At 68.3% G+C, this 111,491-nt stretch carries 103 protein-coding genes, 2 tRNA genes, 3 rRNA genes and 1 pseudogene (2 of these 109 only partly in view); 49 read left to right on the top strand and 60 right to left on the bottom strand.

The window, feature by feature from the left end:
• The 4 genes from AXA68_RS12275 to AXA68_RS12265 all read right to left on the bottom strand — a co-directional run.
• On the bottom strand, positions 1 to 8 hold the 5' portion of the coding sequence (locus tag AXA68_RS12275) for a hypothetical protein (protein ID WP_066417211.1). 205 nt of this gene lie to the left of the window's left edge; only the first 8 of its 213 coding nucleotides appear in the window; the start codon lies at positions 6 to 8; the stop codon falls past the left edge of the window.
• A gap of 367 nt (positions 9 to 375) precedes the next feature.
• Positions 376 to 1,395, bottom strand: coding sequence for an NAD(P)-dependent alcohol dehydrogenase (locus AXA68_RS12270; RefSeq protein ID WP_198530057.1), 1,020 nt, complete (start codon positions 1,393 to 1,395; stop codon positions 376 to 378).
• A gap of 365 nt (positions 1,396 to 1,760) precedes the next feature.
• Positions 1,761 to 1,925 (bottom strand): hypothetical protein, encoded by a 165-nt coding sequence (locus tag AXA68_RS17150; protein WP_198530056.1) that lies wholly within the window; start codon positions 1,923 to 1,925, stop codon positions 1,761 to 1,763.
• 514 nt (positions 1,926 to 2,439) lie between these two features.
• A complete protein-coding gene (locus AXA68_RS12265) occupies positions 2,440 to 3,075 on the bottom strand; it encodes a helix-turn-helix domain-containing protein (RefSeq protein WP_066418602.1) in 636 nt (211 codons plus the stop codon).
• A 193-nt stretch (positions 3,076 to 3,268) separates the two neighbouring features.
• On the opposite strand from AXA68_RS12265, the gene AXA68_RS12260 reads away from it, so the two are divergent.
• Positions 3,269 to 3,994: a hypothetical protein gene (locus AXA68_RS12260; RefSeq protein WP_232745115.1), complete on the top strand. Its 726-nt coding sequence runs from the start codon at positions 3,269 to 3,271 to the stop codon at positions 3,992 to 3,994.
• Between the two features lie 303 nt (positions 3,995 to 4,297).
• On the opposite strand, the gene AXA68_RS12255 is transcribed toward AXA68_RS12260, so the two are convergent.
• The 3 genes from AXA68_RS12255 to AXA68_RS16825 form a co-directional block, all read right to left on the bottom strand.
• A complete protein-coding gene (locus AXA68_RS12255; protein ID WP_066417207.1) occupies positions 4,298 to 5,215 on the bottom strand; it encodes a DMT family transporter in 918 nt (305 codons plus the stop codon).
• Between the two features lie 474 nt (positions 5,216 to 5,689).
• The gene (locus AXA68_RS12250; RefSeq protein WP_066417205.1) at positions 5,690 to 6,241 is read right to left on the bottom strand and encodes a helix-turn-helix transcriptional regulator; all 552 of its coding nucleotides are present in this window, start codon (positions 6,239 to 6,241) and stop codon (positions 5,690 to 5,692) included.
• A gap of 136 nt (positions 6,242 to 6,377) precedes the next feature.
• A complete protein-coding gene (locus AXA68_RS16825) occupies positions 6,378 to 7,016 on the bottom strand; it encodes a hypothetical protein (protein WP_157884837.1) in 639 nt (212 codons plus the stop codon).
• A 277-nt stretch (positions 7,017 to 7,293) separates the two neighbouring features.
• Between AXA68_RS16825 and AXA68_RS12245 the strand changes: the two genes are divergently transcribed.
• Entirely contained in the window at positions 7,294 to 8,280 is a 987-nt protein-coding gene (locus tag AXA68_RS12245; RefSeq protein WP_066417204.1) for a hypothetical protein, read from the top strand.
• Positions 8,281 to 8,512: 232 nt separating this feature from the next.
• On the opposite strand, the gene AXA68_RS12240 is transcribed toward AXA68_RS12245, so the two are convergent.
• Entirely contained in the window at positions 8,513 to 9,838 is a 1,326-nt protein-coding gene (locus tag AXA68_RS12240) for a M20/M25/M40 family metallo-hydrolase (protein WP_066417201.1), read from the bottom strand.
• Between the two features lie 212 nt (positions 9,839 to 10,050).
• On the opposite strand from AXA68_RS12240, the gene AXA68_RS12235 reads away from it, so the two are divergent.
• Positions 10,051 to 10,302, top strand: coding sequence for a hypothetical protein (locus AXA68_RS12235; RefSeq protein WP_066417199.1), 252 nt, complete (start codon positions 10,051 to 10,053; stop codon positions 10,300 to 10,302).
• Positions 10,303 to 10,351: 49 nt separating this feature from the next.
• Here AXA68_RS12235 and speB read toward each other — a convergent pair whose 3' ends face one another.
• The 4 genes from speB to AXA68_RS12215 form a co-directional block, all read right to left on the bottom strand.
• Positions 10,352 to 11,176 carry an agmatinase gene (gene speB, locus AXA68_RS12230; RefSeq protein WP_066417196.1) on the bottom strand — a complete coding sequence of 275 codons (825 nt, stop codon included), beginning with the start codon at positions 11,174 to 11,176 and terminating at the stop codon, positions 10,352 to 10,354.
• A 4-nt stretch (positions 11,177 to 11,180) separates the two neighbouring features.
• Positions 11,181 to 11,558, bottom strand: a complete 378-nt coding sequence (locus tag AXA68_RS12225; protein WP_066417193.1) for a translation initiation factor IF-5A — start codon at positions 11,556 to 11,558, stop codon at positions 11,181 to 11,183.
• 88 nt (positions 11,559 to 11,646) lie between these two features.
• Entirely contained in the window at positions 11,647 to 11,913 is a 267-nt protein-coding gene (locus AXA68_RS12220) for a hypothetical protein (protein WP_066417191.1), read from the bottom strand.
• Positions 11,914 to 13,122 carry an aminotransferase class I/II-fold pyridoxal phosphate-dependent enzyme gene (locus tag AXA68_RS12215; RefSeq protein WP_066417188.1) on the bottom strand — a complete coding sequence of 403 codons (1,209 nt, stop codon included), beginning with the start codon at positions 13,120 to 13,122 and terminating at the stop codon, positions 11,914 to 11,916.
• Positions 13,123 to 13,270: 148 nt separating this feature from the next.
• Here AXA68_RS12215 and thyA point away from each other — a divergent pair, with 148 nt between their 5' ends.
• From thyA to AXA68_RS12190, 5 genes are all read left to right on the top strand, one after another.
• Positions 13,271 to 14,299: a thymidylate synthase gene (thyA, locus tag AXA68_RS12210; protein WP_066417186.1), complete on the top strand. Its 1,029-nt coding sequence runs from the start codon at positions 13,271 to 13,273 to the stop codon at positions 14,297 to 14,299.
• Complete coding sequence (locus AXA68_RS12205) at positions 14,299 to 14,859, top strand: dihydrofolate reductase (protein ID WP_066417183.1); 561 nt, start codon at positions 14,299 to 14,301, stop codon at positions 14,857 to 14,859. Before thyA ends, AXA68_RS12205 begins: the two co-directional genes overlap by 1 nt.
• Positions 14,860 to 14,940: 81 nt before the next feature.
• Entirely contained in the window at positions 14,941 to 15,771 is an 831-nt protein-coding gene (locus AXA68_RS12200; RefSeq protein ID WP_066417180.1) for a competence/damage-inducible protein A, read from the top strand.
• A 74-nt stretch (positions 15,772 to 15,845) separates the two neighbouring features.
• Positions 15,846 to 16,658 (top strand): archaeal proteasome endopeptidase complex subunit alpha, encoded by an 813-nt coding sequence (psmA, locus tag AXA68_RS12195; protein WP_080505249.1) that lies wholly within the window; start codon positions 15,846 to 15,848, stop codon positions 16,656 to 16,658.
• 83 nt (positions 16,659 to 16,741) lie between these two features.
• Positions 16,742 to 17,632 carry an MOSC domain-containing protein gene (locus AXA68_RS12190; RefSeq protein ID WP_066417175.1) on the top strand — a complete coding sequence of 297 codons (891 nt, stop codon included), beginning with the start codon at positions 16,742 to 16,744 and terminating at the stop codon, positions 17,630 to 17,632.
• A gap of 37 nt (positions 17,633 to 17,669) precedes the next feature.
• Here the strand turns inward: AXA68_RS12190 and AXA68_RS12185 are convergent, their stop codons facing one another.
• Positions 17,670 to 18,239: a CinA family protein gene (locus AXA68_RS12185; RefSeq protein ID WP_080505248.1), complete on the bottom strand. Its 570-nt coding sequence runs from the start codon at positions 18,237 to 18,239 to the stop codon at positions 17,670 to 17,672.
• 75 nt (positions 18,240 to 18,314) lie between these two features.
• Here AXA68_RS12185 and AXA68_RS12180 point away from each other — a divergent pair, with 75 nt between their 5' ends.
• The gene (locus tag AXA68_RS12180; protein WP_066417172.1) at positions 18,315 to 18,944 is read left to right on the top strand and encodes a class I SAM-dependent methyltransferase; all 630 of its coding nucleotides are present in this window, start codon (positions 18,315 to 18,317) and stop codon (positions 18,942 to 18,944) included.
• A gap of 187 nt (positions 18,945 to 19,131) precedes the next feature.
• Positions 19,132 to 20,442, top strand: coding sequence for an ABC transporter substrate-binding protein (locus tag AXA68_RS12175; protein ID WP_066417170.1), 1,311 nt, complete (start codon positions 19,132 to 19,134; stop codon positions 20,440 to 20,442).
• 124 nt (positions 20,443 to 20,566) lie between these two features.
• Here the strand turns inward: AXA68_RS12175 and AXA68_RS12170 are convergent, their stop codons facing one another.
• From AXA68_RS12170 to AXA68_RS12155, 4 genes are read right to left on the bottom strand one after another with little or no spacing between them, the layout of a single operon-like run.
• Positions 20,567 to 21,271: an ABC transporter ATP-binding protein gene (locus tag AXA68_RS12170; RefSeq protein ID WP_066417168.1), complete on the bottom strand. Its 705-nt coding sequence runs from the start codon at positions 21,269 to 21,271 to the stop codon at positions 20,567 to 20,569.
• Positions 21,268 to 22,299, bottom strand: a complete 1,032-nt coding sequence (locus tag AXA68_RS12165; RefSeq protein ID WP_232745114.1) for an ABC transporter ATP-binding protein — start codon at positions 22,297 to 22,299, stop codon at positions 21,268 to 21,270. Before AXA68_RS12165 ends, AXA68_RS12170 begins: the two co-directional genes overlap by 4 nt.
• The gene (locus AXA68_RS12160; RefSeq protein WP_066417165.1) at positions 22,296 to 23,687 is read right to left on the bottom strand and encodes a branched-chain amino acid ABC transporter permease; all 1,392 of its coding nucleotides are present in this window, start codon (positions 23,685 to 23,687) and stop codon (positions 22,296 to 22,298) included. Before AXA68_RS12160 ends, AXA68_RS12165 begins: the two co-directional genes overlap by 4 nt.
• Positions 23,684 to 24,796 (bottom strand): branched-chain amino acid ABC transporter permease, encoded by a 1,113-nt coding sequence (locus tag AXA68_RS12155; protein WP_066417156.1) that lies wholly within the window; start codon positions 24,794 to 24,796, stop codon positions 23,684 to 23,686. Before AXA68_RS12155 ends, AXA68_RS12160 begins: the two co-directional genes overlap by 4 nt.
• A gap of 209 nt (positions 24,797 to 25,005) precedes the next feature.
• Here AXA68_RS12155 and AXA68_RS12150 point away from each other — a divergent pair, with 209 nt between their 5' ends.
• The 5 genes from AXA68_RS12150 to AXA68_RS12130 all read left to right on the top strand — a co-directional run bounded on the left by AXA68_RS12150 (position 25,006) and on the right by AXA68_RS12130 (position 28,647).
• On the top strand, positions 25,006 to 25,887 hold the full coding sequence (locus AXA68_RS12150) for an NAD(P)-dependent oxidoreductase (RefSeq protein WP_066417154.1): 882 nt from the start codon (positions 25,006 to 25,008) through the stop codon (positions 25,885 to 25,887).
• Between the two features lie 85 nt (positions 25,888 to 25,972).
• A complete protein-coding gene (locus AXA68_RS12145; protein WP_066417151.1) occupies positions 25,973 to 26,938 on the top strand; it encodes an alpha/beta fold hydrolase in 966 nt (321 codons plus the stop codon).
• A gap of 47 nt (positions 26,939 to 26,985) precedes the next feature.
• Complete coding sequence (locus AXA68_RS12140; protein ID WP_066417145.1) at positions 26,986 to 27,312, top strand: cupin domain-containing protein; 327 nt, start codon at positions 26,986 to 26,988, stop codon at positions 27,310 to 27,312.
• Positions 27,312 to 27,722 (top strand): rhodanese-like domain-containing protein, encoded by a 411-nt coding sequence (locus tag AXA68_RS12135; protein WP_066417143.1) that lies wholly within the window; start codon positions 27,312 to 27,314, stop codon positions 27,720 to 27,722. Before AXA68_RS12140 ends, AXA68_RS12135 begins: the two co-directional genes overlap by 1 nt.
• Before the next feature lie 88 nt (positions 27,723 to 27,810).
• The gene (locus AXA68_RS12130) at positions 27,811 to 28,647 is read left to right on the top strand and encodes a VOC family protein (RefSeq protein WP_066417142.1); all 837 of its coding nucleotides are present in this window, start codon (positions 27,811 to 27,813) and stop codon (positions 28,645 to 28,647) included.
• 60 nt (positions 28,648 to 28,707) lie between these two features.
• Here AXA68_RS12130 and AXA68_RS12125 read toward each other — a convergent pair whose 3' ends face one another.
• From AXA68_RS12125 to AXA68_RS12100, 6 genes are all read right to left on the bottom strand, one after another.
• Positions 28,708 to 29,412 carry an ABC transporter ATP-binding protein gene (locus AXA68_RS12125; RefSeq protein ID WP_066417139.1) on the bottom strand — a complete coding sequence of 235 codons (705 nt, stop codon included), beginning with the start codon at positions 29,410 to 29,412 and terminating at the stop codon, positions 28,708 to 28,710.
• Complete coding sequence (locus AXA68_RS12120) at positions 29,409 to 30,173, bottom strand: ABC transporter ATP-binding protein (RefSeq protein WP_066417135.1); 765 nt, start codon at positions 30,171 to 30,173, stop codon at positions 29,409 to 29,411. Before AXA68_RS12120 ends, AXA68_RS12125 begins: the two co-directional genes overlap by 4 nt.
• Positions 30,170 to 31,213, bottom strand: coding sequence for a branched-chain amino acid ABC transporter permease (locus tag AXA68_RS12115; protein WP_066417132.1), 1,044 nt, complete (start codon positions 31,211 to 31,213; stop codon positions 30,170 to 30,172). The genes AXA68_RS12120 and AXA68_RS12115 overlap by 4 nt, the downstream gene beginning before the upstream one ends.
• Positions 31,210 to 32,124: a branched-chain amino acid ABC transporter permease gene (locus AXA68_RS12110; RefSeq protein WP_080505247.1), complete on the bottom strand. Its 915-nt coding sequence runs from the start codon at positions 32,122 to 32,124 to the stop codon at positions 31,210 to 31,212. The genes AXA68_RS12115 and AXA68_RS12110 overlap by 4 nt, the downstream gene beginning before the upstream one ends.
• Before the next feature lie 5 nt (positions 32,125 to 32,129).
• On the bottom strand, positions 32,130 to 33,551 hold the full coding sequence (locus tag AXA68_RS12105) for an ABC transporter substrate-binding protein (RefSeq protein ID WP_066417120.1): 1,422 nt from the start codon (positions 33,549 to 33,551) through the stop codon (positions 32,130 to 32,132).
• A gap of 143 nt (positions 33,552 to 33,694) precedes the next feature.
• Positions 33,695 to 34,675 (bottom strand): ornithine cyclodeaminase family protein, encoded by a 981-nt coding sequence (locus AXA68_RS12100; protein ID WP_066417117.1) that lies wholly within the window; start codon positions 34,673 to 34,675, stop codon positions 33,695 to 33,697.
• Between the two features lie 163 nt (positions 34,676 to 34,838).
• On the opposite strand from AXA68_RS12100, the gene AXA68_RS12095 reads away from it, so the two are divergent.
• A complete protein-coding gene (locus AXA68_RS12095; RefSeq protein WP_066417114.1) occupies positions 34,839 to 36,014 on the top strand; it encodes an NAD(P)/FAD-dependent oxidoreductase in 1,176 nt (391 codons plus the stop codon).
• A gap of 37 nt (positions 36,015 to 36,051) precedes the next feature.
• Here the strand turns inward: AXA68_RS12095 and AXA68_RS17480 are convergent, their stop codons facing one another.
• The 5 genes from AXA68_RS17480 to AXA68_RS12075 all read right to left on the bottom strand — a co-directional run bounded on the left by AXA68_RS17480 (position 36,052) and on the right by AXA68_RS12075 (position 39,251).
• On the bottom strand, positions 36,052 to 36,180 hold the full coding sequence (locus AXA68_RS17480; protein WP_269799194.1) for a hypothetical protein: 129 nt from the start codon (positions 36,178 to 36,180) through the stop codon (positions 36,052 to 36,054).
• A complete protein-coding gene (locus AXA68_RS12090; RefSeq protein ID WP_157884836.1) occupies positions 36,177 to 37,019 on the bottom strand; it encodes a helix-hairpin-helix domain-containing protein in 843 nt (280 codons plus the stop codon). The genes AXA68_RS17480 and AXA68_RS12090 overlap by 4 nt, the downstream gene beginning before the upstream one ends.
• A 49-nt stretch (positions 37,020 to 37,068) precedes the next feature.
• Positions 37,069 to 37,557: a phage tail protein gene (locus AXA68_RS12085; RefSeq protein ID WP_066417111.1), complete on the bottom strand. Its 489-nt coding sequence runs from the start codon at positions 37,555 to 37,557 to the stop codon at positions 37,069 to 37,071.
• 65 nt (positions 37,558 to 37,622) lie between these two features.
• Positions 37,623 to 38,063 carry a phage tail protein gene (locus tag AXA68_RS12080; RefSeq protein WP_066417108.1) on the bottom strand — a complete coding sequence of 147 codons (441 nt, stop codon included), beginning with the start codon at positions 38,061 to 38,063 and terminating at the stop codon, positions 37,623 to 37,625.
• Positions 38,064 to 38,234: 171 nt separating this feature from the next.
• Entirely contained in the window at positions 38,235 to 39,251 is a 1,017-nt protein-coding gene (locus AXA68_RS12075) for a threonine ammonia-lyase (protein WP_198530055.1), read from the bottom strand.
• A 298-nt stretch (positions 39,252 to 39,549) separates the two neighbouring features.
• Here AXA68_RS12075 and AXA68_RS12070 point away from each other — a divergent pair, with 298 nt between their 5' ends.
• Positions 39,550 to 39,774 carry a hypothetical protein gene (locus AXA68_RS12070; protein ID WP_066417105.1) on the top strand — a complete coding sequence of 75 codons (225 nt, stop codon included), beginning with the start codon at positions 39,550 to 39,552 and terminating at the stop codon, positions 39,772 to 39,774.
• 51 nt (positions 39,775 to 39,825) lie between these two features.
• Here the strand turns inward: AXA68_RS12070 and AXA68_RS12065 are convergent, their stop codons facing one another.
• A complete protein-coding gene (locus tag AXA68_RS12065; RefSeq protein ID WP_066417103.1) occupies positions 39,826 to 41,100 on the bottom strand; it encodes an amidohydrolase in 1,275 nt (424 codons plus the stop codon).
• Positions 41,101 to 41,159: 59 nt separating this feature from the next.
• Positions 41,160 to 42,406 (bottom strand): annotated as a pseudogene (locus AXA68_RS12060) (ArgE/DapE family deacylase).
• A gap of 321 nt (positions 42,407 to 42,727) precedes the next feature.
• Here AXA68_RS12060 and AXA68_RS12055 point away from each other — a divergent pair.
• On the top strand, positions 42,728 to 44,173 hold the full coding sequence (locus AXA68_RS12055) for an MATE family efflux transporter (RefSeq protein WP_066417101.1): 1,446 nt from the start codon (positions 42,728 to 42,730) through the stop codon (positions 44,171 to 44,173).
• A 46-nt stretch (positions 44,174 to 44,219) separates the two neighbouring features.
• Here AXA68_RS12055 and AXA68_RS12050 read toward each other — a convergent pair whose 3' ends face one another.
• Complete coding sequence (locus AXA68_RS12050) at positions 44,220 to 44,822, bottom strand: hypothetical protein (protein ID WP_066417081.1); 603 nt, start codon at positions 44,820 to 44,822, stop codon at positions 44,220 to 44,222.
• A gap of 129 nt (positions 44,823 to 44,951) precedes the next feature.
• Between AXA68_RS12050 and AXA68_RS12045 the strand changes: the two genes are divergently transcribed.
• Positions 44,952 to 45,824, top strand: a complete 873-nt coding sequence (locus AXA68_RS12045) for an EamA family transporter (protein WP_066417078.1) — start codon at positions 44,952 to 44,954, stop codon at positions 45,822 to 45,824.
• A gap of 30 nt (positions 45,825 to 45,854) precedes the next feature.
• Here AXA68_RS12045 and AXA68_RS12040 read toward each other — a convergent pair whose 3' ends face one another.
• The 5 genes from AXA68_RS12040 to AXA68_RS12020 all read right to left on the bottom strand — a co-directional run bounded on the left by AXA68_RS12040 (position 45,855) and on the right by AXA68_RS12020 (position 52,224).
• The gene (locus tag AXA68_RS12040; protein ID WP_066417075.1) at positions 45,855 to 47,087 is read right to left on the bottom strand and encodes a Zn-dependent hydrolase; all 1,233 of its coding nucleotides are present in this window, start codon (positions 47,085 to 47,087) and stop codon (positions 45,855 to 45,857) included.
• A 77-nt stretch (positions 47,088 to 47,164) separates the two neighbouring features.
• Positions 47,165 to 48,841 (bottom strand): thiamine pyrophosphate-binding protein, encoded by a 1,677-nt coding sequence (locus AXA68_RS12035; RefSeq protein ID WP_066417073.1) that lies wholly within the window; start codon positions 48,839 to 48,841, stop codon positions 47,165 to 47,167.
• Positions 48,842 to 48,938: 97 nt separating this feature from the next.
• Complete coding sequence (locus AXA68_RS12030) at positions 48,939 to 50,078, bottom strand: ABC transporter permease (protein ID WP_080505246.1); 1,140 nt, start codon at positions 50,076 to 50,078, stop codon at positions 48,939 to 48,941.
• Entirely contained in the window at positions 50,075 to 50,740 is a 666-nt protein-coding gene (locus tag AXA68_RS12025) for an ABC transporter ATP-binding protein (RefSeq protein ID WP_066417070.1), read from the bottom strand. The genes AXA68_RS12030 and AXA68_RS12025 overlap by 4 nt, the downstream gene beginning before the upstream one ends.
• Positions 50,737 to 52,224, bottom strand: a complete 1,488-nt coding sequence (locus AXA68_RS12020; RefSeq protein WP_066417069.1) for a hypothetical protein — start codon at positions 52,222 to 52,224, stop codon at positions 50,737 to 50,739. Before AXA68_RS12020 ends, AXA68_RS12025 begins: the two co-directional genes overlap by 4 nt.
• Before the next feature lie 281 nt (positions 52,225 to 52,505).
• Between AXA68_RS12020 and AXA68_RS12015 the strand changes: the two genes are divergently transcribed.
• Both AXA68_RS12015 and AXA68_RS12010 read left to right on the top strand, forming a co-directional pair.
• On the top strand, positions 52,506 to 53,225 hold the full coding sequence (locus AXA68_RS12015; protein ID WP_066417067.1) for an SDR family NAD(P)-dependent oxidoreductase: 720 nt from the start codon (positions 52,506 to 52,508) through the stop codon (positions 53,223 to 53,225).
• Positions 53,226 to 53,446: 221 nt separating this feature from the next.
• Positions 53,447 to 54,229, top strand: coding sequence for a hypothetical protein (locus AXA68_RS12010; RefSeq protein WP_066417064.1), 783 nt, complete (start codon positions 53,447 to 53,449; stop codon positions 54,227 to 54,229).
• 9 nt (positions 54,230 to 54,238) lie between these two features.
• Here AXA68_RS12010 and AXA68_RS12005 read toward each other — a convergent pair whose 3' ends face one another.
• Positions 54,239 to 55,615, bottom strand: a complete 1,377-nt coding sequence (locus AXA68_RS12005; protein ID WP_066417062.1) for an FAD-binding oxidoreductase — start codon at positions 55,613 to 55,615, stop codon at positions 54,239 to 54,241.
• A gap of 543 nt (positions 55,616 to 56,158) precedes the next feature.
• Positions 56,159 to 57,328 carry a pyridoxal phosphate-dependent aminotransferase gene (locus AXA68_RS12000; RefSeq protein WP_066417060.1) on the bottom strand — a complete coding sequence of 390 codons (1,170 nt, stop codon included), beginning with the start codon at positions 57,326 to 57,328 and terminating at the stop codon, positions 56,159 to 56,161.
• A 222-nt stretch (positions 57,329 to 57,550) separates the two neighbouring features.
• On the opposite strand from AXA68_RS12000, the gene AXA68_RS11995 reads away from it, so the two are divergent.
• The 5 genes from AXA68_RS11995 to AXA68_RS11975 all read left to right on the top strand — a co-directional run bounded on the left by AXA68_RS11995 (position 57,551) and on the right by AXA68_RS11975 (position 62,048).
• Positions 57,551 to 58,672: an ABC transporter substrate-binding protein gene (locus AXA68_RS11995; protein WP_080505245.1), complete on the top strand. Its 1,122-nt coding sequence runs from the start codon at positions 57,551 to 57,553 to the stop codon at positions 58,670 to 58,672.
• A 1-nt stretch (position 58,673) separates the two neighbouring features.
• A complete protein-coding gene (locus AXA68_RS11990) occupies positions 58,674 to 59,849 on the top strand; it encodes an ABC transporter ATP-binding protein (protein WP_066417057.1) in 1,176 nt (391 codons plus the stop codon).
• The gene (locus AXA68_RS11985; RefSeq protein WP_232745113.1) at positions 59,849 to 60,880 is read left to right on the top strand and encodes an ABC transporter permease; all 1,032 of its coding nucleotides are present in this window, start codon (positions 59,849 to 59,851) and stop codon (positions 60,878 to 60,880) included. The genes AXA68_RS11990 and AXA68_RS11985 overlap by 1 nt, the downstream gene beginning before the upstream one ends.
• Complete coding sequence (locus tag AXA68_RS11980; protein WP_232745112.1) at positions 60,877 to 61,710, top strand: ABC transporter permease; 834 nt, start codon at positions 60,877 to 60,879, stop codon at positions 61,708 to 61,710. Before AXA68_RS11985 ends, AXA68_RS11980 begins: the two co-directional genes overlap by 4 nt.
• 134 nt (positions 61,711 to 61,844) lie before the next feature.
• On the top strand, positions 61,845 to 62,048 hold the full coding sequence (locus AXA68_RS11975) for a hypothetical protein (RefSeq protein ID WP_066417052.1): 204 nt from the start codon (positions 61,845 to 61,847) through the stop codon (positions 62,046 to 62,048).
• Positions 62,049 to 62,198: 150 nt separating this feature from the next.
• Here the strand turns inward: AXA68_RS11975 and AXA68_RS11970 are convergent, their stop codons facing one another.
• From AXA68_RS11970 to AXA68_RS11960, 3 genes are all read right to left on the bottom strand, one after another.
• Complete coding sequence (locus tag AXA68_RS11970; RefSeq protein ID WP_066417051.1) at positions 62,199 to 62,387, bottom strand: multidrug transporter; 189 nt, start codon at positions 62,385 to 62,387, stop codon at positions 62,199 to 62,201.
• 143 nt (positions 62,388 to 62,530) lie between these two features.
• Complete coding sequence (locus AXA68_RS11965; protein WP_066417050.1) at positions 62,531 to 63,409, bottom strand: hypothetical protein; 879 nt, start codon at positions 63,407 to 63,409, stop codon at positions 62,531 to 62,533.
• Between the two features lie 97 nt (positions 63,410 to 63,506).
• Positions 63,507 to 64,703 carry a M24 family metallopeptidase gene (locus AXA68_RS11960; RefSeq protein ID WP_066417049.1) on the bottom strand — a complete coding sequence of 399 codons (1,197 nt, stop codon included), beginning with the start codon at positions 64,701 to 64,703 and terminating at the stop codon, positions 63,507 to 63,509.
• Positions 64,704 to 65,045: 342 nt separating this feature from the next.
• Between AXA68_RS11960 and AXA68_RS11955 the strand changes: the two genes are divergently transcribed.
• Together AXA68_RS11955 and AXA68_RS17145 are read left to right on the top strand one after the other, a co-directional pair.
• Positions 65,046 to 65,120: transfer RNA gene (locus AXA68_RS11955), tRNA-Val, on the top strand.
• A 188-nt stretch (positions 65,121 to 65,308) separates the two neighbouring features.
• Positions 65,309 to 70,174 (top strand): hypothetical protein, encoded by a 4,866-nt coding sequence (locus AXA68_RS17145; protein ID WP_066417047.1) that lies wholly within the window; start codon positions 65,309 to 65,311, stop codon positions 70,172 to 70,174.
• A gap of 83 nt (positions 70,175 to 70,257) precedes the next feature.
• Here the strand turns inward: AXA68_RS17145 and AXA68_RS11945 are convergent, their stop codons facing one another.
• The 3 genes from AXA68_RS11945 to AXA68_RS11935 all read right to left on the bottom strand — a co-directional run bounded on the left by AXA68_RS11945 (position 70,258) and on the right by AXA68_RS11935 (position 71,790).
• Positions 70,258 to 70,473 (bottom strand): hypothetical protein, encoded by a 216-nt coding sequence (locus AXA68_RS11945; protein ID WP_066417044.1) that lies wholly within the window; start codon positions 70,471 to 70,473, stop codon positions 70,258 to 70,260.
• Between the two features lie 42 nt (positions 70,474 to 70,515).
• Positions 70,516 to 70,782 (bottom strand): hypothetical protein, encoded by a 267-nt coding sequence (locus AXA68_RS11940; protein WP_157884835.1) that lies wholly within the window; start codon positions 70,780 to 70,782, stop codon positions 70,516 to 70,518.
• A 192-nt stretch (positions 70,783 to 70,974) separates the two neighbouring features.
• A complete protein-coding gene (locus AXA68_RS11935) occupies positions 70,975 to 71,790 on the bottom strand; it encodes a recombinase family protein (protein WP_080505244.1) in 816 nt (271 codons plus the stop codon).
• A 190-nt stretch (positions 71,791 to 71,980) separates the two neighbouring features.
• Between AXA68_RS11935 and AXA68_RS16820 the strand changes: the two genes are divergently transcribed.
• From AXA68_RS16820 to AXA68_RS11905, 7 genes are all read left to right on the top strand, one after another.
• Positions 71,981 to 72,121, top strand: coding sequence for a hypothetical protein (locus tag AXA68_RS16820; RefSeq protein ID WP_157884834.1), 141 nt, complete (start codon positions 71,981 to 71,983; stop codon positions 72,119 to 72,121).
• On the top strand, positions 72,114 to 72,494 hold the full coding sequence (locus tag AXA68_RS11930; RefSeq protein ID WP_066417039.1) for a hypothetical protein: 381 nt from the start codon (positions 72,114 to 72,116) through the stop codon (positions 72,492 to 72,494). The genes AXA68_RS16820 and AXA68_RS11930 overlap by 8 nt, the downstream gene beginning before the upstream one ends.
• 1,056 nt (positions 72,495 to 73,550) lie before the next feature.
• Positions 73,551 to 73,724 carry a hypothetical protein gene (locus AXA68_RS11925; protein ID WP_157884832.1) on the top strand — a complete coding sequence of 58 codons (174 nt, stop codon included), beginning with the start codon at positions 73,551 to 73,553 and terminating at the stop codon, positions 73,722 to 73,724.
• Between the two features lie 46 nt (positions 73,725 to 73,770).
• A complete protein-coding gene (locus tag AXA68_RS11920; protein ID WP_066417034.1) occupies positions 73,771 to 73,953 on the top strand; it encodes a hypothetical protein in 183 nt (60 codons plus the stop codon).
• A 41-nt stretch (positions 73,954 to 73,994) separates the two neighbouring features.
• The gene (locus AXA68_RS11915) at positions 73,995 to 77,558 is read left to right on the top strand and encodes a hypothetical protein (protein WP_066417032.1); all 3,564 of its coding nucleotides are present in this window, start codon (positions 73,995 to 73,997) and stop codon (positions 77,556 to 77,558) included.
• Position 77,559: 1 nt separating this feature from the next.
• Entirely contained in the window at positions 77,560 to 77,823 is a 264-nt protein-coding gene (locus tag AXA68_RS11910) for a hypothetical protein (RefSeq protein WP_066417030.1), read from the top strand.
• Entirely contained in the window at positions 77,820 to 78,086 is a 267-nt protein-coding gene (locus tag AXA68_RS11905) for a hypothetical protein (protein WP_157884831.1), read from the top strand. Before AXA68_RS11910 ends, AXA68_RS11905 begins: the two co-directional genes overlap by 4 nt.
• Before the next feature lie 7 nt (positions 78,087 to 78,093).
• On the opposite strand, the gene AXA68_RS11900 is transcribed toward AXA68_RS11905, so the two are convergent.
• From AXA68_RS11900 to AXA68_RS11890, 3 genes are all read right to left on the bottom strand, one after another.
• On the bottom strand, positions 78,094 to 78,354 hold the full coding sequence (locus AXA68_RS11900; RefSeq protein ID WP_066417021.1) for a hypothetical protein: 261 nt from the start codon (positions 78,352 to 78,354) through the stop codon (positions 78,094 to 78,096).
• Positions 78,351 to 78,686 carry a hypothetical protein gene (locus AXA68_RS11895; protein ID WP_066417016.1) on the bottom strand — a complete coding sequence of 112 codons (336 nt, stop codon included), beginning with the start codon at positions 78,684 to 78,686 and terminating at the stop codon, positions 78,351 to 78,353. The genes AXA68_RS11900 and AXA68_RS11895 overlap by 4 nt, the downstream gene beginning before the upstream one ends.
• Positions 78,687 to 78,790: 104 nt before the next feature.
• Entirely contained in the window at positions 78,791 to 79,111 is a 321-nt protein-coding gene (locus AXA68_RS11890) for a hypothetical protein (protein ID WP_198530054.1), read from the bottom strand.
• Positions 79,112 to 79,424: 313 nt separating this feature from the next.
• Here AXA68_RS11890 and AXA68_RS11885 point away from each other — a divergent pair, with 313 nt between their 5' ends.
• From AXA68_RS11885 to AXA68_RS11870, 4 genes are all read left to right on the top strand, one after another.
• Positions 79,425 to 79,778, top strand: a complete 354-nt coding sequence (locus AXA68_RS11885; protein ID WP_157884830.1) for a hypothetical protein — start codon at positions 79,425 to 79,427, stop codon at positions 79,776 to 79,778.
• 151 nt (positions 79,779 to 79,929) lie between these two features.
• Complete coding sequence (locus tag AXA68_RS11880; RefSeq protein WP_066417009.1) at positions 79,930 to 81,015, top strand: tyrosine-type recombinase/integrase; 1,086 nt, start codon at positions 79,930 to 79,932, stop codon at positions 81,013 to 81,015.
• 198 nt (positions 81,016 to 81,213) lie between these two features.
• Entirely contained in the window at positions 81,214 to 82,152 is a 939-nt protein-coding gene (locus tag AXA68_RS17360; RefSeq protein WP_066417007.1) for a DUF7839 domain-containing protein, read from the top strand.
• Positions 82,153 to 83,607: 1,455 nt separating this feature from the next.
• On the top strand, positions 83,608 to 84,813 hold the full coding sequence (locus AXA68_RS11870; protein WP_066417004.1) for a Cdc6/Cdc18 family protein: 1,206 nt from the start codon (positions 83,608 to 83,610) through the stop codon (positions 84,811 to 84,813).
• A 20-nt stretch (positions 84,814 to 84,833) separates the two neighbouring features.
• Here AXA68_RS11870 and AXA68_RS11865 read toward each other — a convergent pair whose 3' ends face one another.
• Entirely contained in the window at positions 84,834 to 85,394 is a 561-nt protein-coding gene (locus tag AXA68_RS11865; RefSeq protein ID WP_066417002.1) for a TATA-box-binding protein, read from the bottom strand.
• Between the two features lie 665 nt (positions 85,395 to 86,059).
• Here AXA68_RS11865 and AXA68_RS11860 point away from each other — a divergent pair.
• From AXA68_RS11860 to AXA68_RS11840, 5 genes are all read left to right on the top strand, one after another.
• Positions 86,060 to 87,530 (top strand): 16S ribosomal RNA (locus tag AXA68_RS11860).
• A 190-nt stretch (positions 87,531 to 87,720) separates the two neighbouring features.
• A tRNA-Ala gene (locus AXA68_RS11855) sits at positions 87,721 to 87,792 on the top strand.
• Between the two features lie 267 nt (positions 87,793 to 88,059).
• Positions 88,060 to 90,982, top strand: a 23S ribosomal RNA gene (locus tag AXA68_RS11850).
• 135 nt (positions 90,983 to 91,117) lie between these two features.
• A 5S ribosomal RNA gene (gene rrf, locus AXA68_RS11845) occupies positions 91,118 to 91,239 on the top strand.
• The 16S, 23S and 5S rRNA genes sit together here with 1 tRNA gene alongside, the layout of an rRNA operon.
• A 261-nt stretch (positions 91,240 to 91,500) precedes the next feature.
• Complete coding sequence (locus tag AXA68_RS11840) at positions 91,501 to 92,382, top strand: hypothetical protein (protein ID WP_232745111.1); 882 nt, start codon at positions 91,501 to 91,503, stop codon at positions 92,380 to 92,382.
• A 12-nt stretch (positions 92,383 to 92,394) separates the two neighbouring features.
• Here the strand turns inward: AXA68_RS11840 and AXA68_RS11835 are convergent, their stop codons facing one another.
• Positions 92,395 to 92,688, bottom strand: a complete 294-nt coding sequence (locus AXA68_RS11835) for a hypothetical protein (protein WP_066417000.1) — start codon at positions 92,686 to 92,688, stop codon at positions 92,395 to 92,397.
• Between the two features lie 79 nt (positions 92,689 to 92,767).
• On the opposite strand from AXA68_RS11835, the gene AXA68_RS11830 reads away from it, so the two are divergent.
• Together AXA68_RS11830 and AXA68_RS11825 are read left to right on the top strand one after the other, a co-directional pair.
• Positions 92,768 to 93,661, top strand: a complete 894-nt coding sequence (locus AXA68_RS11830) for a DMT family transporter (protein WP_066416998.1) — start codon at positions 92,768 to 92,770, stop codon at positions 93,659 to 93,661.
• A 63-nt stretch (positions 93,662 to 93,724) separates the two neighbouring features.
• Entirely contained in the window at positions 93,725 to 95,287 is a 1,563-nt protein-coding gene (locus AXA68_RS11825) for a sensor histidine kinase (RefSeq protein ID WP_066418580.1), read from the top strand.
• A gap of 54 nt (positions 95,288 to 95,341) precedes the next feature.
• On the opposite strand, the gene AXA68_RS11820 is transcribed toward AXA68_RS11825, so the two are convergent.
• Positions 95,342 to 95,842 (bottom strand): SRPBCC family protein, encoded by a 501-nt coding sequence (locus AXA68_RS11820; RefSeq protein WP_066416996.1) that lies wholly within the window; start codon positions 95,840 to 95,842, stop codon positions 95,342 to 95,344.
• Between the two features lie 133 nt (positions 95,843 to 95,975).
• On the opposite strand from AXA68_RS11820, the gene AXA68_RS11815 reads away from it, so the two are divergent.
• Together AXA68_RS11815 and AXA68_RS11810 are read left to right on the top strand one after the other, a co-directional pair.
• Complete coding sequence (locus AXA68_RS11815) at positions 95,976 to 96,902, top strand: DNA-3-methyladenine glycosylase family protein (protein WP_066416993.1); 927 nt, start codon at positions 95,976 to 95,978, stop codon at positions 96,900 to 96,902.
• A 70-nt stretch (positions 96,903 to 96,972) separates the two neighbouring features.
• Positions 96,973 to 97,353 (top strand): DUF555 domain-containing protein, encoded by a 381-nt coding sequence (locus tag AXA68_RS11810; protein WP_066416990.1) that lies wholly within the window; start codon positions 96,973 to 96,975, stop codon positions 97,351 to 97,353.
• Between the two features lie 64 nt (positions 97,354 to 97,417).
• On the opposite strand, the gene AXA68_RS11805 is transcribed toward AXA68_RS11810, so the two are convergent.
• From AXA68_RS11805 to malA, 10 genes are all read right to left on the bottom strand, one after another.
• Entirely contained in the window at positions 97,418 to 97,651 is a 234-nt protein-coding gene (locus AXA68_RS11805; RefSeq protein ID WP_066416987.1) for a UPF0058 family protein, read from the bottom strand.
• A 109-nt stretch (positions 97,652 to 97,760) separates the two neighbouring features.
• Positions 97,761 to 97,940, bottom strand: a complete 180-nt coding sequence (locus tag AXA68_RS11800) for a DUF7836 family putative zinc-binding protein (protein WP_066416985.1) — start codon at positions 97,938 to 97,940, stop codon at positions 97,761 to 97,763.
• A 132-nt stretch (positions 97,941 to 98,072) separates the two neighbouring features.
• Positions 98,073 to 99,083, bottom strand: coding sequence for a transcription initiation factor IIB (locus AXA68_RS11795; protein ID WP_066416983.1), 1,011 nt, complete (start codon positions 99,081 to 99,083; stop codon positions 98,073 to 98,075).
• A gap of 270 nt (positions 99,084 to 99,353) precedes the next feature.
• Positions 99,354 to 101,486, bottom strand: a complete 2,133-nt coding sequence (locus tag AXA68_RS11790; protein WP_106388653.1) for a DUF7282 domain-containing protein — start codon at positions 101,484 to 101,486, stop codon at positions 99,354 to 99,356.
• A gap of 288 nt (positions 101,487 to 101,774) precedes the next feature.
• Complete coding sequence (locus AXA68_RS11785) at positions 101,775 to 102,083, bottom strand: hypothetical protein (protein WP_066416973.1); 309 nt, start codon at positions 102,081 to 102,083, stop codon at positions 101,775 to 101,777.
• A gap of 87 nt (positions 102,084 to 102,170) precedes the next feature.
• A complete protein-coding gene (locus AXA68_RS11780) occupies positions 102,171 to 102,452 on the bottom strand; it encodes a winged helix-turn-helix domain-containing protein (RefSeq protein ID WP_066416970.1) in 282 nt (93 codons plus the stop codon).
• A gap of 71 nt (positions 102,453 to 102,523) precedes the next feature.
• A complete protein-coding gene (locus tag AXA68_RS11775; RefSeq protein ID WP_066416967.1) occupies positions 102,524 to 103,480 on the bottom strand; it encodes a mechanosensitive ion channel family protein in 957 nt (318 codons plus the stop codon).
• A 73-nt stretch (positions 103,481 to 103,553) separates the two neighbouring features.
• Entirely contained in the window at positions 103,554 to 104,828 is a 1,275-nt protein-coding gene (locus tag AXA68_RS11770) for a M20 family metallo-hydrolase (protein WP_066416965.1), read from the bottom strand.
• A 213-nt stretch (positions 104,829 to 105,041) separates the two neighbouring features.
• Positions 105,042 to 106,550: a 4-alpha-glucanotransferase gene (malQ, locus tag AXA68_RS11765; RefSeq protein ID WP_066416962.1), complete on the bottom strand. Its 1,509-nt coding sequence runs from the start codon at positions 106,548 to 106,550 to the stop codon at positions 105,042 to 105,044.
• Between the two features lie 117 nt (positions 106,551 to 106,667).
• The gene (gene malA, locus AXA68_RS11760) at positions 106,668 to 108,743 is read right to left on the bottom strand and encodes an alpha-amylase MalA (RefSeq protein ID WP_066416960.1); all 2,076 of its coding nucleotides are present in this window, start codon (positions 108,741 to 108,743) and stop codon (positions 106,668 to 106,670) included.
• A gap of 181 nt (positions 108,744 to 108,924) precedes the next feature.
• On the opposite strand from malA, the gene AXA68_RS11755 reads away from it, so the two are divergent.
• A protein-coding gene (locus tag AXA68_RS11755; RefSeq protein ID WP_066416957.1) for a glycoside hydrolase family 15 protein crosses the window boundary here: on the top strand, positions 108,925 to 111,491 show its 5' portion. Its footprint extends 2,155 nt past the window's final position; 2,567 of the gene's 4,722 nt are visible here — the first part of the coding sequence; it begins with the start codon at positions 108,925 to 108,927; the stop codon falls past the right edge of the window.

Raw genomic sequence — 111,491 nt, 5'->3', positions numbered from 1 at the left:
TAACCCATGCACTCTAGACGCCAGAAACGGAGATAGCCCTTGTGCTTCCGCTGTACCGGGGCTGAACGCTGCTGTGTGGTTCGCGGGGGTCACAAACGGGGTCTTCCAGTCTGACTCGGTTTCGAGTACTATGTCGTTGCGCCGACCCGTCTGACCGACTCGCGCGCTGTATGTAGCAGAGCCTCTTTTACCTACTCGGCGAGCGTGTCATAGAATTCGTCTCATAGCTTGAGCTTCTCTCGACCGGGATCGTCTCCCCGCTCGTAGTTGGTGATTGCAACGACGAGTCGGAGACACAGTCGAAGGAACGATGGATGTCGGAATGGTGTGCGTCTGTTTTACGCTGTCCGAACTAAATCCGAGAGCGCCAGATTTCTACCCTGATGTGATCACGATTTTCCCTTTGGCATGTCCGTCCTCAAGATACCGGATGGCTTCGGGAACCTCGGTGAGCGGGTACGTTCTGTCGATAATCGGTGTGACCTTTTCGGATTCGATGAGATCCTTGAGGACGAGTAGGTCATCGTGATTCTCCGAGGAGACGAATGTGCCAAGCTTCTGGCTCACGAACGGGGATAGCACGAGAGCTCGGAACTGTCGATCGATGCCTCCGAGCCACCGTCCGCCCGTTTCACCGCCGACGATAACGAGGGTTCCCTGTGGAACGAGGGCACGTCGGAGACGCGCCAACGACGAGTTCCCACCGATGTCGAGGATCAGGTCATAGTGCTGTTTTCTCTCGGCGAAGTCGTCACGAGTGTAATCGATAACGTGATCCGCGCCGATCGATTGGACCAAGTCCATCTTCGCGGTGCTACACACGCCAGTGACGTGCGCGTCGAACGCCTTGGCGATCTGTACGGCAAAGGTGCCCACGCCGCCCGATGCGCCGATGATTAACACTTTCTGGCCCGGTTCAATCCGTCCGTGGTCCCGCAGGCCTTGCAAGGCGGTCAAGCCGGAGATGGCGACCGCCGCCGCTTGCTTGAAGCTAAGATTCGTCGGCTTGGGTGCGAGCTTGTCTTCATGTGCGCGTGCGTAGTCGGCGTACGAACCCCTACCGATCCCGAACACTTCATCGCCAGACTGGAATCTGGTCACATTCTTGCCGATCGCCTCCACGACCCCTGCGACATCCATGCCTAGGACAGGATTCTTTGGCGCGCGGAACCCGTAGCCTACGAGACGTATCGGGTACGGCAGGCCCATCATGAGATGCCAGACGCCCCGATCCACGCCAGCCGCGTGAACGCGTACCAGCACCTCATCATCCTCGATCACTGGCTTGTCGATTGTCCTGACTTCGAGAACGTCAGGATCTCCATATTTCGAATACACGACCGCGTTCATCTCGTCCTCGTCCGAATTCGATGTCGTTGTGATTGTTTCTGCCATCAGGTGTACCTCTTGAAATCCTGACTAAACTCCACCGGGGACCGGATGGCGAGGTGAAGAAAATCGCCCTGCGGTCAAGGGGGGCACGTCTGTAAGGACTGCTATGTAAACAAGCACGCAACCGGAATAAGCGTTCGTGACAACTGGTCGCTCGATTGAACAATGGTGATTACTCGATATCGATCTGTTGTACGATCTTCTGAAACAAACCGTTGTGTGACCTATTATATGACACGCTATACTCGGCGGCTGTCAGTAACGGCGTGACCGATACAGAGGGCATGTAGCAAGCCACCACTCTTTGTTTCACACCTGATAGATGAATTGGGATATCGGAAGTGTGTGTAGATACGCTGTCTCGTGAACTACGCTTCTTGGTCCCAGACGAGACCGAGTGCCGCTCCGAGTGCCATCCCGACCCCGATTCCGAGACCGATATTATCTATGGCCACCCCCACGGAGACACCGAGAGCGAGGCCGACGCCGACACCAAGCGCAACTCCCTGTCCCGTCGTTTCTGAGTCAGACATGGTGGGAAGAGAGTCTCGTCAGGGGGATAAGCTTACTCTCCCTCACTCTCGTTCGGTCGTGCCAGTTCCCCGTGACCGACTCGCGCTCCGTATTCAGCACACCCGCAGAAACCTATCACGGGTTGAAGATCTCTGTAAGGTCTTTTTTCGGAATCTGATGATCACTCGCTCGAAATTTCGATCACTGTCGCGGTCGGATTTGACCCTACGCCCGCACGCGTGAGGAAGATGACACCACAGGTGGGGAACTCCTCACGTTACAAACCACCATGAAATGGTGACGAAGACGAGCTTGCCCATCGAGCATCTGAAGAGAGAGAACTACTCTATGTCGAGGTCGGTTCGGATGAGCGCTCAGCGAACGGATCGACGAAAGAAAACGAACGGAACTACAGGTCGGTTTTCGAGGCGGGAATCGAGCGGCCGGTCGATCGTTTCGGCTTCGATCCCGACGCTTTCTGCGAATTGAATAGAGCAGATCAGCGCAAGGAATTGTGACGAACCCACCCGCTCGTCACTCGGTCTTCACGTCGGTCAGGTACCACGCAATAAGCTGCGCCTGCGCCCGGCGGACGATCCCGCTCGCGGTCGACTTGTCCACGCCGACCACGTCGGCGAGATCCGCCAGCGTACACCCTCGCGGGACCTCGAAGTAATCCTCTCTGAGGCCGGCGGCGAGGAGCTCCTCTTGTCGGCGTGTGAGGAGTCGGTCCGCCCGCTTCTTGTTCACCTTCGAGAGGAGTTCGTACTCGGTACCGCTCGTTTCCAGCGTCTTTCGGAGCTGGTCGAACTCCTCGCGAGTGCCGGTCAGGTCGAACTCGTAGAACTCGTTCCGCACTTCGATCGGAAACTCGGGCGGGAACCCCCCGGCTTCGACGAAGGCGTAGAGGTCGACGTCGGTCGTCTCGTACGTCGTGAGGAGTCGGTCGTCGGTGCGTTCTAACACCTCGTACGCGTCGACCGCATCGTGCTCGCGAAACGCCGCCGCGACCGACTCCGGAGTCCGAGTCAGCACCTCACCGAGTTCCTTCGCGGTGGCGCCGCTGCGGACGCCGGACAGCAGGCGAAAGGTCGCGTCGGGGAACGCTTCCGACAGGTCGGCGATGTACAGGTCCGGCGGGAGGCGAATGCGGAACCGAGCGTCGATCATGTTGGTCACTGCCGCTTCGGGCAGATACCAACATGTTGGGGTCATACACACATGAATCGCCCGGTAACACTACCGTATGAACTCCGAGTCGGTCGCTGCGGCCACGAGAGGACGGACGACGCTGCGGGCAATCGCGCGGACGATCGCCACGTCGATCGGAGAGCTGCGGCGCCGCGATCCGGTTTTGTCCGCCGTGGCCGCGATCAACGCCGTCCTATTCGGTGCCTTCGCCGTCGGAATCGTCTTCGACCCGACGGTCGTCAACGGGGAACCGGCGTGGCTCAAGCCGACGAAGTTCGCCGGCTCGATCGCGCTCGTGTGCGCGACGCTCGGCTGGCTCGGTGTCCACCTCCCGGTCGATCCGGACTTTCGTCGCCGCGTCTCCCGGATCGTCGGCATCGGTCTCCTCCTTGAAATCGCCCTCATCGGCGGACAGGCCGCGCGCGGCGTTGGGTCCCACTTCAATCGGGCGACGGTCCTCGACGCGGCCATCGGAGGGGTCATGGGCGTCACAATCGTCGTCGTCACCGTCGCGATCGCCGCGCTGGCGGTTCGGGCGCGCAACAACGAGTTCAACGTCCACCCGGCGTTCGCCGCGGGCATTCTCCTCGGCATCGGGTGGTTCGTCGTCGGCGCGTTCGAAGGAGCGGCGATGATCGCGATCCAGTCACGGGTCGTCGAGACGACGGAGCCGACGGTCCCGGTCGTCGGCTGGCAGCTCGTCGGAGACCTTCGACTCGCGCACTTCGTCGGCCTCCACGCCCTCCAGGTGTTGCCGCTGACTGGCTACCTCGCGGCAGCCGGACACCGCCGAGGCCTCGTCGACTCCCCGCGACGCACGGTATTCCTCGTCGCTGCCGGATACGGCGCGGTCCTTCTCGGAACCGCCGCCCTCGGCGTCGCTCCAGCCCTCGTGTAAACCGCCTCACCCAACTCCCTCGGCACAAATGCGGCTCGATCCATGAGGTGAGGCTTTGATGTGGACTCCCGGAAATCCGTCGTCAGCGGCTCTGTTGAAAACCTTTGGAACTGATAGGTTCGGTGTGCGAGATACAGAGGCTGTACTGTGCGATCTACTCTGATCAAGTTGGAGAATGATTCTGTGGGAGATACGCGCTCTGTATTCCACGCGAATGGAGGAGGTGTCGCCGTTGGGGGTTCAACAAAGGCCAACCGAGTAGCAGACGACCGCCGCGAAGACGGCGGTTGCTGGTCGAGCCAGTTAGTCGCCGGTCGCTGGTACGGCCTCGTCGATGAGCGCGTCGCGAATAGCGTCGCGTTTGACGAGCACGAAGCCGACGGCGATGACGAGGAAGCCGACAACGGTGGTCGCGGCGAGACGTTCGTCGAGGAAGAGCCATCCGGTTATGGCGGCGAACACGGGGGCGACGTACCCGAAGAGGTTGACCTCGACGGGACCGAGGCGGTCTAGGAGCGTGTAGTAGAGGAGGTAGCCGACGACGCCGGCGGCGAGCACGAGGAACCCGAACGCGATGAGTACGTCCGAGGTGAGTGCGACGGTCTGGGGTTCGCCGCGGGCGAGGCTGGCGACGTGGAGGACGATGCCGCCGACGAGCATCATCCAGCCCTGGCGGGCGGCGACGCCGAGCGTGGGGGTTTCGCGGCGAAGGGCGACGGCGGCGAGCGCGAACGTGACCGCGCTCGCGGTCATGAGTGTGACGCCGAGTGGGTCGGGTGGCTGTATGTCGGTGGGGCCGGGTACGACGAGGATGCTGGTGCCGACGAGGCCGAGGAGGATACCGAAGACGCGCGTGGGCGTCGGGCGAGCGGTGTCGAGAGCGACGACGGCGAACGCGACGCTCCAGATGGGGACGGTGGCGAGAACGACCGCGCCGACGGCCCCGGTGACCATGGTCTGGCCGACGAAGAGGAGGCCGTTGTGGACAGCGATCATGCCGACACCACCGATCAGGATAGCCGTGGTGTCGGCGCTGGTGGGGCGGACCTGTTGGCTGCGGGCGAGTGCGTAGCCGAGGACGACGACGCCGATGGCGTCGAACCGGAGTGCGGCCATCAGCAGCGGCTCGACGCCCGCTTTCGCGGCGCGTATAGCGGGATAGGAGGCGCCCCAGAGGGCGGCGAGCGCGAGGAACCCGAGGGCGTTCTCGTAACGCTTCACGTGCCGACGCAGGCGACCGCACAGAATAGCTTTTGTGTGGTGAGAACGCCCAACACGATCCGAGTCGTCACGGTGCCCGCTAATGGTTCAGTCCCGTGGTTCGTCTGGCAAATGTCTTCTACCCGATTCGCGCTCTGTATTCAGCACATCCGCAGAAACCAATCGCCGATTGAGGGTCTCTGTAAGGTCTTTTTCGGAATCTGACGGTCACTCGCTCGAAATTTTCGATCGCTGCCGCGGTCGGGCGCTTACGCACGCGCGTGTGTGGAAGTGAGATCACAGGGGGGACCCCACCACGTTACGAACCACCGTGAAACGGTGGCGAAGACGAGTTCGCTCGTCATCGGCTGAAGCGAACTAGCGCGGCGGTGCAGCAAACAGTTCGTGTATCGGATCGCAGCCCCTCAAATCTGCGTGACTACAGGCGGTCAGTCGGGGAAGTATGCCGTTATGATCGCACTCACGACGGCCAGCCTACGTAAGCAGTACCGTGTTCCCCATGCCGTGGCGCTTCCGCTCGGCGAGGTTTTTCGCCTCCAGACTATCGAGCGTACGGCTGACTGTCGCTTTTGAGAGGTCTGTTCGGTCAACTATCTCGCTCTGTGGTAGGACACCGTCGGCCTCGAGTACCGTTTGATAAACCAGCTCCTCATTACTCGTGAGTCGTTCCGAAACGGTTTCCCACTCTTCTCGGCGGGCCTCGAGTAGCTCGTTACTGGACTCGCTGGTAGACTGCTGTGTGGAAGCGTTCGTTTGCTTGGTGTCCGCGATCGTCGACGATGTCGAATCTGTCTCGTTGAGGAGTACGATCGTGCTTCCGCCGGCGGCATACGCTGAAATAGTAATGAGGGCCACGTCGCGGAGCGTGAATTGCCATCCGAGATTCCCAATTCGTGTACTCTCGTCACCAACCGCGACGGCGGCTGGCGTTGCGCTTATGAACTGCGTGACGAGGATCGTTACAGCAGTGACAAAGATACCGACAGCGAGGAGTTCAGAGCGCGGTCGGGAAGATATCTGTGTCATCTCGTTTCACCGGTGTGACCGTTGATCGACCTGAGTCTTCCCCACTCCGGGGGTTCGGTTTGGCTGGTGACGAAGAGGAACTGTACCAGTGTCTGACCACGGAGATCAATCCGATTGTAGGTGGGGCCGATATTTCTCATCGGTCACCTCTGTCGAGTCGAACGAGTGATTCGACGGTCTCGGTGCGGAGATTAACCACAGTACTGTACCGTGTTCCGGATTCGTTCGGCGTCACGACGACGAGCATCCGATCGCCACTCCACCACGATTCGCGCCGCTCGAAAACGATGCTGCCGTCATTTTGTCGGACAGTGAACGCGGAGGCGTTAGGAGAGATCACCGTCTGTAGGGATTCGTTCGCTGTTGCTCCGATGACTGCCGCACGATCGCTGGGGAGGCGTGACGGGATCCGACGGACAGTATACGCAGCACTGTTCGCCGGTGGGACATCGCTGCCGACGATCTCGGCGGACGTGACGATCTGCCGTACACGCAAGCGTGTCTGCGCGTCTACCGGGGGTGGGCCGTGGTTGACTGTTTGAACGAGGTAGCGGCTGTCTTCATGGCTGATCTCGATTCGATTGATCGTGTGAGCGTCTTCGACCAGCACGTGCTGGCCACTACCGGTTGTAACGACGAACGCACCATCCTCAATAGTGAACTCGTGGGTTTTGTCCGGAGTGATGCCAGTAGCGCTGCCAAACACTGCAATACTGCTTGCGAGGACGGCTAGCGAGAGGACCAGCACCACTCGGGAATAGGGGACCTGGGGCATGGTTGACTTTCGAAACATCGGCAGTATGAATCTGATGATTTTCAGCGTTTTCAACGCCTGAAACACCTGTGAAACGCGTTTCAGGCGTGTTCACTAGCCGTTTCCAACTGTGAGTTATACGGACTTTCTTACAAGCGTGAAGTGACGCAGTCGGACGACCGCCCGCAATCGGCCGAGTCCGTCTCCACGGTACCCGTGGCCGTTCCGTCAGTTCCCGCCCGGCTGTCGTCGGACCAACCAATGACACAACACAAGCGGTGTGAAGGAAGCAAGAATCATGCAACGTGACTACAGACTCACGATATACGCCCTCAGTATCGCGACTGTACTGCTCGCTGCCAGTGGTATCGCCGTCATCGCGGGAGCTACCCTGTCCCCGGAAGCGACAGGCAATCCCGCCGATGAAGACAACGTAGCGCAACTGAACGGAGACCAGCAGCAGTTCAACGGCTCACTAACCCAGACTGACGGAGACGAGTACACCTTACACCAGGCTCAACGTACGTGTGGCGGCGCTCTCCGTCTGAACAGTACGGAGCGAAACGGTACCAGCCATCGGGTCGAAGACGTGACCGTCACCCTCGTTTCCCATCATAATGGTTCGGTCGTCGACGAGATCGGCCGTCAACGGCTTGCCGAACTCATCGTTGAACAGACCGGCGATCGCGTCGGGCTTAGCGAGTACAGCCAGCTGGAGGTACGGGTTAATCAGTACTACGAGTCCACAGCACGCGAGGAGCCGCTGGATATTGCCGGGATCCGCGTCCGACCCACTGACGACTGCCTTCCGTTGGTTCGGGGAACGGTGAACCGGACCAACGAGACGATCACGGTCCAGACTACGCGTCCCGATCTCGACGCGGTAGAGTTGAACTACAGCAACGACATCGGTGTGTTGGAACGAGACGACCGGGAGCTGATAGAACGTCTCATCGTGGCCGACGAGCAGGCCAGCTACAACGTTCAGACACACATAGACGCGACAGAGTTGGAGGCAACGGTCGTGGAGGCAACTGCCGACGAGCACGTCGATATCAAACTCGAGCATCCGGACGAGAGCGGAAGTACAGTCATGCTGACCGTCGATCTCGATTCGGAGACCGTCGCTCACACGTGGGTAGAGATACAGATCGACGAATCAAACATCAAAATGATCGACGAAAACGGGTCAGCCGATGGATCCAATACGATCGTACGGACCGATAGCGTCGCGATCGATCCCAATGAGTCGAATATCACAGTGGTGAACGAAACGAGCGGATAACCCCCACTGCCACTCGGACGAGGACTCTTCTCGCTTTCAGGCACGTAGACGCGCCGAGTGCCTCGGAGCATTCGTGCCGGCCCGTTTTCACCCCACTCTGCGACCACGGGTAACGAGGAACCCGCACCGTCCCGAGGCTGCCGCCGGCGTGTCCCGAAGGCGTCCGCCACGTCGTCCGCCTCCGGTCGAGGCAGGTATCCGGAATTCGAACGCTGGAAGCCGGCCGTTCCTCCTACGCGGAGCCGTACTCCCGGATCACCGTCGAGAGGGTGTCGGTTCCGAACGCGATGGCCTCGGCGGGAACGCGCTCGTTCGCGGCGTGGACCAGCGCCTCGAACTCGAACGTCGGTGGGAGCTTCAGCGGGGTGTACCCGTAGGGCTGGACGTCCAGCTGCTCGAAGAACCGCCCGTCGGTCGCGCCGGTGAGCAGGAACGGGACAGGGACGGCCTCGGGGTGGTTCTCCGTCAGGGAGTCGCACAGCAGATCGAACAGCCCCATGTCGACGCGCTTGCCCTCGCCGCCGTCGAACCGCGTGACCTCGAACTCGACGCCCTCGATGTCGCCGACGACCTCCCGGACCTCCTCGAGGAACTCCTCGGGCGTCACGCCCGGGAGCAGCCGCGCGTCGAGGCGGAGGTCGATCTCCGCCGGGTGGACGTTCACCTTCCCGCCGCCGTCGACGACCGTCGGGCTCACCGTGTTGTGAAGCATCGGGTCCAACCGCTCGGCGACGGGGCCGAGCTCGTCCAGGATCTCGTCGGTGCGTTCGGGGTCCAACAGTCCCCGCAACTGCTCGGCTCGCTCGGGTTCGGCCTCGGCGGCGAGCGCCTCGACGAACTCCCGGGCGGGCGGCGTGATGCGGACGGGCAGGCGCTGTTCGGTCAATCGGGTGAGCAGCTCCCCGAGCGCGTGCATCGCGCCGTCGCGCTGCGGCCGAGAGGCGTGGCCGCCGCGGCCGGTCACCGTCGCCTCGAGCCAGCAGACCCGCTTTTCCGCCACCTGGATCGGGTAGAACTCCGTCCCGTCGACGCGCAGCGGGAAGCCGCCGAACTCGCCGATCGCGTACTCCACGTCCGCGAAGCGCTCGGGATGGTTCTCGACGAGATACCTTGCGCCGACGTCGCCGCCCGTCTCCTCGTCGGAGAGCACCGCCAACAGCACGTCGCCCGCGGGTTCGACCCCCTCCTCGGCGGCCCGAAGCATCGCCGCGACCATCATCGCGACGCCCCCCTTCATGTCCAGCGCGCCGCGGCCCCAGACGAATCCGTCCTTCCGTGTGCCGGAAAACGGCGGCTCGTCCCACTCCTGGCCGTCCGTCGGGACCACGTCGACGTGGCCCTGCATCAGCAGCGTCGGCGCGTCCCCGCCCGGCAGGCGGGCGAGCAGATTGGGTCGCTCCGGATCGGCGGCCAGCGTCTCGGTCGCTATCCCCGCCTCGGTCAGAAGGCCGTCGATGTACTCGATACAGGCACGCTCGTCGCCAGGCGGGTTCACGGTCTCGAATCGAACGAGTTCCGACAGCAGATCGGCCGGTCGCTCGTGAATCGGTGTGGCCATGGTCGGCAATACCCGTCGGGGGATATAGCCCCACGGGTCGAGCTGACCGACGCCGCCAGGACCGACGAGGCGTTTCCGTTCGGCCGTCCGCCGCCGCCGATCCCTCGTCGTCGAGGAGCCCCGCCCCGACGGTGCGTCGTCCCGCCTCTCCGGTCCCCGCAATCGCTGCCCGTAAACAGTAGTTATTAATCGTGTACATCCGTGGATCGAGTATGGCCGAGATAGCCATCGAGTACGCCTCCGGGAACCGCCTCCGTTCGGAGGCCGAGACGGCCAGACGCCTGATCGACGCCTACCTCGGCGACCGGCCGGACGTCGACGACGTGACCATCTCGCCGTCCTCGGAGTCGGTGTTCTGCGTCAGCGTCGAGGGCGACCGGGTCTGGTGTACGGACACCCGCGAGTGGATCGACGCGATGGAGGCGGTCGCGGCCGCCCGCAGTCGGCTCTCCGAACTCCGCTGAGAGACGAACCACGGAACGCGCGACTCCGCCGGCCGTCGACCGTCGGACGCTACGCCGACGAGCCCGCGGCGTGTGAGTGAACGAACTCCCGGAGCAGTTTTCCCCCCAGCGCCGCGGCCTGGCCGTCGTCGCGGTCGTTCACTTCGACGACGTCGAAGCCCTCGGCGTGCGGCGCGACCGTCCGCACGAGGTCGCGGACCTCGCGCGGGTGGAGCCCGAACGGCTCCATCGTTCCGGTGCCGGGCGCGAATCCCGGGTCGACCCCGTCGACGTCGACGGAGAGGTACGTCGACCCGTCGGCGAACCGGCCCGGATCGAGGTCGTCGAGCCAGCCGCGAGCGTCCTCGGGCGCGACGACCTCCACGTCGTCCTCCGCGGCGCGGTCCCACTCCTCCGGGGAGCCGGTTCGTGCGCCGACGATCACCGCGCGGTCGACGACGTCGAGCGCGTGGCGGGTGACGCAGGCGTGGTTCCACGGGTTGCCGGCGTACTCCGCCCGGAGGTCGAGGTGGGCGTCGACGACGACGAGCGTGTCCGGGGTGACCGCCTCGACGCCGGCGTAGGTGACGGTGTGTTCCCCGCCGAGCGCGAGCGGGATCGCGCCGTCGAGGACGACGCTTCTGAGTTCGGCGGCGAGGTGATCGAGGTACTCGCGCGTGTCGTCCCAGGGGGCGACGTCGCCCGCGTCGTGGACGCCGAGCGCGGAGAAGTGACTGTCCGTTCGCCGGTCGTAGTCGTCGTAGGTCTCGGAGAAGCGCCGGACCCGGTCGGGTCCGAACCGGGTGCCGGGTTGGAACGTGGTCGTGGCGTCGAGGGGAGCGCCGACGACCACGTACGAGGCCGCGTCGCGGTCGGCGGTCGCTCCGGGGAACATCCGACTACCCGACGACCTTGCGCTGGCCCTCGTACTCCAGGTACTCGATGGTGTCGTCCGAGGAGAAGTCCTCGCCCTCGGGGATCCGCATCGTGAACGTCTCGTAGGTGTCCAGGTCCATGACCTGCGCGTCGTCGCCGGAGACGGAGACGACCTGGCCCTGCTTCCGCTCGATGATCGGCACCCACACCTTCGCGTCGACCGGCTGGGAGAGCGAGCGCTTCTTCTCGTCGAAGACGCCCTTCCCCTCGACTCGAGCCTTGGCGCTCCCGTGTTTACCGGGCTTGGCGGTGCTGTAGTGGTTGATCTTACAGGGCGAGTCGTCCATCATGACGTAGCTCCCCTCCTGGAGTTCTCGAACCTGCTTCTGCTCTCGCGGCATACACCGGGTTTCCCCCGGCGCGGGTATAAACGGTTTGGAACGCCGTGGGGACGGTGCGGAAACGTCGTCACCCGCCGATCGAGGTGAGCTACGGGTCGAGCTCGTCGTCGTACTCCTCGTCGTCCTCGTCCGGCGGGACGAGGTGCCCGGTGAGCAGGTAGCTGGCGGCGAACAGCGCGAGGAACCCCACCCCGACGGCGGCGGTCGTCCGCACCACGAACGGGAAGTCGATCCAGAGGAAGTAGCGGTCCGCGACCGCGATGGCGACGATCGCGACCAGGATCGCCTTCTGTTCGTCCGTCGGGTTCCTGACGAGCCCGACGAGGTCGTCCTTGAGGTCGCCGACGAGCCCCATTCAGCGGCTCCCTCCGTCCGGGACCGGGTCGTCGGCCGTCTCCGTCCCTTTGTTCGCCTCCGCGCGGTCGTCCGTCTCCGCGCCGTCGTTCGCCTCCACGTCGCCCTCCGCGTGCGCCTCGATGACCGCGCTCACCCGGTCGAGCCCCTCCTCGAGGGTCTCCCGTCGGTGCCCGAAGCCGATCCGGAAGCGGTCCGGGAACCCGAAGAGGTCGCCGGGCGCGAGCACGACGCCCGCCTCCTCGACGACGGTCCGACAGAACTCGCGGGCGTCCGCGAACCCCTCGGGGATCGTCGGGAAGGCGTTGACGGAGGCGGGCTCGTGCCACTCCAGCCCGTGGCGGTCCACCCACGCCGCGATCCGCTCGCGGTTCCCGTCGGCCAGTTCGCGGTTCTCCGCCAAGATCCGCTCCTCGCGCCGGCCGAGTGCCTGTTTCGCGACGTGCTGGCCGAAGATGCTCGGCGAGATGGTGGTGTAGTCCTTCCACCGCCAGGCGCGCTCGACGACCGGCTCCGGCCCGGCGATCCAGCCGAACCGCAGGCCGGAGAGCCCGTACGCCTTCGTCAGGCTCGTCGTCGATATCCCGTGCGCGCCGAAGCTCGCCACCGGCTCCTGCGGGGACGACGCGAGCAGCCGGTACACCTCGTCACACAGCAGGTAGGCGTCGTTCTCGACGGCCACGTCGTACACCTCCCGCACCCGCTCCTCGGCGTGATAGCGGCCGGTCGGGTTGTTCGGGTTGTTCACGACGACGACCGCCGTGTCCTCGCGGACCGCGTCCGCGACCGCGTCGGGGTCAAGCTCCCACTCCGGCGGGGAGAGTTCCACGCGGGTGACCTCGCCGAACGCATCGGGCACGGCGTGGAGCGCCTGGTAGGTCGGCGTGACGACGACGGCGTGCGAGCCGGATCCGATCCCGTCGTCGCCGACGGGGTCGCTCGAGGCGACGAGCGAGAGGAACGTCAGGAAGTTCGCCTCCTGGGTGCCGCAGGTGAACAGGACCTCGTCGGCGCTCCGGCCGTACCGGTCGCCGACGCGGGCGCGGAACTCCGGGTCGCCGTTCGTGGGGATCACGTACCCTACCTCGCCGGGGTCGAGGTCGAACCGGTCCGCCTCGAGCGACCGGATCCCGCTCTCGGCGAGCATGACGTCCGCCTCGTGTTCGTACTTCGCGAACCACCGCTCGAGCCCGAACGGATCGATTACCATGTCGGCCACTCCGGGCGGCGCGAGGTTAGTTGCTGCGGTCGGGCGAACGGATCCCAAAGGACGTAGGTTTATGTTTTGCGACGCGTGGGTTCCGACAGACCGATCGCGCCGACGCCGTAAGCGTCGGGGCGACTCCCCACGACACACGATGCAACAGTACCTCGACCTCGTCGACGACGCGCTCTCGACGGGCACGTACAAGCCGAACCGGACCGGCGTGGACACGATCGCGACGTTCAGCGCCGGCTACACCGTCGACCTCGCGGAGGGGTTCCCGCTTCTCACGACGAAGCGGATGGACGGCTACCGCTGGAACTCGCTCATCCACGAGGTGATCTGGTATCTCTCCGGAGAGGAGCACATCGAGAACCTCCGCGAGGAGACGAAGATCTGGGACGCCTGGGCCGACGAGGAGGGCCGTCTCGACACGGCGTACGGCCGGTTCTGGCGGCGGTACCCGGTGCCGGACGACGGCGACGCGCTCCCCGGCGAGACGTGGCCCGAGGACGGTCACCGCTGGGTGACCGTCGAGGAGGACGCGGACGGGACGACGCGGCGAACCTTCGACCAGATCGCCTACGTGCTCGACACGCTCGAGGAGAACCCGAACTCCCGCCGGATGGTGGTGAACGCGTGGCACCCCGCGAACGCGACCGTCTCGACGCTGCCGCCGTGTCACTACACCTTCGTCGTCAACGTCCAGGGCGGGAGGCTCAACCTCCATCTCACCCAGCGGTCCGGCGACATCGCACTCGGCGTCCCGTTCAACGTCGCGGCGTACGCGCTGCTCGCGAACGCGCTCGCACAACGGACCGGGTTCGAGGTCGGCGAGTTCGGCCACACGATCGTCGACGCGCACGCCTACTGCGGCCGGGGCGACCGCGGCGCGTGGTACGGCGAGAACCTCCCCGCGCTCCAGGCGCGGCTCGCGGACGCGGAGGGGAAGGCCGACTACCGCGACGTCAAGGCCTGGCTCGAGGACGCCGCCCCCGCTGAGGCCGACGGCGAGGAGGGGTACGACCACGTCCCCGGCCTCCTCGAACAGCTCTCTCGCGAGCCCCGCGAGCGCCCCCGGATCGAGATCGCGGACGTGCCGCTCGACGAACTGACCTACGACGACGTCGAGGTCGTCGACTACGACTGCGCCGAGGGGATCTCGTTCGCGGTCGCGGAGTGATGGCGGGGACCGACTCCGACACCGACGACGCAGTCGATCCCGCCGTCGACCCCGACGACGTGTCGTTCGTCCTCGTCGCGGCCGTCGCGGAGAACGGCGTCATCGGCGCGGACGGCGGGATGCCGTGGCACTACCCGGCGGATCTGGCGCACTTCAAGCGGCTGACGAGCGGGCATCCCGTGGTCCTCGGCCGGGTCACCTACGAGAGCATCGCCGACCGGATCGGCGGCCCGCTCCCGGACCGGACGAGCGTCGTGTTGACGACGCGTGACCCGGACCTCCCCGAGGAGGTCGTCGTCGCCGGCGGCGTCGAGGAGGCGGCGGCGCGAGCGCGGACGGCCGCGACCGAGCGCGGCGTCGAGGAGGTGTACGTGATCGGCGGCGCGAGCGTCTACGAGGCGTTCCTCCCGCTCGCCGACCGGATGGTTCTCACGGAGGTGCCGGAGTCGCCCGACGGCGACACGCGCTTCCCGGCGTGGGACCCCGACGAGTGGGTCGAACTCGACCGGGAGCGCGAGGGCGACCTCGCGTTCGTCACCTACGAGCGGGTCGCGGAGTGAGGACCCTCCTACCGCTCCGCTCCTCCGGCGCGTCCCCGCCGTGGAACCGCTTATGTCCCTACCGCTCCGAGGGGAGGTCGCATGGAAGTCGCGTTGATCACGGTCGGCGACGAGCTGCTCTCCGGCGACACGGTGAACACGAACGCCAACTGGCTCGCGGCGCGGCTGGCCGATCGGGGCGTCTCGGTGACGCGGATCCTCTCGGTTCCGGACGACCGGGAGACGATCGCCGAGCGGGTGGCGGCCTACGGCGACGCCTTCGACCGCGTGATCGTCACCGGGGGGATCGGCGGGACGCCCGACGACGTGACGGTGGAGGCGGTCGCGGACGCGTTCGGGCGCGACATGACCGTCTCGGAACTCGCACGCGCCGACGTCGAGGAGCGGCTGGCCGAGATCGCGACCCGGATCCCGGACCGCGACCTCGACGTGGATGTCGATCGGGAGGCGGCGCTCCCCAAGGGGAGCCGACCGCTGTTGAACGGAGCGGGGCTCGCGCCCGGCTGCGTGCTCGAGAACGTGTACGTCCTGCCGGGGATCCCCGAGGAGCTGAAGGCGATGTTCGAGTCGGTCGCCGACGAGTTCGCGGGCGAGCGCCGGTCGCGGTTCCTCTACACGGTCGAGCCCGAGGCGAACATCGTCCCCGCCCTCGAGGAGGCGATGGAGCGGTACGAGGTTACGGTCGGCTGTTACCCCGACCGGGAGGCGGGTCACAACCGCCTGAAGCTCGTCGGCACCGACGACGGGGAGCTGGTCGCCGGGAGCGAGTGGCTGCTCGGAGCCATCGACGCCAGCGAGACGCCCGTCTCGCGCGACTGGGGCGACGGCGACGACGCGGACGAACCCACGAACGAGGACTCGGACCGCTCGACGCCGGACCGGTCGGAGCGGGACCCGCCGCGTACCGGTTAAGGAGGGTTTTTCAACCGTCCGGCGTAATAAAGGGTAATGAGCGAGCACGTCACCGCGCGAGCGGGTGAGAAGCGATGATGGGCGGCAACGACCAGCAGGCGTACGACCGCGGGACGTCGCTGTTCTCGCCGGACGGGCGCATCTACCAGGTCGAGTACGCCCGCGAGGCGGTCTCGCGCGGCGCGCCGAGTCTCGGCGTCCGGACGGCGGACGGGATCGTCTTCGTCGCGATGTCGAGGGCGACCTCGACGCTGATGGAGGCGGAGAGCATCGAGAAGCTCCACAAGCTCGACGACCACCTCGGCACCGCGAGCGCCGGCCACGTCGCGGACGCGCGACAGCTCATCGACCTCGCCCGCCGGCAGTCGCAGGGCAACCGCCTCCGCTACGGCGAGCCCGTCGGCGTCGAGACGCTGACGAAGTTCGTCACCGACCACATCCAGGAGAACACCCAGCGCGGCGGCACCCGGCCGTACGGCGCGGCGCTGCTCATCGGCGGGATCGAGAACGGCGAGCCGCGCCTGTTCGCGGCCGACCCCTCCGGAACCCCCAACGAGTGGAAGGCGACCGTCATCGGCGGCGGGAGACAGGAGATCCAGGACGTCCTTGAGGAGGAGTGGGAGGAGGGCCTCTCGCTCGCCGAGGGGATCGAACTCGGCGTCCGCGCGCTCGCGGCCCACGAGGAGGAGTTCGTCCCCGGCGACCTCGCGGTCGCGACGGTCACGGAGGCCGACGGGTACCGCACCGTCTCCGAAAGCGAGGTGAGCGAGGCGTTCGAGGCCGCCGGACTCGCCGGCGACGAGGAGGAGGACGACGAGACGCCCGCTGACGACGCTGACGCCGACGCCGACGCCGAGGACGCCGACGGCGACGGAGACGAGGAGTAACCCGACGGAACCCGCCGCCGCTCCCGACCGCGCGGACGGGAGTCCACGGTCACCCTTTTGGTCCGCTCCCCCGAACGGAGCGTATGACACGACTCGGCGGACTCCTCGCGTATCCCGTGAAATCGCTCGACGGCGTCGCCGTCGAGCGCGCGGAGCTCGGTTCTCGAGGCGCGCTCCGGGGCGACCGATCGTACGCGTTCGTCGAGGCCGGCGTCGACCCAGAGGTCGCGTCGGTCGGGAGCGGCGGCGGGTACGTGAACGGGAAGAGCGAGCCGGCGATCCAGCGCCTGCGGGCGAGCTACGATCTCGCCGGCCCGGCGGACGCGACGCCGACGGCGGTGACGCTGGAGCGGCCGGCGCGGGAGGAGGTGGCGGCCGGCGAGCGGACGTTCGCGCTGCCGGAGGAGGGCGACGCGCTGGCGGCGTGGGTCGGCGAGTACCTCGGGTACGAGGTCGATCTCGTCCGCGAGCCGGCGGGCGGGTTCCCGGACGACCGGGCGGCCCCCGGTCCGACCGTGATCTCGACGGGGACGCTCGAGACGGTCGCCTCGTGGTTCGACGGGATCGCGGACGCGACGGAGGCGCGCCGGCGGTTCAGGCCGAACGTCGTGCTCGAGGACTGTCCCGCGTTCTTCGAGGACCGGCTGTTCGCCGACCGCGGGACGGGGGTCCGGTTCTCGATCGGCGACGCCGACCTCGTCGGCGTCAACCCGTGTCAGCGGTGCGTCGTCCCGTCACGACACCCGGACACCGCGGTCGAGATCGACGGGTTCCGGGAGACGTTCCTCCGGAAGCGGCGGGAGACGCTGCCCGCGTGGACCGAGAGCGACCGGTTCGACCACGACTTCCGGCTGATGGTGAACACGGTCGTCCCGGCGGAGTCGTGGGGATCGGTCGTCGCGGTCGGCGACCCGGTCGAGATCGACGGCCCCGTGGACGTGACGGAGAGCGACGACGGCGTCGCGGTCGCGTGAACGGCGGAGTCGCGGTTGCCGCTCGCGTCTCCCGCGCTCAATCCGGGTCCTCGAGCTCGCGGACCGTCCGAACGAGTTCGTCGAGGGCACGCTCGACGCTCGCCCGTTTCACGGCGTCGCGATCCCCGGAGAACTCCGCGCGGACGCTCCGCGTGAACGATCCCTCCGTTCCCCACGGCGCGGCGTAGGCCACGCCGACGTACGCCAACCCCACCGGCTTCTCCGGGGTTCCGCCGCCGGGACCGGCGATCCCCGTGGTCGAGACGCCCCACGTCGTGTCGGCGTGATCGCGGGCTCCGGCGGCCATCTCCCGGGCGACCGGTCCGCTGACCGCGCCGTGTTCGTCCAGCGTCTCCCGGGCGACGCCCAGCTCCTCGCGTTTGGCGTCGTACGCGTATGTCACGTAGCCCCGATCGAAGTAGGCGCTCGACCCCGGCACGTCGGTCACCGTCGATCCCACGAGGCCGCCGGTCAGCGACTCGGCGGTCGCGAGCGTCTCCTCCCGGTCGGCCAACAGCTCGCCGAGGATCACCTCCGGCGGCTCCTCTCGCGGCTCCGATCCGACGTCTCGCCGACGGTCCCGCTCCGCCTCCTGGTCGTCGGTCATGGACGTGGTTGCGACCGTGCCGTGCTTGAAACCCCCGACGCGGAGATTTATGTCGATCTCCGGCGATCGACGCGTATGACCGACGGCGACGAACCGACCGACTGGGACGGGCGGTTCGCGAACGGCGAGTACCCCCGAGACCCGGAGCCGTCTCCCGTCCTCCGTTCCTACGAGCCCTCGATCCCCGATGGCCGGGCGCTCGATCTGGCGACGGGGACCGGGCGGAACGCACTGTTCCTCGCGGCGGCCGGCTACGAGGTCGACGCGCTCGACGCCTCGAGTGAGGGGCTCCGGATCGTCCGGGAGCGGGCGGCGGAGCGCGGGCTCGAGGAGCGGATCGAGACGGTTCACGCCGACGCCACGGAGCACGACTTCCCGACGGGTCGGTACGACCTGGTCACGGTGAGCTTCTATCACACGCTCGACCGGTTCACCGACCTGTGTGAGTCGCTCGCCGAGGGCGGCTACCTCTTCGTCGAGGGGCACCTCCGGTCGGCCGAGCCGACGCCGTCCGGCCCGAGCACCGACCGCTACCGGTTCGCGGCGAACGAGCTCCTGCGGGCCGGCCTCGGACTGACGGTCCTCCACTACGACGAGACGACCGAGGAGCGCCCCGACGACCGCCGGCGCGCGACCGCGCGGCTCCTCGCGCGGCGGTCTCACGGTCCCCGCCAGTCGTACCCGAAGCGGCCGGGGGGTCGGTGAACGGGATCGGTCGCGGATCGACGCCGACGCGTTGAAACCGGACTCCCATCAACTGGCGATCATGAGCCTCGGTTGGGCAGTCTCCCGCCCCCCGAGAGGTCCCGCTCGTTTCATCCACCTGCTTGACAGTACGTGTGGAGATATTGACAGGGATATACTTATCAAAGTGGACCCTATATGAGGGGATATGTCATACCACAAGAGACGGCGTGACGTACTGAAGGGGATCGGTGTCGCGGGCGCGGTCAGCGTCGCCGGCTGCTCGGGGGGCGGAGGCGGTGGCGGCGGCGGCAGCGGGCCGGACCTCCTCACCGTCATCGGCTACCCGGAGAGCGGCATTCAGCTCTTCCGTGACTACTACAGCGCGTCCGACGGAGCCGAGGAGATCCTCATCCCCGACGGGCTCCAGGACCCCGCGTTACCCGGCCAGGTCGGCAACGACATGAACAACGTCACCGGCACCGCGCCGGCGGCGGGCGGGCCGAACCAGGAGGCGTTCGAGACGCTGTATCAGGACACGTACGACGAGTCGCCGGGCGTGTTCACCTCGCAGTCGTACGACTCGGCCGCCGCGCTCATTCTCGCGAACGTCGCCGCGGGCGAGAACGACGGCACCGCGATCCGCGACCAGCTCCGGCGCATCGCGAACCCCGGCGGCACCGAGTACGGCCCGGAAGGGTTCCTCGACGCGGTCGAGGCGGTCGCGAACGGTGAGGACATCAACTACCAGGGCGCGTCGAGCGCGGTCAACTTCGATCAGAACGGCGACCCCGCGTCCGCGGCCTACTCCATCTGGGAGTTCGCCGGCCAGGACGCCGACTCGGTCTCCGTCAACGAAACCCAGAGCTTCGAGGGTGAGAACCCCGACGGGGCCGGTCCCTCCGCGGACTCCTCGCCCGGCGGCTTCGGCCGCGAGGTGAGCGTCGGAATCCTGCTCCCCGAGACCGGGGACCTGGCGTCGACGGGTCAGCCGATGATCCGCGCCGCCGAACTCCCGGCCCAGCAGGTCAACGAGTCCGACCTCGACCTCACCGTGAACGCCCAGTTCGAGGACACCAACACCTCGCCCGACCAGGGGGTCAGCGGCGCGGAGTCGCTGGTCAGCGCGGGCGTTCCGGCGGTGTGCGGGACCGCCTCCTCCGGCGTCAACGTCCCGGTGTGTCAGGAGACGTTCATCCCGAACGAGGTCGTCGGCTGTTCGCCCTCCAGCACCGCGCTGTCGGTGACGAACCTCGAGGACGACGACTACATCTTCCGGACCGCCCCGAGCGACCAGCTCCAGGGACGGGTCATGGCGCAGGTCGCCTCCGAGCGGCTCGAGGCCGAGACCGCCGCGACGCTGTACGTGAACAACGACTACGGACAGCAGCTCTCCGAGCGGTTCAGCAACGTGTTCGAGGACACCTTCGACGGCGAGGTGTACGACCAGATCAGCTTCAACATCGGCGAGTCCTCCTACTCCAGCGTCATCGAGCAGGCGCTCTCGAGCGGGAACTGATCGGCGGAGGCTCCGGCACCGAGTTCCGTTTTTTCGCGACCGCGACCGACGTGAGCGACGGCTCCCGCGAACGGCGCTTGGATCGGAAACACGGGGTCCGGACCGGCCGAGCAGCTCCGGGGAGTTACCCGCCGAGGAACTCCCGGCGGACCTCCTCGTCGTTCAACAGTGCGGTCCCCTCGTCCTCGTAGCGGTTCTGACCGTTCGAGAGCACGTAGCCGCGGTCACAGCGTCGAAGCGCCTCCTTGGCGTTCTGCTCGACCATCAGGACCGCGGTCCCCGACTCGTTGATCTCGTCGATCTTGTCGAACATCTCGTCGACGAGGTCGGGCGCGAGGCCGGCACTCGGCTCGTCGAGCAACAGGAGCTCCGGGTCGAGCATCAGCGCGCGACCCATCGCGAGCATCTGTCGCTGGCCGCCGCTCAGCGTCCCCGCCCGCTGTTCTTTCCGCTCTTCGAGTATCGGGAACCGGTCGTAGACGGTCCGGAGCGCCTCCTGGGGAACCTCGTCGAGGATGTACGCGCCCATCTCGAGGTTCTCCTGGACGTCGAGCTCCGCGAAGACGTTCTCGCTCTGTGGGACGTACCCCAACCCCTTGTGGATGATGTCCTCGGGCTTCGTCCCGCTTATGTCCTCGCCGTCGAAGGTCACGGTGCCGCCCATGTGGGTCGTCAGTCCGAACACCGACTTCATCACCGTGGACTTGCCGGCCCCGTTCGGGCCGACGATGGTGACGTACTCCTCGTCGTCGACGTCGAGGTCGACGTCCGTGAGGATCTGGAGGTCGCCGTAGCCGGCGTCCAGCTCGCGGACCTCGAGCAGGCTCATACCTCACCTCCGAGATACGCCTCGATGACCTCCTCGCTCTCCTTGATCTCCGCCGGGGTCCCGTCCTTCAGGATCCGGCCCTGATGCATGACGATGACCCGCTCGCAGTTGTTCATGATGAGGTCCATGTCGTGTTCCACGATGAGGAACGTGTATCCGCGGTCGCGCAGCTCGTGGATGTGACCGAGCAGCCGCTTCTCCAGCGTCGGGTTGACGCCCGCGAACGGCTCGTCGAGGAGCAGCATGTCGGGGTCGGTCAACAGCGCGCGCGCCATCTCCAGCAGCTTCCGCTGGCCGCCGGAGAGGTTCCCCGCGTACTCGTCGGCGAGGTGGTCGATCTCGAAGAAGTCGAGCACCTCCCACACGCGCTCGAGCTGTTCGGTCTCCTGTTCGCGCACGTCCCCGCGGGTGAGGGGTAACACCGACCGCCACAGCGACTCCCCGGTCTGTCCCTTCGGCGCGAGCATCATGTTCTCGAGGACGGTCATCTCCTCGAGTTCGCGGGCGATCTGGAACGTCCGGACGAGCCCGCGGTTGGCTATCTCGTGGGGTTGGTAGCCGGTTATCTCCTCGCCGTTGAACCGGACCGTCCCGGCGTCGGGCTCCAACATCCCGGTGATGAGGTTGAACGTCGTCGACTTGCCGGCCCCGTTCGGACCGATGAGTCCCGTGAGCGTCCCCTGTTCGACGTCGAAGCTGACGTCGTCGACGGCGACGATGCCGCCGAACGTCCGCCGGAGCCCCTCGACTTCGAGGGGCGTCGAATCGACCGACACGTCGGAGTCCTCCGGCGCGTGGACGGTTCGATCCGGCGTCTCCGCGTCGGCCGGTGCGCCCGCGTCTCCGTCCGGGTCGTCCTCGGCGGCCGGCGTCGAGCCGACCTCCGCCGGTGCGTCCTCCCCTGTCGTCGAGTCGTCCTCGGTCGGTGCGTCCTCCGCCGGCGTCGAACCGTCCTCGGCCGGCGCGTCCTCGAGCGGTTCCTCGGCCGGCGTCGAGCCGTCCGCGACGGAGTCGTCGGTGCCGCTCATCGCGTCTCGCCCCCGTCGGCCGCGGTCGACTGCCCGCTCGACCCGTCGCCTCCCGGCCGCGAGAGGTCGACGCTGGAGGCGGTCTCCTTGCGGTGGCCGAGCAGCCCCTCGGGGCGGTTGTGCATCAGCCAGATCAACACCACGCCCATGATCACGAGCCGCAACTGGCTCACGCTGTCGAGCGTGTAGACGAGGAAGGGGACGGGATCGAGCGACCCGAACGCCGCGACCGCCTCGCCGAAGTTCTGCGGCGCGTCGCCCAGCTCGAAGGCGGCCTCGACCAGGTTCTTCACGTACCGCGGCCCCTCGTACAACACCCCGGCGAAGATCGCCCCGCCGAGGAAGCTGCCGGTGTTCGATCCCGCGCCCCCGATGATGAGCGCGATCCACACGAAGAAGGTGATGTTCGGCCGGAACGAGGGCGGCGTGATGCTCCCGCGGCCGGAGTACCAGAGGATCCCGCCGAGCCCCATCAGCGCCGCGCCGAGCACGAACGCCGTGAGCTTGAACCGATCGGTGTCTTTCCCCAGCGCGTTCGCGACGTCCTCGTCCTCGCGGATGGCCTTCAACACCCGGCCGAACGGCGACTTGCCGGTCCGCGAGAGAAGCAGGTAGAACAGCCCCACGCAGACGAGGAGGACGATCCCGTAGACGAGTCCGTCTATCACCGGTTTGGGGTTGTTCGGGATGAAGTTCCGCTGGACGAACGCGACGAAGCCGAGGTACGGCTCCCAGAGGAACAGGAGCCGAAGCAGCGCCTCGAGCGGGTCCGTGTAGTTCAGGATGAGCCCGCCCCCGCCGCCGAGCCCGATCGTGTCCGCGGTCGGGTCGAAGCTGAACAGCTGGACCCCGGCGACCGTGAGGTCGATCGTGTCCGGAACGGTGACCTCCTGGAACGTCCGGGACATCATCGTGAACCGGACGATCTCCGAGAACGCGACCGTGACGATCGCGAGGTAGTCGGCCCGGAGCCGGAGCGCGGGCAACGCGACCAGGAGGCCGAACAGCCCCGCCACGACGACGCCGGCGATCACGCCGACGACGAGCGGGAGGCCGAGCCCGCCGACCTGCGCGGCACCGCCCTCCGCCACCGGCGGCTTCGAGACGAGCGCGGTGACGTAGACGCCGATGCCCATGAAGCCGACGATGCCGATGTTGAAGAGGCCGGTGTACCCCCAGTGGAGGTTCAACGCCAGCGCGAGCATGCCGAACGCGCCGACGTAGAAGGTGAGGTTCGCGATCGAGTTCAGCTGGCCGCGGAGGCCGTACCCGAACGCGACCCCGGCGAGAACGTACGCCAAGTAGATCGCGCCGAGGACCGCGAGCACCAGCGTCACGTCGCGCTCGAAGAGCCCGTCGAGCCGGCCGCGAACGTCGTCGACGCTCATGCCGTGGTCCTCCCGCTGAAGATGCCTTCAGGTTTGAACAACAGGATCACGATCATCACCATGAACGCGGCGGCGCGCCCGAACTCGGAGGGGATCCAGATCACGGACGTCGAGGCGGTCAGTCCGATGACGATCCCGCCCCCGATCGCCCCGTAGATCGAGCCGATGCCGCCGAGGATGACCGCGGCGAACACCAACAACAACAGGAGCCAGCCGTCGTTGAAGCCGAGCGTCCCCTTCCAGAGGACGAACATGTACCCCGCGACGCCGGTGAGCCCGCCGCCGAGGATCCACGTCGTGCGGATGACCCGCTCGGTCGGGATCCCCGTGATCCGCGCGAGGTCCTCGTTGTCGGACATCGCGCGCATCGCCTTCCCCAGTTTGGTCCGCTGTAACAGCAGGTGGACGCCGAGCATCAGTCCGGCCGCGACGAGGATGAGGGTGACGTCGTGGGCGGTGACCCGGAACGTCCCGTCGAACGCCGGCACGTCCAGCCGGGGCACCGACCCGGCCGCGGTCGTCCCGCGCACGCCGGCCCCGAAGACGAACTGGATGAGGTACCGGAGCGCGAACGCGACGCCGATGCTCGTGATGAGCAGGGCGATCCCGCTCTCGTCGCGGATCGGTTTGTACACGAACCGGTCGATGGAAAGCGCCAGCGCGACGGTGGCGACGCCCGCGACGAGCGCCCCGAGAACGACCGCGATCGGCGACGTGGTGACGCCGATCCCGAGCGCGCCGCCGAACACCGATCCGCCGGCACCGACGAGCAGCAGCGCGCCGACGCTGTTCTCGCCGATCCCCGCGACGAGGTAGCTGGTGGCCATCCCGGCGAACGCGCCGCTCGTGAGGTAGTCGCCGTGCGCGAAGTTCGCGAAGTTGAGAATGCTGTACGTCATCGACAGTCCGATACCCGCCAGGCCGATTATCAGCCCCCGGAGCAGCCCGTCCCAGACGAGGGCGGCGAGGCCGCTGATCCGGATCCCCCCCGTCAACAGCCCGCTGGCGAGGGTCCAAACCATCCAGAGGGCCACGAGAACGACCCCGATCGCGAGGGGTTCCTCGCTGAGGGTCCGGCGGTACCGGCCGTACGTTTCAGAGAGACTCACGTGATAACACTCCTCAGGATACCCTGTGAAATCAACGTATAAGACGCTTTCTACCTCTCGCGCGGTTCCGCGAGGGCGGGGTCGGTCACCTCTCCGTCCCGGCGTTTCCCGCTCGGTCCGGCGCGCGACGCCCGGACGACCCCGTCCGCTCGGTGGAGGACTCTCGCCGCCGGACACGACTTATGTGCGTCGCCGACGACTCCCCGACGATGACCGCTATCGGCCTCATCGGCGTCGGCTACATCGGCAAACTGCTCGTCGACCGCCTCCTCGACGCGGGGTACCGCGTGACCGTGTTCGACGTCGACGACGACCAGGTGGCGCACGCGATCGACCGCGGCGCGAGAGCCGCGGGAAGCCCGGCGGAGGTGGCTCGGGAGGCCGACGCGGTGATCCTGACGCTGCCCGGCTCGCCCGAGGTGGAGGCGACGATGGAGGGGTCGGACGGGTTGCTCGCGGAGCTGGACCGGGGGCAGCTCCTCGTCGACGTGTCGACGACCCGCCCGGCCACGTCCGTCGCCTGCGAGGAGCTGTGCGCCGAGGCGGGTGCCGACTTCCTCGAGGCGACGATCACCGGCGGGTCGCCGCGAGAGGGATACCACGTCATGGCCGGCGGGTCCGAGGCGAGCTACGAGCGGGCCGGAGACCTCCTGGACGCGATCGCGGACGGCCACGTCCGGGTCGGCCCGGTCCCCGACGCGACGGTGTTCAAGCTCGGCCTCCAGATGCGCTACGCCGGCCGCCGCGCGGTCGACGCCGAGGCCGTCGAGTTCGTCCGAGACAACGGCGTGGACCCGACGATCTTCGTCGACTTCCTCGAGTTCGAGATGTACGAGGGGTACTTCACGGGGGAGTTCGGCCAGGCGATGGAGGGATTGGGGACGCTGGCGATCTGGAACAAGGACCTCGGCTACGCCCTGGAATTCGCGGGCGAGCGCGACACCGCGGCCCCGTTGACCGCCGCGGTCCACGAGGCGTACAAGGCGACCGCGCGTCGGGTCGGCGACGGGGAGGGACACGCCGCGGCGCTCGTCACGTACTGGATGCGTCTCAACGACGCGGAGGGGCGGTTCGCCCCGGCGTCCCAGTGACGGACCTCGAACCCGCGCGGTCCGAGACGGGCGACGGCGGACCCGCCGGACGTAGCTATTAGTCGGCCGGGACCGATCGGCCGGTATGGCCGACGGCAGCGTAACCGACGCGGCGGAGGCAGGCCCCAGGAAGGTTCCGGTCGACGAGGTTCCCGCCGACGAGATCCCGGAGGGCGTGCCGGGGACCTCCCGGTTCGTCGAGACGAACGGCGTCCGCCTCCACGTCGTCGAGGCGGGCCCCGAGGACGGGAAGCTCCTCGTCCTCCTCCACGGCTTCCCGGAGTTCTGGTACGGCTGGCACGAGACGATCGCCCCGCTCGCGAACGACGGCTACCGCGTCGTCGTGCCCGACCAGCGCGGCTACAACCTCTCGGAGAAGCCGCCGGGCGTCGCGGACTACCGGATCGGCGAGCTCGCCCGCGACGTCGTCGGACTGATCGACGCGTACGGGCGGGAGACGGCGGCGATCGCCGGCCACGACTGGGGGGCCGCCGTCGGCTGGTGGCTCGCGATCCACCACGCCGACCGGCTCTCCGAACTGGTCGCCGTCAACGTCCCGCACCCGACCGTCTTCGAGCGAGCGCTCCGGACCTCCTGGCGGCAGCGCCGCAAGAGCTGGTACGTGCTTGCCTTCCAGCTCCCCCGGCTGCCGGAGGCGGTCGCGCGCGCCGGGAACTGGCGGATCGGCGTGCGGGCCATGCGCGAAACGAGCGATCCGGGGACGTTCGGCGAGGACGACTTCCGCCGGTACCGGCGCGCGTGGGACCGCGACGGCGCGTTCGAGGCGATGGTGAACTGGTACCGGGCCATCGTCCGCGAGCGGCCCGAGCCGGACGCGCCGCGCGTCGAGGTCCCGACGCTCGTGATCTGGGGCGCGAACGACCCGTTCCTCGAGAAGCGGCTGGCCGGCGAGAGCCTCGAGCACTGCGCCGACGGACGGCTCCTCACGATCGACGACGCGACCCACTGGGTGATCCACGAGGACCCCCACCGGGTCGCGGAGGCGGTCGCGGACCACGCCGACCCGCTGCCGCCGGGCGCGCGCGAGTGACTGCCCCCGCCGACGCGTTTTAACCCCCGCGGCCCGACCCCTCGGGTATGACGCTCGACCGATACGCCGACGCGGTCGGCGACCTCGACCCGGCGGACGGCGAGGTCGCCACCGCCGAACTCGTCGTCACCGACGACGTGCTCGTGAAGGCGTTCGTCCTCGCGCCCGGCGGCGAGGTCGACGCGCACGAGCACGCGGACGCGACGAACGTCTTCCACGTCCTCGAGGGGGAGCCGACCGTGATCCGGGACGGCGAGTCCGAACGCCTCGCCGCGCCGGCGGTCGTCCACAACGCCCGCGGGGACGTCCACGGGGCCCGAAACGAGACCGACGCGCGCGCCGTGCTCACGGCGAGCCTCTGCCCGCTCCCGTGATGGACGGCGAGATCGACCCGGCGGCGCTTGCCGCGCTGCTGGAGGACGGCGAGGACGTGCGGATCGTCGACATCCGCGACGAGCGGGCGTTCGACCGGGGTCACCTCCCCGACAGCGAGTCGATCCCGTTCCCGGAGCTCACGACCCGCGTCGCCGAACTGGAGGGCGCAGAGCGGATCGTGACGGTCTGTCCCCACGGGATCGCGAGCAGGCAGGCCGCCCAGCTGATCGGCAGCTACGAGGGGACCGCCGACGCCCGCGTCGAGAGCCTCCGCGGCGGGGTCGAGGCGTGGCAGGAGGGCGGCCACGAGCTGGAGACCTCGTCCGCCGAGGACGGCAGGAACGGCGCGGACGCCGGGGACGGCGGGCGCGAAGGCGGCCCGGAGGAGGGTCCGGACGCGCCGTTCTGATCGGAACCCGTCTTTGGACCCGTTTCTGGACCCCCGCGATCGACGCGGTCGCCGGAACGTATTTGCCGGTCGCTTCCGGCCTCCCGGTATGGACCTCCGCATCGATCACGTCACGGTCGCGGGACGGGATCTGGACCGGCTCGTCGACGCGTTCGCCGAGGCCGGCTTCCCGGTCGAGTACGGGGGTCGCCACTCCAACGGCGTCACCCACATGGCGATCGTCGGGTTCCGCGACGGGAGCTACCTCGAACTCATCTCGACGCTGGAGCCCGACGCCGACTCGCCGTGGTGGGACGGTCCCATCCACGGGAACGGCGGGCCCTGCGCGTGGGCGGTCGACGTCGAGGACATCGACGCCGCGAGCGCCGACCTCCGCGACCGCGGCGTCCGCGTCGAGGGCCCCTCGGCGTACCAGCGGACCCGCGAGGACGGGGCGCTCGTCGAGTGGGACCTCACCTATCTGGGAGACGGCGATCCGGGCGCGACGCTCCCGTTCCTCATCAGTGACCGGACCCCGCGGGAGCGCCGGGTCCGGCCGACCGGCGACCTGGACTCGTCGCCGGTCGTCGGCGTCGACACGGTCGTGTTGGGCGTTCCCGACCTCGACGCCGCGGTCGGGAGGTTCGAGACGGCGTTCGACGCCGGCGACCCGGAACTCGGGGAGAGCCCCGACCTCGAGGCCGACGTCGCGACGTACTCCGACCTCCCAGTCGCGTTGGCGGAGCCGCGCGGCGAGGGGTGGCTCGCCGACCGACTCGACGAGTTCGGTCCGCGACCCGTCGCGTACCTCCTCGGATACGAGGGCGACGGTTCCGGGTTCTCGGACCTCGAGTCGGGGTCCGTCGGGGATCGGCCGGTCGAGTGGGCTCCGGTGACACACCCGGTGGGCCGTCGCTATCTCGGGTTCGTCGCGGTGAAAGAATAGAAACGGCGCGTCGCACGAGCCGTATCGCCGCCGGTACCGCCGTTATCGTCGTTACCGACGTTACCCGCCGAGGAACTCCCGGCGAACCTCCTCGTCGCCGAGGAGGGCGTCGCCGTCGTCCTCGTAGCGGTTCTCGCCGTTGGCGAGCACGTAGCCGCGGTCACAGCGTCGAAGCGCCTCCTTGGCGTTCTGCTCGACCATCAGGACCGTGGTGCCGGCGTCGTTGATCTCGTCGACCCGGTCGAACATGTCGTCGACGAGGTCGGGCGCGAGGCCAGCGCTCGGCTCGTCCAAGAGCAGCACGTCGGGATCGAGCATCAACGCACACCCCATCGCGAGCATCTGCTGTTGGCCGCCCGACAGCGAGCCGGCGTTCTCGTCCGTCCGGTCGGCGAGCGCCGGGAACCGGTCGTAGACGTCCCGCTTCCGGTCCTCGGGTACCTCGTCGAGCACGTACGCGCCGAGCCGGAGGTTCTCCTCGACGGTCAGCGTCGGGAAGACGTTGTCCGACTGGGGGACGTAGCCGATCCGCTCGCGAACGACCTCCTCGGGATCCATCCCGGCGATGTCCGTCCCGCGGTACTCGATCGATCCGCCCTGACACGTCGCGAGCCCGACGATCGCCTTCATCACCGTCGACTTCCCCGCGCCGTTGGGGCCGACGATCGTGACGTACTCCCCGTCGTCGACGCGGATGTCGACCCCGGAGAGCACCCGGAGGTCGCCGTAGCCCGCGTCGAGGTCGATCACCTCGAGCAGGCTCATTCGGCGTCACCCCCGAGGTACGCCTCGATGACGCGCTCGTCCTCGAGCACCGCCTCCGGCTCGCCCTCGACGAGCAGCCGTCCCTGCCGGAGGACGATCAGCCGATCGACGAGTTCGGTCAGCGTCTCGAGTTCGTGTTCGATGATCACGACCGTCATGCCCTCCGCGTTGAGGTCCCGGATTCGGTCCGCGATGTCGCGGGTCAGCGTCGGGTTGACGCCCGCGAACGGCTCGTCGAGGAGCAACACCTCGGGGTCGAGCATCAGCGTCCGCGCGAGCTCGAGCAGCTTCCGCTGGCCGCCCGAGAGGTTGCTGCTGTACTCGTCGGCGAGGTGGTCGAGCTCGAACGTCTCGATCAGCTCGTCGGCCCGCTCGCGGACCGACTCCTCGTGTTCACGCATCGATCCGCTCCGGATCAGCGCGGGAAGGGTCCGCTCGCCCGGCTGGTCGGGCGCGGCGAGCCGGACGTTGTCGCGGACGGTCATCGTCTCCAGCTCGCGGGTGTTCTGGAAGGTCCGCACCAGCCCGCGGTGTGCCAGCGACTCGGGCGGGTCGCCCGTCACGTCGGTCCCGTCGAGGGTGACGGTCCCGTCGTCCGGGGGGATGACGCCGCTGACGCAGTTGAAGAACGTCGACTTCCCCGCGCCGTTCGGCCCCATCACGCCGACGAGTTCCCCCTCGTCGATCGAGACGGACAGGCCGTCTATCGCGCGCAGGCCGCCGAAGTCCTTGACGAGTCCCTCCGCGGAGAGGAGACTCATTGGTCCACCCCCAGCTCCTGCGGGTCGCCCCAGATCCCCGCGGGGCGGAACCGGATCACCGCGATCAGTATCAGGCCGACGACGACGAGCCGGAGGGCAGCGAACACGTCGCCGGGAACCGGCGTCACGCTCAGCCCGAACCGGGAGACGAGCCGCAGCCCCATGATGATCGCCAGGCCGGCGAGCACCGCGCGGTGGTTCGCCGCGCCGCCGAGTAACATTCCGATCCAGATCGTCACGGTCACCTGGATGGTGAAGAAGCCGGGCGCGACCGCGCCGTTGTACAGCGCGAACAGCCCGCCGGCGAGGCCGGCCAGCGCCGCGCCGTAGACGAACGCCTGCGTCTTGTAGACGATCGTGGACTTGCCCACCGAGCGCGTCACCAACTCGTCGGCCCGGATCGCCCGGAGGACGCGCCCGTACGGCGCGTCGGTGAGCCGGGTGACGGCCGCGAGCGTGATCAGCGTGAGCCCGCCCAACACGAGGATCGTCGCGATGAGCCGCGTGTCGGCGTCGCCGACGAGCCCGGCGATCGGCCGCGGGACGCCGAGGATCCCGACGTTCCCGCCGAAGACCCCCTCGAAGTTGACGAAGATCGAGTGGAATATCTCCGCGGTCGCGAGCGTGACGATCGCGAGGAAGTCGTCGCGGAGCCGGATCGAGGTGGCGCTCACGACGAGGCCGAGAAGGGCGGCCGCGATCACGCCCACCAGGAGCCCGAGCGGCCACGGATACCCCAGCCCGATCCCGGCGAACGGATCCGCCGCCGACAGCATCGCGGTCGCGTACGCGCCGACCGCGAAGAAGACCACGTGCCCGAAGTTGACCAGGCCGGTGTGGCCGTACTGGAGGTCGAGCCCGAGCACGAGCATGCCGTAGATCACGAACGTGATCCCGACCTCGACGAAGACGTACAGCGCGCTCGGCAGGTTCGCCTGAAGCGGCGTCAACGCGAACAGGCCGCCGACGAGCAGGCAGGCCACCCCGGCGATCAGGGCGCGGTCGCCGCGTCCGGACGGGAGGCGGTCGAGGGCGCTCACGCCTCACGCACCTCCGTTCCGGCGATCCCGCTCGGCTTGACGAGCAGCACGACGATCAGGATCGCGAACGCGACCGCCGAGGAGAGGCCGGTCATCGACGACGGCAGGAACGCCGTCGAGAGCGCGAGCGCGAGCCCGATGACGTACGCGCCGATGATCGCCCCGTACGGGCTGCCGGCTCCCCCGAGGATGGCGGCAGAGAGTATCTGGAGGATGTGGCTGAAGCCCGTGGTGGAGCTGACGTTCGTCTGGATCGCCATGAGCACGCCCGCGAGCCCGGCGAGGACGCCCGCCAGCACCCAGACGCTGTCGCGGATCAGCTGGGTGTCGATGCCGCGGACGCGCGCCAGGCTCTCGTCGTCGCCCATCGCCCGCATCGCGATCCCCACGTCGGTCCGCGTCAACAGCGCGTGGATGGCGAGGAAGACCGCGACGGCGGAGCCGACCACGACCAGGTGTTCGGAGGTGACGAAGAAGCCGCCGAGCAGGTCCACGGAGCCGATCGGCACGTCGGGAACCGCGTCGAACCGGAACGTCGTCGTCTCGGTCTCGATGTAGCGGGCGCTCCGACCGCCGAAGAGGCGGATCGCGTTGCGGATGGCGATCCCGAGCCCGATCGACGTCAGCAGCATCGGCACCGGGCCCGTGTGGTTGATGGGAGTGAAGAAGCCGCGGGCGAGCACGATGCTGATGACCCCGCCGCCGATCATCGCGACGACGACCGCGACCGGCAACGGGAGGGGGATCGCGCTCGCGGCGAGGAAGCCGACGAACGCGCCGAGGGTGAGGTACTCCCCGTACGCGAAGTTGATCATGTTCACGATCCCGTAGATGAGCGTGAATCCGATCGCGGCGATCGCGATGTACGACCCGGTGACGATCCCGAAGATGGCTTCCTGAAGCAAGCCCATCGGGATCAGTATTCGCCTTCGGCGACGTACTCCCGGATGTCCTCGGCCGGGACCTCGCTCGTCGCCTCGAACCCGTTTTCGCCGGCGGTGCTTATCGTGACGCTGCCGAAGACGTTGCCGTGCTGGGTGAAGTTCGTGGGCGTCGCCGCACCTTGGTAGGAGATCTCCTCGCCGTTGGCGAGCGCCTCCTTCCCCTCGGCGAAGGTGCTGACCTCCGTCCCGCCGTCACGGCTGACCGGCCCGAGGTTGCGCTCTATCGCCTCCGGGGTCGCCTCGCCCGCCCGCTCGATCGCCAGCGCGATCACCTGCATGGCGTCCCACGCGGGCGGCGTCCAGGCGTTGATCGCCGCGTCGCCCTCCTCCGAGTAGATCCCCTCGAAGGTGTCGTAGCTCGGGCCCGATTGGCCGGGCGATCCGGCCCACGCGCCGTGGATGTCGCTGCCGACCTGGTCGACGAGCTCCTGTTGTGCCAGCGGGTCCGAGAGGATCGGCTGGCGGCCGTACCCCGCGTCGGACCAGTCCGAGAGCGCCGTGATCGCGGACTCCAGCGGGAGGCTCACGAGGAAGGCGTCGAACTCGGCGTCGAAGAGCCGGCTGAGCGCCGACTGGTAGCTCGATCCGCCGATCTCGACTTCCACCCGCTCGGCGACCGTCCCGCCGTTGTCCTCGTAGACGGAGAGGAACCCGTCGACGTAGCTGCGCTCGCCCTCGGTGGTGCCGTTGAGCACGCCGAGGGTATCGAGGTCGTTCTCGAGCGCGTACACCGCGCTCCCGCTCGTGTGGACGGTGTCGCCGACGACGGTCCGCCAGACCCACTCGTCGTCCGAGAGGTCCTCCGGCGTCGCCTTGTCCCCGCCGCGAGTGTCGAGGAACGTCGACCCCGGCCACGGGGTGACCATCGGGACCTCGAAGTCCTGGAGGAAGTCCCAAAGCGGGTTGATCTCGCTTGAGAAGAGGCCCACGATCGCCGGTACCCCGTCGTTCTCGATCAGCTGGGTCGTGACGGTCCGCGCCTCCTGCGGGTCGACGGCGGTGTCCCGCCGGATCACTTCCAGCTCCGCGTCCAGCGGTCCGCCGGCCTCGTTGATGTGGGCGACCGCGGCGTCGGTCGCCTGTGAGACCCCCGGCTGGAGGAAGTCCCACTGCCCGCTCAGCGACGCGGGCTGACCGAGCGAGATGGTCTCGGGGGCGTCGCTTCCGTCGTCGCTCCCGTCGTCGCTGCCGCTTCCGTCGTCCCCGCTGCTCCCGTCCCCGCCCCCGTCGCCGCCGCTTCCGTCGTCCCCGCTGCTCCCGTCCCCGCTCCCGTCGCCGCCGCTCTCCTCGCCGCCGCCGAAGCTCACGCAGCCGGAGAGTCCGACGATCCCGCTGCTTCCGGCGACGGTCAGGAACCTACGACGATTCACGAGTTCATTGCTATCAGATGGCATTCGGATACTAGATCCCGACCATCAGCTATTAAAAACGGAGCCGACCATGGTCGACCCGGCGAGAGAAATCGCCAAGTTGTTCGGATGTTCGACAGGTTTCGCCTCGGCGACGCGGTCTCGGCGGTCGGCGGCGTCGACCGCCGCTACAGCGAGAGTTCGGTCCCGTCGCCCGTCTCTACCGCTTCCCGGTAGACCGTCTCCCCCGCCGCGGCGTCCAGCGTCGCGGACCCGACGCTCACCACGGCCAGGATCCCCTCCGGCGACTCCCGGACGTACCCGTCCGCGAGGGGCACGCCGAGTTCGACCAGGTCGTCCGCGTCGAGATCGGTCGCGAGGAGGTCGCCGGTCCCCGCGACCTCCTCGGGCACGTCGGCGAACACGCGCTCGGCGCGCTCGAGGACGCGCGGATCGAGTTCCTGCATCTCCTCGGTGAACGCGCCGACGGCGACGACGAGGGCCCCCTCGCCGAGCGCGTCCGGCGGGAAGACGGGCTCGGTCGCGGTCGTCGCCGTCACGACCACGTCCGCCCCCTCGACGGCCTCCCTCGGGGAGTCGACCGCGCGCGCCGGGATCCCCTCGTCGCTCAGGTCGGCGGCACACGCCACCCGCGAGTCGGACGGCGAGTGGATCCGCACGTCGGCGAGATCGGCGACCGTCGCGATCGCGCGGGTCTGCCAGCGCGCCTGCGCGCCCGCGCCGAGGACGCCGAGGATGAGGCCTTCCTCGGGTTCCGGTGCCAGCTCCCGCACCGAGACCGCGCCGATACAGCCCGTCCGGGCGTTCGTGACCGTCGTTCCCGCCATGAACGCCTTCGGGAGCCCAGTCCGGGCGTCCGTGAGCGCGATCTGGGCGTTGATCGTCGGGAGGCCCCGCTCCGCGTTCCCCTCGTGGACGCCGACGAGTTTCGTCGCGTAGTGGTCCGCCCCGTGGACGTACGCCGGCATCGCGATCCCGGTCCCCGCGGGCTCGTCGCCGTCGAGGCCCGCGCCGACCGGGAAGTGCGGCCGGTGGGGCCGCTCGACCTCGCCGGCGGCCTGTTTGACCAGCGCGTCGTCGACCACGTCGACGAGTTCCGCCAGATCGAGGCTCCGTTCGACCTCCTCCGCGGAGAGTACGAGCACCATGTCCGGGGCGTCGCCCCCCGGCGACTTAGCCTGATCGTCGCCGCGACGGTCGGCACGGTGGTCGGCGCGGTGATCGGCACGATAGTCGACGCGACGGTCGGCGCGATCACCGGATCGGCCGGCGGCGTCGTACGTTTATATTCCGGGGGGGCGATCGAGTGATATGGACGCACTCGTCGTCGGCGGAGGGGTCGTCGGACTCTCCGCCGCCTACTCGCTCGCGGACCGCGGCGCGGACGTGACGCTCGTCGAGAAGGGATCGCTCGGGAACGCGAGCACCGCCCGCTCGGCCGGCGGGATCCGGTCGCAGTTCTCGACGCGCGTGAACGTCGAACTCTCGCTCGCCAGCAAGGAGGTCTGGAACGCCTTCGAGGAGCGGTTCGGCGTCGACATCGGCCTGCGGAAGAACGGCTACCTGTTCCTCGCCCGCTCGGAGGAGACCGCGGAGCGGTTCCGCGAGAACGTCGAGATGCAGCGCGAACTCGGCGCGGGAAGCGAGCTGCTCACCCCCGAGGAGGCGACCGAGCACTGTCCGGGGCTCGACCCCGACCCGTTCGTCGCGGCGACGTACAACCCCGACGACGGGATCGCCGACCCGAACCTCGCCGTCCAGGGGTACGCCGAGGCCGCCCGCGAGCGCGGCGTCGAGATCCTGACGAAGACGGCCGTTACCGACCTCCACCGCGAGGGCGACCGCGTCGTCGGCGCGGACGTCCGCCCGGCCGGCGCGGGAGGGGAGGGATCCGAGCGCCGCGAGGTCGACTGCGTCGTCAACGCCGCGGGCGCGTGGGCGGCGGCGATCGGGGAGATGGCCGGCGTCGACCTCCCGATCGCCCCCCGCCGGCGGCAGATCGCGGTCGTGGACCCGACGCCGCCGGTGCCCGAGTCGGTCCCGCTGACGATCGACCTCGAGACGGGGTCGTACTTCCGGCCCGAACGGGACGGGGTGGCGCTCGTCGGCGGCCACTTCGAGACGGACGACGACCCCGACCAGGACCCCGACGCCTACGACGAGGGGATGGACGTGGAGTGGGCCGCGCGCGCGGTCGAGAACGCCGCCGAGTACGCCGAGTACTTCGGGCTCGACACCCGGATACAGCGCGGCTGGGCCGGGCTGTACGCGGTCACCCCCGACCACCACCCGATCGTCGAGGAGACGCTCCCCGGCCTCGTGACCGTCGCGGGCTTCTCGGGACACGGTTTCCAGCACGCGCCCGCCTCCGGACGGATCGCCGCCGACCTCGTCGTCGACGGGGAGACGGACCTCCTCGACGTCTCGCCGCTCGCGGGCGACCGGTTCGAGCGCGGCGACACGCTCACCGAGCGGAGCGTCGCCTGAGGGGTCCGAGGGTGGAGGAAGCGTCGCCCTCGCCGCTTCACCGCTCCCGGACGGCGTCGGCCGGGAGCAACACCCCGCCCGCCCGGAGCAGCGCGAGCGCGGGGTCGTCGCCGGCGTCGGTGTCGGCGTCGAGGCTCCCGAGCACGCGCCGACCGGGAACGGTCACGACGCCGGGCGAGAGGAACGACGCCCGCGGCGGGGGGCCTCCCCCGGAACCGCCGATCCGGCGTCGAACGCCGCGCCCTCCGGGAGGACGCGGTCGCCGCGGAGGTACGCCCCCGCCGAGGCGAGCAGTTCCGCCTCGCCGGGATCGCCGAGGTCGAACGAGTCGCCGCGACGGAGGACCGTCCCGTTCCGCAGGACGGCGTCGAGTTCGGACTCGAGGTCCGGGCGTCGCTCGTAGAGGTCCCGGACGGCGTCGCCGGGGATCAGGGATCCCGGTCGGAGGACGCCGGCCAGGAAGGAGTCGACGGCGGATCGGGCGTCCCCCTCGTCGTCGGCGAGCGCCTCGTAGAGGCCGGGTGCCGCCGCGGCGGTCCGATCCGGCGGGCACAACACGACCGTCCAGTCCGTCGGATCCGCCTCGAGGAAGCCGTCGCCGGGGACCGACGCCAGCGCGTGCCCCAAGGGGCCAGGGTGGTCGGTTCCGCCGGCGCGCGTCAGGAACGCGCGCCCCGGAACGACGACGACCGCGTCGGCGGCGGGGACCCGCCTCGTCGTCACGTGGCCGGCGGCGGCCCTCGGCGACCCGTCTCGCGGTCGCTCCGGCGGTCCCTCCCCACCGTCGTCACCGCCCGGACGCGGCCGGCCGACCCCCTCCTCCGCGGCGATCCGCCTCGCGGAGGAGCGGACCTGTCGCGCGCGCTGGCGACCGACCCCGTCGAGCAGGTCCGCCAGGCCGTCGATCGGCGCGTTCGCGACCTCCTCGACGGACTCCAATCCGTGCTCGCGGAGCCGCGCCGCGCGGACCTCGCCGACCCCGTAGACGTCCTCGAGCGAACTCACGCTCGACACCTCCTGGGTGACGGAGCGACGGGAACGGCGGCCCGTCGGATCACTCCGCGGACACCTCCGTGACCCCGTCGTGTGCCAGCTCGAACGTCTCGGTCGCGACGCCCGAGTCGAGGGCCGAGAGGGCCGGACCGTCCCACCGCACCGGACGGGCGCGCTCGCACCGCCAGACGCGGGCCGGATCGCCGCGCTCGTCCAACAGGACTACCCTGACGGGTCGCGCCGTCCCGCGCCCGTCGGTCCACTCGCGGAACCACTCCCACAGCTCCGTCCGGTCGGTCACGCCGCGTCGGAGCTCGAGCCGCGACGACGCGGTCGCTGACCCGCGGGCGTCGAGGTCGCCCGCCCGGGCGGTCCCCCACGACGCGTCGCGCGCCAGGAGCCGTCGCCAGAGCGGCCCATCGCCCTCCGGTTCGTCGTCGTCGCGCGCCGACAGCCCGCGCACCTCGCTGAAGCCCGCCGCGCCGACCCCGTCGATCTCGACCAGGAACCGGTGGCTCGGGTACGGCTCCGACCGGTCACCTCCCGACATCGCGGCTCCCTCCCTCTCGGTTCCGTTCCCGCGGCGACCGCGGGCGTGTTCGGCGGTCGACCATGCTATGCGGTCCGTTCCATCCCCTCGTGAACGATCTCGAGCCGTTCGATCGCGACCTCGGACCGGTCGGCGGCGAGGTCGGGAGCGTCGTAGCGGCTCGGCCACGCGTTCCGGAGCTCCCACCGCGGCCCGGAACTCCCCTCCTCGTCGAGGAGGACGACCGCGATCGACCGACGGGCCTCGCCGAGTTTCCCCTGTTCGACCAGCTTCCGCCACTCGTAGAGCGCGAGGGAGCCGTCGGTCACGCCGCTCTCCAACACGAGCGGGTCGTGCCGGCCGAGCCCGCCGAGCTTGCGCGGCGTGGGCGGCTCGTTCCCCTCGCGGTACTCGATCACGTCCGTCCGCGCGGTCGGGAGCGAACAGCGGCTGAAGCCCGCCTTCTCGACGCCGTCGATCTCGAGGAGGAACCGGATCCGCCGGTACGGCCCGTGTCTATCCGGCATCGGCGCACCCCCGAGAGTCCCGTCCGCGTTCGTCCGTCGCTCCGCCCGTCGAGGCGAGTGTGTTCCGGATCATGGTTGTTATTGACAACCAGTCTAAACCAACGACCGGCCACCCAATTAATCCTATCGGGCGAGCGAGGCGTGACCGGAACGGGCCCGGCGCGTCCGGTCTCACTCCGGGGCGACCGCCCGCCGGAGCTTCTCGGTCGAGAGGTTCCGGCCGGTGGTCGGGACGACGACGGTCTCGCCCTCGATGTCGTCCATCGACCGCACCGCGGCGACGGCGGACGCGCAGGCCCCCTCGATGAGGATCCGTTCGTCCGCCAGCACGTCGCGGACGCCGTCCCAGATCGCCGCCTCCGGGACCGTGATCAGGTCGTCCAGCCGGTCGCGGAGGATCCCGACCGTGAGCGCGAACGGGGCCCGCGAGGAGATCCCCTCCGCCTCCGTCGTCGCCGACTCCGCCGGGTCGAGATGGCCCTCGTGGTACGCCCGGTAGGTCGCGTCCGCGGCCGCGGACTGGACGCCCACGACCTCCGCGCCGCCGATCGCGCCGGTCGTCAGACAGTACCCGGCCGCGCCGCTCCCGCCGCCGATCGGGCACACGACGCGGTCGACGTCCGGGAGCGTCTCCAGCACCTCCAGTCCGGCCGTGGCGACGCCGGCGACGAGGTCGGGCTCGTTCGCCGAGTGGACGTAGCGGAGCCCGTCCTCGGCCGCCCGGCGCTCGGCCCACTCGCGCGCCTCGTCGTAGTCGGCGCCGGTCGCGACGACCTCCGCGCCGAACCGCTCCATCGCGGCCACCTTCTCCGGGTTCGGGTCGGACGGAACGGCGATCGTCACCGGGACGCCGAACTCGCGGCCGGCGTAGGCGACGGACTGGCCGTGGTTCCCCGTCGACGCCGCGACGAGCCCCGCCTCGCGGAATTCCTCGGGGAGGCGGTGGCCCAGCGTGACGCCGCCGCGGACCTTGAACGCGCCCGTCGGGAGCGTGTCCTCGCGCTTGAAGTAGACCTCCGCGCCGGTCTCCGCGGAGAGCGCCTCGCTGCGGACCAGCGGCGTCCGCGGGAGGTAGCGGGAGACGACCTCGCGGGCCTCGTACACGTCGCCCGGCTCCGGCGGCGTGAGGTCGTGGTACGGGAATATCGTCGTCGCGTCCGGCGAGTCGACTGGCTCGTACCGGCTCACGCCCGCCACCTCCCGCGTCTCCCGTCGAGCGCGTCCCGATTCGGTGCCGCTTCGACGTGTCTCGTGTCGTCACGTCCCATGGACATCACCTTGCTTTGCCGTCTCCACGGACGTCGATAAGCGTTCGCATGCGGATCGATTCGCCGGCTCCGCTCGACCCGCGTCCGCTCCGCTCGATCACCGCCACGCCCCTCGGCCACGTCCGATCGGCTCAGTCACGTCCGACCGGTTCGGTCACGTCCGATCGGCTCGGCCACGTCCGATCCGCTCAAGTTTCTCCGAGCGCGAGACGCCCCCCATGGACGAGCTACTGGACGCGGTCGACCTCGTCGCCGACGCCGGCCTGGAGGGCGTCGTCAGTTGGCTGCTTCGTGCCGTCGGTCTGATCGCCGTCCTCGCGGGGATCGCGCTCTGGGCGCTCACCGAGACGGGACTGCTCTGGATCCCCGCGGGGCTGATGCTCGTCGGCCTCGTGCTGCTCGCCGCGCCGAGCGTCCTCCTGGCGCTGGCGGAGTTCGCGTGACGGCTGCTGGCTCGGGGGCCGGATGACGACTCCCGTCGGAGGGTACCCCGGTCACTCCGCGGTCGACAGCGACCGGATCGCGTCGGTCAGGGTGTCGACCGCGAGCGGGATGACCGCCTCGTCGACGTCGAACGTCGCGGTGTGGTGGCCGGTCGGGTTGCTCGCGCCGAAGCCGACGTAGGTCGCCTCGCCGCCGTTCCGCTGGACCGCGCGCATCAGCCGCGTCGCGTCCTCGCTGCCGCCGAGCGCGTCGCCCTCGTCGGGCGTGACGGTCGCGTCGTGGCCCGCCGCGGCCGCGGAGACGGCGTCGACGAGCGCGTCGTCGCAGTCGGCGCTCGGCGCGCCGTCGCGGAACGACACGTCGACGTCGCAGTCGTGGACCTCGGCCGCGCTCCGGATCACGCGGGCGGCGTGGTCCTCGACGTAGTTCCTGAGTTCCGTCGTCGCCCCGCGGACCTCCCCCTGGAGCGAGGCCGACTCCGGCACGATGTTCGTCGCGGTCCCGCCCTCGACGACGCCGACGTTGATCCGCGTCGCGCCGTCGCCGTGCCGGGGGATCGCGTGGAGGTTCCCGACCGCGGTCGACAGCGCCTGGATGGCGTGTGCGCCCTCCTGGGGACTGTTTCCGGCGTGGGCCGGAGCGCCCTCGAAGGTCGCCTCGAACCCGTTTATCGCGAGGAACGACTCGACGCCGGGGACCACGACCCCCGTCTCGACGTCGAGGCCGACGTGGACGGCGATGAGGGAGTCGACGTCCTCGAGGTGGCCGCTGCCGACGACGCTCGCCGCGCCCGCGCCCAGTTCCTCCGCGGGTTGAAAGAGCACCTTCAGCGTCCCCTCGAAGTCGCTCTCGGCCACTGCCTCGAGGACGCCGACGCCGATCGCGGCGTGCGCGTCGTGGCCGCAGGCGTGCATGCGCTCGTCGTACTCCGACCGAAACCCCTCGGCGGCCGGGTGGTGGTCGGGGTCCTCGGACTCCGACTGTGGGAGGCCGTCGACGTCGACCCGGAGCAGCACGGTCGGTCCCTCGCCCTTCTCGAGGACCGCGATCGCGCCGGTGTAGCCGTCCTCGACCTTCGCGAGCACGTCCTCGTCGACGCCGGTCTCGACCGCCCGCTCGCGGGCGCGGGCCAACTCGTCGTCGGTGGGCGGGCGGAGCCGCTCCTCGCGGTGGATCTCGCGGCCGACGTACAGCTCGTCGGGCTCGAGCGCCTCGAGTTCCTCGACGATCCGGCCCGTGGTGTAGAACTCGCGCCAGCCGATCTCCGGCCGTCGGTGGAGGTCGCGACGCAACTCGATCAGTCGGGACCGCGATTTCGCGTTCACGGGGACGGATTGGCGGAAGCGCGGGTTAAACGTTGACCGAGCGGCGGTTCCGGCCGGAATCAGTACGAGTCGAGCGTCGATGCGGTCGCGTCGGCGATGATCTCGCTCGCGAGCCGGACGTCGTCCCACTCGACGTGCTCGTCGGGCGTGTGGGCGAGGTCGACCGATCCGGGCCCGAAGACGACCGTCGGGATCCCGGCGTCGAGGTAGTGGCGGGCGTCGGTGCCGCCGGTGAACCCCTCGTAGTTCGGCTCGATACCGTGGGCCGCCGCCGCCTCCGCCACCCGCTCGACGACCGGCTCCTCTTGGCTCACCTCCGACCCCTCGAACTGGACGGAGAAGCGCTCGAACGTCGGCGGGTGCTCCGAGAGCCACTCGCTCTCCGCGACGACCTCGTCGAGCCGCTCTTGGAACTCGGCTTCGACCCCCGCGACCGTCTCCTGGGGGCGACGCCGATCCGGATCTCGGAGGTGAGGTGTGCGGGGACGGAGGAGGCCCAGTCGCCGGCCTCGACGGTGCCGAAGTTGATCGGCCACGGGTTGTCGAACGCCTCGAAGAGGGGGTGGGTGACGCGCTCGGCGCGCTCTCGCTCGAGGTCCTCGAACGCGTGGCGGATCCGCTCGAAGTGCGGGAGCACCGACTCGCCCTCCCAGGTGCGGGCGGCGTGGGCCGACTCGCCGAACACCTCGAGCCGCTTCATCAGGCTCCCCTCGGCGGCGACGACGAGCGAGAGGTCGGTGGGCTCGGCGATGATCGCCGCGTCGCGCTCGAAGGGATAGGGATTCTTTCCGGCGGCGACGGCCGCGCCGATCCCGCCCTCCTCCTCGCCGACGACGCCCTCGACGACGATCCGGCCGTCGAGGTCGAGATCCTCGGCGCGCGCCTCGACCGCGAGCGCGGCGAAGACGCAGGCGGCGAGTCCGGATTTCATGTCGAGCGATCCGCGCCCGTAGAGGCGGCCGTCCTCCCAGCGGGGGTCGAAAGGGGGTTTCGTCCAGGAGCCCTCGTCGACCGGGACCACGTCGACGTGGCCGTTCAACACGACCGTCGGCCCGGCGTCGGGGTCGCCGAGTTCGAGGACGCCGCCGAGGCTCGGTCGGTCCTCCAGATCCAGCGTCTCGACCGGCGGAAACGACGGGTGTGCCGCCAGGAGCTCCGGGTCCGGCTCCCACTCGTACACCTCGAAGCCGAGGTCGGCGAGGTGTTCGCGGAACCACGCCTGAACCGCGGCCTCCTCGCCCGGGTAGCTCTCGTAGGAAACCAGTTCTCGGATCGTCTCCCGTAACGCGTCTTCGCGAACGTCCATTCTACCGGGGGTACCACGAGCACCCATAACAGATTTCGGATCCAGTGGTGTGTTACCGTCTTCCACTCCACCGGGAGGGGCGTGAACCGACTAGCCCGGTTCGGTCCAACCCGGTCCAGTCCAGCCCGGTCGTGTGCGATCGTGTTCGGTTTCCCGACCCAAAGTACTGTGTGATCAGTCGTAGATGACGGGAGAACGGCTCAGTAACGGGTTATCGGGCGAACTACTCGCTTCCGAAGCCTTTTGACTAACTAGTTAGTAAGTACGGATACCGATCGACATGGACGACACCCAGACCGCGATCCCGGAGGCGACTCGCTGATGGGGATCCGGAGCCGCATCGACGCCCTGTTCAAGGGCCCCGAGGAGTTCGATCTCACCTCGGGCGGCATCGGCAAGCCGCTCTTTTACCTCTCGATGCCGATCGTCGTCACGAACCTCTTTCAGACCGCGTACAACCTCGCGGACACCTTCTGGCTCGGGCAGTACAGCACGGACGCGCTGGCGGCGATCAGTTTCGCGTTCCCGATGGTCTTCCTGCTCATCTCGCTCGGGATGGGGATCTCCGTCGCCGGGAGCGTGCTCGTCGCGCAGTACACCGGCGCGGGGAAGTCGCGCGAGGCGGAGTACGCCGCCTCCCAGACGATGACGTTCGCGGCCGTCGCCTCCCTGGCGCTCGGGGCGGTCGGCTACCGCTTCGTCGGGGAGTTCCTCGGGATCATGGGGGCGTCGACGAGCGTCCTCCCGCTGGCGTCGGGATACATGGAGATCATCTCGCTGGGGCTCGTGTTCATGTTCGGCTTCGCGGTGTTCGTCGCGCTCATGCGCGGGTACGGCGACACGGTGACCCCGATGCTCGTGATGTTCGGGTCCGTCGTGCTCAACGTCGCGCTCGACCCCTTCCTGATCTTCGGGTGGGGTCCGTTCCCCGCGCTCGGGATCGAGGGGGCCGCGATCGCGACCGTGTTCTCGCGGGCACTCGCGCTCGCCGTCGGACTCGCGGTCATGTTCCGCGGGACCCGCGGCGTGCGGATCCGCCTCGCGGACATGACGCCCGACCTCGACTACCTGCGTCGGCTGGCGCGGATCGGCTTCCCCGCGACCGTCGAGGGGACCGGTCGGGCGCTGTCGATGAACCTCCTTCTCTTCATCGTCGCGCTCTTTCCCGACCCGGTCGTCGCCGCCTACGGCATCGGCACGCGGGTGTTCTCCGTCGTGTTCCTGCCGGCGATCGCGGTCGCCCGCGGCGTCGAGACCATGACCGGCCAGAACGTCGGAGCTGGCGAGCCGGACCGCGCCGAGCGGGCCGCCGACCTGGCCGCCGCGACGCTGTTCGGCCTCCTCTCGGTCGTCGGCCTCCTCGTGTTCCTCGTCCCCGAGCCGATCGTCTCGGCGTTCGTGGGGGCCGACCAGGCGGCCGCCGATCGGGTCGTGGCGGTCGGCTCGCGGTTCCTGCGGATCGCCGCGCTGACCTTCGGGTTCATCGGGATCACGCGGGCGTACACCGGCAGCTTTCGGGGTGCCGGAAAGACCCTCACGGCGGCCGCGATCTCCGTGGTGACGCTCGGCGTCGTCCGGTTCCCGATCGCGTGGGTCGCCGCCGGCCGGATCGGCGAGACCGGCATCTGGCTGTCGTTCGCGGTCTCGAACGTCGTCGGCGCGGCGATCGCCTACGCCTGGTACCGCCGCGGAACCTGGCGGACGGGGGATCTCACCGGGAGCGGGGTCGACGGGGCGATCGCGAGTCCCGAGTCGACCGACGACTGAGGCGTCGACGGCGGCGAGAGCGGTCCGGCGACGGCGACCACGTCTCTCACTGGTTCTCGAGGGCGTCGAGGATACACGCGGCCGCGACCACCGCCTCCTTCGGGACGCCGGTGGCGTCGTCGATGGTGACCGTGTAGGCGTCCCGCAGCGAGAACTTCCCCTCGATGTCGCCGACGTGGTCGCCGTCGGCGTCGAATATCTCGTACTTGTTCGGGACGAGGTTCGCGACGCTCACGAGGTGTCGGAGCGCCGAGAGGAGCTTGTTCTTCGACCGGATGGTCGCCAGCGCCTCGCCCGTCTCGGGATCGCGGATCGTCCAGTTCTCCACGAGAAAGGAGAGGTCCTCGTCGAGGACGACGACCTCCTCTCCGGTCCCCGCGTCGACGATCGCGTAGTTCCCGGCGACGTCCATGATGCCGCCCGCCTTGACCGTGAACGCGTCCGCGTCGTCGCCGGTGACGAACGGGAACTCCTCTTTCATCTTGAACAGCTTCTGTTTCCCGCGGAGGACGACGTTTCCGGCCCCGTCACGGACGGTGTACTTGTTCCGGACCGCGGACTGTTTCACCTCGTAGCGGTCGTCGGAGAGGTCGACCGTCGAGATGTCGTAGCGCTTCGATGACGACTCAAGGGTGGAGGGATCGGCCATGGGCTAACGGGGCGTCACGGGCCGCAAAAAGCTTCCGCTCGTCGGCAGGAGGCGGGTCCGTCTCTCGCGTCTCCCGATCCCGTCGCCCGATCGAACGCCTCTTGAATCGCCCGGTCGTCCGGGCGAGCGATGGATCTCGGCCTCGGGTTCGCGGTCGTCGCCGCCGTCGTCTGGGGCGTCTACCTCTTCGTGCTGAAACGGTGGTTCGACGGGTACTCTCCGGCCGCGCTCACCGTCTGTATCAACGCGTTCGCGCTGGCGTGGTACGCCCCGGTCACACTCGCCGATCGCGGGGGCTCCCTCACCGCGCTCGGCGCGTTCGGACTCGCCGAGGTCGGGATCGTCGCGCTCACCGTCGCGGCGACCGCGCTCGCGTTCGTCCTCTTCCTACGGGCGATCGCCGAGGGACAGGTGTCGTACGTGGCGCCGATCAACAAGGTCGTGCCGATGTTCGTCCTCCCGCTCGAGGTGCTGCTCCTCGGCGAGGTGTTGCGTCCCGTCCAGGTGCTCGGAATCGTCGTCGCGACGTTCGCGGTCTACGTCGCCAACTACGAGCCGGGCGGGCTCCTCGAGCCGTTCCGGAAGGCCGCCGCGTCGCGGCCGGCCCAGCTCGCGTTAGTGAGCGCGATGTGTTACGCCGTGAGCGACCTGGGCAAACGCGTCGCGCTCCAGGAGCTGGCGCTCCCCGAGACGCTGTGGGTCCCGCTGCTTCTGGTCGGCGTCGCGCTCGTGTTGCTCCCGAGCGCGGTCCGGAACCCGCCCACGGGGGTCCGCGCGGACCTCCCGGAACTGGCCGCCGCGGGCGGGATCGTCGCGGTCGGCGAGCACGTCACGACGCTCGCGTTCGCGTCGCTGCCCGCCAGCATCGCCTCGCCGGTGATCAACACGCAGGCGATCGTCGCGGTCGTCCTCGGCGGCGTCCTGCTCGGGGAGCGCTACTTCCGCGTCCGCCTGGTCGCGGCGCTGCTCGCGGTGATCGGCGTGACGCTGATCGCGCTCTGAGGTGGCAGCCGGTTCGTCGGTCGTCGAGGTCTACTCCGCGTTCGCCAGCCGCTCCACCGTCTCGGCGTACACGCGAGCGCCCTCCTCGGCGTCGGCCCACTCCGTGAACTCGGCCTCGTTGTGGGTCTTGCCGTCGACGCTCGGCACGAACAGCATGGCGGTGTCCGTGATCTCGTTCACGTAGCTCGCGTCGTGGCCGGCCCCGCTCACCATCGCCCGGTGGGACGCGCCCACGTCGTCGGCGGCGGCAAGCGCCGTCTCGGCGACGCGCGGGGAGAACTCGGTGTGGGGGATCCGCCAGATCTCCTCGAGGTCGTACTCGACGCCCTCGCGCTCGCAGGCGGCCTCGACCTCGCGTTCGACCGCCTCGACGAGGTCGCCGACGACCGCGTCGTCGTAGCTTCGCACGTCGACGGTGAACCGGACTTCGGACGGAATGACGTTGATCGAGCCGGGCTCCACCTCGAGCTCCCCGACCGTCGTCACCACGTCGTCGGCGAGGCGGTTCGAGAGCCGCCGGACCGCGCCGACGACGTCGGAGGCGGCGACGAGCGCGTCCTTCCGGGAGTACATCGGCGAGGGACCGGCGTGGTCGGCGTCGCCGCGGACGACCACCTCGAGCCACGCCATCCCGAACACGCCCTCGACGACGCCGACCGAGAGGCCTTGATCCTCGAGTTTCGGCCCCTGCTCCACGTGGAGTTCGAGCGCGGAGTGGTACTCCTCCCGCGGCTCCGCCGGCTCGTCGCCGCGATACCCGACCGCCTCGAGCGCCTCGTCGACGGTCACGCCGTCGGCGTCCGCGTGTTCGAGCACCTCCTCGAGGTCGAGCTCGCCGATGAAGGCTCCGCTTCCCATCAGCGCCGGCTTGAACCGCGACCCCTCCTCGTTCGTCCAGTTCACGATCTCGATCGGCCGCCGGTGCTCGACGCCCTCGTCGTCGAACGCCCGGAGCGTCTCCAACGCGGTGAGGACCCCGAGTTGGCCGTCGAACCGCCCGCCGTACGGCTGGGAGTCGAGGTGCGAGCCGATCAGGACGGGCTCGGCGTCGGGGTCCGTCCCCTCCGCGCGCCCGAAGACGTTGCCGATCCGGTCGATCCGGACCTCGAGACCGAGGTCCTCCAGGTCCGAGACGAACAGGTTCCGTACCTCCCGGTCCTCCTCGGAGAGCGCCAGCCGATGGAGGCCGTCGGCGTCGGTTCGGCCGATCTCGGAGTACCGCTCGAACGTCTCCCTGAACCGCTCGGGGTCGATGGTGACCATGTCCCCCACTGCGTCGAAGGGGCAACTAAATCCAGCGGCCGCGATGTCGTCCGGGTCGGACGGCCGGGCCGCCGCGCTCAGTCGTGTATGGCGACGTCGAGGACCGTCGGACCGTCCCGGTCTCGGCTCTCCGTGATCGCGTCCGCGATCGCGTCGGGGTCGTCGACGAGTTCGCCAGTCGCGCCGTAGCTCTCCGCGTTGGCGGGGATGTTCATCGGCGGCTCGAAGTCCATCGCGGTGAAGTCGTGGTCGCTCTCCTCGCCGCCGAGGACCCGGAGCGTGTTGTCCTTCAAGATCCGGTAGTTCCGGTTGTCGGCGACGACCGTCGTGAGGTCCACGCCGTGTCGCACGGCCGAGTAGATCGCCTGCGGGTAGTAGAAGTACGAGCCGTCGCCGATGAACGCGACCACGTCGCGGGGGTCGGGGCGCTCGCGCTCGGCGATCGCCGCGCCGATCGCGGCGGGGAGCCCGTAGCCGAGCCCGCCGCTTTTGTTCCCGATCCACTGTTCGGGGCCGAGCGGGACGTTCCACCGGACCGCGTGGCCCGCGGTGACGCCCTCGTTGACGACGAGCGCGTCGGCGGCGGCCTCGGCCATCGCCTCGCCCAGTTGGCCCTTGGAGGCGCGCGGATCGTCCGGGTCGGGGGCGGCCGGGCGCTGCTCTTCGCGGATCGCCGCGACGCGCTCGCGGGCGCGTTCGAGCCGGTCGTCACGCTCGCCCGCGGCGAGGTCCTCGGAGAGGAGGTCGGTGAGCTCCCGGAGGACGTGTCCCGGGTCGCCGAGCACCGACGCGTCCGCCGGCCAGTTCTTCCCGAGTTCCCAGCCGTCCGGGCCGATCTGGACGATCGTCGCGTCGGGGAGCAGCTCCTCCTCGTGCGCGAGCGAGGTCGTCGCCGAGCCGCAGCCGACGAAGACGACCGTGTCGCCGTCGACGGTGTCGACGAAGCCGGACTCGGTGCCCGGCACCGTCCCGCCCCAGAGCTCGTGGTCGGTCGGGAAGTTCGCCTCGGCGGTGATGAACTCGCCGTGGACCCGGAGGCCGGCCGCCTCCGCGAGGTCGACGGCGGCCGCGATCGCGTCCGGCCCCGACCGGGCGACCTCGTCGCCGATCACCATCACGGGCTCGTCGGCCTCGGCCACCAGCCGCGCGGCGGCCGCGACCGCGTCCGGATCGCCCCGTCCCGCGTCGGGGATCGGGCCGAGCCGCTGGACGCCGGCGTCGGTCTCGTCCTTCATCACGTCGATGGGGAGCTCGAGGAAGACGGGACCCGTCGGCGGCGTGAGCGCCTGTCGCACCGCCCGCCGCAGCATCGCCGGCAGCGCCTCGACCGAGGGGACGGAGGCGCTCCACTTCGTGTACTGATCGACGAGGGCCTCGAGGTCGCCGTGGAGGATCGGCTCCTCGTGTTGGAAGTCGGTGTCGTAGTTGCCCGCGGTGACGAGGAGGGGTGAGCCGGAGAAGGCGGCTCCGATCACGTTGCCGACGCCGTGGGCGAGCCCCGGCGCGACGTGGAGGTTCGTGACGCCGAGGGGGTTCACGGAGTCGTCGTGGTGCGAGTGGTACCGTCGCGTCGTCGCGTACCCCGCGGCCATCCCCGTCGCGACGTCTTCATGCAGCGCGAGGACGTACTCGATCGGGCTGTCGGCGACCGCCTGAACGGTCGGCAGCTCCGTCGTGCCGGGGTTCCCGAAGACGTGTTCCACGCCGTACTCCTCCAACGCGCCGACCAGATACTCCGCCCCGGTGAGTGACATGCTCGAAGGGACTCGCCGGACCGAAAAAACCATTTGGGCCTCGGAACGCCGGGCCGGCGAACCGCCGTTCGGGGATCACGTCGGAGCGGCGCGGGGCTCAGCCGCGGAGCGCCTCCACGGGGGACTCGTTCGCGGCCTTCCAGGCGGGGTAGACGCCGCTCAACACGCTGGCCGCGACCGCGAACCCGAACCCGTACACCAGGTACCGCGAGCTCGCCCATCCGAGCGCGCCCGTCGCGTCGCCCGTGATCACGTGAAACAGCACCATCCCCGTCGCGAGCGACACGAGCGCGCCGACCAGGCCGCCGAGCGCGCCGAGCAGGGTCGCCTCGGTCAGGATCATCCGCAACACCTCGCCCCGACGGATCCCGACCGCTCGAAGCACGCCGATCTCGCCGCGGCGCTCGACCGTGCTCATCAACATCACGTTGAGGATGGCGACGCTGGCGACGACGAGCGAGATCCCCCCGATCCCGAGCAGCGCGAGCGACAGCGTGTCGAGGAATCCGCCGACCTGCGCCCGGTTTCCGAACGTAGAGACGCGAAGCTCCTCGTCCTCTTCCGTGTTGAACCGGGTGTCGAGCCGGTCGCCGATCCGCCCGGCCGCGTCGCCGTCGGCCGCGATGATCGTCACGGTGTCGTAGTGCCGCTGGTCGGCGAGCCCCGACACCGGGATCACGAGGTCGCCGCCGAAACCGAAGGAGTGCTCCGACTCGATGAACCCCCGGATCCGGTAGATCCGGCCGTCGTACTCGACGGGGTCGCCGGACTCGAGGCCGAGCCTCTCCGCCGTGCCGTTGCTGATCAACGCCCCTGACTGGAGCCGCTCCGGGGCCGGCCCCGTCGTGAGGTCGTACAGCGCGCTCGCGTCGGTCACCCCGGTCACGCTCACCCGCGCCTCCCTGCCGTTTCTCGCCTCGAGCGTCGTCCCGTTCGTCTTCTGCGGAATCACCTGCGCGTCGGTCACGATCGCCCGCATCTCCTCGACCTGTTCCTCAGTCACCCCCTCCGTCTCGCTGTCCGGTCCCGAGGAGACGGTCACCTCGTTCGTGAGGTCGCCGAGCTGTGCGGTCGCCTGCTGTTCGATCGCGACGGTGGCCATGCCGAGCGAGCAGATGGCCACGACGCCGATGACGATCCCGAGCGCCGCGAGCGCCGTTCGCAGCCGGTTCCGGCCGAGGTTGCGCCACGCCATCAACACGCTCGGGAACCGCCAGAGGAGGGAGGCGACGCTCACGTCCGCGTCACCCCGTCGACGAGCCGGACGACCCGGTCGGCGTACTCGACCAGCTGTTCGTCGTGCGTGATCGCGACGACGGCGAGGTCCTCCTCCGCTTTCAGCCGCGTGATCTCGTCGAGGATGGTCCCTCCGGTGTCCTGATCGAGGTTTCCCGTCGGCTCGTCCGCGAGGAGCACCTCCGGCTCGTTGATCAGCGACCGGGCGATCGCGACGCGCTGTTTCTGCCCGCCCGACAGCTCGTCGGGCGTGTGCGTGAGCCGGTCGCCGAGGCCGACCCGGCGAAGCAGGTCGACGGCGCGGTCGTGTCGGTCGACGGACGTGTCCCACATCGAGGGGAGTTCGACGTTCTCGACGGCGGTGAGCATGGGGAGGAGGTGGAAGTCCTGGAAGACGAACCCGAGCGCGGAGCGGCGCTCCTCGGTGCGCTCGTCCTCGCCGAAGTCCGTCACGTTCCGTCCCTGGAGCGACACGGTCCCCTCGGTGGGCTCGTCGAGGAGGCCGATCAGGTTGAGCATCGTGCTCTTGCCGCTTCCGGAGGGGCCGGTGATGGTGACCATCTCGCCGCGTTCGGCCGTGAAGTCGACGTCCTTCAGCGCGTCGATGGTCTCGGCACCGCTCTCGTAGCGTTTGCCCACGCCGCGGAGTTCGACGACGCTCATTCGCGGTTCCAGAGGTAGTAGAGCCCGCCGCCGGCGCCGATCACCGCGATGACGCCGACGAGTATCGGGAGCGTCGGGAGCCCCGAACCGCCCGGCGGCCCCTGCGGAGCCCCGCCGCTTCCGGGCGGCCCGCCGCCGTCGGGAGCGCCCGTCGCGGCTCCCGCCGGCGGGAGCCCGGTCGAGGAGACGGTCACCGTCCGCGTCGTCGTCGTCCGCTCGCCGTCGACGAGATAGGAGACCTCGACGGGGATCGCCGACGTTCCGTTCTCGACGGACGCGGCGAGTTCGAAGGTGGCGAACTCGCTGGCGTCGACCGCGCCGACGAAGTACTCGCCGGACCCGCCCTCGGGCGTGACGCCGTCGACGTCGCGCACGCTCACGAGGACGGACTCGGCGTCGGTCCCGCCGACGTTCGCCGCCTCCCCGTCGATCGACACGCTCCCGCCGAGCCGCGTGGTCTCGACCGCGGTCAGGCGTATCTCCCCGGAGACCTCCGGGTCGAGCGCGACCTCGCGGGAGATCTCGTGGGTCTCGCCGTTCGCGACGTAGCTCGCGGTCAACGTGGCGTTCTCGGCGTCGTACCCCTCGGTGTCGAACGCTATCGACCGGTTCCCGTCGGCCGGGACGTCCCTGGCGAACCGCCGGTCGCGCACCTCGCCGTCGATCAGCACGCGGACCTCGACGTCGGAGAACGCGACGTTCCCGTAGTTGTCGAGGGTGACCGTCGCTCGGTTCGGGTCGTTCTCGTCGACCGAGAGACCGCCTCGAACGTCGGGCGCCTCGCCGAACCCGCGCCTGATCCGGTGGGTCTCGCCGTTCGCGGTGTAGCTCGCGACGAACGCGAGATCGGCTCTATCGTACCCCGCGATGTCGAACGCCACCGTCCGGTCGTCGCCGGGCGCGACGTCGAGCGCGCGTCGTCGCTCCCGGCGTTCGTCCCCGGTCACGGCGGCGATATCGACGTCGGAGAACGCGACGTTCCCGTAGTTGGTGAGCGTCACGGCGGTCTCCCCGGAGGCGTTTCGGTCCACCGAGAGCCCGCCGTCCACGTCGGGTTCCTCGACGTCGACCACGAGGGGGTACGAGTACGAGTGGGAGTCGTCCGCCTCGTCCCTGACGACGACGTTGACGGTGACCCGTTTCTCTCCCGGCTCGTCGAAGGCGGTCGTCACCGGCACGGTCACGCTTCCGCCGGGGGCGACGGAGCCCACGTTCTCGACGCGCTCGTACTCGCTCGGCCAGTCTCTGAGGTACACGTCCGTGATATCGACGGTCCCGTTGGTTCCCTCGAGGTTGGCGATCGTCGTCTCGATCGTGACGGTCTCGCCGACGACCGGGGAGTCCGGCGACGCGTTCACGGAGGAGACCTGTACGGCTGGCGTGTCGGCCGAGGCGAGCGCCGCGGTCCCGCCGAACGCCCCCGCGAGGAGGACGCAGGCGAGGAGGACGCCGGCGACGGCCGAGCCGGATCGGCGGCGGTTCATTCGCCTACCACGTCGTTCGGTCGACGGATCGATGGGCGCGAGAGACGGGGCGTCTGTACGTCCGGATCACGGAAGGTGCGTCGTGGGAGGGCTTCGCGCTGCACGGGTCTCCGGAGAACGTCCTCCGTTAAATGGTCTTTCCTGACGACCCTCGGTTAAATCGTCTCTCTTGACGAACGCGTCTCGTCTCCTCCGGCTGGGCTGTCGGTCGCTCGCCGGCGTCTCTGGCTCGGCTTCGGGACCGATGTGGACTTTTGAACCGCCGGGCCGTACGCGGCGTCATGACGCGCACTGTCGTCGTCGCCGGCGTCGGTCCCGGGCTCGGAGCGTCGATCGCACGGAAGTTCGCCGCCGAGGGATGCCGGGTCGCGCTGTTCGCCCGGTCGGCGGACTACATCGAGGAGCTCGCCGCCGACCTCCCGGAGCCGGGCGAGGGGCTCGCCGTTCCGGTCGACCTGGCCGACGTGGACCGGGTCCGCGAGGGGTTCGAGACGGTCCGGGAGGCGTTCGGTCCCGTGGACGTCCTCGTCAACCACGCGAGCGCGGCCTCCTGGACGGGGCTCATGGACACGAGCGTCGAGGCGTTCGAGGAGGCGTGGGCGGTCGGCGGGCGCGGCGCGTTCGTCTGCTCGCGGGAGGCCGTCGCCGACATGCTCGAGACGGGCGGCGGGACGGTGATCTTCACCGGCGCGACTTCCGCGGTGCGGAGCCGCGGCGGCGCGATCGGCTTTACCGCCGCGAAGTTCGCCGCCCGCGGGATGGCGATGGACATCGCCCAGGAGTTCGGACCGGAGGGGGTCCACGTCGCCCACGTCGTCCTCGACGGACAGATCGACTCGCCGGAGGCCCGCGAGCGCCAGCCCGAGCGCGAGCCGGAGACGTTCCTCGATCCGGACGAGTTGGCCGAGACGTACTGGCACCTCGCGGAGCGGGACGACGTCGGCACGCAGCCGTTCGAGGTCCACGTCACGAACGGGCCGCGGCCGTCGGAGTTCATCTGACCCGTTCCGGGTGGCCTCCACGCTCCGGGCGGCCTCCACGCTCCGGGCGAGTTCCACGTTCCGATCGACCCCGAGCAGGGGTTCACGGCCTGAGCGGTTCCCGGGCCCGTCACCGTGAGCGGTTTTCGGGACCCGATCCCCTCGAACGGGCGTCGTGTGTCGGGACCGCGACCGCCGCGGATCCGGTCGTTTTATTACGCTCGTAGCTTCGATTCGATGACATGGCCCTCCAACTCGGCCAGGCGGTTAGCGACGGCATCGGACGAATACTCACCAAGACCGGCGGGATCCTCCTCGCGGGGCTGCTCGCCATCCAGCTGGTCACCCAGGCGGCGGTCAACACCGCCGTGATCGGCTACCTCCCCCCGGAGGTCGCGGGACGGTTCGGCGAGTCCGCGGGACTCGTGCTTCCCCTCCCCGCGGAGGCCGGGGTCGCGCTCCTCGCCGCGACGCTGCTCGCGAGTTCCGTCTACTTCGTGGCGCTCTCGCGGGCGCTCGCTCGCCCCGCGCGCGAACTCGCCTCGTTCCCCGCGGAACTTCTCACGCGGCGGGTCGGCCGGGCGACCCTCTCGATGGTCGTCGGCGGCTTCGTCGTGTCGATCGCGGTCACGCTCGGGTTCGCGGCGCTCTTCTTCCCCGGGATCTTCCTCGCCGCCTCCTTCCTGTTTTTCGTCTTCGCGGTCGGCGTCGAGGACGAGGGGACGATCGGCGCGCTCAAGCGGAGCTGGGCGCTCGCGCGCGGCAACCGGCTCAAGCTCGCCCTGCTCGTGGTCCTCTCCGGCGGTATCGGCGGCATGGTCGGCGCGGTCGGGTCGGTCCTCGACTTGGTCGGGCTCGGGCTCGCCTCCGAGGTCGCGGTGAGCGTCGTCACGAGCGTCCTCTTCACCGCGCTGTACGGCGTGATCGCCGCGGCGTACCTCCAGCTTCGCGACGACTCGCCCGGCGGCTCCGGCGGCTCCGTGACGGCGGACCCGATCGACGCCTCCTCGACGCCGGAGCTGTAGGGACTCTCCCTACTCCGGGAAGACCTTCCCCGGATTGAGCGTCCCGTGGGGGTCGAGCGCGTCCTTGATCGCGCGCATCGCCGCCACGCCGGCCTCGCCGTGTTCGACCGGCAGGAACTCGCGTTTCCCCTGCCCGATCCCGTGTTCGCCGGTGGCGGTCCCGCCGAGGGCGATCGCCTCCGTGACGATCGACTCGTAGATCTCGTGCGCCTCGGCGACCGCCCCTTCCTCGTCGGGGTCGACGAGCACGTCGAAGTGGACGTTGCCGTCCCCGGAGTGCCCGAACGTCGGGATCGGCACGTCGTGGGCGTCGGCCACCGCGTGGACGTGCGCGACGATGTCCGAGAAGGAGCCGATCGGCACCGCGATGTCCCCGGAGTGGAACGACTCCAGCTCGGGGTAGTACGCCCGGACCGCGTCCGCCAGCTCGTGGCGCGGCTTCCAGACCTCCTCGGGGTCGGTCTCCCCGTCGAGCATGACCGCGACCGGGTCGTGTGCGTCGAGTATCGCCCGGCAGAACTCCACCTCCCGCTCGAGGCCGTGGTCGGCCTGGAACTCTAAGAAGAGCGTCGGTCCCTCGGGCAGATCGGAGCCGACGTAGTCGTTCACCATCCGGGCGCTCAGTTCGTCGACCAGCTCCACGGCGCTGACGTCGACGCCCGAGGAGACGAGGTCGGCGGCGGCCGCGGTGGCGTCCTCCAGCGTCCCGAACGTCGCCCGGCCGACCCGCGTCCGCTCGGGCCTGCCGGCGAGTTCGAGCGTCGCGCGGGTCACCACGCCGAGGGTGCCCTCGCTGCCGACGATCAGGTCCCGGAGGTCGTAGCCCGAGGAGGTCTTCGCGGCGCGCGTCCCCGTCGTGAACACGGAGCCGTCGGCGAGGACGACCTCGATCTCGCGCACCCAGTCGCCGACCTTCCCGTACTTGACGGTCCGTTTCCCGCTCGCGTTCGTCGCGATCATTCCGCCGATCGTCGCCATGTCGCCGGAGGTCGGAAGCGGCGGGAAGAAGAGCCCGTGGCCGGCGACCGCCTCGTCGACGTCGGCCCCGATCACGCCGGGCTCGACGTCGACCTGGAGGTCGCCCGGCCGAACGTCGAGGATCGCGTCCATTCGGGTGAGATCGAGGCTGATCCCGCCGTGGGCGGGGACGGCGTTCCCCTCGATGCCCGTCCCCGCGGCGAAGGGCGTGACCGGAATCTCCCGCTCGGTCGCGGCCGAGAGCACCGCCGAGACCTCCTCGGTCGACTCCGGCCAGACGACGACGTCGGGCGGGGAAGCGTCCTCGGACGAGGTTCCCCAGTCGGTCCCGTGACGGTCGCGGTCCCCGTCCGCCGTCGACACCTGATCCGCGGAGAGGATCGAGCGAAGAAAGGACGTGTCGGTCATGCGAGAGCCTGGCGAGTGACGGGCAAAAAGGTAGCGCCGGGGAGGTGGCGGGGCGGTGGCGTCGCCGGCGGCGGAGCCGCCGGCTTCAAGCGAGAGCTCCGCTCTCGCCCTGCGCCCGGGAGCGGGCCGAAGGCCCGCGACCGGCCCGCGAGGGACGCCACGAGCGCTTGAAAAGCGCGAGCAACGAGGCTGGGGAGGCGTGAGGTGCGGGGCTGTGCGGGGCGGGACTCAAAGGGGCAGTCGCGAGGGCGAAGCCCGGCGACGTAAGCACCGCAGGGAGCGAGTGAAACGAGCGACCGAGGACCGTGGTTCGAGAGAGCTCCGCTCTCTCGTCATCACGAGACGGCTTCGCCGTCTCGAACGACAGCGAGCGTGCGCACGCCTCGCGACTGGGGCTTTGGAGACGATCACCGCGCCAACAACGATCTCTTCTCCATCACACGATCCGTCCGACCGACTCCCTTCGACTCTCTTCCGTTTCGCGTCGCGTCGATCCGGACGATCCGGTTCCGCGGGACCCACGCCGGTTCCCGAACCGATCCCTTACGCCTCCCAGAACCGGCTCTCGTCGAGCCGGTCGATCGCCCGGTCGATCGTCTCCTCGTTCCGCGAGAAGGTGAACCGGACCCATTCCTCGCCCTCGTCGGTGTAGAAGCTGCTCCCGGGGACCGCGGCGACGCCCGCCTCGCGGATGAGCCGGAAGCAGAACTCCGTGTCGTCCTCGTCGGTCGGGTAGCGCGTCAGCATGTAGTAGGCCCCGTCGGGTTTGACGGGGTCGAGCCCGACCGACCGGAGGCCGTCGTACAGCTGCTCGCGCCGGCGCTCGTAGGAGTCGGAGAGCTCCTCGTAGTAGCGCTCGGGCAAGGAGAGCGCCTCGACGCCGGCGTGCTGGAACGGGGTCGGCGCGCAGATGCTCGTGTAGTCGTGGAACTTCCGCAGTTCCGCCGAGAGCGGCTCGGGCGCGAGCACGAAGCCGACGCGCCACCCGGTGACGGAGTAGGTCTTCGACATCCCCGTACAGACGACCGTGCGCTCGGCGAGCCCGTCGACGGTCACCGGGCTGCGGTAGTCGTCCGCGTAGACGATGTGCTCGTAGATCTCGTCGGTGATCACGATCAGGTCCTCCTCGACCGCGACCTCGGCGATCAGCTCGAGCTCCTCGGGCGTGAACACCTTCCCGGTCGGGTTGTGCGGGTGGTTCAAGATCAGGATCGACGCGTCGGCGGCGGCCGAACGGAGCGCGTCCGCCTCGACGGCCAACCCGTCGGTGATGTCGATGGGGATCGGCTTCCCCTCGGCGAACTGGACGCCGGGGATGTAGCTCTCGTAGGTGGGCTCGAAGTAGACGACGCCGTCGCCGGGATCACAGAGCGCCAACAGCGCGGACATGAGCCCCTCGCTCGTCCCGCTAGTGATCGTGACCTCCGTCTCCGGGTCGTAGGAGATCCCCTTCCAGTCGGCGTAGCGGTCGGCGACCGCCTCCCGGAGCGCGGGGAGCCCCCAGGTGATGGTGTACTGGCTGTCCGTGTCGATCGCCTCCCGGGCGGCCTCCTTGACCGACGGCGGCGTCTCGTCCTCGTCGGGGATCCCCTGTGAGAGGTTGATCGCCTCGTGGCGGTGAGCCTCCCGTGTCATCTCCCGGATGACCGACTCGTTCATCCCGCCGACGCGGCGGCTCCCGAGCGACCGATCGAACGCGTTCTCGAAGGTCATACCCCCGCTACCGAGGCGACCAGCAAAACGCCCCCGGTTTCGACACCGTCCCCCGTGATCGATGATGCGGATCGGTCGACGGCGAGGTCGCCGATCGCCGGGCGACGACCGGCGATGGGGTGTGATCCCCCTCGATACGCTTATCACGGAGGATCGTAGTTCCTCACACGTGATGGATCGCGAGTTTCAGTCCGATAGCGGATCGTTCGACGGAGGGACAGCATGCGTAAAGTGACCGACGGGTCGACGAGTCTGAAGCGCCGCCGCTTCCTTCAGGGCGCGGCGACGACGGGCGCGGCGGCCGCCGCCGGCTGTCTCGGCGGTGGGGGCGGTGGGAGCGACCGGGTCCCGATGGACGTCACGGAGTGGCCGCCCGAGGACCTCGAATCGAACCTGAACCTGTGGAACTGGTACGACTCCTGGGCGGAGTACGCGATCGACGCCTTCGGCGAGGAGTTCGACGTCGACGTGAGCAACTCCGGCTACTCCTCGGCGGACCAGTGGTACTCCCAGCTCCAGGCCGGCAACGACGAGATCGACAACATCGCCGCCACGACGAACTGGGTCGAGCGGTCGATCGAGAACGACTTCCTCCACGAGATCCCGGTCGACGTCATGCCCGCCTGGGACAACATCACCGACCGGATCAAGGAGGCGAGCTCCTACCAGCAGGACGGCTCGGTGTACGGGGTCCCGGAGTCGCTCGTTCTCTACCCGCTCACGTACAACGACGAGTACTTCGACTCGGCACCCGACTCCTGGGGCGTCCTCTGGGACGAGGAACACGAGGGGAACCTCTGTATGTGGGACAACGCGACGGTCTCCTGTCAGATCGCCGCGCTGTACACCGGACAGGACCCGATCCAGCCCGACGACTACGACGAGATCGAGGAGGTGCTCATCCAGCAGAAGCCGCTCCTCCAGACCTACTGGGGCGACTATCAGCAGGGGATGAGCCTCTTCGTCAACGAGGACGTCGTGGCCGGCCCGCTCACGATGGGCCGGACCTACACGGCGCGGTTCCAGGAGGGCGCACCGGTCCACTACACCGCGCCCCAGGAGGGAGCGATGTACACGAGCGACCTCTTCGTCATCCCGCAGGGCGCGCCCAACCCGATCGCCAGCCTCCAGTTCACCAACTGGGCCAGCGAGACGGAGAACGCCGCACAGCTGTTCGAGACCATGGGCTACCAGCCCGCCGTCGACATCAGCGACGAGCTCTCCGAGGAGGACGCCGAGTTCACGAACTGGCCGGACGAGTGGGACCTCGTCTTCTCCGAGACCCTCTCCGACGAGGTCCGCTCGCGATACGACGAGATCTGGACCGCAGTCAAGGCCGCCTAGAATGTCGCTGCTGCGCGTCCGCGGGCTGACGAAGGAGTTCGGCGACCTCGTCGCCGTCGACGACGTGGACTTCGACGTGGAGGACGGCGAGTTCGTCTCCATCCTCGGCCCCAGCGGGTCCGGCAAGTCGACCGTCCTCCGGATGGTCGCGGGGTTCGAGGAGCCGACCGACGGCGAGATCGCCCTCGACGACGTCGAGGTCGTCGGCTCGCCGCCGTTCGAGCGCGACGTGAACATGGTGTTTCAGGACCTCGCGCTGTTCCCGCACCTCACGGTCGCGGAGAACATCGGCTACGGCCTGAAACAGTCCGGCGTCCCGGCCGACGAGCGACGCGAGCGGACGGAGCGCATGCTGGAGATGGTTCGTCTGGAGGGGTACGGCGACCGCTCCCCCGCGGAGCTCTCCGGCGGGGAACAACAGCGGGTCGCGCTCGCGCGCGCACTCGTCAACGAGCCGGCGCTCGTGCTGTTCGACGAGCCGCTCTCCTCGCTCGACCGCAAGCTCCGCCAGCACATGCAAGGCGAGCTCCAGCGCATCCAGGTCGAGACGGACACGACGTTCCTCTACGTCACCCACGACCAGGAGGTCGCGCTCGCGGTCTCCGACCGGCTCGTCGTCCTCGACGACGGGGAGATCCAACAGGTCGGGAGCGTCGAGGAGCTGTACGAGAGCCCCGCGAGCCGGTTCGTCGCGGACTTCATCGGCGACGTCAACGCCGTGGAGGGGCGCGTCGTCGCCGTCGACGACGGGGCGATCGGCCTCGACGTCGGCGGCGGCGAGGTGTCGGTCCCGGGGGACGTCGCGGTCGGCGACCTCGCCGTCGACGACGCGGTCGACGTCTGTATCCGGCCGTTCCAGGTGCGCGTCGAACCGGCCGGCGACGGCGGCGGGACCGGCGACGGCGAGACCGGCGGTGACGAGAGAAGTGGCGACCGCGACGGCGACGCAGACGACAGCGATGGGACGTTCTCGACGACCGGGGTCGTGCGGAGCCGGAGCTACCAGGGGAGCGACTCGCAGTACGGGATCGAGACGGATCGGTGGGGACGGCTGTCCGCCGAGGTCAGGTCCGCCGCCTTCGAGGTCGACGACCGCGTCGCGGTCGCGTGGGACGCGGCGGACGTCCACGTCTACCGCCGTGACGGGTCCGCGGACGACCGCGACGGAGGATCCTGATGACGGAGTCGTCGCGTTCTGACGGCGAGAACGCCGCGGAGTCGGAGAGCGGCGGGACGGTCGACGCGACCGATCGCGAGATGGCCGCGCCCGACGACGGGGTCGCCACGACCGACCGCGAGGTCGCCACGGACGGCGGGACCGCGTCCGGAATCGACGCCCGCGTGAGCGACCTCACGGCGTTCCTCCGCGATCGACCGCGACTCCGGACGCTCTCTATCGCCGGGCCGCCCTACGGGATCTTGGTGTTCTTCTTCGCGATCCCGCTTCTCGCGATGCTCGTCGTCTCGTTTCAGGCGGACCAGATCGGCGGCGCGTGGACGCTGCGCAACTACACCGACTTCCTCACCTCGGAGACGTACCTCACGGTCGTCTGGCGGACGTTCCTGCTCAGCGTCCAGGTGACCGCGATCGTCGCGGCGGTCGGGTACGCGCTGGCGTACAGCATCGTCCGGTTCTCGCGGCGGACGACGCTGCTCCTGCTCTTGGTCATCCTGCCGTTCTGGACCAGCTACATCATCCGGATGTACGCGTGGATCAACATCCTCCAGAGTGACGGCGTCCTGGACTCGATCCTGAACCTCGTCGGGCTGCCGGCGCTCTCGCTTCTGTACACCGAAACCGCCGTGCTCATCGGATTCACGTACGTCTGGCTGCCGCTCGCGGTGTTGCCGTTTTACGCCTCGCTGACGAACCTCGACGCCGACCTCATCGAGGCGTCGAAGGACCTCGGGGCGGGGCCGATCCGGACGTTCCTCTCGGTCACGCTGCCGATGACGATAAACGGGGTGATCACCGGGGTCGTGTTGGTGTTCATCCCGACGTTCGGGTCGTTCATCACGCCGCGGCTGCTCGGCGGGACGAACAACGTCATGATCGGGATGGTGATCGAGAACCAGTTCAAGAGCGCCTTCAACTGGCCGTTCGGCGCGGCCATCGGGATGGTCATCTCGGTGGTCGTCGTGGCGCTTTTGGTGCTCGCGACGCGGCTGGGCGGCGGCCTCTTCGGCACCGGAGGTGAGACGTCGTGAGCGCGATCGATCGGGTCACCGCCCCGTTCGAGCGGTTCACGCAGACGCACGCCTCGCGCATGGCCTCCGCCGTGATCGTCGCGGTGCTCGCGTTCCTCTGGCTGCCGATCGGCGTGCTCGTGTTCATGTCCTTCGCGGACGGTGGCGTCTTGTCCTTCCCGCCGGATCAGCTCACGCTCCGGTGGTACCGGGTGTTCCTCTCGAACGACGCCGCGCTCGACGCCATCGTCACGACGCTGACCATCTCGATTCCCGCGACGGGGATCACGGTCGCGCTGGCGACGATGATCGCGTACGCGGTCGACCGGTACGTCTTCCCCGGCCGGAGCTGGCTCCAGCTTCTGGCCACGCTGCCGATCATCGTCCCGCTCGTGGTGACCGGGATCGCCATGGTGCTGTTCTTCAACGGCACCCTCGGGCTCCCCGACTACGTGTCGGTGGTGATCGCCCACGTGATCCGGACGATCCCGTTCGCGACGCTCGTCATCCTCCCGACGTTCATGTCCTTCGACAGGGGCCTCGAGGAGGCCTCGAAGGACCTCGGGGCCGACGAGTTCGAGACCTTCCGGCAGGTCACCCTGCCGAACGTCTTCCCGGGAGTCGTTGCGGGCGGGTTGCTCGCGTTCACCCTCTCGTTCAACGAGTTCGTCTACACCTACTTCGTGAAGGGCTCCGGCGACCCCACGCTGCCGGTGTACATCTGGAACCAGATCCGGTACAACGTGACGCCGGAAGTCAACGTCATCAGCGTGGTCTTCCTCGCGGTGGCGGTGTCGATGGTGCTCGCGGCGGTCTCGCTCACGCGCGTCGACCTGATCGCGCGTCGCTGACGCGGGATCGACGACCGTCGGCGGCGGCGGATCGTCGTCAGCGGCGGACCGTCGTCGGCGGGCGATCGCCGGCGGACCGCCCTCGCACGCCCCGGCGACGGGACGTTTTTGCCCGTCGCCGACACAGGAGGGGTATGGACGCATCGGACACCGCGCTTTTCGGTATTTCCGCGGTGGTCGCGGCGACCGTGGTCGCGGCGGTGGTCGTCGCCGGCTTGCTCTTCGGGTTCGACGAGTCCGTCCTTCGCCCGTTCACGCTGCTCGCCGCGGAGCCGTTCGCGTGGATCGTCGTCGCGGCGCTGATCGTCGCCGTCGTCGGCCACGCGTACATCGGGTAGTGGCGTGTCGTCTCTCCGGGAAGGGTGGAGTGCCGTCTCTCCGGGAGAGGTGGACTGCTGTCTCTCCGGACCGAACCGCACCGCCCGAGCGCTCGAGAAACGAACTCGACGCTCCCGGTGATCGAAGAGGAGTCCGCCGGAACTCGTCTTTTACTCCATGGCTCGCCGAACGACGATGACCACGGCGATGCCCGCGACGACGACGCCGACGATCGTCGGAACGAGTTGTCCGGATCCCCACTCCCATCCGAGGAACCGCGTTCCCACGATCGCGACGATGGCTACGAGGACGCCGAAGACGGTGACCACGGGCGATCGGTCTTGAAACCCGGAGACCATGCTGTACACGTTCCTCGGCTCACGTGAAAAGTTCAGTGCCCGTGTCGAGTTCAGTGCCCGTGTCGACCGAATCCGGACGAACGGAATCGGACGAACGGAATCGGACGAACGGAATCGAACGAAGGAAGCCGATCAGCCGCGATCTACCGCCCGCCGTCGGTCAGCGCGACGCGGTCGTCGGCGTCCGCGTCCGCGACCTGCTCCGCCCCGCTCGCGGCGACCTCGGATTCGGTCGCGCGCCGTTCGACCGAGGGCTCCTCGGTCGCGAAGTGGTTCCAGACGGTGACGCCCGCGACCGCGTACGCGACGAGGTCGTAGTGGACCGCGCCATCGAAGCCGGTGAACGCCGCGAGGGTGCTGTAGCCGAAGACGGCACAGACGCCGCCGACGAACGCGAGCTCGCGGGTGAGCCGTCCCTCGGTCGCCGCCGTGAACGCCCGGCGGATCGCCGGCCCGCAGGCGACGAGGAACGCGACGCCCGACAGCGTGGCGAGGTTGACGAAGAAGTGCGTCGCGGCCCGCGAGTCGAGGATCGACCGGAGGTACTCGACGGTGATCGGGTCGTAGAAGAGCCACTCGAGGCGGGTGGGGTACAACACCGCGACGTACGGCGTCGCGACCATGAGCCCGAACAGCACCGCGACGGCGACGCGGGCGGAGGCGAACTGCGATTCGCGACGGCTCGCGAACGCCTCGTCGCCGGGAGCGACGGCGAGGTCGTACGACTCCAGTACCTCTCTGAGGTCGGCCCGCGAGACCGACGGGTCGTGGTGGACGCCGACGGTTCCGTTGCGCTGGGTCGCCGAGGCGGCGCTGACCCCGTCGTGGTCGGCGAGCACCGCCTGTAACAGCGACTCCTCGCGTTTCGTCTCGAGTCCGCCCACCTCGAAGGTGTCGTGGACGTGTGACTCCGGGACTCGCGCGACCCGCGGGCCCGCGTCGGGGCTCGGGTCGTCGATTCCCCGCCTCTCGGCCGCGGCCTCGAGCGCCGACCGAGGCCCGCGGTACGGGTCGTCTGGCATGGGAGACACGTCGGATTCCATCGCTATGAAACTTCCCCCGCCTCCGGTTCGGTCAGTGTTCCGCCGTCGCTCGGTCAGTTCTCTCGCCCTCGCTCGATCAGCGGATCACCGGGGCGTGCCGCTCGAACGTCTCCGTGGGGACGCCGTCGACGGGGACGGACTCGACCTCGTGTGTGGGCCACTGGCCGGTCTTCGTGAGCAGTTCGTGGCGGTCGCCGTCGACGAGGTACGTGTCCTCGCTTTTCGCGCCGACCACCGTGGGATTCCAGGCGTATGCCATCGGCTCGACTACGGGTTCGTCGGAATCGGGTCGCGCGATCCACTCGCGTCCGGCGTAGCCGGCGGCCCCGCCCTGGTGGTGGCGTTTCCACTCCCCGTCGAACCCCACGGCGTCGTACGCCTCGCGGATCGCCTCGAAGACGTCGCCGGCGGTCCCGGCCCCGCCAGTTCCGGGCCCGTCAGTTCCGGGTCCGTCAGTTCCGAGTCCGTTAGTTTCCGGGCCGTCGTCCGCGTCGAGTTCGCCGGCGGCGGCCGCGCGGGTGGCGGCGAGCGCCGTGGCCTCGACGCGCGCGGCCGCCCGGTGGCGGTCCTCGAGCCAGTCTGGGGCGTCGAACGCGACGGTCCGCGTGAGCGAGGCGTACAGCCCTCCGCGCTCGGCGGTGACGGAGACGAGCGCGTACTCGCCGAGCGTCGCGTCGGTGGGAGTGAAGTGGCGGTACGACCGTGCGCGCTCCGAGCCGCCGACGAGGACCACCGGCGTGTTTACGTCCCGCGAGGACAGCGAGATGTCGATCCCGGCGGCCACTTCGTACTCGGGGTCCTCCGGCTCGAGGTTCCGACAGACCGTCTCGAGGGCTGCCGCGGCCTCGCGACCCAGCTCGCGGTAGCGCTCCACGTCGCCGTCGGTGAGCGGCTGGCGGAGCCGGCTCGACTCGATCGGCTCGAAGTCGGACGCGTCGAACTCGGGTGCGTCGAAGTCGACGGCGGCGGGGAGCGGGGACCGGTCGGCGACGGCACCCGCGAGTGAGTCAGCGTACCACGGGAAGGACTCGATCGCGAACTCGTCCGGGAGCTGTTCGTCGGCGAGGCGTTGAGACTCGATGTTGTCGGTGATCACGCGGAACTCGCCGTCGTAGCCGGCGGCGGCGATCCCGTGTGACGCGTCGGCGTCGATGACGTTGTCGCCGCCGGTGAGCCACGCGAACCCGTTGGGCTCGGCGAACCACGCGGCCTCGAGTCCGCGGGCGTCGAGGTACTCGTCCAACCGGTCCGCCCGAGCGGAGAGATCGACCATACGAGACGGCTCGCGTCGACGCAGTAAAACCGGTCGAAAACCATCGGCGACGATCCACCGAGAGCCGTCGGCGGCGAGTCGCCGTGCTGTCACCGGTTCGTCGCCGTACCATTCGTCGCAGTACCATTCGTTGCCGTACCATTCGTTGCCGTACCATTCGTTGCCGTACCATTCGTTGCCGTACCATTCGTTGCCGTACCATTCGTTGCCGTACCATTCGTTGCCGTACCATTCGTCGCAGTACCGTCTCCGATTCGTCCCGGCGATCGTCTCGCGGGCCCCCGAAACGAAAGGTTCAATTACGTCCCCCGGAAACCACGAAACGCGTCAGTAAGCCCCGGCGGGTTGGTAGTCTAGTCCGGTTATGACACCTCCTTGACATGGAGGAGGCCGGCGGTTCAAATCCGCCCCAACCCATTTACTTAAGTGGATTTCTGTCGGTAGCGGCAGCCTTCGTAGGGTTCTTTCAGTCACTCACCTGGTAGGAGGTGAGTCGGCGTGAGTCGGACCGTCACTGTCGATCCGCCGGTCTGTGATTACTGCGGGTGCTTCATCCGCGACCGCGACCAACAGTGTCCGGCTCGCGACGACGGGAGGTGTCACCCATGACGGCGTCGGACCTCGGTCACGACGCCTGGAGCCGGCTCCTGGAGCAGCTCGACGACCCGCCGGTCGGTACCGTCGCCGAGGCCCTCGCCGACGCCCGCGATCTCGACGTCGGTGTCGCGTACGATCGCGTCGAGGAGGCGCTCGCCGAGGGTGTGCTCGTCGAGGAGGAGGACGGCAGCGCGTTCGGTGTCGTTCGGCTCGACGAAACGGCCGAAACGTCGGATTCCGACGATACAGAGACCCGAGGAGACGGTTCTCCCGACGACGACCCCGAGGGTGAAGGCGGTGAGACCGGCGTCGAGCAGGACGTGACGGGGGAGGAGCCCAGCGGATCGTGGCAGGACGCCGAGTTTTCGGAGGGGGCCACCGACGAGTACCCACCCGAGTTGCTGGAGCGGGAGCAGTGGATGGGTCACCGCGAAAAGCTGCCGTTCGCCCCCTGGGCCGATCGGGACCACCCCGAGGCTGACCCCGAGGACGACGCGCGTTTCAAGTGGGGGCTCGAGGAGAACTACGTCGACGGCGAGACCGTCGCGATCGCCGAGGACGACCCGCGGCTCGACGGCCGTGTGTTCCTTCAGCAGCACGACGACCCGTACGCGTTCGTCGACGGTGACGACGTTCGCGACCCCGAGACCGGCGAGGTTCATCCCGAGTTCGTTCGGATACTCGAGGCGCTCGGGATCACGTACGCCGACGTGTCGACCTCCGGCGGTGGGGTTCACGCCTACTACCGCGGTGATCTCCCCCGAGGGCTCCCCGAGGCCAAGTTCACGATCGACGACGAGCCCTGGGGCTCACACGACGACGTCCCGGCCGTCGAGATATACGCAAACAAACACGTGTGCGTCGCGACCGGCGACCACGTCACCGGAACACCGCTCGGGGTCGCCGAGTGGGACACCGACGGCCTCGAGGACGTGCTCGACGAGTACGGTGAGCTCCCCGAGGAAACGACCGCGGACGATCGCGAGGAGTACGATCTCGACGGGTACGAACCAACCGCGACCGGGAGCGACGAGACGACCGACGACATTCGCGACATCTTCCGCGCGCTCGACCGGCTCGACCCGAAGCGGGTCGGTGAGCGGACGATCGTCCGGGAGTGGACCCAGGATCGCCGGTCGTTCCTTCCGACGTGGGGGTCGGCCGACGACGGGGGGACCGCGAACTACATCGACGATCGGATCTGGCATGACACCGGCCACGACGGCGGATACGGTGGTCCGGCGGTCATGGCTGCGATCGACGCGGGGTTGATCAACCACGCCGGAGCCGAGCCCTCGGATGTCTCCGGTGAGACGTTCTTTGAGGCGATCGACCACCTCCGCGATCTCGGGTTCTCGATCCCGAAGCTGGAGCGATCGCGTGGGGGTGACGAGGAGGAGTACGGCCGCGATCCGCGCGAGGTCACCGCGACGGTCGACCCGCGCCGCGCATGGGATGCTGCCGGCCGGGTGACGCCCGACGAGGTCGACGACCTGGAGGCCGCCGCGGACGCACCCGACCGGTTCGCGTGCCCCGCGACCGGCGAGGCGGTCGACGTCGTGCGGGCGGTCGCCGTTCGCGAGGAGCTCGTCGGCGGTCCCGACGAGCCGCTCGACGACGTGTACCCACAGGCGTACGCGATCGCCCGCGAGACGTACGGCGCGCCGCTGCCGGCGTACTACACGACGAGCGACGCGATCGCCGAGTTCGACGCCGTGCTCGATGTGATCGGCGAGGCCACGTACTGGGATCTCAACACCGACGCGCTCGCGACCGAGGAGACCGCCTCGGACGGCGAGGTCGGCGGCGACGCCGTCCGAGCGCTCAATCCCGCGTGGCGCGAGAGTGAGAGTGAGGCGTCGGTCCTCGTTTTCGAGAGCGGGACGATCTGGGATGCCGACACCGAGCGTGTGCTCGACGTCGTGCGGTTCGCCGCGCTCGACGCCGGGATCATCGACGATCCGAACGCCGAGCTCGCCGGCGGCGCGTTCACGGACGCGTACCGGACGGCCCGTGAGGAGTACGGCGCGCCGCTGCCGCGGTGGGAGCCCGCCGAGGACGGCGCGAGAGAGCTCACCGCACAACTCCCACCCGCCGAGGAGTTGCTCGACGCTCGCGACGTGAGCGGCGTCGACAGCGACGCCCTCGACGACGCTCGTGGGGAGGTCGAGCGGCTGATCCGCGATGCCGCGACCGAGGACGGCTCGCCGACGATCGTCACAGCGCTGCCGGCGACCGGGAAGACGACCGGCACCGTGAAGACGGCGCGAGAGCGGCCGCTGTCGTACCTCGCGCCGCGAAAGGAGTTACAGGCCCAGGCGCTCGACAAAGCCGAGCGCTGGGGAGTCGACGCGCGGATCCTCCCGGTATTCTCCGACGAGCGTGTCGATGACGGGATCCTCGGTGCGGCCACCGAGTACGTCCGCGAGGGGGGGAAGGATCGGCTCCGCGATCGGTGGTCGGTCGTCGCGAACGCGCTCGACGGTGCGACCGACGAGGACCGCGACGTCGACGCCGAGGACCTCTTCACCGACGGAGAGGACGACGAGGTCCCGCTCGACCGGCCGACCTGCCCCACGGCGGACGGCGAGCACGGGCCGGCCTGGGCTTTGGTGGCGCACGTCGCCCGGCGGCTCGGGTACACCCCACGGGAGATCCACACCCAGGCCCACGGGCTCTTCGGCGCGGAGCTGCCGTGCTCGGGCGAGGAGACGTGTGACTACTCCGCCGGGTGGGAGCACGCGAGCGACGACGACGACACCGCCGACCTCCTGGTCGGGAGCTACGTTCACGCTCACGTTCCGAGCGTCCGGACCGCCTACTCTCGCGACGGACGCGGCCGCGTCGAGACCGCGCCGCGGGCGGTGGTCCTCGACGAGTTCGTCGGGGAGGCGTTCGCGAGGGAGTTCGACGACCTCGCGGACGATCATGCGACGTGGCTCGCGCGGTCGCTCCGGGACGACGTCGAGGACCGTCGCGACGTGTATCAGCGCGACCTCGGCAGCGACGAGTGGGTCCGGTCATGGCTCCGCGGTGACGGGAGCGACGACGATCGCGTCGACGCCGCGCTGTCGACGCTCGCGAGGGTGCGTGACCTCTTCGACGCCCGCGAGGGTGCCGCGGAGATCCGCGAGGAGGTCGACGCCGATCTCCTCCGGCAGCTCGACGTCGCCGAGCCGCTCGCCGCGATCGACGTGGGGCGTGATCCGGCCGCCGCGTTCCGCGAGCTCACCGACGCGCTCGACGCGCTCGATCCGGAGCAACCCGGTGCCGGGATCGAGAAGTGGATCCGGCCAGCCGTCGTCGAGCCGCTCGCGAATGCGACGGTCTCCGGCGCGTCGACGCCAGGGGTCGAGGAGCTCGACGCCGACGGGCTCCCGATCGCCGGTGACCTCCGGCAGCTCGTCGAGAGAGCGCTCGACAGCGTTCGCGAGGGCGACGACGCCGCACCCGCCCGCCTCGACGCGGCCGCGACCGCGCTCCGGGGCGGGCGCGAGGGGTGCCGTCGGCTCGCCGCCTGGGCCGACGACGGGTACGCGCACCCGGACGCACACCACCTCCTCGAGGCGGTGATCGCCGACGGCGACGAGCCGGGTACCTCGCGCGTCGAGACCGACGCCTGGGCGTTCGACGACCGGGCGACCGATGGCACCTCACTCGACGTCGTCGACACACACGGCCGCGCGACGACGGTCCTCGACCGGAACGGCCACGGGGCGATGCTCCACAACCCACCGGCCCGCACCGACGCCGGCGGCGGCGACGTGCCGCTCGTCGGGCTCGACGCCACCGGCCGCACCGAGCTGTGGTCCGTCGCGCTCGGCGAGGACGTGACCGTCGACGACATCCACGATGGCCCCGCGGAGCGTGCCGCCTTCCTCGAGGACGCGCTCGACCTCCGGGTGCTCCGCGCCGCGGACCGGCCGCGGTACTACGAGGGGAGCCCGGCGTCGAAAGACACCGACGGCGACGTCGCGCTCCTCGAGGCGGTCGCCGAGGAGTACGCCGGGATCGACGCGCCGCGCGAGCGGGGCGGTGAGGCCGTCACCGTGGGGGGACCGGCCGCGATCACGACGAAGGGCGTTCGGGAGGTCCTCGAGAACGACGACCGGCTCGACGACGTCGTGAGCGCGTGGGAGAACTACGGGAACGTGAAGGGGTCGAACGAGCTGGGCGAGCACCGGCTCGCGGCCATCCTCGGCTGCCAGCATTACGGCGACCACGCGATCGAACGGTTCGCCGCGCTCGCCGGCGAGGAGGTCGACACCGACCGGCGGAACGGGCGCGGAGCCGAGCTCGCGTACGCGTCCGAGATCGGCGACGCGTACCTGAAACACATGACCGAGGACCAAACGACACAGGCGATCCTCCGGTTCGCCCGCGGTGATAGCGGGGCGACCGTCGTCGCGAGGACCTCGGCGCTCCGCGAGGACCTCCCCGTCGTCGGTGAGGCCCAGGTTGCCGAGACCTGGAGCGAGACGGCGACCACGATCGCTCGGCACTACCGGACGCTCGGGCGGGAGTTCACGACGGCCGACGTACGCGAGGTCGTCGACGTCGGCCCGCGACAGGTGCGCCGCGTGCTCGCCGAGCTCGCCGACGCGGGGTACATCCGACGGGTCGAGGAGGCCCCCGGCCGCGCGACCACGTACGAGCGCGTCGACGAGCCGGGTGCCGGCGAGGTCGAGCTCCCCGAGAGGGATGAGGCCGTCGCGACGGGTGGACACGCCGCGACTAACGTACCCTATACATGGAATGTCCGGGTGTTCGGCGGTGAGATCGACCCGCCAGCGGCGGAGCCCGCCTCACCGGTCCGCGTGACCGGCGCGCCACCCGCACCCGACACGGTCGACGGGGTCGAACCCCCAGGCTGACGCCCTCCCCCACGACGACCGCTGCCGCGGTGAGGAGTGACGGCTACGGGTTACTCATAGTTTACCCGAGGTAAATCCCTCTTCTACGCGGTGCTCCCCCCGACACGCGCCGTCTGATACTCCCGATACGCCACCCACCCGAAATATAGCGCGGGTGGGATCAGTGCGACGATCCCGAGAGCCCACTCGCCGATAAACAGTGCGACGATCCCCCAGAACCCCGACAGAACTAGATAGAACCGGAAGATCAGCCCGAGAAGCCACCTCAGACGTGTACCGATGCTCTCTAGTGTGGACATACGCCGACCGAGGACGCCCGTCGCAAAAGGTCTACTGCCGGATTACTCCAGGTCGGACGCGTCGATCGCGGCGACGCCGGCGCGAGCTATCCGCCGGAGGACCAGCTCCCGCTCTTCCTCGGTCTCGGGGAGCTCGACGCCCTGGTCGTCGAGTGCGTCCTCGACCGCCATCCGAAACTGACACGCCTCGCGGACCCACTCGGATCGCGACCCGTACCGCCAATCGACGCGCTCGTCGATGTCGTCGACGAGGTGCGCCGCCATCCACACCGTCACGCGGCTCTCAGAGTGGTCAGTGTCGTCAGACATGGGCCGCATCGCGGCGGGTGGTTGGTGTCCGTTTCGCGTCGTCGAGCGGGATCTCCCGTGTGGTGCCAAGCATACGCTCGGCCGATCATCGGGCGGGGCCATATAAGCACCGCACACACTCCGACCCCGTCGCTCTTTCAACAATTCGACGACGTCGAACGCGCGGTTTACGACCTCCTCGGACGGCGTCGATCACTCCTCGCGGAGGGCTGCCTCAACGCGCTCGACACGCTCCCGCAGCTCCTCCAGCTCACCGCGGTCGTCGCGGAGGTCGTCGAGCGGGCGGATGTCGTCGAGGGCGGCGTCGACGCGATCATCGTCGGCCTCCCCGGCGAGATAGAGGTCGCGCCTGTCGGCCTCCAGCGAGCGGAGGGTCGACTCCGCGACGCCGGTGTCGTCCGCGACGGCAGCGTACGCCTCGCCGCGGTCGACACGGGCGACGGCCTCGCGGACGTGGAGGTACTCCGCGGGGTCGACCCGGAGGTAGCCGTCGACGACCTCAAACCCGGCCGGCGGACGACCGGTCCACTTCCCCTCGTCCTGTGCGGCGGCGATTCCCGAGCGGATACGCCGGAGCTTTTGCTTGTGTTCGATCTTCGCGAGATCGCCGAGGAGCCCGGCGAGCATCTCCTTCACCGCGCGATCGACCTCGGAGCTGCCGACATCGATCGAGAGGCCGACCTCGCGGTCGCGGACGGACGTGTCGTGCTCTAAGGCGTGTTGTATGAAGTCGTGAATCTCGCCACCGCCGAGCCGCGACAGGCGGCTTATCTCGTCGACGACGATGATGTCGATCACGCCGGTCGCGGTCGCCTCCCGGAGCGCGCGGTACTCTCGGGCGCGGTCGGTCGCCGCGCCCGAGACGACGTCGACGTACTCCTCGACCTCAGCCTCGGGGTATTGGTCGGCGACCCAGCCCCGGAGCTCGTCGAGCTGCCGGCTTGCGTCCTGGTCGGCGGTCGAGACGCGGGCGTATATCGCGACGGTGTCGGGCCCGTCCTCACTCATGTTTTCGAGTACACGCGGCCAACTTATACAAGTAGGGGTTTACGCGGGTCCGTGTATACCATTACCTTTAGGAAAAGACTAAGTGCCCTCTCGAGAGACGTACGCGTAGCTCGGGAGCGGTCGGGTGTCAACGAATTGTTGACGCGAAACCGGCCGGGGTGATAGGACACCCTTGACCGAGCCATCCAAGATGGCAAACAACGCTACACCCGCCGGAACCTATAACTCCGGCGGCACGGCCCAGACGGTGATGCTCGAGTTTGACGCCCGTCGGCGGCTCGCGGGCGAGTACGACGACGCAACCGTTCGGCAGGTGATTGGTGATGAGTGAACCGGCGACCGGCACGGGTAGCGACGATCTCGTCGCCCGCCGAGACGCGGCAGGGTACGCTCTCGAGGACCTCGACCCCGGAGACCCACCGTCGGTCTACAACACCGGGGAGGTCGCCGCACGCTTCGACGAAGCATCTGTAAAGCATGATGTCGGGGAGATGAGACTCACGGACGAGGAGGCCGAGGAGGCGCTCATCTACCCGCTCGTCATCGACGGGGAGATCAATCTGACAACGGAGACACAGGGATCCGAGTGGCCCTACGCAGCGATGACGGTGGGAGTGACCCCCGAGCAGGCGCGAGACGTCGCGGCCGCGCTCCTCCAGGCGGCCGAGGACGTCGAGAGGATCCGCGGCGAGGGGGGAGTGTGAACTACTGCCCCGACTGTGGCGAACCGCTCGAGCCCCACCCCGGCGCGAGCTTCTGTCCCGGTTGTGGATCGCCGATCCCCACCGACAGCGAACCGTCATCAGAGTCCAGTTCACCGGAGACGGCAGACAGATCGTCCGATGACACAACGGAACGTGAAAAGATAGAGACACTCCGTCGGGTTGCGGACGACGTGGACGATGAGGCTGTAGCACAGGTCTGTGAAATAGTTGCGGACAGTAAGGAAAGTAGATTATGAGCAACTACTGCCCCGACTGTGGCGAACCGCTCGAGGCGCACCCCGGCGCGAGCTTTTGTCCATCATGCGGGTCGCCGGTTGACGCACCTGGAGACGCACCGACGACGCCGGGACCGGACGGCACACGCCCCACACCGAAGGAAGCGGTCGAAGAGATGAGCGAGAGCGAGCTCGACGAGCTGCTCCTCCAGGTCGCCGAGGAGATCGACGACGAGGTCATCGAGGGCGTCTGCCGACTCGCGGTACGCGACGGTGCCGACGTCGCATAACACCGAGAAACCGGCTCTTTTTTCTCACCGACCTCGCCACCCCGACCGCCGACCACGCGATCGAGGACCGGACCCCCTTGTCCGACTCATACAGCAGCAAAAAAGTCTGTTCACGCGTAATACAGTTGGGTAGTATGTAGCCGGTAGTAGTTAATGAGTGAATGAGTGAGTCGTTAGGTAATTTCTCGCCGGGGGCGGTGTCCACCCGCCGCTACCAATCGGGAGACTCAGACTCTCTACGTCACGATTACATGTATATATACAGGAGCCGATGGTTGATTTGTAGTAGTGTATCGTACCCCCGTCCCGCGGATTTGAGCAGGCCGCCTACTAATCGGGTCGTTCATCGGTCGTCCGAAAGGTACGTATCCCAATCGCATGACCGCGTGGCTCCCGGTACATACTGGGGGCGTGTGTGTCCGCCGGGAAAGCCTGTTAGGTACTCTCGGTATCCGGACAAAGTTCTTAGGCGGTGCGTACGTAGCACGGTGTGAGTCATGGTGGTGCGTCCCCAAATAGACGAGGAGACGATGGATCGGATAACCCGCAAAGCGGACGATCTGATGCGCGTACCGGCCGAAGAGGCTGGCGTCGACGCGCGGATCAACGTCATCCTCGACGAGCTCGAGGATCTCAACGAGCAAGCGGCACAAAACACGATTAATACGGGTAGTAGCTCTCCGAGTGGTCCAAACCAGTTCTGACCCCCCACCCTTCGGTTTCTTAATCGGGGAGCCTCTCGCCCCGTCCATGAATGAGACTGCGACCCGAGTCGAGACGCGTGAGTCGGCCGACCGGACCACTGCTGTCGTCGAGTTCGAGCTCCCCGAGGGCGTGGTCGAGGAGATCCTCGACGAGCGCGACGATCTCGACCGAGACGCCGTGAGTGACCGGATCGAACCGGTCCCGCTCGTCGACGGCGAGCGCGTCTGACGCCCCTACGCTTTTGACGTAAGCACCGCTTATGTACGCGTATGCCAATCGACCCGTCACAGGACGCGCGATCCTCACAGCGCGTCGGCGGCTCCGGTGACTACGATCCGATCGACCCCAGCCCCGACCCGGATCCCGGTGGTGACTACGATGACGACCAGGACGCGTCCGAACGCGTCGGTGGGTCCGGCGACCCGACCGATCCCCCCGACCCGGACCCCAGCCCGCCGGATCCGCCAGATGTCGATCTGCCGAGCGACGATGGTGGCGGTGGTTCCGCCGACGCGCCCCCGGATCCAGAGCCGGACCCGCCGGACGTGGATCCGCCGAGTACCGGCGTCGACGACGTCCGCGCGGACGCCCGCGAGAGTCAGCGCGTAAGGACCCAGCCGTCAGACGTGACCGTCGAGCGCGCCGTCGAGGACGCCCAGGCGAGCCAGGTGTACCAACCGTCCGACGAGACGATCGAGACGGCCGTCGAGGACGCCCGCGCGTCCCAGCGGTTCCAGGGAATGGAACCACAGGGACCGAGCGATCTCACGGTCGATCGCGCCGTCGACGACGCCGAGGCGTCGGCTCGGCTCGGCACGGTCGAGCCGATGGACGAGCGATCGGATTCGACGATCGACGCGCCACTCGGCACCGAGATCGACACCCGGATCACTGACGATCTCACGCGCGGCGGCGTGCTCTCGGAGACGCCTGAGGGGAGCAGCGGACTCCTCCCGGGAGAGGTGTTCGGGATCGATGTTTCTGAGGAGCGCTTTCAAGACAGTTCTGAGGCGGTCGATCAAGCTGCCGCGTCGGCGTTCGAGGAGAGCCCGCCGTTGACGATCGCCGGGAGTGACGCGCCCGATCGCGTCGTCACGGGCGCGGCCGAGGCCGCGACCGACATCGCCAACCTGCCGGGGTGGGTGACCACCGCCGAGACAGGCGCGGAGATCGCAGCGAACGCCCCAGGTGAGATCGTCGAGGAGGGCGCGGGCGCGGTCGGCTCGACGGCGGTCGGTGTGGGTGCGGCCGCCGGCGCGGCAACGGTTGACAGCGCTACCGAGTCGCCGCTCGGTTTCGCTGGCGGAGCGGGACTCAACGTCCTGTCGGGTGCTGCCGCGGGCCGCCAGCTTGGCCGCGTCGGCCGTGCCGCGAGCGACCGCGTTCGGACGGCCGGGGGGGCGCGGATCGACGTCGACGAGCTCGCCAGCGACGACGTCGTCCGAAACTTCGAGACGGACGGGGCTGAGGGCACGCGCTTCCCCGGTGCCGACGACCCGGACCTGTATCAGCGGGATCCAGCGGCGGCCGTGCGCGAGCAGGCCGGCGAGAACACGCCTCCGGAGATCGAGGACGTGTTCGGCGAGTTCGCCGTCGACGAAGGCGCGACGATCAAAAAGGCCCTCGACACAGAGCCCGAGGGGCCCGCCGTCGGCCGTGCCGACACTGGCTTCTCGTCAGCCCCGAGCGAGCTCGACGGCGATTTCGCCTACGAGACTCCGGGGTCCTTTTTCGGGCCGGAGCTTTCCCCGAATTTCCTGCGGGTGGGGGATCGCGAGCGCGGACTCAGCATCCGTCCGGGGTTCCCCGACCTCGGGAACAAACCGACTGCTGTGGCCGCTAGGACCGACGTCGAGAACCCCGACGCCGACACGCTCGACGAGTTCAACCAAGAGATGTTGGACCGCGCCGGCGACACGACCGCCGTCACGAAGCCAGCCGACGAGGTAAATCCAGGTGAGATCGAGGCTGTGGTCCCGCCCGGCGCGCAGTTCCAACCGCTCACGCGGTCGCGAATCAGACAGGCCGCCGAAGCTCCCCTCGACACCGCCGAGGACGTAGGATACGACATCGGCACTCGCGTCGGTGGCGGTGTCTCCGATGCCAGCGACGTCTTCGGTGGCGCGCTCGATGCCGCGGAGGATGTCGGGTACCGAGCCGGGACCCGCGTCGGCGAGACCGTCTCGGCCGCCGGGGATGCCGCGGAGGGCGTCGGATACCGCGCCGGCTACCAGCTCGGCGACGCAACGCCCGACCTCCCCGGCGTCGGCGATCCCGCCAGCGTCTTCGGTGGGGCGCTCGATGCCGCGGAGGACGCCGGCTATCGAGCTGGGACCCGCGTCGGCGAGACCGTCTCGGCCGCCGGGGATGCCGCGGAGCGCGCCGGATACGACGTCGGTGTCCGTGTCGGTGAGCGTGTCTCAGCAGCAGGGGACGCTGCTGAAGACGTCGGGTACCGAGCCGGGACCCGCGTCGGCGAGACCGTCTCCGACATCGAAGATGTCGGGCGAGGAGGAGCCCGGCGGCTGGGTGAGGGAGTTGCTCGCGCAGAGGACGCCGCCGAGAGCGTCGGATACCGCGCCGGCTACCGTCTCGGCGAACGCGTCTCCGACGCCCGCGACGTCTTCGGGGTGGATCTCGGCGCACCGAGCGTGAGTGCTCCCGCGACCGATGCGATCCCCGGCGCGGGCGGGTTCGGGCGGGTGCTCCCCGGCACATCGGGGACCGTCGGTGACGAGGTGCGCGGCGTGGCCCGCATGGCCGGGATCGGGGCCGACTTCTATACGGAGGTCGGGGGGCGGCGCGTCCCGATCCGGACGGTCGCCCCCGACCGCGGGGATGCTAGCCGAGCTGCTCCCGATGCGGACGACATCGACGGAGACAGCGCCGCCACCACCGCGGGCGGCGTCGACGGAGACAGTGTCCCCACCACCGCGGGGAGATCCGGGACTCTCGACGAGCTCAGCGAGCGCGTCACACCCGCCTCAGATGACGCGCTCCCGGGTGTCGGCGCGAGCCCCGCCAATCCCGCCACCGCGCCATCGTCCGAGACGGTCGGTTCTGAGGCGGCCGACGCCCCGCCGGCATCGTCCGGGGGTGTCGGGGGTGATCCGACTCCGCTCGGACCACTGCCGTGGGAGAGTGCCGCGCCGGCCTCCACAGCGGACCCGACCGGGGCTGGTCCCACCGGGAGCGCCGATTTCGCCGGGGAGGAGCCGGGTTCTCGGGGTGTCGACCCCAGGGGAAGCGGGGCCGAAACCGCGTCCGCCGGAGCCGGTGTCGCCGTCTCCGCTGGCGATCCCACGGACGATCCGTTGATCCCCGCGGACGGCGTCGACGCCGCGAACTCGGCGAGCTCGCCGCTCGCCGCCGCCCCCGAGGACACGATCGCGCCCGCCTTCGGTCTCGCCCCGGAGTCCGACCCGATCGTCGGTCCGCCACCAGGCGAGCCGGCGTCTCCGGCTCCGGGGGGAGAGCCCGCGGACCCGCTTCTCCCTGGGTCGCCGGAGCGGCCCCTCCCGAGCTCGAGCCCGCCGTCCCGCGGGTCCGGAACCCCTGGCGGCGGGTACCCTGGCGGTAGCAACCCCGCCGGCCAAAGCTCGCCGTTCGGTCCCCCCACCTCGCCACCGAGCCAGCAACGACCACGGTCCGACCGCGGCCGTCCGGATCGGGTTGAGAAACGCGATCCGCCGGTCGACGAGCGCGACCCCGCCGACACCCCGTTCACCAATCCGATACTCGGGGTGTTCGGACCGCCTCGGTCGGATGGTGGTCGTGGCGATCTCGACGGCGAGCAGCGCTCACTAGGCGGCGGTCTCTTCGGGGGGATCTGAGATGAGCGCGCCCCAAAGGAGCGGGTCGGCGGCCTACGTGATCCCGATCGTGGCGCTGCTCTCGCTCCTCGTCGGAGCCATGATGCTGACGTTCGTGGTGTACCCGATTTACAACGGTTTCACTCAGTCGGCCGCGTGGAGTGCTCAAACCGAGCCGGGGACGCGGTTGCTCGCAGTGATAGCCGGGATCTGGGAGTTCTGGGGAGCGGTGATCCTGATCTCGATCCTGAGCTACGTATGGATCCGGACTCGGAGGCGCGGATGAACGCCGCGAGCGCGATCTTCCGGATCATCGGGGCGACCGTGGTGATCGTGGTGCTCGGGATTCTCGGGTTGTTCACGCTGATTGCCGTTGTCGAGCCGATGTTCGCCGCTTTCGGCAACCCGCCCGCGGATCTCGGGTGGGGGACGCCCGCGACCACCGCGCTCGAAACGTTCGTCGCCGGGACGGTCGCGATGCTGCTGATCGTCATCGCTTGGTTCGTGTTCTCACCTATAAAAAGCGATATCCGGCAGCGGATCGGGTGAGCCGATCTCACGCGATCCGCCGAGCGACGAACACCCCGAGCGCGCCGGCCAGCGGGGCGGTAAAGATAGCCAAACCCATGAGATCCAACCACTGACCAGGGTTGACCACGTTAGCGCCTGTGGTGCCGAGATTCGCACGCGGAGCGAAAACCCGATAGAAGGGGGCGATGATGTCAGGTGCGAAGAAGATAACGACAGCCGTGGTCCCCATCGCGACGACACCCGTCGCGACCACCAAGAGCAGGGTCACGATCCCGAGACGGTTCATCTTCTATCAGTTACAAAAACTGGCCAGTCGCTCTCGTCGGCGAGTGCCAGCGCAGTAAGGTAGCGTGCGATACCTTGAGCGGTTTTGAAGCGCTGCGGATAGAACACGTCAGCCTCCGCCTCGACTTGTCCCATCCGTCGGTAGACGCTCCACGCCTGGCCGTCACTCTCGGGTGACTCGATAGTCAGATCCCTCAGGCGGCACTCGTCGATCTCTCCTCTGAGGATCTGGCGAGCCGTCGTGTACGCCAGCTCGGCGAGCGGCGGCTCCTCTTCCTCGTCGATGCTCTCGTCAGTTTCGTCGGCGTCGTGTGGGATGTCGGTGTCAGTCATGGTCGGTTAGCGGCCTGGGTAGTCTTCGCGGTACTGTGCTCGGATCCACCTCACGGCGGCGTACAGCGCGCCGAGGGAGACGATAGTGACGGCGACGTCGGCGATCATGGGTCGATCCCCACCCACCGGATGAACTCGTTTACTCCCTCGTCGAGTCGCCGAGCGAGCCCGGCGCGGTAAGCGCCCCAGATCCCCGCAGCGGCGACGAGGATCGCGAGGATGGCCGCACCCCCCCACTCGAGTACAGCATCCGGCGATGCGGCCGTGAACGCTCCGACGATCACCGCGGCGTAAAGCATGACCACGGTGGCGAGTACCGTGCTCGCCGCGAGAAGCGCGGTGCTGATCGCCTGCTCCGCAGCGCGCTCGAAGAACCGATACCGCCGATCTCGGGTCGCGAGCCCGTCGCGGACCAGGAACCGCATCGCGTCCGCTTTCGAGAGACCCTCGGTGTCGCGGAGTGCCTCTACGCGCCGGGCGGTTGGCTCTTTAAGACGGGTAGTGTAGTGCTCCGGTCCATCGATCTCGTATTCGCTGTCACTTTGTGTCATAATCGGAAGCGGTGCTTACGTACACAGGGCGATACAACGTCCGAACAATTAAATCCACGGGGGATCAAGTAAGCACCACACACTGAACGGCACCGTCGCTAATCGATCAGGGGGCGGCCGCGCACGGGGGCATGGGATCCCGTGCGCGGGAAAATGCTGTTCGGGACACCTCGACCGGCGATCGAAGATGTCGATTCAAGATACAAGCCCATCCGTAAAAAGGGCTACGGCCGAGAGCGTATCGGTGAGTAACCACGCGAAACTCCGCTACTTGGAGCGGATAGACGCCGCCGAACCCCACCCGGCTGAGCGGGTCCGTGAGACCGTCGCGACCGGCGAGCACGCACAGGTCGACCGGTTCGATCTCCCGGTCCGTGTCGGGGAAGATGCGGCGGTCCTCGTCGACCCGTCCGCGGGGGTCGCGGTGACCGTCATTGACGCGGGTGATGTAAGCACTGCTTCACTCGGCGAGCCGGACGCGTCGGCTGGGTGGCGTGTAGAGCGCGCGCACCAGGGCGTCGGACACGGAGGGCACCGATGAGTTCGCGCCGGACGAGGACGCGCGAGTCGGACGCCTGTGGCGCGATGGGGTGCGAGCGACGCGACGGACTCGAGGCCGTCACGCGGCCCGAGAGCGGCGAGAGTCGCGTGCTGTGTCCGCGGCACCGAAAACACTTCTTGAGAGTTTCATCATGAGCGAGTCAGAATACCAGATCGAGATCGGCGGCGAGGCCGACGGCGGCGACAGAGTACCGGATCTAACCCCACGTGAGGCGTTTGAGCGGTGGATGGGACGCCTTCGGGCGTCGAAGGCCACGTCGACGGTCACCTCCTACCATTACCAACTCAAACTTTTCGTCGAGTGGTGCGAGGAGGAGGGCATCGCGACGATCGGCGAGCTCACGGGATGGGACATCGAGAGCTACGAAACCGAACGCCGGAACGAGGGCGTCGAGCTGCTCTCCCTGAATAAGGAGTTCCGCACCCTCCGGCTGTTCCTCGAATACTGTGCTCGCGTCGAACTCGTCGACGACGATCTCCCGGAGAAGGTCGACCCGCCGGACGTACCTCGCGACGCGCACGTCGACGAGACGCGGCTCGAACACGGCCGCGCGCGGATGCTCCTCGACTACTACGACGAACACGACTACGGGAGCCGCGAGCACGCGCTCCTCGCGCTCGCGTGGTACGTCGGTGCCCGGCTCGGCGGGATCCGCGGGCTCGATCTCGACGACTACGACAGCGACGACGCGTACCTCCAGTTTATCCACCGCCCGAGCGAGAAAACGCCGCTCAAGAACGGCCGCGACGGCGAGCGCGCCGTCGGGCTCCCGCGGCACGTGTGCGACACGCTCGACGCGTACATCGCGGAACACCGCGAGGAGAAGTACGACGACTACGGCCGCCGACCGCTCTTTACCACCCTGAACGGGCGGATGTCACAAAACTCCGTGCGGGCGCGGATGTACCTCGCGACGCAGCCCTGTCTCCATATGGAGTGCCCGCACGGGAACGAGCGGGAGGGGTGCGACTACGTCGACTACACGCACGGCTCAAAGTGCCCGTCCTCACGGAGCCCGCACCAGGTTCGGACCGGCTCGATCACCTGGCAGCTCAACCGGGGCGTGCCGATCGAGGTCGTCGCAGAGCGCGTGAACACCTCGGTTCGCGTGTTGAAGCGGCACTACGATCAACCGACGAAACGCGAGGAACTCGAGGAGCGCCGACGTGAGTACGTCGACAGACTCGGGTTCGGCGAGAGCGGAGGTGAAGAGTGATGTCGCGGTTCATGCCCGCCCCAACCCACTTTCTTTCGGAACTCGAATGATGAGCGACGGCTGTGAATCGTAGCGTCGTACTGATCCTCTAATATTTGAATTGTTTGGTTAGCGTAGATGGTGGTTTTTGAACGCAGATCCGCTCGATCCGCCGCGACCGAGCCAAACATACTTGTCTCCAACACCAGTACAGTTGCTATGGACGACGAGGGAGCCGTCGCCCCGCGAGTACTCGATAACAAGCGCGACGCCAGCAAGTATCGGGTGCTCGTCGAGATCGCGGCCCGCCAGCCGGCGGTGAGTCAGGGAGAGATCGCCGACGTCCTCGGCGTCACCTCACAGGCCGTGAGCGATTACGTTCGCGAGCTCGTCGACCGTGGATACGTGGAGAAACGGGGCCGAGGGAGATACGAGGTGACGAAGGAGGGCGTCGACTGGCTCATCACGCGCACGGACGCGCTCTCGGAGTTCGTCTCCCGCGTGTCGGAGGACGTCCTCGGGAGCGTCGACGTCGACGCCGCGATCGCCGCCGATCCGATCTCGGAGGGCGACGAGGTCCGACTGACCATGCGCGACGGGGTCCTTCACGCAGTCGCCGAGCGCCGAGGGGAGACGCGGCATCGAGGAGAGAAGCGGCACCGAGGGGAGAATCGAGACCGAGGAGAACACCGGAAGGAGGGAACGCCGGTCGACGGGACATCGCCGCCGAGCGAGGACACTTCGACCGACGGGGACGCTCCGGCGACCGCGGTCGCCGTCACCGACGGGGCGGCCGGGGAGGCCGTCGGCGTGACCGAGTTCGAGGGCGTCGTCGAGTACGATCCGGGCGTCGTGACCGTGATCCCCGTTCCGGTCGTGACCGAGGGTGACCCGCCGTCGGTCGAGGTCGTGACCGACCGCGTAAACGAAGAGGGATTCGTCGCGATAGCGGGCACGGAGGCGTACGCGCTGGCGACGCGGGCCGGGATCCGTCCGGAGATCCGCTTCGGGACCGTCGACGCCGTACCGCAGGCAGCGCTCCGCGGGCTGGACGTGTTGCTCCTCGTCTCCAGCGACGAGCTCTCGCGTCACACGACGCAACTCCGAGAGAGCGGGGTTCGATACGAGGTACACGATCCGGTGGGCGACTCCCCCTGATTCGGCCTTTCGAGCTTCCCGGTCGGTCCCTTCGGGGCCTCTCGGCCTTCCTCGGCACGAGGATGCGAATATGTTGCTGGTGTGGTCGAGAGACACACCGTGTTTCCGGTGAAACGGGTTTGGGTTGGAGTGGTGGTTGTCCAGCTCCCGAGGGAGATCTCCTAGTTGTGGAGTGGTGTATCTCTGTAGCGGTGTGTCCGTGGAGCGATGTGCTCTCGGTAGCAACATGTCGTTCCGCACTGGGAATTGACCTCGATACCGGGAGCAGACCTTTGTACTGGAAGTCGATCGACCCCTCACTGGCCACCACTTCTCGACAAATACCAGTATTATTAAATACACCTCGAGAAAATATTCCAATAAGTTCTATGTAGTCATCAGGCAAACGACGTGTAGTCACCTCCGAGATACAGCGGAAAGACAGATCTGTTCACGTTGCTGACGTGGGAACGAGTGTGCTCGAACGAGTGTGCTCGAACGGGTGTGTTCGAACGGATGTGCTCGGGCCAGATTCCGCTGACGTAGTGTGGGTTCGATGGCGGGGTGAGGAGCGATTCCCTCGCTCTCGTGGTCGAGTAGTCCGGTGCTATCCGCTCGCTGTTCTGAATCCCTCGCGACGTACGGCCGTTTCGTGTACGTCGACTGGTTCCGGTTCTCTGAGACTTCCTGATGGATCTCCTACGGGTAGACGGTGAGCCGTGGGTTGGTTCGAGTGCTCTCTCACGGTTCGAGACGTGCCAGCGGGTTCTCGGAAGCTCCATCGAGTCGGTTCGTCTCGTGTGAGTCGTTCTCCGTGGACCCGCGTTTCCTACCACACCTCGTTTCCGATGAATCCTCCCCTCCCACCGATCACCCCATTTCACCGGAAACACGGTGTGTGTCTCTACGATCTTTTATTCCTCAACGCAGATGTTCGCGCCTAGCGGTCGGTAGAACACGTTTGCTAGTGGTACGGGTGTTTCGTGAGTGATCGGGGTGATGAGAACGGGCTCGTTGCTGGCGCGGTGACCACCACCAAAGCCCCAGCCGGCTCCAGTCGAGGGCCTCGCTGTGCTCCTCGTCGCTCGCGTTGCTCGCTCCTGCGGTGTCGCCGGCGGCCCCGCCGCCGGCTGCCCGTGGCGCTACGCGCCACGCTGCTTGCGTCGGCCGTCCTCTCGGAGCCGGCTGCCCCTTTGAGTCCCACCCGCCCCGCACAGCCCCGCACCTCACACCTCCCCAGCCTCGCTGCTCACGCGTTCCACGCGCTCACAGCGTCCCTCGCGGTTGGGTTCGTGCCCTCCGGGCACTCACCGGCGCGCCACCGAGATCGCTCGTTCCTTCGCCTGTACTGACCGAACCGATGTCGCGGCTCGGACGTTCCCGATTTCCTCGCGAACTCGTCTCGGTCCGTCCACGACCCGCGTGACGAGGCGGAGAAAACAGAACGTATTTCACCGGAAACGCGGTGTCTCACCTATGGACGCAGCGGACGATCTCTTCACGAGGGAGGACCCGATCTTTGCCAACAAGGAACTCCTCGAGATCAGCCACCTCCCCGGTGAGGGTCGGATCGTCGGCCGCGACGACGAGATCGCCGATCTGGCTACCGCAGTCAATCCCGCGATCTTCGGCCAGAGCCCGAGCAACGTCCTCCTCTACGGGAAGACCGGGACGGGGAAATCCCTCTGTGCGAAGTACGTCTCGAAGCGACTCGTCTCGACGGCGGGCGAGGAGGGAGTCAACGCGACCTTCGCGTACGTCGACTGCGCCCAGGACACGACCGAGACCCAGGCCGTCCAGACCATCGCCGAGGGCGTGAACGACCCGGAAGCCACCGGAATCAACGTCCCCGACAAGGGACTCTCGACGTCGACGTACTACAAGCGGCTCTGGCGGATCCTCGACCAGCGGTACGACGTGGTCCTGATCATCCTCGACGAGATCGACAAGCTCGACGACGACGCGATCCTGATGCAGCTGTCCCGCGCCGGCGAGGCCGGGAAGGTCACCGACTGTAAGCTCGGCGTCGTCGGGATCAGCAACAAGATCCAGTACAAAGACCGGATGGACGAGCGGGTCAAATCGAGCCTCTGTGAACGCGAGTTCGTCTTTCCCCCCTACGACGCGAACCAGCTCCGGGCGATCATGCAGGCCCGCTCCGACGCGTTCCACGACGACGTGCTCGAGGCGTCGACGATCCCGCGGGCGGCCGCGCTCGCCGCCCGCGAGCACGGGGACGCCCGCAAGGCGATCGACATCCTCCGGTACGCCGGCGAGATCGCGCAGGCCAACGGCGAACCGACGGTCAGAGAGGAGTTCGTCACGCAGGCACGCGAGCGCGCGGAGACAGACCGCTTCCGCGAACTCATCCGCGGATCGACGCCGCACTCGCGGTACGTCCTCCAGGCGCTCGCGCTGCTCTCGCTTTCCAACGAACGCAAGGACGGGTTTCGGACCAGCCGCGTGTACGAGATCTACGAGAACATCTGTCGACAGGAGGGCTCCGATAGTCTCTCGTTACGCCGGGTTCGCGATCTGCTCAAGGAGCACGCCTTCCTCGACATCATCGAACAGTCGAAACACAGCGGCGGAAGCGCGGAGGGAAGCTACACCAAACACCAACTCCTCGAGGATCCCGGCGTCGTCAAGGAAGTTCTCGTCGAGGACTCCACGGGCGGCTGACGGGCACCCCGCGGACCGCTTCAACCCAGCAGACCGAGACCTTCGATCCGTTCGACGATCTCCTCGACCGCGCCCTCCGCGTCGTCGGTGCGCTTCCCGCCGGTGATGACGATCTTTCCGCTGCCGAACAGCAGGATCACCACTTCCGGCTCGTCCATCCGGTAGACGAGTCCGGGGAACTGCTCGGGCTCGTACTCGACGTCCTCCAATCCGAGTCCGATCGCGAGCGCGTTGAGATTGAGGTTGTGGCCGAGGTCCGCGCTCGAGACGATGTTTTGGACCGTGATCTCCGGATCCTCCTCGACGGGGATCTGAAGCCCGCGGAGCTTCTCGAAGATGATCCCCAGCGCCTCGTGAACATCGTCGATGCTCTTCGCGCCCGTACAGACGATCTTACCAGACCGGAAGATGAGCGCCGCCGCCTTCGGCTCCTGGGTCCGGTAGACGAGCCCCGGGAAGTTGTCAGGGTTGAAGTCGGCTCCCGGAAGGTCCTCTGCGAGCGCCTCTAAGTCGAGTTCCTGGCCGATCCCCGTCGATGCAACTACGTTCTGAATCTCGATCGAGTCTGCAGGGTTCGTCATCGTTCGCTTTTATATGCGACCCCCTCCCTTATAAACGCCCGTGGTATAAACGACCCGGTGCGCGGCGTGAGCCGCGAGCGAGTCGAGTGCGAGCCGCATCCGTATCCGCGAGCGTCCGAGACCACACACGGGAGGTCGCCGATCCGGTCGCGATACCGATCGGACTCCGCGTGATCCGCGTCGCTCTCAGCGGTCCGGTCGACTCGGATCGCGGGTCTCGCTTCCTCGGTTAGGCGTCCCATGAAACCGCATGACGTGGCGGGTTCGGTTCGACGGGGTTAAATGTGTACCCCGATTCGAATGGAATGCGAAGGCCCCCGCGGCGGGGGCAGCGGCCGGCCGCCGACGGCGGCCGGTCGACGCGTTCCGACGGGGTTAAATGTATACCCCGATTCGAACCGAATGCGAAGAACGCATCGCGAACTCGGGCCGTTCAACTCGGCCCGGTTTCGCTGAGTCGGAACATTCCGACTCGACGCCATGAGGATTTCGCCCCCTGCGCTCCGGCGTAAGAGGAGATCTGATGTGAGCCGTGGACGTTCGGTGTCATCCGGGTCGCCGGTGACAGCGGACTCCACATTGGACCATGCAATGGTGTGTTGACAACGAGTCAACACCCGCCAACATAACCCCCCTTGTGCCGGGAATCAGGCGCGAGGGTACACATTCCGGTTGATCCTGCCGGAGGCCATTGCTATTGGGATCCGATTTAGCCATGCTAGTTGTACGAGTTCAGACTCGTAGCGAATAGCTCAGTAACACGTGGCCAAACTACCCTTCGGAGCACGATACCCTCGGGAAACTGAGGCTAATAGTGCATATCACAGTCCACCTGGAATGAGGACTGTGTCAAACGCTCCGGCGCCGAAGGATGTGGCTGCGGCCGATTAGGTAGACGGTGGGGTAACGGCCCACCGTGCCAATAATCGGTACGGGTCATGAGAGTGAGAACCCGGAGACGGAATCTGAGACAAGATTCCGGGCCCTACGGGGCGCAGCAGGCGCGAAACCTTTACACTGCACGCCAGTGCGATAAGGGGATCCCAAGTGCGCAGGCATAGAGCCTGCGCTTTTGTCCACCGTAGGGAGGTGGACGAATAAGGGCTGGGCAAGACCGGTGCCAGCCGCCGCGGTAATACCGGCAGCCCGAGTGATGGCCGATCTTATTGGGCCTAAAGCGTCCGTAGCTGGCCGCGCAAGTCCATCGGGAAATCCACCCGCTCAACGGGTGGCCGTCCGGTGGAAACTGTGTGGCTTGGGACCGGAAGGCGCGACGGGTACGTCCGGGGTAGGAGTGAAATCCCGTAATCCTGGACGGACCGCCGATGGCGAAAGCACGTCGCGAGAACGGATCCGACAGTGAGGGACGAAAGCCAGGGTCTCGAACCGGATTAGATACCCGGGTAGTCCTGGCCGTAAACAATGCCTGCTAGGTGTGGCTCCCACTACGAGTGGGTGCTGTGCCGTAGGGAAGCCGCTAAGCAGGCCGCCTGGGAAGTACGTCCGCAAGGATGAAACTTAAAGGAATTGGCGGGGGAGCACTACAACCGGAGGAGCCTGCGGTTTAATTGGACTCAACGCCGGACATCTCACCAGCATCGACTGTGGTAATGACGGTCAGGTTGATGACCTCGCCACGAGCCACAGAGAGGAGGTGCATGGCCGCCGTCAGCTCGTACCGTGAGGCGTCCTGTTAAGTCAGGCAACGAGCGAGACCCGCATTCCTACTTGCCAGCAACGCTGTGAAGCGGTTGGGGACAGTAGGAAGACTGCCGTGGCCAACACGGAGGAAGGAACGGGCAACGGTAGGTCAGTATGCCCCGAATGTGCTGGGCAACACGCGGGCTACAATGGTCGAGACAAAGGGTTCCAACTCCGAGAGGAGACGGTAATCTCAGAAACTCGATCGTAGTTCGGATTGTGGGCTGAAACTCGCCCACATGAAGCTGGATTCGGTAGTAATCGCGTGTCACAAGCGCGCGGTGAATACGTCCCTGCTCCTTGCACACACCGCCCGTCAAAGCACCCGAGTGAGGTCCGGATGAGGCTCGTCACACGAGTCGAATCTGGGCTTCGCAAGGGGGCTTAAGTCGTAACAAGGTAGCCGTAGGGGAATCTGCGGCTGGATCACCTCCACAGACCCGAGACCTCCCTTCAGGGAGGCTCATCTTACCTTCGACCGTTCACACGAACGGTCACTACTCATTCACTTCGCATGCGTCCAACACGGAATCCGCGTCACCGCCGGCCCGGACACTTTTGAGCGTCCACGGCTCACACCTACACACCCCCCACACCAGACCATATCCTCTCCACATGGAGAGGTGGGCTCATAGCTCAGCGGTAGAGTGCCTCCCTTGCAAGGAGGATGCCCTGGGTTCGAATCCCAGTGAGTCCATGTCAGTCCGGCCGGTTCGAAACGTGCCCCTTAAGGGCGTACCGACGAACCGTTCGGACACGACGACCGATGCACCATCCCGGGAAACCGCGGATGGGAAGGGTTCGACGAACACGCGCTGCCACGCGTGATTCGATGACGACCGTGTATACGTGCGATCCAGACGTCCACTGAACTCATACGAGTTCGTGGAACGTCAGTGAACCATACAGTCGGACTACCTCTTATGAGGTACTCTGACACCGTCAGTGTTCTTTGAACACTGACACACTACTGGCTACTGTGCCAGCTGGTGAATGGCTCGGCTCGAGAGCCGACGACGGACGTGCCAAGCTGCGAAAAGCTCGTGGGACCCGCATGGAGGGAAAGAACACGAGATCTCCGAATCGGAATCCGTATTACAATTGCTACGCGCAATAGGGAACCCCCTGAATTGAAACATCTCAGTAAGGGGAGGAAAAGAACGCAATCGCGATGTCGTCAGTAACCGCGAGTGAACGCGACACAGCCCAAACCGAAGGTCTTCGGACCAATGTGGTGTTCGGGTTGACACTCAAGCCGCGAAATCGCATTCGAAGTCTCCTGGAACGGAGCGTGAAACAGGGTGACAACCCCGTAGAATGCGAGAGTACCGGTGGCGTCAAATCCAGAGTAGCAGGGGTCGGATATCCTCTGTGAACACTCCAGGCATCCCCTGGAAAGGCTAAACACTCCTCGAGACCGATAGCGAACAAGTAGCGTGAGCGAACGCTGAAAAGCACCCCGAGAAGGGCGGTGCAATAGGGCCTGAAATCAGTTGGCGATCGAGCGACAGGGCGTAGAAGGCGATTCTCAAAACGACCGGAGAGCGATCTCCCAGTAGGAAGAGAATCGAGCCGGCGTCGTGTCGTGCGTTTTGAAAAACGACCCAGGGAGTGCACTTGAATGGCGAGTCTAACTCGTGAACCGAGGAAGGCGCAGGGAAACCGATACGGCCGCAGTACTTCGGTACGAGGGCCACCGTGTCCAAACGCGGGGAGTCATTCGGGTGCGACCCGAAACCAGGCGATCTATACGCGAGCAGGGTGAAGCGTGGCGAAAGCCACGTGGAGGCCCGTTAGAGGTGGTATCCTACAATATCCTCTCGTGATTCGTGTATAGGGGTGAAAGGCCCATCGAGCCTGGCAACAGCTGGTTCCGACCGAAACATGTCGAAGCATGACCTCATCCGAGATAGCCCGCGGGGTAGAGCTACCGATTGGATGACCCGCCTCCGAGAGGAGTCGGCCATCCTGTCGAACTCCAAACCCGCAGGCGTCGTAGACGATGGGAGTCCGGTGCGCGGGGTAAGCCTGTGTACCGTGAGGGGAACAACCCAGAGCCGGGTTAAGGTCCCAAAGTGTAGATTAAGTGCGATTCGAAGGTGGTCTCAAGCCCTAAACAGCCGGGAGGTGAGCTTAGAAGCAGCTACCCTCTAAGAAAAGCGTAACAGCTTACCGGCCGAGGTTTGAGGCGCCCAAAATGATCGGGGCTCAAATCTACCACCGAGACCTGGCCGTATCCGTGAAAGGATAACCGCGTAGGTCGGCGTTCTGTTCGGATGGAAGCTCGGGCGAGAGCTCGCGTGGACCGTTCAGAAACGACAATCCTGGTCACAGTAGCAGCGATAGTCGGGTGAGAACCTCGACGGCCTGATGAGCAAGGGTTCCTCGGCACTGCCGTTCAGCCGAGGGTCAGCCGGTCCTAAGACACACCGCAACTCGACTGTGTCAACGGGAAACTGGTTAAGATTCCAGTGCCATCATGCGATAAAAGTCGACGCCGTGTGGACCGCTGAGCCGGGCGTTCGCCCGGTCGAATCGTGGAACCTCGTGGAGACCGTCACGGTAAGAAGCGAGAGAAGCGCGAGATAGCGTAAGTCAGCCGTACATAGGGCCCGTGAAAAGACGAGCATGATGTCCGTACCGAGATCCGAAACAGGTGCTCTGGCAGCGCAAGCCACGGCCTGTCGGGAGAACCGACGTTAGGGAATTCGGCAAGTTAGTCCCGTACCTTCGGAAGAAGGGATGCCTGCTCTCTGCAGAGCAGGTCGCAGTGACTCGGGCGCTCCGACTGTCTAATAACAACACAGGTGACCGCAAATCCGCAAGGACTCGTACGGTCACTGAATCCTGCCCAGTGCGGGTATCTGAACACCTCGTACAAGAGGACGAAGGACCCGTCAACGGCGGGGGTAACTATGACCCTCTTAAGGTAGCGTAGTACCTTGCCGCTTCAGTAGCGGCTTGCATGAATGGATAAACGAGAGCGCCACTGTCCCAACGTTGGACCCGGTGAACTGTACGTTCCAGTGCGGAGTCTGGAGACCCCCAAGGGGAAGCGAAGACCCTATAGAGCTTTACTGCAGGCTGTCGCTGAGACGTGGTCGCCGATGTGCAGCATAGGTAGGAGACGGTACACAGGTGCGCGCGCCAGCGCGTCGCCGAGTCAGCATTGAAATACTACCCGTCGGTGACTGCGACTCTCACTCCGGGAGGAGTACACCGGTAGCCGGGCAGTTTGACTGGGGCGGTACGCGCTCGAAAAGATATCGAGCGCGCCCGAAGATCATCTCAGCCGGGTCGGGAACCCGGCGAAGAGCGCAAGAGCACAAGATGGTCTGACAGTGTCATTCCCAACGAGTGACGCTGACGCGAAAGCGTGGTCTAGCGAACCTACGAGGCTCCGGAATGGGGCCCGTAGATGACAGAAAAGCTACCTTAGGGATAACAGAGTCGTCACCCGCAAGAGCACATATCGACCGGGTGGCTTGCTACCTCGATGTCGGTTCCCTCCATCCTGCCCGTGCAGAAGCGGGCAAGGGTGAGGTTGTTCGCCTATTAAAGGAGGTCGTGAGCTGGGTTTAGACCGTCGTGAGACAGGTCGGCTGCTATCTATTGGGGGTGTTATGGTACTTGACGTGAACGGTCGTATAGTACGAGAGGAACTACGACTGGTCGCCACTGGTGTATCGGTTGTCCGGAAGGGCAGATGCCGAGTAGCCACGCGACACGGGGTAAGAGCTGAACGCATCTAAGCTCGAAACCCACATGGAAAAGAAGTACCGACGAGGTCACTCGTAGAAGACGAGATAGATAGACTCGGGATGTACGCGCCGAGGCAACGAGGCGTTGAGTCCACGAGCACTAACAGACCGAAGCCACAGTCATACGGTCACTGGACCTTCCACACTCGTATGAGTTCAGGCGGTAGCTGGATCGCACGCATACACGGTCGTCAATAAGACGAGCCACTGACACAGGGGTCTCTCTTGAGAGAGTCTCGGTTCGAGTCCGGGAGTCAGCATGAAGGCGGCCATAGCGGTGGGGGCACACCCGTACCCGTTCCGAACACGGAAGTTAAGCCCACCCGCGTACCGGGAAGTACTGGAGTGAGCGATCCTCTGGGAACCGCGGTTCGCCGCCTCGCCACTCATACTTCATTCGTTCGACGCTGAGACGTATCTCCGCGTCGTCCCTCGTTAAACCGGTGCCGAGCCGAACGGCCGTCGATCGGTGAACTCGACGCGACGCCTCCAGTGAGACCGACACACGCACTCCCTCCGCGAACCGATCGCTCGGACCGGTAGCGGAACGTCGGTTCCTTCAGGGGATCTCGATCGGTGGCGATCTCAAAATTGATTGTCTCACCAGTAAGTTTATGGTATTTCTGTTTGAAGACAACATGTTCATGACCGTCCCGACGACGCGTGAGGTCGACGTAACGATCCGGGTCGATTCTTCCGGGTCGCCGTCCGTTCGGGACGGGATGGCGGGAGGGTCCGTCGTCTCGGTTCTGTTCGGGACGGATCTCGAGGCGTGGAGGCGGGCGTGGAACGGTCGCGCGGGGGAACCACCGCGGCGGGAGGCCGTCGTCGTGGCGAGCGACGTCGCCCGTGGGGCGGCCGCGACGGCGACCACGCAGGTCCTTCCGGACCGGCGTCTCGCGTACACGGTACTCGGATCGGACGCCGAGACCGACCTGATCGTCGAGACGGTCTCCGACGCGCTCGCGGAGTTCGAGGGCTCCGGACCGCGGGTGATACTCGACGACCTCGCGCCGTTCGCGGCCGCGCGCGGTTCCGAGGCGGCCCTCGGGGTGATCGACGCGGTCGCGACGGGGTCCGCGGCCGACTCGCTCACGGTCGGTTGGTCGCTCACGGCGGACTCGGCCTCCGCGCTGCCGGCGACTCTGGAGCGCGCGGACGAGATCGAGGGGATCGATCCGGAATCGATGGCGGCGATCGACCGGCTCCAACGCGAGGACCCGACCACGTTCGGGTACACGCGACGGTACTGGGCCGAGGCCCAGCGCGGCATCGAGTCCTGTTCGCGGAACTATCCGCAGTCGAAGCAGGTACACGCCGCACTCTCCGACCCCGAGACGACGCCGCGAACGCTCGGAGCGACGCTGTCCGGGCTCGTCTCGCTCGGCGTGCTCGACACGTGGACGGAGACGGTCGGATCGACGCGATACGACCTCACGGCGTACGATCCGGTTCGGATGGCGGCGATCGGCGTCGCGTTCGCGGCCGTCTCCGACGACGACCCGGATCGGATCTCGGAGGAGTGACGCACGCGACGGCTACGCTTCCTCGTCGTCGAATCGCCCCGGAACCGTCAGGTCGTGATCGACGACCGAGCCGTCGGGATCGAGCGTGACCGTCCCCAGCGTCACCGTGTCTCCGGTGTCGTACTCGTTCGCGATCGTCTCGAGGACGGACCGCCTGTCGAGCCGTTCCCAGACAACCTCCGCGACGAGCGACTGGAACGCCTCCGGGTCGGTCCATCCCGAGTCGATGTCCGTCGGGACGCGGACGAGGAACCGTAGCTCCGCCTCGGTGACGCGCACGCCGACGCCGAAGGTGTCAGAGCACATGTCGCCCGCTTCGACTCCGCGACTCAAACCTCCGTCGACCTCCCGAAAGCGGTAACCGGGTTCGACGGAAAGCGAGCGTGTGACCTCGAGCAGAACCGCTCCCCGGGTGCCTCCAGAGGTGGGACTCGCGACCGCGGTTCTCGCGGTCAGTACGGGGGCGATCCTCGTCCGGTGGAGCGACGCGCCGAGTTCGGTCGCCGCCTTCTACCGCGTGCTTTTCACCACTCTCCCGCTGCTTCCGGTCGCCGCGTGGCGGTATCGCGAGCAGTTCGGCCGGATCGGTCGGCGCGACCTCGGCTTCGCGACGCTGTCGGGCGTCGCGTTGGCGATACACTTCGCCGCGTGGTTCGAGAGCCTCGAGTGGACGAGCGTCGCCGCGAGCGTCACCCTCGTTCAGGCGCAGCCGGTGTTCGTCGCGCTCGGCGCGTGGCTGTTGCTCCGCGAACGGGTGACCCGCCGGATCGCCGTCGGGATCGGGATCGCCGTGGCCGGGATGGTCGCCATGTCGTTCGGGGACTTCCTCGGCGGCGTCCTCGTCGGCCCGGCACCGCTTTACGGCAACGCGCTGGCGCTCTTCGGCGCGGTGACGGCCGCCGGCTACGTCCTCGCCGGTCGATCGCTGCGACAGCGGCTCGCGTTGGTCCCGTACGTGGTCGTCGTCTACGGCGTCTGTACGGCGTCGCTTTTCGCGCTCGTCCTCGCGCAGGGACACCCGCTCTCCGGCTATCCTCCCCGGGAGTGGGCGGTCTTCCTCGGTCTGGCGGTCGGGCCGGGGCTGTTCGGACACACCGTGGTCAACTGGGCGCTCGGGTACCTCGAGTCGAGCGTCGTCTCGGTGTCGCTGCTCGGGGAGCCCGTGGGTGCGACGATCCTCGCGTTGGTGCTTCTCGGCGAGACGCCGACCCGCTTCACGGTCGTCGGCGGCGTGATCGTCCTCGCGGGGATCTACCTCACGACGACGGGATCCCGGTGAGCCGGTTTTCAATGCCGATACTCGGGTCTCAACGTTCAAGTGACGAGACGCGAACTCGCGGACATGAATCGGCGCTCGATCGTCGTCCACGCCGACGCGGGTTCTCCGGTCCTCGATCGGGTAACCGCCGCGGCGGCGGTCGCCTTTCCGGGTCCGGACGCTCCGGCCGTTCACCGAGCCGATCCCGGATCGCTCTCGGCCGACGACGCGGACGCGGACCGGCTCGCCGATGCCTGTGGAGTCGTGACGACGGCCTCGGTCCTGTCCTCGGCGGTGGAGGAAACCGCCGCCTCGTCGGATCCGTTCGGGCGCCTCCCCGGCGTGGTGGTCGTTCCGGAGGGAGAGCCGGAGGCGGTCCGAACGGCGTTTCGCGCGGGCGCCGTCGACACCGTAGGGCCGTTCTCCGGTTCGAACCCGGAATCGGACCCGCTCGTCGCGAGGCTGGCTGAGACGATCGGTCCCGCCCGGAGTCGGCTCTCCGACCCGGACCTCGAACGGCTCACGACCGTCCTCCTGGACGCCGCGACGACGCTCATGAGCACGCGCTCGGACGAGGTGAAAACGAAGATCGAGTGGACGATGGAGAGCGTTGGGGAGCGGGCCGAACTCGATCGCATCGTCTGCTATCTCGACGATGACGAGGGGTTCTCCCCGGAGTACCACTGGTCTCCCGACGGGTTCGCGCCCACGACACGCGCGTTCGACGACTTTCCCGAGCCGGATCGGCTGTCGACGTTCGAGAACGTCTCCGTCCCCGCGGTCTCGACCGACGGAGGGGCGACCCCGGCCTCTGACCCGGAGGATGCTCCGTCGGCGACCGTCCACGTGCCGCTGGTCACGGAGTGGGAGCTGACCGGGATCGTCTCCTTCGAGGTCGACGACCGCCGGTCCTGGACCGAACGGGAGGTGAACCTGTACAGAACGCTCGCGGACCTGATCGCCTCCGCGGTCGCGCGCAACGAGCGGCGGACGGAACTCCGGAGCCAGGCCGAACGGCTCGAACAGTTCAGCGCGGTCGTCTCACACGACCTCCGGAACCCGCTCAACGTGTTCTCCGGCTATCTGGATCTCGCGGCCGACGACGTTCGGCCGTCGCATTACGACGCGATGGAGAACGCGGTCGATCGGATGGGGACGCTCATCGACGACCTCCTGATGCTGGCACGACGCGGCGAGACGATCGGCGAGACGGAGTCGGTTCCGGTCGCCTCCCTCGCCGAGGAGGCGTGGGGGTCCGTCCGGGCCCCGAACGCGACGCTCACGGTCGCCGAGGGAACGGGACGCGTCGAGGCGGACCCCGGACGGTTCCGGCAGGCCCTGGAGAACCTCTTCCGGAACGCGGTCGATCACGGCGGGCCGGAGGTCGAGATCGAGGTCGGTCCGCGGGTCGGAGCGGACGGCGTCGTGGGGATGTACGTCTCGGACGACGGTCCCGGCGTCTCGCCGGACGTCCGCGACTCCGTGTTCGATTCCGGGTTTTCGACCGCGGACAGTTCCGGCATCGGCCTCGCCATCGTGGACCGCATCGCCGAGGCCCACGACTGGACCGTCGACGTCCGCAACGACGACGGGGCGGTCTTCGAGTTCGACCTCGAGATGACGCCGCCTCCAACGGTATCGCCGTAGTCTGGTGACCTCGGTTCGGCCCCGGTTCGCTCCCCGACGTCGGCTCCGCTGTGGTCACTCCGCGTCGAAGCGGTCGGCGGTCCGACGGTGTCGGTCCCGGAACATCCCCTCGAAGCCGATCTTCGCGAACGGCCCCGCCGCCTCGCCGAGCGGGCCGAACGGGAGCCGGTACTCGACGGTGTCCGTGAGCACGGTCTCGTCGCCGTCGGCGTAGAAGGCGTGGGTGTGCTCCCAGGTTCGGAACGGGCCGTCGACCATGTCGTCGACGAAGTAGGCGCTTCCCTCGACCGGCGCGGTTCCCTCGGGCTCGCGCTCGACGATCCGCGATATCCACCGCTGGCGGGGGACGACGCCGAACGGTCGGATCGACATCCGGATCCGTGAACCCGCCGTCAACACGCCGGGGTCGCGCTCGCCGTCCGGCCCCTCGACGGCCTCGATCCGCATGTTCATCCAGTCGGGCGTCAACTCGAGGAGCCCGTCGACCGTGGAGTGGAACTCCCACACGTCGTCGATGGGGGCGGCGATCCGGGTGCTCCGGCGGTACGTCGGCATGGCGGACGTAGGGCGTCGACGGGAAAAGCCCCTTCGCCGCCGCGTCCGGATCCGGGTTTTCCTCCCGCTCGGTCCTCGTCGGCGATCCGGGGTACCGAAACCCGGATACGTTCGCGTCGCTTCCGCGGATCCGATGGAACGAGGAGCGATCGACGTCGCCGACCTCGCCGGACCCTTCGACCTCCAGGCGACCGTCGAGAGCGGACAGAGCTACCTGTGGAACCGCGCCGACGGTCGAACCTACGAGGACCTCCACGCCCACGGCGGCGACGAGTGGTACGAAACCGTCGTCGCCCCGATCCCGGACGTCACGGACGAGCGGGTTCCCCTCCGAGTCCGCCAGGTCGGCGGCGTTCACGACGGGACGCTCGAGTGGGAGGCGTCGACGGACGCGGTGCCGCTTCTCACCCACCTGCTCCGACTCGACGACGACCTCGACGCGATCCGGGACGCGACGCCCGACCTCCCGCTGCTGGAGCGGGCCTACGACCGATACGAGGGGATGCGGCTGGTTCGGGACCCGGCGTTCCCCTGTCTCGTCTCGTTCATCTGCTCGGCACAGATGCGCGTCGCCCGGATCCACGGGATGCAACGCAGGCTTCGGGAGTCGTACGGGGACGCCGTCGACCTCGACGGGGAGACGTATCGCGCGTTTCCGACGCCGGCGCAGCTCGCGGCGCGGAGCGAATCCGACCTCCGGGACCTCTCGCTCGGGTATCGAGCGCCCTACGTCCGGCGGACCGCGGAGATGGTCGCGTCCGGGGAGGCGGACCCGCGCGAGGCGATCGGCCTCCCGTACGAGGAGGCGCGGGAGTCGCTGACCCGGTTCGTCGGCGTCGGCGACAAGGTGGCCGACTGCGTCGCGCTCTTCTCTCTGGGATTTCTCGAGGCGGTCCCGCTCGACACGTGGATCAACACGACCATCGAGGAGTACTACCCCGACTGCGACCGCGGATCGTACGCGGAGACGTCCCGCGCGATTCGCGAGCGGTTCGGCGGCGAGTACGCCGGATACGCCCAGACGTACGTGTTCTATTACCTCCGCGCCGGCGGGGAGTGATCCCCCGAGGCGGCGGGGACCGCTCCGCGGCCGAACCTTCATACTCGTTCGCACGGTACGTCTTCACGTGATGGACTGTCGAGTCGTCGTGGAGGCGGCCGTTCCCGTGTACGACGTGGAGACCGCCGACGAGGCGGTCCGGATCGCGGTCTCGAAGACGGGTGAGATGTTGAATCCGGACCTCAACTACGTGGAGATCGACATGGGAAGCCGCACCTCGCCGTCGGGAGAGGACCTGCCGCCCGCGTTCATCGCCGCCGACGAGGCGCTCGTCGCGCTCGAGCTCCGGATGGACGTGTTCAACGTCGATCGCGACGAACACGCCAGGCGGATCGCCAGAAAGGAGATCGGCCAGCGGCTTCGAAACATCCCGCTCAAGGTCCTCTCCGTCGAGGAGATCGACGAGGAGGAAACGACGAAAGCGTCGTCGGCGACCGACGAGGACGGGTGACTTCCGCTCGCCGACGTGGTCGTCACTGGAGACGTAACGAACGACGGTAGCTACTCGACGAGTCTCAGTCCGCGGTGGGGGCCAGCGGCTCCGACTCCGTCTCCTCCATCGGCTCCGTGATCCCCTCGGTCAGTTTAAAAACAGCCGCCTTGTGGTCCGTCTTCGATTTGTGGATCGATGTCGGCTTGACGCCGAGTTCCTCGTACGCGTCGAGGTCGAGGTCGTCGTCCCAGAACTCGCACTGTTTTCGTACCTCGGCCAGGAGGCCGTGAAGGTGGATGAGCTCCTGTTTCTTCATGAGTAACCGTCCTTTGCTACCGGAGGCTTATATTACTATCCTGAGTCTAGTTACCACACCACCCGTCTATATAGCTCTCGGCGGTCTCGGAGCGTCGCCCGGCCCCGAGTCACTGGAACTGTCGAACCGCCTTGAGGTCCCGCTCGGTCCGCATGAACTCGGTGAGCCGCCGGGTCGCGTGACAGCTGGAACAGCTGAAGTTCGTTCGCAGTCCGGGCAGCTCGGCCGGGTTCTCCTGCCACTCCTTGGTACACTCCGGACACACAAGCCTGACGAACGCTTCGACCATGGGGGCACGTACAGCCCGTCGGATTAAAAACGTACGTGACGCGGTCACGCTCCACACGGTTCTCCCGTTGCCGGAGAGTCCTCGCCGGGGTTGCCGGGAATCCTCGCCGACGAGGCGTCCTCGCCGCCGGGTCTACGCGGTCAGGTGGTCGCTGGCCTCGAGCAGCTCCTTGTAGCGGTTGCGGATGGTGACCTCGGAGATGTCGGCGACCTCGCTCACCTCGCTCTGGGTCACCTTCCGGTTCGACAGGAGGGCGGCGGCGTAGACGGCCGAGGCCGCGAGCCCGACCGGCGACTTCCCGCTCGTGATCCCCGCGTCCTTCGCGCTTCCCAGGAGCTCCCGCGCGAGGCGTTCGACCTCCTCGGGGAGGTCGAGCCGCGAGACGAACCGCGGGACGTAGCTCTCGGGGTCGGCCGGCTGTACCTCCAGACCGAGCTCGCGGACGACGTAGCGGTACGTCCGGGTGAGCTCCATCTTGTCGACGCGCGAGACCGCGGTGAACTCGTCGAGGCTCCGCGGGTTCCCGACCTGGCGGGCGGCCGCGTACAGCGCCGCGGTCGCGACGCCCTCGATGGAGCGGCCGGGAAGGAGGTTCTCGCCCAGCGCGCGGCGGTAGATGACCGAGGCGGTCTCGCGGACGTTGTCCGGCAGCCCTAACGCCGAGGCCATCCGGTCGATCTCGCCGAGCGCCTGCTTGAGATTGCGCTCCTTCGAGTTCCGGGTGCGGAACCGCTCGTTCCAGGTGCGGAGCCGCTGCATCTGTCGCCGCTGGCGGCTCGAGAGCGACTTCCCGTAGCCGTCCCGGTCCTGCCAGCCGATGTTGGTCGAGAGCCCCTTGTCGTGCATCATGTTCGTCGTCGGGGCTCCGACGCGGGACTTGTTGTCCCGCTCTGCCGAGTCGAACGCTCGCCACTCCGGTCCGCGGTCGACCGAGTCCTCCTCGACGACGAGCCCGCAGTCTTCACACACCGTCTCGCCGTGTTCGGTGTCCGTCACGAGGCGGCCCGTACACTCCGGACAGCTCGTGACTCGGCTCTTCTCCGTCGATTCGGTCTCGACGGTCTCCCCGTCCGTTCGCTCCGAAGCGGCGGCTCCGTCGATCGCCTCGTCCCGCTCGTACCGTCGAATGCGTGTCTCTGTCATTGGGTGTTCTCCGATCGAACTCCCGACGAAAATGCGAGGGCCGGGTGCGCCCGATTCGATAACTATCAGTAAGCGCGTTAGATATATAAATCTGTCGCCACCGATCTCATCGGTGAGATCGATAGATCGTGAAGAAGCGGCCGTTTACGTCCGTTTGTACGGATCGGACCGAATTCAGGAATCGATCGTGTCACGCGGTACCGTGATCCCCGAAGTATAAAAAGAAGGTAGTCGGACGTGGTTCGCTTCCCGGTCGTTCTCGCCCGGTTCCTACGACCGCCGGCGTGCCACGAGGGCGCCCGCGATCAACGCGACGAGCGCGACGACGACGCCGAACCCGGGCGTGTCGTCGTCAGTCGTTTCGTCCGCCGTCGTCCCATCGCTGCTCATCTCCCCGTCGTCAGTCATCTCCCCGTCGTCAGTCATCTCCTCGCCGTCCATGCCGTCGTCACCGTTCGTGTCGTCGCCCTCCATCGCTCCGTCGTCGCTCATCTCTCCGTCCATGTCTTCGCCGTCCGCGTCCTCACCGTCCATCTCCTCATCGTTCATGTCCTCACCGTTCATGCCGTCACCGCCCGTGACCGTTAGCTCGGCCGGCGACATGACCGGCGATCCGGCGGCCGTGTAGGGCACGTCCTCCGCGCCTTCGGTGGCGGGGAAGTCGTACGCCTCGTTCCCGTTCGTGTCCCGGTGGGCCATCGCGAGAACGGTGTCGTTCTCCGTCAGCGGGTCGTCCAGCGTGATCTCGACCGCGGCGTGTGTGCCGGGTTCGAGGTAGCCGCTCGTGCCGCGAATGCTCTCGAGGACCGCCCCGTCGGCGAGCGAGGAGTCGTGGACCGTCACGAACCCGCCGTCGTGAAGCGTCACGTCCTCGACGACGACCGTCTCGCCGTCGGTTTCCTGGGCGGCCGCCTCGACGAACGCGGCGACTTGTGCCGTCGCGTCGACCATCACGATCTCGTCGTCGCCGTCGAGGTAGGGGCCGTCGTTCTCCCCCTCGGTCTCGACGAAGTCGTAGGCCCGGTCGTCGTCCGAGTCCGTGTGCGGCATCGCGACCAGCCGGTGGGTGTCGCGGATCGGCTCGTCGAGTTCGACCACGACGTCCTCGTGAACGCCGGGTTCGAGGTACTCGCTCGTTCCGCGAACCGAATCGAAGACCGCACCGCCGGCGAGCGACGCGTCGTGGATCGTCACGAACCCGCCCTCGCTCACGTCGACGCGGTCGACGGTGACCGTCGTTCCGCCGGCGGTCTGCCCGTCGAAGGCGACGCTCGCGGAGACGGTCACCGCACCGTCGTCCATCACGACGTCGCCGGAGTCGGTGGTGTACGGCCCGTCCGCCTCGCCCTCGGTGGCGGGGAAGTCGTACGTCTCGTTGTCGTTCGTGTCACGGTGGGCCATCGCGAACAGCGAGTCGTCCTCGGTCAGGGGGTCGTCGAGCGAGACGACGACCTCCCGGTGGATGCCGGGTTCGAGGTAGTCGCTCGTGCCGCGGATGCTCTCGAAGACCGCGCCGTCGCCGAGCGAGGAGTCGTGCATCGTCACGAACCCGCCGTCAGGCAGGTACACCTCGTCGACGACGACCGCGTTGCCGCCGCTCGCCTGTGCGGCGAACGTCGCGCGAGCCTCGTCGTCGAGGTCGGCGTCGAAGCCGGCCATCACGATCTCGTCGCCGCCGTCGAGGTAGGGGCCGTCCGCCTCGCCCTCGGTGGCGGGGAAGTCGTACGTCTCGTCGTCGTTCGTGTCCCGGTGAGCCATCGCGAACAGCGAGTCGTTCTCGGTCAGGGGGTCGTCGAGCCGGACGCGAACGTCCTCGTGGACGCCGGCCTCCAAGTACTCGCTCGTGCCGCGGATGCTCTCGAAGACCGCGCCGTCGCCGAGCGAGGAGTCGTGGACCGTCACGAACCCGCCCTCGCTCAGTTCGACGCGGTCGACGACGACCGAGCTACCCTCGGTGGGCTGGTCGACCGCCTCGACGGTCGCCGACGCGGTCACCTCCGCGTTCTCCATCACGATCTCGCCGTCGACCGTGTAGGGGCCGTCGGCCCCGCCGTTCGAGGAGACGAACGTGTACGCGCGGTCGTCGTCGGTGTCCCGGTGGGCCATCGCGTGGAACGTGCCCGTGTCGATCTCGTCGGTGAGCTCGACGGTCACGTTCTCGTGTGTCCCGGCCTCGAGGTACGCGCTCGTGCCGACGACGCTGCCGAGCACGTCGCCGTCGGCCAGCGTGCCGTCGTGGATCGTCACGAACCCGCCGTCGGGAACGCGGACTTCGTCGACGACGACCGTGGACCCGCCGGACGTTCCGCCGGAGAAGCTCACGCTCGTCGCTTGGTCCGTACTCTGTGCCGTGACCGCGCCCGCCGCGCCGGCGACTGCCGACACGACGAGCACGATCACCATCGCCGATGTGAATGCGCTGTTGCGCATGGAAGAGTCGACCGAGAGGATATAAAAAGCGATTTGCCGAACTACGGCCGTCTTCCCACCCAAATTCGTTCCGAAACCGAACCGGATCGGCCGTTGAGACGGCTATCCGGCCCCCGACGAGGAGGAGGCGGTTATCCGGGCCGTGACGAGGTGGAAACGATCGGGGTGCGGCGGCGTCGCTCAGGCTGCGGGGGTTCTCGATCCGTGATCGGGACGAGCCATGCGCGGAACGGGACTGGAGACCGGTGTCGGTCGTCGCCCTCAGTCCCACGTGACCCACACGAGAAACAGCAGTCCGACCGTCTGGAGCACGTGGAGCCCCATCATGGCCCGCCAGGCGACCGGAGGGACCGCCTCGCTCGCGAACCACGCCGACAGCATCGGATCGACCAGATAGATGTAGAGCGCGAGCGCGTTCTCGCCGAGCAGAAACCCGCCGAACATCACCAGTCCGAGGGTGTGTTTCGACCGGAACTGGAGGTAGTTCCGTCCCCACACCCAGACGAGCGCGAGGAGCAGGGCTACGTTCAGCCCCGCGGAGAACCGTGCCACGTCGAACCAGAAACTCATCGTACACCTGCTATCGGGTGTGGGGGTATAACCGCTTTCCCAAATTCGTTCCGAATTTCGCGCCGATCCGGCGATCGGAGCCGCCGTTCACGTGTCATCCGTTTGCTCCATGATCGTTTCTATCGTCTCCCAGTGCTGGCGTGCCCGCGGCGTCGGCAGGTAGACCGCGCCGTAGTCGTCACCGCTGCTCTCGACGACGCCGTTTTCCATCAGGACGTCGAGGTGGTGTCGCACCGTCTTGTAGTCCAGATCGAGATCCTCGGCCAGCTGGTTCGCGTTCCGCGGGCGCTCGTCGAGCGCCCGCAATAGCCGGACGCGGTTCGAGCCGCCCCGCGTTCCGGTCAACACGTACCAGAGTGCCGCTTCCATCGTATCCAAATCGTGAGGGCGGCACCTAACTCCACCGCTCCGTGTCGATCCCCCGAACGGTCCCGATCCGGCTAGCGGTTCCGGCTCACCGGGAACGACACCCGATCGGGATGCTCGTTGAACCGGCCGAGGATCCGCTCGTACAGCCGGTTTTTGACGCGCTGACCGCGTCGCGGATGCGTGAGGTATCGGAGGCGGAGCTCGACCCACGACTCAGCCTGCGTCACGTTGACCGTCGGCCCGTCGTGGACCTCCAATTCGACGGGCGTCTCCGAGAGTGCGTCCCGGTAGGCGGCGATCCCCTCGGCCATCTCCGCGCCGAGCAGCTCGGTCGCCTCCTCGCGCATGAGCCCGCGGGCGAACTCGAGGTCCGTCTCGTAGGCGACCTGGATCGCGACCTCGTTCCACACGTACGGCGACCCGCCCCCGCCGAAGTTGACCACGTTCGAGGAGAGCACGACGCTGTTGGGGACGGTCACGACCCGGCCGGACGGCTGGTTCGTGCTGACGAGCTCGCCGTTGATCTCCCACAGCGTCGTCACGAGGAACTCCACCTCGATCACGTCGCCCTTGGCGTCGCCGATGCGGACCCGGTCCCCGACCCCGTACGGCTGCTTGACCGTGATGTACACCCACGCGATGAGCGAGAGCAGCGGCTGCTGGAGCGCGAAGGTGATCGCGAACCCGATGACGCCGAGCGAGAAGAGGAGCCCGAGCCAGTTGTCGGTCAACACCGCGAGCGTCCCGACGGTCCCGACGAACCCGAACGCGAGCCGAAGCAGGTTCCGCGTGTTGTACGCGCGCCGCTTGTTCGCGGAGCGCATCAGCACGTCCGCGAGCAGCCGATAGGTGCCGAAGAGCAGCGCGAACAGCGCGAGCACGAACGCCAGCCGCTCGGCGACGAGGTTCGCCGGGTAGTCGCCGACCGCGGGCCACCCGGCGAGCGGCTCGGCGGTGGCCACGAACACGCCGACGGCGGCCGCGACGAGCCCGACGAGCACGGAGCCGAGCGGGATCGATCGTCTCACGACGGGTGGTCGACTGGCGGCGGCAAAACCGTTGTGGCCGCGGGCTCCTCCGCGCTCTCCGGGGCCGCCGACCTCACTCGTCCGCGCCGGCGGTCAGCGCGACCGCCCCCGCGAGGACCTCCGTCGCGGCCGCACACTCCGCCCAGTCGGTCCACTCGCGCGGGTTGTGCGAGACCCCGTCGCGCGAGGGCGCGAACAGCAGCGACGCGTCGGTGACTCGCGCGACGCGCATCGCGTCGTGTGCGGCACCCGAGTGGAGGTCGATCGCGGACCGGCCCGCCGCGTCCGCGGACTCGCGGGCGATCTCCCGGAGCCGGTCGCTCATCGGCTCCGGCAGAACGGTGGACGGCCGCTCGAAGTCGGTCTCCACGCCCCGCTCGCGCTCCAGTCTGGCGAGCGACTCGCGGGCCGCCTCGGCGATCGCGTCCATCGACTCCGCCTTCACGTCCCGGACGTCCACGCCGGCCTCGACGCGGCCGGGAACCACGTTCGTCGCGTTCGGCGAGACCGACAGCGCGCCCACGGTGCCGACGGCGGTCTCCGACGACTCGGCGACCACGTCGTTGGCGGCGGCCTCGACGTCGAGCACGAACTCGCTCGCCGCCGCGAGCGCGTCGGTCCGCTCGTCCATCGCGGTCGCGCCCGCGTGGTTCGCCTCCCCGAGGATCGTCGCCTCGCAGTGGCTGATCCCCGTGATCGTCGTGACGATCCCGGCGTCGACGCCCGCCTCCTCGAGCGTGGTGTCCTGTTCGATGTGAAGCTCGTAGAAGGCGTCCCATCCCGCCGGGTCGAGGGTCTCCGTCCCCTCGCCGCGGTAGCCGATCGACTCGAGCGCCTCGCCGACCGTCTCGCCGTCGTCGTTCTCGAACGCGAGCGCCTCCTCGAGGTCGGTCACGCCGGTCGCGACGCTCGAGCCCAACAGCCCGTTACCGTAGGTCGCGCCCTCCTCCTCGGTGAAGCTGACGACGACCACCGGACGCTGGGGCTCGACGCCGGCGTCGCGCATGGCGCGCACGGACTCGAGGGCGGCGTACACGCCGAGCGGGCCGTCGAAGATTCCGCCCTCGGGGACGCTGTCGAGGTGGCTCCCGCAGGCGACGGGCGCGGCGTCGGGGTCCGCGGAGTCGGGGACCCACTCGCCGGCGACGTTGCCGATCGCGTCGACGGTCACGTCCATGCCGGCGTCCTCGAGCCGCGCGACGAACCGGTCGCGCGCCTCGCGGTTCGCCTCGCTGCCGGTGCGGTTCGTCCGGCCGTGCGAGTCGGGGTCCTCGAGGTCGATCCGGCCGAACGCCGCGTTCCCCTCGATGTCCGCTCTGAGTCGGTCCGCGTCGACTGGGAGTTCCATACGCCTACGGCTCTCCGCCGGGATAAAAACGGTTCGTCGTCGTCGGATCGGTGGATCGCGAACGACGCGGTCGGTTTCCTCTCACGCCTCACCGTCCCGCACCTCACCCTCCCCAGCCTCGCGGCTCGCGGTTTCACCGCTCGCCGCGTCCCTCGCGCGCGACTCGCTACGCTCGTTTCGCGCGCGCCGACGGCGGGAGGGTTCGGTTCGCCGTCACCGCACGTGGAACTCGCCGAGCTCGCGGAGCCGCCCGGCGAGGTCGTCGCTCAGCGCGTCGCGCTCGACGCGCCACTCCCAGTTGCCGTCGACGGTCCCGGGCTCGTTGAACCGGGCCTCGCTGCCGAGCCCGAGCAGGTCCTGGACGGTCGTCATCGCGAGGATCGCCTCCGAGCTCCACACCTCGTCGATGATCGCCCACTCTATCGGCCGGTCGCCGCCGTACCCGAGGTTGTAGTGGAGCGCGTCGCGCTGCTCGGGATCGAGGTCCTCGTAGTAGCCGACCCAGGTGTCGGTGTCGTGCGTGGAGGTGTAGCCGACCACCCGTTCGGGGTAGTGCATCGGCTGGTACGGGTTGCCCGCCTCCGTCCAGTTCGCGTACTGGGGCACCCGCATCCCGGGGAAGCCGAAGTCGGCCATCAGGTCGTCCATCCGCGCGTCCTCGAATCCGAGGTCCTCCGCGATGAAGGGGGCCTCGCCGAACTCGCGCTCGACCGCCTCGAAGAGCGCCCGCCCCGGTCCGTCGCGCCACTCGCCCGCGGCCGGGTCGTCGGCGTCGGCGGGGATCGCCCAGTACCGCACGAACCCGAGGAAGTGGTCGAGCCGGGCGACGTCGGCGAGATCGAACAGCCGGCGGAACCGCTCCATCCACCAACCGTAGTCGTTCTCGGCGAGCCGCTCCCAGTCGTAGACGGGGTTCCCCCAGCGCTGCCCGTCGTCGCCGGCGTTCGGCGGCACCCCCGCCACCGCGGCCGGGCGGTTCCCCTCGTCGAGCCGGAACGCCTCCGGGTTCGCCCACACGTCCGCGGAGTCGAGCGCGACGTAGATCGGCACGTCGCCGACGATCTCGACGCCCGCCTCCGCGGCGCGGTCGCGCAGGGCCGCCCACTGCCGGTCGAACGTCCACTGGCAGAACTCGTGGTACCGGATCGTTTCGGCGTGCTCCTCCCGCGCCGCCGCGAGCGCGTCCGGCTCGCGCGTGCGGAGCGGCTCCGGCCACTCGATCCAGGTGTCCTCCGGTCTGGCGGCCGAGAGCGCGCGGAACAGCGCGTACTCGCCCGCCCACGGCTCCCGCTCGCGGAAGGCGTCGAACGCCGCCGCCGCGTCTCCCGTCGCCGCCGCGTCTTCCGCCCGCTCCGACTCGAACCGGTCGAACGCGGTTCGCAACAGCGGGAGCTTGTACTCCCGGACCGCCTCGTAGTCGACCCGGTCGGTCGGGAAGTCGGGGACCGGCTCCAGCTCGTCCGCCTCGAGCCAGCCGTCGTCGACGAGCCCCTCCAGGTCGATCAACAGCGGGTTGCCGGCGAACGCCGAGGGCGACTGGTACGGCGACTCCCCGGCGGCCCCGATGGTCGGACCGAGCGGACACACCTGCCAGTAGTCGACGCCGCAGTCCCCGAGAAACGAGAGGAACGCCGCCGCGCCGTCGCCGAGGTCGCCGATCCCGTGTGGCCCCGGAAGCGACGTGACGTGACAGAACACTCCGTCGGAGCGATCGAATCGCATGGCTACGCCTGCGACGGCCACCGACTCAAGCGTTGCGTCCGCGCGGGGCCCGCGTCACGGCTCCGCGCTCCCTCCCGCCGTCGCGTCGGTCGTCACGCCACCGCGCCCTACCTCGTCCTACCTCCCCGCCGGCACCACCGCCACGTCGTCGACGCGGATCCGGTCTTCCCCCTCGGCGTCGGCCTCCACGCAGGGATCGCCCGTGACGACGTCCAACCGCCCGTGGTCGGCGTCGACGGCGACGAGCGCCTCGCCCGGCGCGAAGTTGAGGACGACTACGAGCGCCTCCGAGCCGCGTTCGCGACGGAACGCCACCACGTCGTCGGGGTGGACCGCGTCGCTCTCGGCGGCGATCTGCCGTTCTCCCGTCCCGTCGCCGGCGACGCGGTAGTCGACTCGCTCGAGGTCGCCCTCCGGGCCGAGCGCCGGGTGCGCGTCGTGGGCGGCCGACAGCCGCGCGTAGCGCTCGCGGACCTCCTCGCGGGCGTGCTCCCAGGCGATCGCGTCGCGCCGGCCGCGCTGGCCGATCTCCTGGCCCGCGTACACCATCGGCACGCCGGGAAGGGTGAACGTCGCCGCGGCCGCCGCGGCCGCCGCGTCGTCGCCGCACTCCACCCGATAGCGGGTCTCGTCGTGGTTCTCGACGTACTGGAGGAAGCCGGCGTGGTCGGGGAAGCCGATCGCGGCGCGCTTCTCGACCGCGTCGATCACGGCGTCGGCCGGCTCGTGGCCGCGCCCGACCTGCCGGAGGGTGAAATACAGCGTCGCGTCGAAGTGGACGTCGAACATCCCCTCGTGGAACCGGGGGACGTACGGGATCGTCTCGTCCATCAACAGGAACTCCGGGTCGGCCGCCTTCACGCGGTCGCGGATCTCCCGCCAGAGCGAGTCGGGGACCGCCCACGCCATGTCACAGCGGAAGCCGTCGACGAGCGGTGCCCACTCGTCGACCACGTCGAGGAGGTACCGCCTGACCGTCAGGTTCGCGTGGTTCAGGTTCGCGATCAGCTCCCAGTCGAAGTAGGTCTCCGGCTCGCCCGACGACTGCCACTCGTAGCGGTCGCGGTACGGCGAGTCGGGGTTCCGGTAGGCGTCCCGGAACCAGGGATGGTCGCGGGCGGTGTGGTTCAACACGAGGTCGAAGAGCACGCGCATCCCGTTGTCGTGGGCCGTCTCGACCAGTCGCTCGTAGTCCTCGCGGTCGCCGAGGTCGTCGGCGACGGAGCGGAAGTCCGTGATGTTGTAGCCGTGCGGCTTCCCGTCGTTCTCGAGCACGGGCGTGAGCCACAGCGTGTCGACGCCCAGTTCGGCGATCTCGGGGAGCCGCTCTTCGATCGCGGCGAGCGTCTCCCCGTGGTCGGCGTCGGCGAAGGTCCGGACGTACACCTCGTAGACGCTAGCGTCCGCGGTCCACGCGGGCGGTCGGTTCGGCCGCGTCACCGCGAAGGACTCGCCCGCCGTCGGGTCGCCGAGAGCGTCGCCCCCGGCGAACGGGTCGGAGCCGCCGCCGTCGACGCGGTCGATCGAGACGGCGTCGGCGACGCTGACGCGGGCGTCCTCGCCGCGCTCGCGGGCGACGGCGACCGCGTGAACGCGCAGTCGGTCGGGAATCGACCCGGTCGGCAGCCGGAGGATCGCCCCGCCTTCCGTCTCCGTCTCGGTCACCGCGTCCCGCGGGTTCGTCCGGCCGGCCGCGGTCGCCGCGGCCACGTCGCGGTCGTCGATCACGAATCGCACGGCGAGGTCGTCGGCCGCGAGCGACGAGGCCGGGTTCGGCGTCGCGGCCGCGCGGACGACGACCTCCGCGTCCTCGATCTCGGCGTCGAGTCCGATCCGGGGCGGGCCCCCGTCGTCGGCGAGCCTGCCGGCCGCGTAGTCGATCCCCGCGCGGTCGGCGTCGCGGTCGCGGATCGCCTCGCCGCTGCCGCCGGCGACGTCGACGCCCGCGTAGGCCGCGGAGAACGCCAGCACGGTCAACAGGTGGTCGCCGTCCGGGGCGTCGAGCCCGAGCCGGTACTGGCCCGGAACGTCCGGGGTGAACTCGGTCACGGGGTCGGACCCGACGGTCGAGTCGCTCGTCGGCGGCGCGTCCGCGACCCGCCACGCGTAGCGGCCGTCCGGGTCCGGGTCCCGCGGCGCGAGCTGTACCGTCTCGCCGGTGGAGACGAACCGTGGGGGTCCGGGGTGGTGCATGCCGGCCCATCGACGCCCGGGGTCTTCGGTGTTGCTCTCGACGCCAAACTGGCGCGTCGCCGTCGAGGCCCGTACTCGCCGCGCGGGACTGCCCGGTCGGCTCCGAGACGACCGTCTCGATCGGCCGAGCAGCTTCGCCCGGTCCGTCAAGGCTTTTGCTCCCGCGGCCGGCAGGACTCGCATGCGACTGCGAACCGCGATCACGGAACACAAACGTCGCCGCGGCGAACGTTACTCGACGGAGCGGCCCACCACCGTCGGGGCGTTCACCGGCGACGGCGGTCGGCTGGTCCACGTCGGGCCGGACGGCGACGCTCACGACTGTTCGTACGCGCTCTCCGGCGTGGGCGGGACCGACCGAGTCCGGATCGGGATCGCCGGAAGCGGCGGCGTGCGGTGGCTCGCCGACCTCGAGACCACCCGACAGCACTACGACGGCGACACCCCGCTCGTCGAGACCGAGTACGACGCCGGCCGGTACACCGTCCACCAGTTCGACCTCGTCGTCGGGGACGCCCACCTCACGCACGTCGTCCTCCGTGGGTCGCCGCCGGCGAACGCCGACCTCGTCGCCAGCTGCGCGTTCGCGCCCGACATGGTCGAGGGCCGCGTCGGCAACCTCGTCCACGAGGGGGCCGGCCCCGCCGACGGCGACGTGATCGAGGTGTTCCACCGCCGGGAACACGACTTCCTCACCGCCTCCACCGGCCTCTCGGCGGCGCACGGCCAGCGCCAGGAGACGATCCCCCAGTTGCTCGGCGAGGACGACGGCCGGACCCCGCACCGCGGCGAGATCGACGAGCGCGAGGACACCAGTCTCACGCCCGACGTGGTCGTCCGGGCTCCCTTCGAGCGCGACGGGCGGACCGAGCGCGTCACCCTCGTCAGCCGCCCCGTCCTCGACGAGAACGGAGGGTCCCCGAGTGCGCCTCGCGACGGAACGCGGCTCGCGGAGGACGCCGACCGCGCCCAGCGGCTCGAGACGGTCTCGCGGATCGCGACCGCCCACGCCGACACCGAAAGCGTCCGCGAGGCGGCCGAGGCGCGCGCGCCGGCGGTCCCCGACTCGGTTCCCCGGGGAGCGACGGTCGCGAGCGACCTCCGGGCGCTCGACTTCCTCGAGTCGGCCTCCGGCGGTCGGATCGCCGGCCCCGAGTTCGACCACTTCTACGCGACCTCCGGCGGCTACGGCTACACGTGGTTCCGCGACGAGGCGGAGGCGTCGAGCGCGCTGCTCGCCGCGAGCGAGGAGCTCGAGTTGGACGCGCGCGAGGACCTCCTCGCGTCGGCGGCGTTCCTCTGTCGCACCCAGGACGCCGACGGGAGCTGGCCCCACCGCGTCTGGGCCGACTCCGGAAAGGTCGCGCCGGGCTGGGCGAACGCCCGGATCGAGGCGGGCGACGGCGCGAGCCCCAACGACCAGCTCGACCAGCCGGCGTCGGTCGTCGCGTTCCTCGCGGAGCTCCGGCGTACCACGGAGGTACCCGAGCCCCTCCGCGCCCGGGTCGACGAGGCGATCGCCGACGCGGTCGCGTTCCTCCGGGAGACGACGCTCGACGACGGGCTCCCCCGCCGCTGTCAGAACTGCTGGGAGAACGCCATTGGACGCTTCACGCACACGGGCGCGACGTACCTCCGCGCCTTCGCATCGGTCGCGCGTGCCCCGCTCGGGGCGGACCTGCGGGCCGCGGCCGCGACCGCCGCCGACGACGCGGCCGCCGGGCTCCAGGACCGGTGGATACCCGAACTCGAGCGGTTCCCGCAGCGCGCCAGCAACGGCGACGGCGACGAGCGCGCCGACGCCAGCACCTTCGCGCTCGCGGACGCGCTCGCCGAGTACGTCGCGCTCGCTGGGGAACGACCGACCGTCGCCGGTGGCGGTGCCGAGGCGGACTCTCCGCTCGGTCCCGTCCCCGACGCGGTCGACCTCGACGCGCTCGTCTCGCAGGTGTCGACGCACGTCCGGACGTCGATCGACGCGCTGGGACGCGAGACGGAGCACGTCGAGGGGCTGGTCCGGTTCGTCGGCGACGACTGGCGGACGGCGGAACAGGGCGGCGCGAAGGTGTGGTCGATCGCGACGCTGTGGGGCGCGGTCGCCGCCGGCACCGTCGGCGGGATCCTCCGGTCGCGCGACGAGAACGCGGATCCGCTCTTCTCCGCCGCCCGCCGGCTGTACGCGCTGTGTGAGTCCGACGGCCCCTTCGCGAACGAGTCGGGCCTGCTCGCGGAGCAGGTCTTCGACGACGGCGACCTCGATAGCGCGACGCCCATCGCGTGGGCGCACGCGCTCCGTCTGGACGCGACCGCGACGCTCGCGCGACACGGGACGCTCCCGGTGCCGCACGATCGCCCCAGCGGCCCGGAGGCCCCGCGGTGGACGACCGGCCGAAAGTTCGGCGTCGGCACGCCCGCCGATCACGCCGCAGAGGACCCGGTCCCCGTCTGGTTCACGCTGACCGAGGGGGCGCTGACGGAGGCGCGGTTCCCCCGGATCGACGTGATGAACCTCCGGACGTTCGACTTCCTGATCGCCGACCCCGAGACGGGACACACCGTCCGGACGTTCGACGAGACGGGCCACGTGACGACGACGGAGACGATCACGCGAACCACCGAGCCGAGCGCCGAGGACGCGCTCGCGTACAGACAGACGATCCGCGAGTCCGGCGACGGCCACGGCCACAGTTGGACGCTCACCGTTGAGTACGCGGTCGACACTGCGGGCGACGCGATCCTCGCGGACGT

Source organism: Halorubrum aethiopicum (genome assembly GCF_001542905.1).
GTDB lineage: Archaea > Halobacteriota > Halobacteria > Halobacteriales > Haloferacaceae > Halorubrum > Halorubrum aethiopicum.
This window is presented reverse-complemented; position numbering and strand designations above follow the sequence as displayed.

What these genes read in the sequence shown, in the direction of transcription:
- AXA68_RS12270 (WP_198530057.1), bottom strand. Translation starts at nt 1,395, where the DNA reads ATGGCAGAAACAATCACAACGACATCGAATTCGGACGAGGACGAGATG.
- AXA68_RS17150 (WP_198530056.1), bottom strand. Translation starts at nt 1,925, where the DNA reads ATGTCTGACTCAGAAACGACGGGACAGGGAGTTGCGCTTGGTGTCGGC.
- AXA68_RS12265 (WP_066418602.1), bottom strand. Translation starts at nt 3,075, where the DNA reads ATGATCGACGCTCGGTTCCGCATTCGCCTCCCGCCGGACCTGTACATC.
- AXA68_RS12250 (WP_066417205.1), bottom strand. Translation starts at nt 6,241, where the DNA reads ATGACACAGATATCTTCCCGACCGCGCTCTGAACTCCTCGCTGTCGGT.
- AXA68_RS16825 (WP_157884837.1), bottom strand. Translation starts at nt 7,016, where the DNA reads ATGCCCCAGGTCCCCTATTCCCGAGTGGTGCTGGTCCTCTCGCTAGCC.
- AXA68_RS12245 (WP_066417204.1), top strand. Translation starts at nt 7,294, where the DNA reads ATGCAACGTGACTACAGACTCACGATATACGCCCTCAGTATCGCGACT.
- AXA68_RS12240 (WP_066417201.1), bottom strand. Translation starts at nt 9,838, where the DNA reads ATGGCCACACCGATTCACGAGCGACCGGCCGATCTGCTGTCGGAACTC.
- AXA68_RS12235 (WP_066417199.1), top strand. Translation starts at nt 10,051, where the DNA reads ATGGCCGAGATAGCCATCGAGTACGCCTCCGGGAACCGCCTCCGTTCG.
- speB (WP_066417196.1), bottom strand. Translation starts at nt 11,176, where the DNA reads ATGTTCCCCGGAGCGACCGCCGACCGCGACGCGGCCTCGTACGTGGTC.
- AXA68_RS12225 (WP_066417193.1), bottom strand. Translation starts at nt 11,558, where the DNA reads ATGCCGCGAGAGCAGAAGCAGGTTCGAGAACTCCAGGAGGGGAGCTAC.
- AXA68_RS12220 (WP_066417191.1), bottom strand. Translation starts at nt 11,913, where the DNA reads ATGGGGCTCGTCGGCGACCTCAAGGACGACCTCGTCGGGCTCGTCAGG.
- AXA68_RS12215 (WP_066417188.1), bottom strand. Translation starts at nt 13,122, where the DNA reads ATGGTAATCGATCCGTTCGGGCTCGAGCGGTGGTTCGCGAAGTACGAA.
- thyA (WP_066417186.1), top strand. Translation starts at nt 13,271, where the DNA reads ATGCAACAGTACCTCGACCTCGTCGACGACGCGCTCTCGACGGGCACG.
- AXA68_RS12205 (WP_066417183.1), top strand. Translation starts at nt 14,299, where the DNA reads ATGGCGGGGACCGACTCCGACACCGACGACGCAGTCGATCCCGCCGTC.
- AXA68_RS12200 (WP_066417180.1), top strand. Translation starts at nt 14,941, where the DNA reads ATGGAAGTCGCGTTGATCACGGTCGGCGACGAGCTGCTCTCCGGCGAC.
- psmA (WP_080505249.1), top strand. Translation starts at nt 15,846, where the DNA reads ATGATGGGCGGCAACGACCAGCAGGCGTACGACCGCGGGACGTCGCTG.
- AXA68_RS12190 (WP_066417175.1), top strand. Translation starts at nt 16,742, where the DNA reads ATGACACGACTCGGCGGACTCCTCGCGTATCCCGTGAAATCGCTCGAC.
- AXA68_RS12185 (WP_080505248.1), bottom strand. Translation starts at nt 18,239, where the DNA reads ATGACCGACGACCAGGAGGCGGAGCGGGACCGTCGGCGAGACGTCGGA.
- AXA68_RS12180 (WP_066417172.1), top strand. Translation starts at nt 18,315, where the DNA reads ATGACCGACGGCGACGAACCGACCGACTGGGACGGGCGGTTCGCGAAC.
- AXA68_RS12175 (WP_066417170.1), top strand. Translation starts at nt 19,132, where the DNA reads ATGTCATACCACAAGAGACGGCGTGACGTACTGAAGGGGATCGGTGTC.
- AXA68_RS12170 (WP_066417168.1), bottom strand. Translation starts at nt 21,271, where the DNA reads ATGAGCCTGCTCGAGGTCCGCGAGCTGGACGCCGGCTACGGCGACCTC.
- AXA68_RS12165 (WP_232745114.1), bottom strand. Translation starts at nt 22,299, where the DNA reads ATGAGCGGCACCGACGACTCCGTCGCGGACGGCTCGACGCCGGCCGAG.
- AXA68_RS12160 (WP_066417165.1), bottom strand. Translation starts at nt 23,687, where the DNA reads ATGAGCGTCGACGACGTTCGCGGCCGGCTCGACGGGCTCTTCGAGCGC.
- AXA68_RS12150 (WP_066417154.1), top strand. Translation starts at nt 25,006, where the DNA reads ATGACCGCTATCGGCCTCATCGGCGTCGGCTACATCGGCAAACTGCTC.
- AXA68_RS12145 (WP_066417151.1), top strand. Translation starts at nt 25,973, where the DNA reads ATGGCCGACGGCAGCGTAACCGACGCGGCGGAGGCAGGCCCCAGGAAG.
- AXA68_RS12140 (WP_066417145.1), top strand. Translation starts at nt 26,986, where the DNA reads ATGACGCTCGACCGATACGCCGACGCGGTCGGCGACCTCGACCCGGCG.
- AXA68_RS12135 (WP_066417143.1), top strand. Translation starts at nt 27,312, where the DNA reads ATGGACGGCGAGATCGACCCGGCGGCGCTTGCCGCGCTGCTGGAGGAC.
- AXA68_RS12130 (WP_066417142.1), top strand. Translation starts at nt 27,811, where the DNA reads ATGGACCTCCGCATCGATCACGTCACGGTCGCGGGACGGGATCTGGAC.
- AXA68_RS12125 (WP_066417139.1), bottom strand. Translation starts at nt 29,412, where the DNA reads ATGAGCCTGCTCGAGGTGATCGACCTCGACGCGGGCTACGGCGACCTC.
- AXA68_RS12120 (WP_066417135.1), bottom strand. Translation starts at nt 30,173, where the DNA reads ATGAGTCTCCTCTCCGCGGAGGGACTCGTCAAGGACTTCGGCGGCCTG.
- AXA68_RS12110 (WP_080505247.1), bottom strand. Translation starts at nt 32,124, where the DNA reads ATGGGCTTGCTTCAGGAAGCCATCTTCGGGATCGTCACCGGGTCGTAC.
- AXA68_RS12105 (WP_066417120.1), bottom strand. Translation starts at nt 33,551, where the DNA reads ATGCCATCTGATAGCAATGAACTCGTGAATCGTCGTAGGTTCCTGACC.
- AXA68_RS12100 (WP_066417117.1), bottom strand. Translation starts at nt 34,675, where the DNA reads ATGGTGCTCGTACTCTCCGCGGAGGAGGTCGAACGGAGCCTCGATCTG.
- AXA68_RS12095 (WP_066417114.1), top strand. Translation starts at nt 34,839, where the DNA reads ATGGACGCACTCGTCGTCGGCGGAGGGGTCGTCGGACTCTCCGCCGCC.
- AXA68_RS12085 (WP_066417111.1), bottom strand. Translation starts at nt 37,557, where the DNA reads ATGTCGGGAGGTGACCGGTCGGAGCCGTACCCGAGCCACCGGTTCCTG.
- AXA68_RS12080 (WP_066417108.1), bottom strand. Translation starts at nt 38,063, where the DNA reads ATGCCGGATAGACACGGGCCGTACCGGCGGATCCGGTTCCTCCTCGAG.
- AXA68_RS12070 (WP_066417105.1), top strand. Translation starts at nt 39,550, where the DNA reads ATGGACGAGCTACTGGACGCGGTCGACCTCGTCGCCGACGCCGGCCTG.
- AXA68_RS12055 (WP_066417101.1), top strand. Translation starts at nt 42,728, where the DNA reads ATGGGGATCCGGAGCCGCATCGACGCCCTGTTCAAGGGCCCCGAGGAG.
- AXA68_RS12050 (WP_066417081.1), bottom strand. Translation starts at nt 44,822, where the DNA reads ATGGCCGATCCCTCCACCCTTGAGTCGTCATCGAAGCGCTACGACATC.
- AXA68_RS12045 (WP_066417078.1), top strand. Translation starts at nt 44,952, where the DNA reads ATGGATCTCGGCCTCGGGTTCGCGGTCGTCGCCGCCGTCGTCTGGGGC.
- AXA68_RS12040 (WP_066417075.1), bottom strand. Translation starts at nt 47,087, where the DNA reads ATGGTCACCATCGACCCCGAGCGGTTCAGGGAGACGTTCGAGCGGTAC.
- AXA68_RS12035 (WP_066417073.1), bottom strand. Translation starts at nt 48,841, where the DNA reads ATGTCACTCACCGGGGCGGAGTATCTGGTCGGCGCGTTGGAGGAGTAC.
- AXA68_RS12025 (WP_066417070.1), bottom strand. Translation starts at nt 50,740, where the DNA reads ATGAGCGTCGTCGAACTCCGCGGCGTGGGCAAACGCTACGAGAGCGGT.
- AXA68_RS12020 (WP_066417069.1), bottom strand. Translation starts at nt 52,224, where the DNA reads ATGAACCGCCGCCGATCCGGCTCGGCCGTCGCCGGCGTCCTCCTCGCC.
- AXA68_RS12015 (WP_066417067.1), top strand. Translation starts at nt 52,506, where the DNA reads ATGACGCGCACTGTCGTCGTCGCCGGCGTCGGTCCCGGGCTCGGAGCG.
- AXA68_RS12010 (WP_066417064.1), top strand. Translation starts at nt 53,447, where the DNA reads ATGGCCCTCCAACTCGGCCAGGCGGTTAGCGACGGCATCGGACGAATA.
- AXA68_RS12005 (WP_066417062.1), bottom strand. Translation starts at nt 55,615, where the DNA reads ATGACCGACACGTCCTTTCTTCGCTCGATCCTCTCCGCGGATCAGGTG.
- AXA68_RS12000 (WP_066417060.1), bottom strand. Translation starts at nt 57,328, where the DNA reads ATGACCTTCGAGAACGCGTTCGATCGGTCGCTCGGGAGCCGCCGCGTC.
- AXA68_RS11995 (WP_080505245.1), top strand. Translation starts at nt 57,551, where the DNA reads ATGCGTAAAGTGACCGACGGGTCGACGAGTCTGAAGCGCCGCCGCTTC.
- AXA68_RS11990 (WP_066417057.1), top strand. Translation starts at nt 58,674, where the DNA reads ATGTCGCTGCTGCGCGTCCGCGGGCTGACGAAGGAGTTCGGCGACCTC.
- AXA68_RS11985 (WP_232745113.1), top strand. Translation starts at nt 59,849, where the DNA reads ATGACGGAGTCGTCGCGTTCTGACGGCGAGAACGCCGCGGAGTCGGAG.
- AXA68_RS11975 (WP_066417052.1), top strand. Translation starts at nt 61,845, where the DNA reads ATGGACGCATCGGACACCGCGCTTTTCGGTATTTCCGCGGTGGTCGCG.
- AXA68_RS11970 (WP_066417051.1), bottom strand. Translation starts at nt 62,387, where the DNA reads ATGGTCTCCGGGTTTCAAGACCGATCGCCCGTGGTCACCGTCTTCGGC.
- AXA68_RS11965 (WP_066417050.1), bottom strand. Translation starts at nt 63,409, where the DNA reads ATGCCAGACGACCCGTACCGCGGGCCTCGGTCGGCGCTCGAGGCCGCG.
- AXA68_RS11960 (WP_066417049.1), bottom strand. Translation starts at nt 64,703, where the DNA reads ATGGTCGATCTCTCCGCTCGGGCGGACCGGTTGGACGAGTACCTCGAC.
- AXA68_RS17145 (WP_066417047.1), top strand. Translation starts at nt 65,309, where the DNA reads ATGACGGCGTCGGACCTCGGTCACGACGCCTGGAGCCGGCTCCTGGAG.
- AXA68_RS11945 (WP_066417044.1), bottom strand. Translation starts at nt 70,473, where the DNA reads ATGTCCACACTAGAGAGCATCGGTACACGTCTGAGGTGGCTTCTCGGG.
- AXA68_RS11940 (WP_157884835.1), bottom strand. Translation starts at nt 70,782, where the DNA reads ATGTCTGACGACACTGACCACTCTGAGAGCCGCGTGACGGTGTGGATG.
- AXA68_RS11935 (WP_080505244.1), bottom strand. Translation starts at nt 71,790, where the DNA reads ATGAGTGAGGACGGGCCCGACACCGTCGCGATATACGCCCGCGTCTCG.
- AXA68_RS16820 (WP_157884834.1), top strand. Translation starts at nt 71,981, where the DNA reads ATGGCAAACAACGCTACACCCGCCGGAACCTATAACTCCGGCGGCACG.
- AXA68_RS11930 (WP_066417039.1), top strand. Translation starts at nt 72,114, where the DNA reads ATGAGTGAACCGGCGACCGGCACGGGTAGCGACGATCTCGTCGCCCGC.
- AXA68_RS11925 (WP_157884832.1), top strand. Translation starts at nt 73,551, where the DNA reads ATGGATCGGATAACCCGCAAAGCGGACGATCTGATGCGCGTACCGGCC.
- AXA68_RS11920 (WP_066417034.1), top strand. Translation starts at nt 73,771, where the DNA reads ATGAATGAGACTGCGACCCGAGTCGAGACGCGTGAGTCGGCCGACCGG.
- AXA68_RS11915 (WP_066417032.1), top strand. Translation starts at nt 73,995, where the DNA reads ATGCCAATCGACCCGTCACAGGACGCGCGATCCTCACAGCGCGTCGGC.
- AXA68_RS11910 (WP_066417030.1), top strand. Translation starts at nt 77,560, where the DNA reads ATGAGCGCGCCCCAAAGGAGCGGGTCGGCGGCCTACGTGATCCCGATC.
- AXA68_RS11905 (WP_157884831.1), top strand. Translation starts at nt 77,820, where the DNA reads ATGAACGCCGCGAGCGCGATCTTCCGGATCATCGGGGCGACCGTGGTG.
- AXA68_RS11900 (WP_066417021.1), bottom strand. Translation starts at nt 78,354, where the DNA reads ATGAACCGTCTCGGGATCGTGACCCTGCTCTTGGTGGTCGCGACGGGT.
- AXA68_RS11895 (WP_066417016.1), bottom strand. Translation starts at nt 78,686, where the DNA reads ATGACTGACACCGACATCCCACACGACGCCGACGAAACTGACGAGAGC.
- AXA68_RS11890 (WP_198530054.1), bottom strand. Translation starts at nt 79,111, where the DNA reads ATGCGGTTCCTGGTCCGCGACGGGCTCGCGACCCGAGATCGGCGGTAT.
- AXA68_RS11885 (WP_157884830.1), top strand. Translation starts at nt 79,425, where the DNA reads ATGTCGATTCAAGATACAAGCCCATCCGTAAAAAGGGCTACGGCCGAG.
- AXA68_RS11880 (WP_066417009.1), top strand. Translation starts at nt 79,930, where the DNA reads ATGAGCGAGTCAGAATACCAGATCGAGATCGGCGGCGAGGCCGACGGC.
- AXA68_RS17360 (WP_066417007.1), top strand. Translation starts at nt 81,214, where the DNA reads ATGGACGACGAGGGAGCCGTCGCCCCGCGAGTACTCGATAACAAGCGC.
- AXA68_RS11870 (WP_066417004.1), top strand. Translation starts at nt 83,608, where the DNA reads ATGGACGCAGCGGACGATCTCTTCACGAGGGAGGACCCGATCTTTGCC.
- AXA68_RS11865 (WP_066417002.1), bottom strand. Translation starts at nt 85,394, where the DNA reads ATGACGAACCCTGCAGACTCGATCGAGATTCAGAACGTAGTTGCATCG.
- AXA68_RS11840 (WP_232745111.1), top strand. Translation starts at nt 91,501, where the DNA reads ATGACCGTCCCGACGACGCGTGAGGTCGACGTAACGATCCGGGTCGAT.
- AXA68_RS11835 (WP_066417000.1), bottom strand. Translation starts at nt 92,688, where the DNA reads ATGTGCTCTGACACCTTCGGCGTCGGCGTGCGCGTCACCGAGGCGGAG.
- AXA68_RS11825 (WP_066418580.1), top strand. Translation starts at nt 93,725, where the DNA reads ATGAATCGGCGCTCGATCGTCGTCCACGCCGACGCGGGTTCTCCGGTC.
- AXA68_RS11820 (WP_066416996.1), bottom strand. Translation starts at nt 95,842, where the DNA reads ATGCCGACGTACCGCCGGAGCACCCGGATCGCCGCCCCCATCGACGAC.
- AXA68_RS11815 (WP_066416993.1), top strand. Translation starts at nt 95,976, where the DNA reads ATGGAACGAGGAGCGATCGACGTCGCCGACCTCGCCGGACCCTTCGAC.
- AXA68_RS11810 (WP_066416990.1), top strand. Translation starts at nt 96,973, where the DNA reads ATGGACTGTCGAGTCGTCGTGGAGGCGGCCGTTCCCGTGTACGACGTG.
- AXA68_RS11805 (WP_066416987.1), bottom strand. Translation starts at nt 97,651, where the DNA reads ATGAAGAAACAGGAGCTCATCCACCTTCACGGCCTCCTGGCCGAGGTA.
- AXA68_RS11800 (WP_066416985.1), bottom strand. Translation starts at nt 97,940, where the DNA reads ATGGTCGAAGCGTTCGTCAGGCTTGTGTGTCCGGAGTGTACCAAGGAG.
- AXA68_RS11795 (WP_066416983.1), bottom strand. Translation starts at nt 99,083, where the DNA reads ATGACAGAGACACGCATTCGACGGTACGAGCGGGACGAGGCGATCGAC.
- AXA68_RS11790 (WP_106388653.1), bottom strand. Translation starts at nt 101,486, where the DNA reads ATGGTGATCGTGCTCGTCGTGTCGGCAGTCGCCGGCGCGGCGGGCGCG.
- AXA68_RS11785 (WP_066416973.1), bottom strand. Translation starts at nt 102,083, where the DNA reads ATGAGTTTCTGGTTCGACGTGGCACGGTTCTCCGCGGGGCTGAACGTA.
- AXA68_RS11780 (WP_066416970.1), bottom strand. Translation starts at nt 102,452, where the DNA reads ATGGAAGCGGCACTCTGGTACGTGTTGACCGGAACGCGGGGCGGCTCG.
- AXA68_RS11770 (WP_066416965.1), bottom strand. Translation starts at nt 104,828, where the DNA reads ATGGAACTCCCAGTCGACGCGGACCGACTCAGAGCGGACATCGAGGGG.
- malQ (WP_066416962.1), bottom strand. Translation starts at nt 106,550, where the DNA reads ATGCGATTCGATCGCTCCGACGGAGTGTTCTGTCACGTCACGTCGCTT.
- malA (WP_066416960.1), bottom strand. Translation starts at nt 108,743, where the DNA reads ATGCACCACCCCGGACCCCCACGGTTCGTCTCCACCGGCGAGACGGTA.